We start from the raw sequence: 113,958 nt of genomic DNA, 5'->3' as shown, positions 1-113,958 counted from the left end.
CTCCTTGCGGTTAGGCGTGACCGCGGTCGCGCCGGCGTAGCGTGCGTAGTCGTGGCCCTTCGGATCGACCAGCACCGGCTTTCCCGCGTCGCGGCAGATGGCGATCAACTCGCCGGCGACACCATCGAGTAGGACGCCCTTGCCATAGTCGGAGAGGATGACGATATCGGCGCGCGGCAATTCGGCCTGAAAATGCTCGAGCAGCACCGCCCGCTCATGGGCGGAGAGCGGCTTGATCTCTTCCTCGTCGAAGCGCAGCACCTGCTGGTTGAGCGCGCTGAAGCGGCTCTTCGACGACGTCATGCGGCCGCGCTCCTGCGCCAGGCCCGCTGTGTCGGCGCCAAGCTCGCCGAGCATACGTACCAAATTGTCGCCGGCCGTATCGGCCCCGATCACCGAAACCGGAATTGCGCGCGCGCCGAGCGAGACGATGTTGGCAACGACATTGCCGGCGCCGCCCATTGCCGAGATCTCGCCGCGACCATGCAGCACCGGGATCGGCGCTTCCGGCGAGATCCTCTCGATGACGCCGTTGACGAAGCGGTCGAGGATGAGGTCGCCGACCACCAGCACGGTGACGTCGCCAAACCGTGCGATGGCGCGGTGCAAAGCTTCTGCTGACGGTGGGTTGTGCTTCATCATGTCACTGGCAAGAGGCAACGCGCTGCTGAAATCCGGTCTGGAGTATATATGGGGTCGATCAGCGGACTTTCATCGCGAAGCCGATATACGGCAATTCGAGCCGGCGCAACGGCGGCGTCACGTCAGCTTTTCTGCAGCGCCACGTGCACGCCGAGCCCGACAAGGACAGCGCCGCCCGCCCGTTGCATCAGCCGCTGCGCCCGGCTCGAACGCCGCAATCGGCCGACCACCATTCCGGCAAGGAAGACACAGACGATGTCGGCCGAGGAGAACATCACATTGACGATCGTTCCCAGCACGACGAATTGCAGCCACACCGGAAACGCCGCCGAGGCATCGATGAACTGCGGCAGGAACGCCATGAAGAAGATTGCCGTCTTGGGATTGAGCACCTCGACCGTGAGGCTCTCCAAAAAGGCCCGCCGCGCCGACTTCCTCTCGAGAGCGGGCAGTGCGATGCCGCCCTCGACGCGCTTGCGAAACAGCGCGACTCCCAGCCAGATCAGATAAAGAGCGCCGACCAGCTTGACCGCCATGTAGAGCGGCGGCACGGCATGGAACAACACCGATAGCCCGGCGGCCGCGGCGAAGACGTGCACATAGCCGCCAAGATGAATGCCCAGAGCGGCCGTCAGACCCGACCAACGCCCGCGCGCCATGGTCTGGGCGGCAGCGTAGAGCATGGCGGGGCCTGGAATGTAGGCGAAGATCGCCGTGGTGGCGAAAAAGGCGATCAGCAATTCAGTCGACGGCATTTTCGGCCCCTCGGTAACTCACTCTCTGACAGGCTGCACCTTGCGCCATGTTGGCGATATCACACATATCGGCACCTTCGAAATGCGTCCTACTAAACCTTTTGAAGCGTTGGCGCTGCCCCTCACCCTGCATCCCGGCATCCTCTCTTCGTATAGCGATCGGGAGAGGGGTACTGTCATCGACGGTTTCGCCAGCTGTCACTGTTGCAAGGAAAGGCAGCGAGGTTGCGCGCAGCTTCCTTCTTCCCGTCACTATACCGAGAAGGTGCCGACGGGCGGATGAGGGGCGCGCCGACCTGAAGTCGTCGTCAGCAATTGGCCGGTTGCGACCGCCCTACTGGTAGCAGCCAAATCACGATCGGACCGTTAAGAGCCTGCGAACATGTCAACATGCTCGCAAGGAGCGTCTTGGCGGCGTAAGTACGGCGACTGTCCTGGCCGCAGCGCGCTTGGGATATCTCGATGCATCGTGATCGCCCTCCTTTGTCGACAGCCTAGCCAGCCTCCCCTATAAGGACCGGAATCGCAAGCAAGCAGAGGCCTTCATGATCATCGTCACGGGCGGCGCCGGCATGATCGGCTCCAACATCGTCGCCGCGCTCAATGCGGAAGGTCATGACGACATTCTGGTCGTCGACGATCTGACCGACGGCCACAAGATTGCCAACCTCGCCGACCTCAGCATCACAGACTATCTCGACAAGGACGACTTCCTGGCCCGTCTCGAAGCCGGGGATCTCGGCCGCATCGAGGCTGTTTTCCATCAGGGTGCCTGCTCGACCACCACCGAGTGGAACGGCAAGTTCATGATGGAGGTGAATTTTGCTTATTCGAAGCGGCTGCTGCATGCCTGCCAGGCGCTGCGCGTGCCCTTCCTCTACGCGTCCTCGGCCTCCGTCTATGGTGGCGGCGCCGAGTTCCGCGAGGAACCGGCGCTCGAGCGGCCGCTCAATGTCTATGCCTATTCGAAGAAGCTGTTCGACGACTATGTTAGGCGCACCGTGTTCGATACCGACCATTCGCAGGTCGCAGGGCTGCGCTATTTCAACGTCTATGGCCCGCGCGAGGCCCACAAGGGCGCCATGGCGTCGGTTGCTTTCCACCTGTTCAACCAAGTCGAACGCGGCGAGAACCCGAAATTGTTCGGCGCCCATGACGGCTTCGGTCCTGGCGAGCAGAGCCGCGACTTCATCCATGTCGCGGATGTCGCCGACGTCAATCTTTGGCTGTGGAAGCGCGGCTCGAGCGGTATCTTCAACTGCGGTACCGGGCGCGCCCAGCCCTTCCGCGCCATCGCCGAGACCGTGATCGACACGCTGGGCAAGGGCGAGATCGAGTTCACCCCCTTTCCCGACCACCTCAAGGGCAGCTACCAGAGCTTTACGCAAGCTGATATGTCCCGTTTGCGCGCGGCCGGCTACAATGGCCAGTTCCGGACAGTCGAAACCGGTGTCAGAGACTATGTTGAATGGCTGAAGGCCCAACGATCCTCGTGATCGGCCCACGCTGGGTGGGCGACATGGTGATGGCGCAGTGCCTGTTCTCGGCGCTGAAAGAACTTCACCCCGAGGCCGCGATCGACGTGCTGGCCCCCGCCTGGGCCGCACCCCTGGTCAAGCGCATGCCCGAGGTCCGACAGCAGATCGATTTTCCGGTCAAATCCGGGGCGCTGGAATTCGGCCATCGCCGCCGCTTCGGCCGCGAACTGCGCGGCCGCTATGACATGGCCTATATCCTGCCGGGCAGCTGGAAATCTGCGCTGATCCCCTTCTTCGCCCGCATTCCGCGCCGGTTCGGCAATCTGCGTGAAATGCGCTATGGCCTGCTGACCGACATCGTGCCGCTGCCGGACGACGTGAAGCGCCGCACCGCCCAAGCCTTTTTCGGCCTCGCCCAGGGCGGTCACTTCCGTGCCCCCCACCTGACCGTGGACGCCGGCAACCAGGCCGCTTTGCTCGCGCGTTTCGGACTCTCGCCAGGGAAATTCGCCGCGTTGATGCCGGGCGCCGAATTCGGCCCGGCCAAGCGCTGGCCCAGCGAACATTATGCCGCCCTTGCCCGCGATTTCATGAGAAAAGACCTGAAGGTTGTCCTCTTCGGCTCGACGAACGATCGCGACGTGACGGCGCAGATCGCGGCGCTTTCGCCCGGAATTGTCGATCTCGCCGGCCGCACGCGGCTGGAGGACGCCATCGACCTGATCGCGGCCGCGAGGCTGGCGGTCTCCAACGACAGCGGGCTGATGCATGTCGCCGCCGCCGTCGGCACGCCGATCGTTGCGGTCTATGGTTCGACCTCGCCGGCCAACACACCGCCGCTGGCGGAGCGACGTGAACTGGTCTGGCTCGGCCTGTCCTGCTCGCCCTGCCATCAGAAAATCTGCCCGCTCGGCCATTTCAATTGCCTGAGGACAATGGAAGTCGCACGGGTTGCTGCGGCGGCGGACCGGCTGCTGGACGTCCCGGCCGCCGCATGAAGGTCCTGATCGTCAAGACATCCTCGATGGGCGATGTCATCCACACTTTTCCTGCGGTCGAGGATGCCAGCCGCCAGCGGCCGGAGGTGACCTTCGACTGGTGCGTGGAGGAGGCCTTCGCCGGCATTGTCGCGCTGCATCCGGCGATCGGCCGGATCCACACCGTAGCGATCCGGCGCTGGCGCAAGGCGCCTTTCAAGGCCGGCACTTGGCGCGAGGCGGCAGCGTTGCGCGGCGCATTGCGCCAATCCCGCTACGACCTCGTCATCGATGCGCAGGGCCTGTTGAAATCGGCCCTGGTTGCGAAACTGGCCGGGGCGCCGATCGCGGGCTTAGATAGGTCGAGCGCGCGAGAGCCTTCTGCCGCACTGTTGTACACCACGACACACGCCGTGCCGCGCAGCCTGCACGCTATCGAGCGGACGCGAAGGCTTTTCGGACTGGCGCTCGGATACCTGCCAGATCTGTCGATGCTGGATTCTGGCATCGTCCCGCCCGGCAACCTAACAGGCATTGCCGGGAAAACCGCTTTCCTGCTGCACGGCACCAGCCGCGACGACAAGAAATGGCCAGTGGAAGACTGGATCGGGACCGGACGCCTCTTGGCTGAACGGGGCGTGACGCCGGTCACCACATGGTCGAACGAGCGTGAGAAGGGCGTCGCTGAAGCCATCGCGGGTGCTGTGCCCGCAACGATCGTGGTGCCGAGATCGTCGCTGGCCGATGTCGCCGCCATCATCGGCCGCTCGACGCTGGTCATCGGCGCAGATACCGGCTTGACCCATCTCGCCAGCGCCTTTGGTCTGCCGACGGTCGCGGTGTTCCTGGCGACCGAGCCGGGCCTGACCGGCCCGCGCGGGCCCTATGCTTCGACGCTGCTAGCTGCGGCAGAGAGGCGTGTTACGCCCGCGGAGGCGGTGGCTGAGGCGGAAAGGCTGCTGGAGCTCAAGCTCCGCGCCGGGACGGAGTGACATTTCAACCAATTCACTCGGATAGGGCCAACCCCGGCAGAGCAATGAGGGGCGGCGCCAACCTAGCCAGCCCGGACACTGACCCTAGATGAACTGAACCTCGACGATCTCATACCCCCGGGCACCGCCAGGCGCGTTGACCTCGATGGCGTCGCCGACTTCCTTGCCGATGAGCGCGCGCGCTATGGGCGAGGAGATGGAGATGCGGCCGGATTTCACGTCGGCCTCCTGGTCGCCGACGATACGGTAGGTCTTCTTCTCTTCGGTGTCCTCGTCGACCAGCACCACGGTGGCGCCGAACTTGACCTTGTCGCCGCTGAGCTTGCTGACGTCGATCACTTCGGCGCGGGCGATATAGTCTTCGAGCTCATTGACGCGGCCCTCGTTCAGGCTCTGCGCCTCCTTGGCGGCATGGTATTCGGCATTCTCTGACAGGTCGCCATGCGAGCGCGCCTCGGAGATCGCCTCGATGATGCGCGGCCGCTCTTCCTGCTGGCGCCAGCGCAGTTCTTCCTTCAATGACGCGAACCCTTCGCCTGTCATCGGAACCTTGTTCATGATGCCTGACCTTTCCTGCTGCCACCCCCGCGTTTCGGGGAAAGCCTTCTCTCGATGGTAAAAAAGAAAACGGCCCGCCAGCCTCGGCCTAACGGAACCGCTTCACCACAATTTCCCAAGATATAGCAATCTTTCCGGGTTTTTCACGTCCAAAAGTTGGTTTCGCGAAAATCGTTCCAGCTTTCATCCGATGGCACGCAGAAAAACGGCCGCGATCGCTCGCGGCCGCATCATGGAGCGCTGTGAGCCTGTTCAGCTCCTCATGAAATGGTCGATCTGCTCCGCCAGCATGCCGTATTCGCGCGAACCCTTGCCGGTCCGCTTCTCGATTTCCTTCAATTGCAGCTGTGCGCCGGCCAGGTCGCCGATCTGCAGATGCGCCTCACCGAGATACTCGCGTACCAGCGTGTAGTCCGGGTCGATGCGCAACGCCTCCTCGTAATAGCCGAGGCCAACGGTGACACGGCCGGAATGGCGGTGCGAATAGCCGAGATAATTGAGGATGCGCGGGTCCTGCTTGTTGGCGGCGAGGCTGAGCACGGCGATCGCTTCGTCATAGCGCCCGGCCATCGCCAGCGCATGACCTGCATCATAGATGCTGTCGTCGTCGAGCATTCCTTCCTGAGGCGCGACACACTTTTTCTTCTTCTTGTCCCAGACTTCGCCCTTCTTGCATTTCGTCACGGTCTGGTCGCTACCGCCGCCCCCGCCGGAACTATCGCCGCCCGCGGCAAACGCCGGCACGGCAAAGAGCTGCAGCGTAAGTAGCGCGGCGGCTGCCTGAATGAGCACTCTTTTATGCATTGAAGCCTCCTTGGGGGGTGGGAATGCAACACTAACGCTGGCCGGCACGCGTTTCATCCCGCAAAAGCACCTGGTAGAACATCAGGTGACGGGCGCGCGGCAAATCCGCTATCATCCGGAGACGACCTGATGGGAGACGGCCTGTGCAGAGGCGGCTGGAAAAAGACTGGGAGCTCTCGATCGGTCCCGATACCGTGCGCCTGTTCATTCTCAAGGCCAAGGGTCTGAGCGCCGCGATCAATGAGGATTACGCCGATGGCGCCGAGCACGAGGTGGAACTCGACGCTGAATCCCATGTCAGCCATCACCATGACGGGCTTGCCGAGGAAAGCTCCGAAAATCTGGCCGAGGAAGAACTGCGCGAACTGATCAACGACCTCAACGTGGACGAGGCGGCAGAACTGATAGCGCTGGCCTGGCTGGGCCGCGGCGACTACGACGCTGCCGAATGGAGCGACGCCGTGTCGGCGGCGCGCGAGCGCGGCAACAGGTACACGGCAAAGTACCTGCTCGGCATGCCGCTGCTCGCCGACTTGTTGGAGGAAGGCCTGGAGCAGATCGGCGCGTGACGCCGCGTTTACGGTTCGTGATGGGACGGAGGCAACCTCCTGGCGCGCGCGCCGTTGTCGGACATGGGGTGTGCCTTTTTCCGGATCTGCAGGATCTTATTTGCCATCGCCGTTACCGCGGCGCTGGTCGCGCCTGCAGACGCCAGACATCGGCATGGGCACTACAGGCCGCTGGCGCAGCCGCTTACGCAAAGGGCCGACCAGCCGTTGAAGCCGAGAAGCAAGCAGCGGCCGCGGTCTCGCGCCGGCCACCGACATAAGCCACACCAAGTACAATCGAAAATGCAGGGTCCCCCGGCGCCATCGTCTGGCGTCATTGCGCCGCCGGTTCCCGCCACTGTGCCGGTGCCCGAGCAGCGTCCAGACACGCCAACGGCAGACGATGCCGCGAAGAAGGAACCAGCAACGGTCATCCCGACGCCCACCCCCGCGCCGGAAAGGACCGAGGAAGAAAAACCCGAACCTGAACAAAAGATCGATCGGCAAGAGCAGGCGCAGCCGGCGCCGTCAGCCCCGGCGCCATCAGCCGATACGGAAAGCGAACCGGAACCGGCTGAAATCATACCTCTGCCGACGCCGAGGCCCGACATTACCGAACCCCAAGGCCCGGAGACCGCCACACCCGCTCATCCAGATGTCCCCCAATCCGGGGCGCAGCCGCCCACGGTCACCCCGCAACCGCCGCCAAAGCCTGCCGATACCGGCGAGAAGAAAATGCTCCCCGACCCGCGCTCGGCGGATATGCCGGACGAAGAAATGCCCGCTGAAGAGGTCGCCTGCCGTGCACGCCTCAAGGGGCTCGGCGTCCAGTTCGAGGAGCACAAGGCGGAGAGCAATCCCGAAATCGGCTGTTCCATCCCCTATCCCCTGATCGTCAAGACGCTGGGCGGCTCGATCGGGATCGGTTCCGGGACGGAGTTGAATTGCCAGATGGCCGAGGCGGCGGCGCGGTTTGCGGCCGATGTCATCCAACCGGCGGCGAAAGCCGAATTCGGCGCCGATCTGAAATCGATCCGCCAGGCATCGGCCTTCGTCTGCCGTCCCCGCCATGGCACGAGGAAACTGTCGGAGCACGCCTTCGGCAACGCGCTCGACATCGCCAGCTTCACCCTGTCGGACGGCAAGACGATAGAGGTCGGCCCGTCGCCACCTGAGAAGGACGCAAAATTCCTCAACGCCGTGCGCAAGGCGGCCTGCGGGCCCTTCAAGACCGTCCTCGGACCAGGCGCGGATGCCGATCACTCCCTGCATTTCCATCTCGATCTGGAGCCGCGCCGCAACGGCGGCACCTTCTGCCAGTGATCTCGCCGCAATTCGGCCGCAGGCATGAACGCGCCCGCTGAGTTTTCCTTTACCCTTGATCGTTAAAATACCGGACATCTGGAATGGGATTCCACAATGTCGGGCAAACTACGCGACGTCTTTTGCGCCGCCGCGCGCCAGTCGAAAGCCCTGGCCATGGCGGGTGCCGGCCTTGCCCTCGTGACGGTTTCGGCCTGCAACACCGGCAGCGTGCTTTCGCTGCAGCCTGCCGTCGACGTCGGCACGCAAACCTCCACCGTCCCTCAATATACCGGAATGCAGAAGCTTGTCCCGTCCAACCCCTATATGACGCAGGCCGCCTATCCCCGCATGGACGAGCCGATGTCGCCGGTCGAACAGATGCCGGCCAGCGAGATCGATTGCCGTCAGCAGCTCAAGAGGATGGATGTGGCGTATACGGACATGGCGCCGATCCATGAAGGTCAGTGCGGCATCGACCATCCGGTCAAAGTCACGTCCATCGGCGGCATCCAGATGAAGCCCGCCGCCACACTGACCTGCGACATGGCCGCCACCTTCGCCGGCTGGACGAAGAACGAACTCGTACCTTCCGCCCGTTGGCGATATTTTTCCGGCGTCAGGACCATCCATCAGGGCTCCAGCTATTCCTGCCGCAACATTGCCGGTGAAGGCGTCCTGTCGGAGCACGGCAAGGGCAATGCGTTGGACGTCATGAGCATTGAGCTCAACAATGGCGACGACATCGACGTTCGCAAGCCCGGCCTGTTTGCCTTCCGCACCCGCGGCTTCCTCAACAATGTGCGCGCCGATGGCTGCCAGTATTTCACCACTGTTCTGGGGCCTGGCTACAATTACGATCACCGCAACCATTTCCATTTCGACATCAAGAACCGCAAGAGCGGCTACCGCGCCTGCCGGTAGCCGGAGATCAGGCCGGATCGCCGCTGGGGCCTGAAGCCATGATCTGCCGCGCCACCAGATCCTGGATTCGCCAGAGGTTCCTGTCCCGGATGCCACTTTGCTCAAGCATGCTGACGGTGCGGAACAGATACTGCGCCGACGAGCCCCAATGTCCCGCGGCCCGGGCCAGGGTGTCTGCTACCTCCTCAAGCGGCAGCCGTCCGGCATAGGCCCTGCCGCCGGGCGCCGCGACGAACGCCAAGGCACGCAGCGGCCCTTCCTTTGTCCTGATATTGATCCAGCAAGGCACGTTGGTTGGTGGGTTCGCATCGATTTCCCGGCGCATCAGCTGGCCGAGCTGCCCAAAATGATCTTCGTCTGGCAGCCGGTAAGCAATGCCGTTGCAGCTGCCGCCCCGGTCCAGAGCCAGCATCAAGGCGGGCAGGTCCGGCGTTCCGCGCCAACGCGTCAGTTTCAGGCAGAACGAGCGATGCCACCCCGGCGCCGTCGCCAGACGCTGTTCGACATGGGCGAATTCGGGGTTCCAGATCAGCGAACCATAGGCAAAGACCCACAGCGTTTCGGGCCGGTAGTCCGAAAGCAGCTGATCGACCAGTTCATCGTATTGCGCATCCGTGTGCTCGCTGGTCCCAGGTTCCGGCCCAGGATCTGGCTCGACGCGCTCCACCCGCGACACAAGCTCGGCGGTCAACGCCATTGACCTGCTACCTGCCGCCTTCCGTTCCATTGCAGCCCCCCGCGCAAAAACGATTGCCGATGATAGCCTGGCGATACGACGCTCGCCATTGATTTCGCGGTTCCCGGGGTGACAGATAATGCGACGGTTCGAGGGGAAGATGAGCCAGCGAAGCTTTCGGCGGCGAGCAACGATCTGGGCGGCCGCCTTATTGGTGGCCTGGCTGGCGCTCGCTTATGTCGCCGCGCCGGAATTCTGGACGTTGCGCGATCGCGGCTTCCGTGACCAGGGCTTCGAAATGGTGACGCACACGCCGCAAGGCATTCCCGGCGATCCGATCAATGTCGGCCTTGTCGGTACAGAGAAGGAAGTCATCCACGCTTTCGCCATCGCCAAGTGGGACACAGCCGACGCGGTGACCTTGAAGACAGCGATCGAGATCGGCGAAAGCGTCCTGTTCAACCACCCTTATCCCGACGCGCCGGTCAGCGCGTTGCTCTTCGAAGACCGCACCCAGGATCTCGCCTTCGAAAAGCCGGTCGGAGACAGCGCCGACCGGCGTCATCATGTCCGCTTCTGGCGCACCGCTGCGACCGGTGATGACGGCCGGCCGCTATGGCTCGGCTCGGCCAGCTTCGATCGCGGCGTCGGGCTGAGCCGCGACACCGGCGCCATTACCCACCATATCGGCCTTGACATCGATGCAGAACGGGACTTGCTCATCGACGACCTTCAGGCAGCCGGACTACTGGCATCGACAAGCGTCATCGCCGGCATCGGCGCCACCGAGACCGGCCGCAATGGTGGCGGCGATCCCTATTTCACCGACGGCAAGGCCTTGATCGGCATATTGAAGCCGACGCAATGAGACGCCTCGGGTAGCCACAGGTCTGCATTGAAACGGCGATGTTTCTTGGTGGGAACATGCGAAGCCCCCTGAGGGCTGGGCTGTGATTCTCCAAAAATCATGGCGAACTATTTTCGAAAACCGCGCCGCAATGCTATTGAGCCCCCATGCTGTATCTCGAAATTGCCATCGTGGTCGTCCTCATCTGCGTGAACGGCCTTTTGTCGATGTCCGAGCTCGCCATCGTTTCCTCGCGTCCGGCCCGGCTGAAGGCGATGATCGACCGCGGCATCAACGGCGCCGGCCGCGCGCTCGAACTCGGTTCGAACCCCGGCAAGTTCCTGTCCTCGGTGCAGATCGGCATCACGCTCGTCGGCGTCCTTTCCGGCGCTTTCTCCGGCGCCACGCTGGGTGAGCGACTGGCCCGATACCTGGGCTCGACCGGCTTGCGCGAGACGCTCGCCGATCCGCTCGGCGTCGGCATCGTCGTCGCCGTCATCACTTATTTCTCGCTGATAGTCGGCGAACTGGTGCCCAAGCAGATCGCGTTGCGCGATCCGGAGCGCGTCGCGGTGCGAGCCGCTCCGGCGATGACGATCCTTGCCACCGTCTCGGCGCCCCTTGTCTTCCTGCTCGATTTTTCGGGCCGCGCCATATTGTGGCTGCTTGGCCAGCGCGGCGAAAGCGAAGAGAAAGTCACCGACGAGGAAATCAAGATGCTGGTTGCCGAGGCCGAGCATCACGGCACCATCGAATCGGACGAACGGCGCATGATCGCCGGCGTCATGCGGCTTGGCGACCGCGCCGTGCGCGCGGTGATGACGCCGCGCACCGAGGTCGACTGGATCAATCTGCAATCCGACGAAAACGCTATCCGAAAGCTCCTGATGGAAACCCAGCATTCGCGCCTGCCGGCTGGCGATGGCGGCGTCGACGTGATGGTTGGCGTCGTGCAGACCCGCGACGTGCTGGCCGCGCTGCTCGCCGGGCGCCCGCTCGACCCAAGCAGGCATGTGCGACCCGCGCCCATCGTCTACGATCAGGCCGACGCGCTGGACGTGCTGCAGAAGCTGAAGGAATCCGACGTGCCGATGGCGCTGGTGCATGATGAATACGGCCATTTCGAAGGCATCGTCACGCCGGCAGACATATTGGAGGCCATCACCGGCGTCTTCCGCGCGGACACCGACGCCGGCGACGAGGAGAATGCCGTCAAGCGGGAAGACGGATCATGGCTGCTCGCCGGCTATATGCAGGCCGACGAGATGGCCGATATCCTCGGCATCGATCTGCCGGAAAACCGCGACTACGAGACCGTCGCGGGTTACGTCCTGTCGCACATGCACCATCTGCCGGCCACCGGCGAATGCGTAGACGCGCAGGGCTGGCGCTTTGAAGTCGTCGACCTCGACGGCCGCCGCATCGACAAGCTGATCGCCACCCGCCTGCCCAGCGCCCACCGTGAACCGGTGCGCTGACGCCACTCACGACCTCACATCGCGGCTTCGATCGGTTCGGCAAGTTTCGGGTTCGAGCGCGCCGCGATCAGGCAACTGGCCACGATCAGGCCTGCCCCGGTCAGCGTCGTCCACGTCACCTCCTCGTCGAAGAAGAACCAGCCGAGCGCGATCGCCCAGATGAACGCCGAATACTCGGTCGGGATCAGATACTGCGCCTCGGCGCGGGCGTAGGCCCAACTCATCAGAAACTGCCCCGCTAGGGAAAGCATCGTCACGCCGGCCAGCAAGAGCCAGAGCCGGCTGGGCAGGACAATGGCGAGCCAGGGCGCAGCCAGCGCGAGCATGATCGCCACGCAAAGGTTCTGGAACAGCATGATTTCGATCGGTTTGGCCACCTGCGCCTGTTGCCGCGCGAGGATCAGATTGTAGGCGTAGAACAAAGTCGAGGCCAGCACCGCGATCGTGCCCAGCATGGCGTCCCTGGTATGGCCAGCATCACCGAACTGTCCGCCCACGATGACCGCAACGCCGGCAATGCCGGCGGCGGACGCCCAGATCGCCTGACGCTGTATGCGCTCGCCCAGCAGAACAGCAGCAAGCAACAGCGCGATCAGAGGCGCGACGAAGCTCAGCCCGATCGCCTCTGCCAACGGCAGCCTGGCAAGGCCCCAGAAAAAGGACAGCAGGACAATGCCGGCGACCACCGCGCGCAGCGCATGCAGTTTGAGGACGGCGAGCGTGGGACGCGAGCGCGGCCCCACGGACCAGCCCGCGCCGGCGCAGACGGCCGCAAGCGCGCTGCGCCACAGCAGGGTGTTGTAGACCCCGGCGGCGATGACCAGGGTCTTCATCGCGGCGTCCATAGCCGACAGTATCAAGATGCCAAGCGCGCAGACCAGCACCGGGATCGTTGGGGAGATTGGGCCGGCCAGGCTGGATGACTTCACGGATTTGCTCGAGCGAGGGATCGCAGCCTGACATATCAGGGCAAACTGGCGCGGCCAGATGGCAGCCCCGCCCATGTGGCGGTCCAACGCCGTCGGTCGGGCGCATGATCGGAGCTCGAACTTTTTGCCGCCCTGTCGATTTCTCCACGCTCGACGGCGGCAGCCGCCGTCATCGGGCGTACGAGCCGCGTGGGCAACCAGCTCACCTTGCCCGCAGTCGCCGCGAACCGGTCCGGTGGACCGCCTCAGTGAGCGTCCGGTGGCGGCGCCTTCGGTGTGACATTGCGCAGGAACGGAACCAGCGCGGTCGCAAGCACGAAGGCGACCGCGATCGCGAGGAATGCATCGGCGTAAGCCATGGTCGATGCTTCGCGGTAGGCCAGCGCCCAGAGTTGCCTCAACGAAGCGGTGTGACCATCGGCGACGGCGCCGGGCAACTGGCCGTAACGCAGCGCGACATTGTCGACCAGCCGCATGGCGGCCTCGTTCTGCGGCGTCAGATGCGAGGCGATCGTCAGGAAATGGAAGTTGGTGCGGTCGTTCAGGATCGCGCCACAAATGGCGATGCCGACCGCGCCGCCGAGATTGCGCATCGTGTTGAACAGGCCGCTGGCATATTTCAGCCGCTCGGGCGGCAGGCTTCCCAGACCAAGATTGACGCTCGGCGCCACGGCGAAGACCTGCGGGAAGCCACGAAACAGTTGCGGGATCAAGAGCTCGGCCGCACCCCACTGGCTGGTGATGGCGCTGAAACTCCACATCGACGCGCCGAAGGAGGCAAGCCCGAACATCATCAGCCAGCGCGTGTCGAAGCGCCTGGCCAGAAAGATATAGACGGGAACGCCGACCATCGACGCGACACCGGTGGAGAAGACCGCGAGCCCGGTCTGCAAAGCGTCGTATCCCCTGACATAGCCGAGGAACAGCGGCGTCAGATAGATCGTGGCGAAGATGCCGATGCCGGTGACGAAGGACAGGAAGCAGCCAAGGGCGAAATTGCGGTTGCCGAAGGCGCGGAAGTCGACCACCGGCTGCGAATAGGTCAGGCTGCGGATGACGAACAGAACCATGGTGATGCTGGCGACGATAGCGCCGTTGCGGATCGTCGCATCGTCAAACCAGTTCCAGCGCGATCCCTCTTCCAGGACATATTCCGCAGTACCGAGGCTGACCGCCATCAGCGCCATGCCGATATAGTCGGCGCCCTTGAGCAGCGATAGGTCGGCCTTGTCGATCTTGACCAGCACGGCGACGAGGATGGTGATGATCGTGCCCGGAATGACGTTGACGTAGAACAGCCAATGCCAGCTCAGCGTGTCGGTGATCCAGCCGCCGATGACTGGCCCGAGCGTCGGTGCAATCGAGGCGATGCTGCCGACCACCGCGGCCGCATAGACCCGCCTCGGACCCTGGAAATAGTGGAACGACGAGGTGAAGACCGTCGGGATCATCGACGCGCCGAGCAGCCCTTGCAGCGCGCGGAACACGATCATGCTTTCGATGCTCCAGGCGAAGCCGCACAGCATGCTGACGAGCGTAAAGCCGGCCGCCGAGATGGTGAACAGCCAGCGTGTCGAGAACACCCGGGTGAGCCAGCCCGACAGCGGAATGACGATGATCTCCGCCACCAGATAGGAAGTCTGCACCCAGCCGATCTGGTCCTGCGCCGCCGACAGGCCGCCGCCAATGTCCTGCAGCGAGGACGCGACGATCTGGATGTCGAGCAGCGCGATGAACATCCCCACGCACATCACAATGAAAGGCAGGATGCTGGCGATGAAGGATTGTGGTTCGGCGCGCTTGGGCATGGCGTCCTCAGTACGAGCCGGTATCGACAGTCACGACGGTGGACAGACCCGGCCGCAGCGCGACTCTGTGCGCCTGGTCCGGATCAATGGCGATCCGCACCGGAACGCGCTGGACGATCTTGGTGAAATTGCCCGTCGCGTTCTGCGCCGGGATAACGCTGAAGATCGCCCCTGTTGCCGGTCCCAGGCTGGTGACATGACCCTTGAGCGGCGCATCGGGGGCAATGTCGGTATAGACCGTCGCCGCCTGACCGTCCGCCATGCTGCGCAGCTGGTCCTCCTTGAAATTGGCATTGACCCACAGGCCCGTCTCCGGGACGATCGTCAGGAGATAGCTGCCCGGTGACACATAGGTGCCGACCTGCGCCAACCGGTTGCCGACGAGGCCGTCGATGGGCGAGCGGATCTGCGTGAAGCCGAGATCGAGCTCGGCAGTATCGAGATCGGTCCTGGCGGCCGCCACGGCGGCAGTTGCCTCCGCAATTTGCGTGTTGAGCACAGTGGACTGTTGTTTGGCGGCTGCAAGCCCGGCGCGCGCGGCGGCGACGGAAGCCTTGGCCTGGCCGTCGGCGGCGAGACTTCGCTGCGCGTCCTGCTGCGAGCCCGTCTTGGTGCTGGCCAGCGCCGCATAGCGTTGAGCGTCCTGTGCGGTGAACGTAGCGGCGGCACTCTTGGCTTCGAGATCAGCCTGCGCTTGTTCGATCAGCGAATTCTGCAGCGAGACCTGGGCACGGAGATTGTCGAGTGCCGACTGCTGCTGCTGGACGGATGCCTGCGCACGCTCGACCGCCGCCTTGAAAGGCCGGTCGTCGATGCGAATGATGAGTTGGCCGGCGGCGACATGCTGGTTGTCCTCGACGAGGATCGCATCGATGTGCCCGGCGACCCGTGGCGCCAGCGGCGTGACGTTGCCGCCGACATAGGCATCGTCGGTCGACACGAGGAAGCGGCCGGCCTGCCACCACTGAAAACCATACCAGCCCGCGACGCCGATCGCGATCGCGGCGCCCAGCATGACGAACGGCTTGCGCCAGTTTTTGGCCGGCGCGGGAATCTGGACGACCGACGGCTGCGCTGGCTGCAACTCGGCTGCGGAGAGAACCTTGTTCATTTGCCCAACGCCTCTTCGCGGCTTTGATCAACCAACCTGTTGTCGATAAGCGGCAGGCCGGAGGCCTCGCTGCTGAAGCGATAGCGCCGCCGCATGCGATCGGTGGCCCTAGGTGTCGTCGCCATGGTGAAGCTCTCGCTGTCGAGTTGCCTGCCGCTCTCTCGGTCGACCAGCGCGGGCTCGGCCCAGCGCCCATCAGCCTTGTCCACCACCACAAGGCTCGGGCCCTCGGGCGCCAGATGCTTGTTGCCCCAGGCAAGCAGGGAGAGGAGCACCGGGCGAAAATCGCGCGCCTTGGCGGTCAGCACATATTCATGGCGAAGCGGCCGCTCACAGTAGACGCGCTTTTCGAACAGCCCACGCTCGACCAGGCTGTTCAGACGGCGCGTCAGAATGTTGGGCGCGATCTCGAGGCTCTTTTGAAACTGATCGAAGCGCGTCAGCCCCTGGAACGCATCCCTCAGCAACAGGATGCTCCACCACTCTCCAACCTCGTCGAGGCTGCGCGCTATGGGGCACGGGCGTGTTTCGAAGCTTGTTTTGGCAACCATGGCCGAGGTCTCTTTCAAGATGAAAGTGACTCTTAGCTACGTTAGTTGCATTATGCAAGTCACTCGCGCGTGATGACTGGAGCCAGCGCGGCGCGGCAACTCCGGATCGGCGGGAAAGATGGCAGCGACGTGCCGTCAGGATGACTTTGTCAGGTGCTCGCGGGCTTGACGTCGCCGAGGCCATTGCCCGCATCGCGGACCTTCAACGGAGCACGTCCCCCGCGCGTGGTCGTGGGCCAACCCTTCGGCGCCGACGACAGCAACGCCAAGACGGACCGATCGAAGCCGAGCTGCTTGAGGGTCTTGGCCTCGGTTTTCTCGACGGAGCGCGGAAGATCGGGAGGGCGGCCTGAACAGGCGAGCTGGGCGAATTCATCAGACCTACGCTCTTGGCGACCTGCACATTACCTCCTTGCGAGACGGCTATGCCGACATACAACGCCAGCTTTCGATTTGGACCGCTGTAATTGAAAAGGGCGGCGCACGCGCCGCCCAACATCCTTGGGAGGACGATAATCGGGCCCGATCAGGCCGCCTTGATTTCCTCGTCGATAGCGTCGGCCTTGCGCGCGGTCTTGAGCGCCTTCGCCCACCAAACCACGTCGTTGATCAGCGCCGTTGCAGCCTGGTTCAGATGCTCGATCTCGTCGAGCTTCTTCTCGACCTGGCGCACCGCGAGGAAGTCGCCCCAGGCGATGTGAACGGCCGACTTGACCGGCGCCATCTGCAATTCAACTGCAATCATGCGAAGCTGCTCGACCGCGCGGGCGCCGCCGACGCTGCCATAGCCCACAAATCCGGCCGGCTTCTTGTTCCATTCATTGGCGGCATAATCGAAAGCATTCTTCAGCACGGCCGTGGGAGCGTGGTTGTATTCGGCGGCGGTGAAGATGAAGCCGTCATATTCGGCCACCTTCTTCTGCCAGCGAAGCGCCACTTCATTCGTCGACGGCACCCAGGCGGAGGATGCGACCTCGTCGAAGAACGGCAGCGGAAAATCACGCAGATCGACGACGTCGACATCGATATCGGCATGCGCTTTGGCGATCTTGGCAATCCACGCGGTCGGAACGTCGGCGAAGCGCGCGGCGCGTGTCGAACCGACAACGATGGCGATCTTGGGTTTTGACATGAGGGAGTCTCCTGGTAAGCGATCCTGGGCAGATGACAGTGGTATCGTTTGGATACCGGCGCTATATGAGATACTGTCAACTCCCGACGCAAGGAGGCACCGTTTTGTTACTGAGGCACCCGCACAACACCGAGGACTGTCGCGCCGTATCGGAAATCCTGCAGCGCGTAGGCGACAAATGGACCGTGCTGGTCGTCGGCAAGCTCGGCGGCGGACCGCTCCGCTTCAATGAATTGCGCGCCGCTGTCGGCGGCATCTCGCAGAAGATGCTGACCACGACATTGCGCGGACTGGAGCGCGACGGCTTCGTTATCCGCACCGTATTCCCGACCATACCGCCGCGCGTCGACTATGAGCTGACCGAACTCGGCCATGAATTGCTGGTTCCGGTCAGCGCCCTTGGCGAATGGGCACGCCGGAATACGCAACGCGTACGGGAAGCGCGCGAGAAGTTTGACGACATGCATGCCTGAAACACTTGCGTGGCAAGGCCATCGGCGCTGCGAAAGACATCGCCTGGCAGCAAGTGAACGCCTGAAACGCGACGGCGCAGCCCACGTCGTGGTGTTCGAGCCGGGTCCACGCCGGCGCTGTCTCGACGCGGATGCTTGTGAGGACAAAGGGCGCGCGATTCAGGCCCCTGGTTCAAGACCTCGGCAAGTCGCCGCGCCGACCGCGATCTTCGCGGTCGGCTTTCCGGCATCTGTAGCGCCATGCAGGCAAGAGATATGCGCAGGCGCTCCCCTGACTTCCGTATAAGCGGTGAGGCCGAGCAGGCAAACCAGGACGAGCATGGCGGCCACGAGCCAGCCGTTCAGTATGTGTTGACGCATTGTTTTCCCCCGTAGCCACCAGAATAGGCCCGGGAGGAAACCATCGGATGTCGCGCGACGCATCGCCCGCATGGGCGATGTTACAATCGTCGGGCCGAGAGCAGGGAATTGGGAGAAACGTGGGCTCTTCAGCTCTCGGCTGGAACGGCCTTCGGCTTGCCCTGGCCGTCGAGCGCTACCATGACGAAATCGGCATGCGTTACCTTCTCCATCAGGTCGGAAAGGTAGCGCTGCGCCCAGGCCTCGACCTTGAGCGTCATCGAGGTGCGGCCGACGCGTTCGACATGGGTGTAGATGCAGAGCGTGTCGCCGATCTTCATCGCCTTGGCGAACGACATTTCCTTGACCGCGGCTGTCACCACACGGCCCTTGGCGCGTTCGGCCGCACGGATGCCGCAGGCAAGGTCCATCTGCGCCATCACCCAGCCGCCAAAGATATCGCCCGCCGCGTTGGCGTCGGAAGGCATGGCCAGCGTGCGCAGGGTCAGGTCACCGATCGGCCGTCCGTCCGCGTAGTGCACCATGCGAATAATCCTTGAAGCGAGATTGCCCCGATCCCGTACCGCCATGGCGCGGACCGGTCAACGCAATCCGCCAGCCAGCTTTGCTCCAATATCGCTTGCCTTGCAGCATTGTCGCCGAACGCGCCGGTCGGTCGCATTTTTCACAACCCATGCCGGAAGGTGCCGCGATTGGAGAACGCGCCCCGTCTAGGCTGGCGCCTGATTTCCGGAGCCGTCCATATCCATCATGCAGACCTATGATTTCATCATCGTCGGTTCCGGTTCGGCGGGCTCCGTCCTCGCCGACAGGCTGTCTGCCTCGGGCCGCTTTTCAGTGCTGGTGCTGGAGGCCGGCGGCACCGACCGCCGCTTCTACGTGCAGATGCCGCTTGGCTACGGCAAGACCTTCTTCGACCCAGCCGTCAACTGGAACTACAAGGCCGAACCGGATCCCGGCCTGGCCGGCAATGCCGATCACTGGCCGCGCGGCAAGCTGCTCGGCGGATCGAGCTCGATCAACGCCATGGTCTGGATCCGCGGCGCGCGCGAGGATTTCGACGCCTGGGCCGCGGCGGGCAACACGGGCTGGAGCTACGACGATGTTCTGCCCGCCTTCAAGGCTCTCGAGGACAACCAGGCAGGCGCAGATGCATGGCGCGGCATCGGCGGCCCGCTGCATGTCACCGACTGCTCTGACGCCGTCCACCCCCTGACCCGGCGCTATCTTGCTGCTGCCCAGCAAGCCGGCCTTCCGCTCAACCCCGACTTCAACGGTGCGGCCCAGGAGGGTGTAGGCGTCTACCAGATCTCGACCAGGAACGGCCGCCGCATGTCGGCGGCGCGCGCCTTCCTACGCCCGGCGATGAAGCGCGCCAATCTCCGCGTCGAGATGAACGCACTGGCGACCCGCATCCTGTTCGAGGGCAAGCGCGCGGTCGGCATCGAATATCAGCAGCATGGCCAGACGAAATCCGCGCGCGCCGGCCGCGAAATCATCCTGTCGGGCGGTTCGGTCAACTCCCCGCAGTTGCTGCAGCTGTCCGGCGTCGGCCCTGCGGCGCTGCTCGGCGGCCTGGGCATCCCGGTCGTCCACGCCAATGAGAATGTCGGCGCGCATCTGCAGGATCACGTCGGCATCAACTACACATTCAAGGGCCGGCTGCCCACTCTCAACCAGATCCTGCGCCCCTGGTGGGGCAAGCTGCTGGTCGGCATGCAATATATCCTTCTGCGCTCGGGCCCGCTGTCGCTGTCCATGAACAATGCGGGCGGCTTCTTCCGCACCGACCCGGCCGCGGCGCGCCCCAACATGCAGCTCTATTTCCAGGCCTTCTCGACCGTCATCCCCAAGAGCGGCGAGCGGCCAATCCTCACGCCCGACCCTTGGCCGGGTTTCTCCATCGGCCTCTCCAACTGCCGACCGTCGAGCCGCGGCGAGATCATGATCCGGTCCAGCAATCCGCTCGACTATCCCAGGATAACGGCCAACGCCTATTCGACCGAGGCCGATGTCGCCGAGATGCTCGACGCGGTAAAGTTCGTGCGCAAGATCGCCTCGATGCCGGCCATGGCCGAGATCATCGAGGAAGAGGTCCTGCCTGGTCCCTCGGTGACCTCCGACGCCGATCTGATCGCCGATTTCAGGAAGCGCTCGGGCACCGTCTATCACCCCGTCTCGACCTGCCGCATGGGACCTGATCCCGAACGCGCCGTCGTCGATCCGCGCCTGAAGGCGCACGGCCTCCAAGGCCTGCGCGTCATCGACGCTTCGATCTTTCCCGCCAACATCACCGGCAACACCAACGCCGCTTCGATCATGACCGGTTGGAAAGGTGCGGAACTGGTTCTGGAGGACCATAAATGAAGATCACCGACGTCAAGACCTGGGTTGTCGGCAACCCGCCGCCAGGCATCGGCGGCAAGTATTTCATCTTCGTCAAGCTCACCACCGATAGTGGCGTGGTCGGCTATGGCGAGGCCTACAACGCCACGTTCTCCGCCCATGTCACAGCGGGGATGGTCGAGGACATGGCGGAGCGCTACCTCGTTGGACGCGATCCGCACGATATCGAGAATTTTTTCCGCCGGGCTTATTCCTCGGGCTTCACCCAGCGGCCCGACGTTTCCGGCATGGGCTGTTTCTCGGCGCTTGAAATGGCCTGTTGGGACATTATCGGCAAGGAGGCCGGCAAGCCGGTCTACAACCTCCTCGGCGGCCAGGTGCATGAAACGCTGCGCTCCTACACCTACCTTTATCCGCACACCGGCAGCGTCCATTCCGAGGACGCGCATGGCAAGAACGTCTACAACGACCCCGATCTCGCCGCCGCCTGCGCCCTCGAATATGTCGAGCAGGGGTTCAACGCGGTCAAGCTTGACCCGGCGGGCCCCTACACCGCTTTCGACGGCCACCAGCCGCGCCTCGTCGACATCGACCTTTCCGCCCGCATGGTGAAGGCCATACGCGAGGCGGTCGGCACCCGCGCCGACATATTGTTCGGGACGCACGGCCAGTTCACCGCCTCCGGCGCGCTGCGCATGGCGCGCGCCATCGAACCTTATGATCCCTTGTGGTTCGAGGAGCCGGTGCCGCCGGACATGCCCGAAGTGATGGCTCAGGTTGCCCGCGGCACGTCGATCCCGATCGCCACCGGCGAGCGGCTGACGACCAAGTTCGAATTCGCCCGGGTCATCGAGAACCGCGCGGCCACCATCCTGCAGCCGGACCTCGGCCGCTCCGGCGGCATTCTGGAAACCAAGAAGATCGCCGCCATGGCCGAGGCCTATCACATCCAGATCGCGCCGCATTGCTATTGCGGGCCGATCGTCGGCGCCGCCAACATCCAGTTGGCGGTGACGCTGCCCAATTTCCTCATCCTGGAATCGCTTAAGCAGTGGGACGGTTTCCACGCGACGCTGCTCAAGAAGAAGATCGAATGGCAGGACGGCAACGTCATTCCATCGAAGGAACCGGGCCTTGGCGTCGAGCTCGACGAAGCGGTCTGCGAGGCGCATCCCTACGCCGGCAAGGACCTGCATCTGCAGATGATGCAGACGCCTCTGATGCCATGAGCGGAAACTACGCCTTTATCGGACTTGGCCATCTCGGCGGCAATCTTGCCGCAAGCCTGCTCCGCAAAGGCTTTGCCGTCACCGTCTTCGACCGCGACCCCGACGCGGTCGAGCGCCTTGTGGCGCTGGGCGCCATGGCCGCGAGCAGCCCTGCCGAGGCGGCTGGCAAGGCCGGCAATGCCATCACCTGCCTTCCCTCGCCAAAGGTCAGCCAAGCTGTGTTGGGCGGTCCGGGTGGATTGCTCGAAGGACTGCCGAAGGCCGGCACCTGGATCGAGATGTCGACCAATGGCCGCGACGAGATCATCCGCCTTGCCGCGCTCGCCTCGGCCAAGGGCGTCGAGACGCTGGAGTGCCCAGTCACCGGCGGCGTCCATTTGGCGGCAGTCGGCAAGATCACCGCTCTGGTCGGTGGCGATGCGGCGCTCTACGAGCGTCATCGCCCTGCCATCGAAGCGATGTGCGCAAAGTCGTTCCTGATGGGACCGATAGGCTCGGCCGCGGTGATCAAGGTGATTACCAACATGCTGGCCTTCATCCATCTCGTTGCCGCCGGTGAGGCGCTGATGCTGGCCAAGCAGGGCGGGCTCGACCTCGCCCAATCCTACCACGCCATCGTTGCCTCCTCCGGCAACAGCTTCGTCCACGAGACCGAAAGCCAGCTCGTCCTCAACGGCTCCTACGACATCGGCTTCACCATGGACCTGGCGCTTAAGGACCTCGGCTTCGCCTTGGGCATGGGCAGGGATTTCGGCGTGCCGCTCGATCTCGCATCACGTGTCAACGCGATTTTCGAGCAGGGTAAGCAAGCCTATGGCGGCGGCGCCTGCTCGACGCAGATCGTCAAATTGCTCGAGGACGCCGTTGGCACCGACCTGCGAGCTCCTGGTTTCCCGGCAAAGCTGGAGATTTGAACGGGCCTGACGATCAAGCAAAATCAATATGTTGAGTAATGATCCGGAATCATTCGCGCAGCCAGTTGAATCAGAACTGCAGCGTCTCGGTTTAAGCTGCATTACCCGAGACAATTAGCGATACCAGCCATCAATTCGTCATACTCAGGCTTGACCCGAGTATCCATTCCGTGACCCTGCAGACAGGCTCGACGGTGGAGAAATACTGCACCGTTACCGCGCTCGCAGGTCCCGCATGGATCCAAGGGTCTCCGCGACGGAGCTTCGCTCCTGCTCCGCCCTGGGATAACGACATTGTGGGAGGCACCACGCCTCTGGCAACGCGTTGCCTCAATATCTCAGCGTCAGCGCCCCCGGCAAAATCTCAAAAGTCGCGGGAATACGCCCGGGCGACTCGCCGTCTATGTCGACCAGCGCGCCGTTCTTCTCGACGTCCCCCAGCGGCTCGACCACCACTTTCTTGCCGCGCAGGATGGTGATGGCCGGATGGTTGCGGTGCCGTCCGCCATAGAGCAGGCGGATGTCCCAGATCAGTTTCACCTTGCTCGCCGCCCGCAGGATGACGATGTCGAACTGGCCGTCGATGAGGTCGGCGTCGGGCGCGATCATCATGCCGCCGCCGAAGAATCTGCCGTTGGCGACCGCCACCAGCGCCATACGCGCTTCGACCGGCGTGCCGTCATCGATGGTGATCCTGACGTCCTGGAAGCGGTAGCGCATGAACTCGACGACGGTGCGCCACAGGAACAGAGTTTTGGCCGACATCCTGCCCTTGCGCTTGTCGGCATTGACGGCGCGGTCGGTGGCACCCGAAAGGCCGAGACTGGCGATGTTGATGAAGTGGCGGCTGGCCAGCGCGCCATGGTCGTCGATGTAGCAGATGCGCCCGGCGTCGACGCTGCGGGCCTTTGCCTCGGCGATCCGCTGCAGCATCGCATCCAAATCCTTCGGCAGTCCGAGCCCGCGCGCAAAATCGATGCCCGTGCCGCAGGGCAGCAGGCCGAGTTCCACTGTCCGGCCACTCTCCTGAAAGGCCTGCAACAGCCCGTCGGCCACCTCGCTGGCTGTGCCGTCGCCGCCGGCCGCGATGACCAGGTCGAACCCGCTGGCGGCAAGGTCGAGCGCCAGCCTCTCGGCATCGCCCTCGGCCTGCGTCTCGCGCAGCTCGAAATCACCGAAGTGCCTTTTCAGCGAGGCGGCGGCCTCAGGCCAGCGCCGTTTCAGCCGGCCGCCACCAGCAATTGGATTGAGGACCACCCCGACCTTCAGGACCCGCCCTCCCCGGCGCCGAGCATGCAGCGCTCGATCGTTGCTGGGCATTGAAGCCCGCGACCGTCTGCGGGGCAAGGGGCGCCGTTGGTCGGTGCACCAAAAAGCGGCTGCGCTGTCCAAGCTGGCGGAGTTGATCCAGTCCGGACGAGGCTCGAACACGTCCGCGATTACTGAGGCTTTCAGGCCGCGTCGCGCAAAGATCGGGCATCTCGAGCGCCCGGCCACGCTCATTCCACAATCGCGGCCAAATCCCGCCTTGTTAGCGATGGAATGTCTCAATTCCGGGCATCCCAAAGGACAAGACCGTGATCAAGACCGCCCTTGTTGCCATGACCATCGTCGGCTGCGACTGCGACGCCAGGCTCTGCGAGTATATCGGCGAGACGCCGGCCAGATGGTCGAGCGTCGCCGAGTGCGAAGCGGCGATGAAAAGCCAGATGCTGCATCAGCGCAATTTCGACTATCCGCTCGTTTCGGGCATCTGCCGCGCCAAGGGATCGGCCTCGACCACACGATTGGCCGCGACCGCGTCGGGCCCTGAACTCAAGCCCGCCAGCCGAGTGGTCGAGGTCGAAAGCCCCTTGCCTCCGGAATTGAGCCATCGGCCGAGCGTGTCGGTCGGATCGCCGACGACGTCCATGGAAGCCGAAGCCGCCAGGCCGCTTGCCTATGATCAGGTGGTCGACGGCGGAACCGGCGTCCTCTATCGGACGAGGAACGGATACGCCCTGGTCAAGACCGATCTCGGCCGGGCGGCATCCGCGACCGCCGATGCCGCCAAACGCTCGGTGAACTGGCTGGCCGGTCTGATGCCGGGCAAGCTTTAGGCCGGGACGCCGGCACGCGGCTCACGCCGGCCTGTGGCAGACGGCCTCGACATTGACACCGTCCGGATCGATCACGAAGGCGGCGTAATAGGCCGGGTGATAGTGAGGCCTGATGCCAGGCGGCCCGTTGTCTCGCCCGCCATGCGCCATCGCCGCGGCGTAGAAGCCGTCCACCGCTGCCCGGCTCTCGGCCTCGAAGGCGATATGGATGCCCATCCCGCCTGGAGCCTCCGGGACCGCGAGGCGGCTATCGCTGGATAGCCAGAAGAACGGTTTCCGGTCCTTTCCGTAGCCGACGCCGTGATAGCCGCCGGTCTGTTCGGCCGTCACTTCCATAATAGTGGCGACCCCGAGCGGCTTAAGCGCGGCATCGTAGAACTGACGCGAGCTTTCGATCTCCTTGGGGCGGATGCCCATATGGTCGATCATGACCGTTCTCCTGTTGGATATTCGCCGGCTTGTAGCCGGTCGGGACCAGGAGCGGATTGCGTCATGTCAAACCAATAGTGTGGCCAGGACAGCAATCCTCAGGCGGCAGCCGCCCCACAACCATTCACACGCCTGGGTTGCAAATCGCAAACGGATGCAGGATGATGGTCCACAGCGAAGAGGGGAGCCATTCATGAAGCTTGCGGTCCGGGCCACGTTATCCCTGATGCTGGCGCTTGCTCCGGAACTGGCCGGGGCGCAAGCCACGGATCCGGACGAAGACAACACGATTGCGTTTGCCAGGGACGATCCCGAAATGGCCTTGGCGATCGCGAAGGCTCGTGCCAGCCTGGATGACTTCCTGGCCTTGGCCGAAGCGCCCCCCGCGGGAACTGACAGGTTCAAATTGAAGGTCGAGATACGCGACGGCATTATCCGCGAGCACTTCTGGGTCATCCCGGTCCGGCGCACCGAAACCGGTTTCGTCGGCATATTGGCGAACGAGCCGGAAGCAGTTCGCAATGTCGTCCTCGGGCAGAACATCGAATTCACCAGGGACGATATTTCCGATTGGGGATACAGGCGCGACGGGCGGCAGGTCGGCAGCTTCACCGTCTGCGTCATGTTCGGCAGAATGTCGAAGGATGAAGCCGACGCTATGCGCCAGGATTACGATTGTTGATCCTGTTCCGGACCGGCCCGCCCCGCCTCGTCCTTCGCACCAATCTTGCGCACCAGCGCCGCCGTCGCCAGCAGCGCCCCCATGTCCGAGATCATCGGCGCGACATGTTTGCCGTAATCGAGCGGCACGGAAATATCCGGCAGCTCGAAGAAATTCTTCGTCTGTGGCAGCAGCAGGAAACCGTCGCCGCCGTTGAGCGCGACGCGTGCCGGATCGTCCGGCCAGGTTTCGCCCAGCCACTGCAACGCCCGCGCCAGCCGACCGGTGACCAGCGGCCGCGCCGCCTCGACATTGTCGCTGCGGAATCCATAAGCCGCGTCGAGTTCTGCCACGCCTGACGACAGTTGCTGCATCTTGCTGGCAAAGATGCCGCGGAAAAACCCGATGACCGCATTGGTTCGCCGCGTTGCCACCAGGATTCCGGGAAACGGCTCGATGGCCTCGAAAGCGACGATCACGCCACGGAACGCCCTCGTCGAACCCTTGCCGGAGCCCTCGCGCAGTTCGGCCTCGTAGAGCTCGAAAGGAAAGTCTTCATAGCGGCCCGAGATGACATCATCGAACGACTGCCGGTTGAAGGATCCTACCGCCTCGCGCGGCAGCCGGTCGAAGGAATTCGGCCTACCGCCATGCTGGTAGCGCATGTCGCGGACGAAGCCGAAGATCATCGGCAGCAGCGTTTGACGGAAGGATTGCTGCAGGCGCGCCGCCGGCCGCCGCGCCTGGAAATAGAGCAGGATCGAAGCGGCTAAGCCGAGGACATAGAGGAACACATGCGGTGTCGAGAGCCATTGTTCGTTGGGGTCGGCGACCGTGTTGAACAGCCAGGCTATGAGGACCACGGCCACAAGCGCCAGCCCGACGAACAGCGGCACCCGCCAGCGCACCCGCCGCACGGCCGAAGCCCGCTGTGCCTCATAGCGCTCAATGTCCTTCCGGATGCCGGAGATGACCGCCTCATCAGGCATGAAATCCGCTGTTTCCACGTAAGTCTTCCCCCCTGACCGCGCCCATGATAGCCGGTTTCAGGAGAAAGTCGCCAGTCGGACGGAGAGCGTTCTTCCCTCTACCCTTGCGAGACAAGGTGGATCGCGCTCAGCCGCGCCACCACCTTTTCACGCATGCGGCCCTTCAAACTTTCCACCGGCACCAGCCGCTCGTGATTGCCTGCCCGCACCCGCATGAACGGATGCAGCCGGTAGGACGCAATCGCTCCAAATGTTCCCTCGTCGGTGCTGACGTCGACGACGAAAATCCCACCGATCCGCCCAGGCCATGGCTGCCTGGCAAATGCGGTGCCGAGGAAATCGCCGAGACCATAGGCGACGACCGTTGCGCCGATCCGCTCCACGGGCTGCACGACATGGGCGTGATGGCCGGCGATCAGCCCGACGCCCTGCCGGGCCAATTGCTTTGCTAGCGACCGTGTGTCGGGGCGCGGAAAGTGGCGGAACTCCCAGTCCCAATGCGGCACCGCGCAAAGGAGATCCAAACCATTTCGCGGCCAGCGGGCCGGATCGCTGTCCATCGAAACACGAGCGGCGAACCGATCCGCATCGGTGTTGCGCCACAAGGTGAAGGCGGCCAGGCCGATTGTCAGCTCCCCGACCTTCACAGGCAGCACCTGGCCGTTGCCGGCCAGGCCGATGCTGCGGATACCAAGCCGATTCAGCGCCGCCACCGTCTGGTCGAAACCGGCGATCCCCTGGTCCAGCACATGGTTGTTGGCCAGTGACAGCACGAGTTTCCCGCGTTCGATGCCGGCCGCGGCCAACGCCTCGGCCAGAAAGCGTTCGTTCATCGCATGATGCGTGCCGAGCTTCGTGCCGAGCACGACGCTTTGCCTGTCCACAACCGGGCTCTCGCAATTGCCGATCACTAGGTCGGCAGTGCCGAGCAACGCCCTGATCGACGAATGGCAATCCGGCGCAGTGCTGTTGGCAACCGCCGATATGTCTCCGATGAAAGCCAGCCGAACGCTCTGTCCCGGTGTCGGATCCATAAGCGTCCCGAATGCCAGGGCAAACCCGCTGGCATCGCCGCCGAGCGACGGCTTCAGGAAACGCGGCAGCCAGGAGAGTTTGTAGGAGAGCGGATAATTCGACACGCGAGGCCCAATCGTTTGCCCTGTGTAGCGCGTCCGCCGGATGGCTTACAGCGCATTCCATCCAATTCATTGGACGGCAAGGCTAAACTCGCGGATGACATCGTCACGGCGCGGCGACAACGCCATTGAGCCGCCTCGGTCGCCCCTAGAAATGGGCGGGGTCGCCGATACGTGGCCGCGAAGTGACGGGCGCGCATTGGCGATTGTATCTATGATCGTGACGGAACGGCAAACCGGAGACCGTGATGAACCGACTTTCAAGCCTGCTGGCGGCCAGCTTCATTCTGCTCGTATCGCTCTCGTCCGTGCAAGCCGCCATGCCCGAAGCGGCAACCGACCTGTTCGAGGCAAAGACCGTGGCCGCGCGCGACAGCGCTCTATCGGTGCTGGAGGCGGCCGCGCCGAAGGATCCTGCATCGGCCTATGCCGCCGGCGCCGGAGAATTCTTCACAGCACTCGAACTGCTGGCCGGCGGCTTGCACCGTTATGGCTTCGAGAGCCCGCAATCTTTCATGCTGCCGCTGATGCAGTTGCCGGTGCCGCCCAATCCCAGCCCCGAGCCGCTGACCTATGAGGGGTTCCGCGCCATCTTGGTGGGCTTCCGCGATCGGCTGGAGAAATCCGCCACGACGCTGGGAGCGGTGCCTGCCGATGCCGATATCGGTGTGGTCATCGACCTCACCCATGTCGGCATCGACCTCAATGAGGACGGAACCATCGCGCCCGATGAAAGCATCGCCGCGATCATGGCCGTTCTGTCGCGCGGCGGCGTCTCGTAGGGCGATGCCGCGCCCCCTCTTACCTTCCGCTTCGACCGCGCCGACGGCTACTGGCTGCAGGGTTATGCCACATTCCTGATGGCGCAGGCCGATTTCTGGCTGGCCCATGATTTCAGGAGCACTTTCGACGGCTCCTTCCACATGCTGTTCCCGCGCGCCGAACTGCCGTTACAGGATATTCTCGTGCCTCCGCATGGCGGGATGGGCGGCGACATCTTCTCCTCGGAATGGCGCATCGCCGACTTCATCTCTATGGTGCATCTGATCAACTGGCCGGTCATCGAGCCGGAGCGCCGCAAGGCCGCGCGCCTGGAACTGCTGGACATGATCCGGCTGTCGCGCGAGGACTGGAAGGCGATCCGCGCCGAGACCGACAATGATCGCGAATGGCTGCCCGGTCCCAAACAGAAAGGTCTGAACCCGCTGACCGGCCTCGAAGTCGGTGAGGAGCAGGTGGAGGCCTGGCTCGCGACCTTGACCATGGCCGAGGACCTGCTCGAAGGCCGCGCGCTGCTGCCGCATTTCCGCATCGCCGGCAAGGGCATCGACATGAAGCGCTTCTTCGACGAGCCGAAGACCTTCGACCTGGTGCTGTCGATCACCGGCCCGGCTATTGCGCCCTATCTGGAAAGCGGCAGGATCCTGACCAGCGAAGATTTCAGCCGGATCCAGCGCCAGTTCGGCGGCGGCGGATTTTTGACCTTTGCGCTGTGGTTTAACTGAGGGTCGGAAGTCAGGTCTCGCCTGCGATAGAGAGGCGGCGTGAAAGGCGCGATAGCAAGTTGGCTCGCACCGATGTCCGCCATCTTGCCAAAAACGGCCGCGATATCCGGTCGCACCTTCAGAAGTAACCAGCCGTCACCATAGCCGGTCCGGCCGAGCGACTTGTGGCAAGCAGGCACCGGGTCCATGGCGCTTTTCCGGCCTAAGGGAGCGGCAAGAGTTCTGGTGGGTAACGCCGATTCCCGATCTTTTGAGAATTTATCTCAGGCCGTTTTGCTTGACTTGAACGCTAAAAACAGGCAGCAAAACGGCTTCGGACGGGCTTTACTATCGCGTACGTGATCGTGGACGAGCCTTTTTGCCGTAAAAGTCCACGTCTCTCTGTTGGTTTTGAGAGGGATTGTTAACCAACTTTGTCCATATTTTGAAACAATCGGCAACCAAGGACAGACGCGGCAAACGCGTCGGACACCACCTGGGATCACTCGCAGAATGGTCGTCGCGGCCAGAAAGGCCGCGTACGGGGATAACCGGTTGGAGCAAGATTGGTTGCATGGCTTTGTCGCGTAAACACAAAATAACCTGGGACCAACGCGAGGGCGGCGAGCACGCCGACGCGCCACGCTCCCCTTCCTTCAACCCGCAACGGATCGTTCGCTGGGTGGCGGTTCCCGGCGTCGGCGCTGCCGTCGGTCTGTGGCTGATCGGCACAATGGCCGGCCTCAGCTCCGTCGGCGCCTCGCTATCGGCGACGTCGGCAGGCATGTCGCAGACCCTTCCCATGCCGGGTTCGATGGCCCTGGCCGATCCGCTGAAGCAGCGTCTCCTCGGATTCTCGGCCCCATTCGTGATGGCCAACACCCATGGCGGCGCGCAGGCGCTGCATGAGCGTGCCGTGCAATGCGGCGCCGGCTGCTTCCATCTGGCGGCGGCGAGCCCTCAGGCTGAAAAATCCGTGCGCCTTGTGGCTCAAGCAAAGCCGGCGGTGGCAAAGTCGAAATCGCAGGAGCGGTTCGAGCGTGTCGAAGCGTCATTGTCGCCGAGCCGTCTTGCGGCCGTCTTTGCCGATGCCGCAAAGCCTGCTGCAGCCAATGCTCGTCCCGTGATCTCCAGCGTCGGGCCGCAAGTCGCCCGCGCATCCCTGGTACCGTCCGCCACAGTGGTGGCCAGCCTGTCGCAGGTCATTCCGACTCCGGCGGCGGAACGCTTCGCCCGCATCGATACCGGCTCCGTCGTCGTCCAGACCGCGCCGCAGCCGATGGCCTTTGCGCAGTCGGAGACGCCGAGCGGCTCGCAACTGGCGTTGGCCCTCGCCCAGTCGCTGCCGGTCGAAGATGAGGCGTTCGCCTCGCTGCCGATGCCCGAATCTCCCGCCGAGGCCGCGGTTTCGCCCGTCGACACCCAACAGGAACAGCCCGGCGATGCCACGTCCCTGCCGGACGCGATGACCGACGACGTACCGCTGCCGACCCGCCGCCCGCAATTCGACGCGCCGCGACAGCCCATTGTCGTCCAGGAGCCCAAGGCCGCAGAACAGGCAAGGCCCGCACAGCAGGGCAAGCCCGTCCAGACTTCTAGGTCTGTCCAGCAGGCCAGCAAGCAGGTAAAGCCGGTCCGCCAGGGCCGGCCGGCCGATGGCGGCGACGTGTTGGCCTATGCCAAGCCCGACGTGCCCGCCGGGGGCCTCGGCCAGGCCTTCAAGAACCTGTTCAATTCACCGAACGCCAAGACGGGAGCCGGCAACGGCGTTGCTGTCTACGACATCAGCGCCGGCATGGTGTATATGCCGGACGGCGAGAGGCTCGAGGCGCATTCGGGCATCGGCGCCATGACGGACCAGCCGCGCTATGTCGACCAGAAGAACCGCGGCCCGACGCCGCCCAACACCTACAATCTGTCGCTGCGCGAGCAGCGCTTCCACGGTGTCGAGGCCTTGCGCCTCACCCCGGTCGATGGCCGCAACAAATACAATCGCGACGGCTTCCTGGCCCATACCTACCTGCTTCGCGGGCGCTACGGACAGTCCAGCGGCTGTGTCGCCTTCAAGGACTATGCGCGTTTCCTCGCGGCCTACAAAAAGGGCAAGATCAAGCGGCTTGTAGTCGTGCCGCGCCTGAACGGGTCGCTGGTGCGGGTCGCATCCGCTGCCCGCGGCGTCTGACGCCCAAGGCCATTCGGTTGCATCCGGTAACCTGCCGCTCCTGACAACCTGCTGTCAGGAGCCGGTGCGTCCCGTGCGCCGCTGGGGCATGCACCCTTCCCATTTCGGCCAAGACCTCCCATATTCAGGGCATGGCCAGATCCTCCGACAAAAAGACGCCGCCGACGGCGAATGACGACAGCGCCGCGCCGAAGCGGCGCAGCCCGCTGACCGATTTCATGGATGCCTCGCAACCGCTCCACAGGGGCGGCTTTGACGAGATGCCGCAGGCCGACCTTACTGGCATGCCTTTGACCGGGTCGATCGCGGACTGGGCCGAGCAGATCGAGCAGGAAGCGGAAAAGGAAGGTCGTCTCGTCGGCAAAGGCGATGCCGGCAAGCCGCCGAAGCCCTCGAAGAAGATCCCCGAGCGCTCATCTTCGCCCGGGCGGACCGCGCGCGGCACTTCGATGGGTGGCGCTGCAACGGCGCGGGAACGCACCGCCGCCGGCCTCAATCCAGTGGCCGGCCTCGACATCTCGCTGGAAGACGCCGAGACCATGACGTCGAGCGGCGTCACCGCCACTGTCGCCGCCCTGTCGGCGCTGATCGAATCCGGCAATCCGCTGCACAAGGACGGCGTGTTGTGGACGCCGCACCGCCCTGCCCGGCCCGAAAAATCCGAAGGCGGCATCGCCATCAAGATGGTGTCGGACTTCGAGCCGGCCGGCGACCAGCCAACCGCAATCAAGGACCTCGTCGAAGGCGTCGCGAACAATGACCGCACCCAGGTGCTGCTCGGCGTCACCGGTTCGGGCAAGACCTTCACCATGGCCAAGGTGATCGAGGAAACGCAGCGTCCCGCCCTGATCCTGGCGCCGAACAAGACGCTGGCGGCGCAGCTCTATTCCGAATTCAAGAAGTTCTTCCCCGACAACGCCGTGGAATATTTCGTCTCCTACTACGATTATTACCAGCCGGAGGCCTACGTCCCGCGCACCGACACCTTCATCGAGAAGGAGTCCTCCATCAACGAGCAGATCGACCGCATGCGCCACTCGGCAACGCGCTCGCTGCTCGAGCGCGACGACGTCATTATCGTCGCTTCGGTGTCCTGCATCTACGGTATCGGCTCGGTCGAGACCTATACGGCCATGACCTTCCAGATGCAGATCGGCGACCGGCTCGACCAGCGTGCCCTGCTGGCCGACCTCGTTGCCCAGCAATACAAGCGCCAGGATATCAATTTCGTGCGCGGCTCGTTCCGCGTGCGCGGCGACACGATCGAGATCTTTCCGGCCCACCTTGAGGATCGCGCCTGGCGCATCTCGATGTTCGGCGACGAGATCGAATCGATCACCGAGTTCGATCCCTTGACCGGCCAGAAGACCGGCGAATTGAAAAGCGTCAAAATCTACGCCAACTCGCACTATGTCACGCCGCGCCCGACCCTCAACCAGGCCATCAAATCGATCAAGGAAGAGCTGAAGCAGCGCCTGGTCGAACTAGAACGCGCCGGCCGCCTGCTGGAAGCGCAGCGGCTGGAACAGCGATGCCGTTTCGATCTGGAAATGCTGGAAGCCACCGGCTCCTGCGCCGGCATCGAGAACTATTCGCGCTATCTGACGGGGCGCCAGCCGGGCGATCCGCCGCCGACGCTGTTCGAGTACATTCCCGACAATGCCCTGGTCTTCATCGACGAGAGCCACGTTACCGTGCCGCAGATCGGCGGCATGTATCGAGGCGACTTCAGGCGCAAGGCGACCTTGGCCGAATACGGTTTCCGCTTGCCGTCCTGCATGGACAACCGGCCGCTTCGCTTCGAGGAATGGGACGCCATGCGTCCGCTATCGGTCGCTGTCTCCGCAACGCCGGGCGCCTGGGAAATGGAACAGTCCGGCGGCGTCTTCGCCGAGCAGGTCATTCGCCCGACCGGGCTGATAGACCCGCCTGTCGAGGTGCGCCCGGCCAAGAGCCAGGTCGACGACGTCGTCGGCGAGATCCGCGAGACGACGAAGGCCGGCTACCGGACACTGGTGACGGTGCTGACCAAGCGCATGGCCGAGGACCTCACCGAATATCTGCACGAGCACGGCGTGCGCGTGCGCTACATGCACTCCGACATCGACACGTTGGAGCGCATCGAGATCCTGCGTGACCTGCGCCTCGGCGCCTTCGACGTGCTGGTCGGCATCAACCTCTTGCGCGAGGGTCTCGACATTCCCGAATGCGGCTTCGTCGCCATTCTCGACGCCGACAAGGAAGGCTTCCTGCGTTCGGAAACCTCACTGATCCAGACCATTGGCCGCGCCGCCCGCAATGTCGACGGCAAGGTCATCCTTTACGCCGATCAGATCACCGGCTCGATGGAGCGGGCGATGGCCGAAACCAATCGCCGCCGCGAAAAGCAGATGGAATGGAATGCGGCCAACGGCATCACGCCGGAATCGGTGAAATCGCGCATCTCCGACATCCTCGATTCGGTCTATGAAAAAGACCACGTCCGCGCCGACATTTCGCAGTTCACCGACAGCGCCGGCGCCATGATGGGCAACAACCTCAAGGCCCATCTCGACGCCATGGAAAAACAGATGCGCGACGCCGCCGCCAATCTCGATTTCGAGAAGGCTGCCCGAATTCGCGACGAGATCAAGCGGCTACGCGAGATGGAACTGTCGGTATCCGAGGACCCGCTGGCCAAATATGCCGACATGGAGAGTCCGGTTTCGGGGCGCGAGAAGGGCAAGCACAACAAGGGCGTCGCCAAGCATCGCACGGCCGAGGAACAGGAACGTTTCCGCCAGATGGACGCGGCGCGCGCCGCGGAGGAAGCAGCCAAGGCAGCGCGCCCCAATCTATTCCGCAAGCCCGATCTCGACGAGATGGGCGCCGATGGCGCCGTACCGGTGAAAAAGTCGCTCTTCGCCAAACCCTCGATCGACGACATGGGTCCAGGCACCGACATGGCGACCCCAGCCGGTGCCGTCTCGCGCTCGCTGTTCAAGAAGCAGACGGCGCAGGAGGCGCATGGCTCGGATTTTGGCGTGCCCGGCGAGCCGATTAAACCGCTGTTCAAGAAGAACTCCCTCGACGAGATGACGGTGCGGCGCACCGAAAAGCCGGTCGAAGGAAAGGTGCCGGCCAAGCCGCAGCCGATCTCACCGGCGGGCGCCAGGGAGGGCAGCGATCCCGCCAGACCGATTGTCCGCCAGCGCGCCGGCATCGGCTCCTACGAGGATCCGGGCGACGCCCGCCGCGAAAAGCGCCGGCCCGGCAAGACGGGGCGGCCGGGACGGTAGCCTCCCACTCCGCCTGACGCTTGCCTCCACCCCCGCCTTCGGTGTAATCGTTCCGCAACTCAACGTCTTGTCTTGAAAGGAGGGCTGCGTGTTCACGTTCCATCGTCACCATCGTCAGCGTGGCCCGATTTCTGCCCTGCGAGCTAGCTTGCAGGGCTGACCAGCGACCGTCCGGGTTTTTCCCGCTTCGATTTTCTTGGTCTGCCCTTCGTGGTGCCGCGACACCGAGCCTGATGGCCGGCGAGCGCACCGTCAAAGTGCATTGAGCCGGCATCCGGCAAGACCAGAGAAATCAAAATGGCCCTGATCAGCCTCAAATCCCTCGGCGTCACCATGAGTGCGCCGCTCTTTTCCAACCTCGACCTCACCATCGGCAGCGGCGACCGGCTCGGCATCGTTGCCGCCAATGGCCGCGGCAAGTCGACCCTGCTCAAATGCCTGACCGGCGAGATGGAGCCAACCTCCGGCGAGATTACCCGCACGCGCGGCCTTCGCGTCGGCCATGTGGAGCAGTCGGTCCCTCCAGACCTTCTGGACCGCACCTTCCACCAGGTCGTTGCCGATGCCCTGCCGCCCGACCAGGCCGACAGCGAGATGTGGCGCGTCGACGTGGCGCTGGATTCGCTCGACGTGCCGGAGCCCATGCGCGACCGGCCGATGCAGGCGCTGAGCGGCGGCTGGCAGAGGCTGGCGCTGGTCGCCCGCGTCTGGGTCACAGATCCCGATATTCTGCTGCTCGACGAGCCGACCAACCATCTCGATCTCGCCCGCATCTCCCAGTTGGAAGCCTGGCTTGACGCCTTGCCGCGCGAGGTGCCCGTCGTCATCGCCAGCCATGACCGCGCCTTCCTCGATGCCGCTACCAACCGCACGCTGTTCCTGCGTGCGGAACAATCTCCGGTCTTTGCGTTGCCCTATTCACGCGCAAGGCAGGCTCTCGACGAAGCCGACGCCTCGACGGCGCGCAAGTTCGAGCGCGACATGAAGGTCGCCCAGCAACTGCGAAAGCAAGCCGCCAAGCTCAACAACATCGGCATCAACTCCGGCAGCGACCTTCTCACCGTCAAGACCAAGCAACTCAGGGAACGCGCGGAAAGACTGGAAGACGCGGCGAACCCGGCGCATCGGGAGAAATCGGCCGGCGCCATCAAGCTCGCCAATCGCGGCACGCACGCCAAGGTGCTGATCACGCTCGACGACGCGGCGGTGGAAACACCCGACGGAATGGTTCTGTTTCGCACCGGCAAGCGCCACATCTGCCAGGGCGACCGCATCGTGCTGCTTGGCCGCAACGGCGTAGGCAAGTCGCGCTTCGTCACCATGATCCGCAAGGCCATTGTCGAGCCGGACACGGTCCAGAACGTTAAGGTGACGCCGTCGACGGTGCTCGGTTACAGCGACCAGGCGCTGGCGGGTATCAACGGCGACGACACGCCGCTCTCGATGATCTCACGCCGCTATGACGTCGGCGAGCAGCGCGCCCGCTCGTTGCTCGCCGGCGCCGGCGTCGTCATCGAAATGCAGGAGAAGAAGATCGGCGTGCTGTCTGGTGGCCAGAAGGCGCGGCTGATGATGCTGGCGCTGAGGCTCGCCGATCCCAATTTCTACCTGCTCGACGAGCCGACCAACCATCTCGACATTGGTGGCCAGGAAGCCTTGGAGGCCGAATTGCTAACGCATCAAGCAAGCTGCGTGCTCGCCTCGCACGACCGCTCCTTCATCCGAGCCGTCGGCAACCGTTTCTGGCTGATCGACAAACGCAAGCTGACCGAGGTCGAGGATCCCGAGGGCTTTTTCCGTGAGGTGGCCGCAGCGGGCGGTTGGAAGGCGAAGGATGGACATCTGCAAGCTGGGATGTAAATGATTTGCTTACACCACTTGTTTGATGTAAGCAATATGTGTACAAATATCCATGATCAAGTCCTTCAGAAACAAGGCCCTGGCGGACCTCTATCAAACTGGGAGCACCGGCAAGATCGACGCCAAGATGCACAAGCGCATTCTTGTCCGGCTTGACCGCCTGGAAGCTTCGGAGAAGCCGCAGGAAATGAACCTTCCCGGCTTCGACTTCCACCCGTTGAAAGCCTTCGATCCCATACGATACACGGTCCATGTCAACGGCCCGTGGTGCATTACATTTGAATTCGATGGCAAGGATGCCGCCCGCGTCGATTTCGAGCAATATCACTGAGGTGGCCAGATTGGAGAAGATCGACTTATGACTGTGTACGAGCCGACGCGCCCGATCGAGCGTTGTCCCTCCCACCCGGGGGCGCTGCTTGAGGACATTATCCCGGCAACTGGAAAGACCAAGGTGGAAATTGCCGGTCTGCTCGGAATCTCCCGGCAGCAGCTTTATGACATCATCCGCGAAAGGAAGCCGGTTTCGCCAGCTGTGGCCGCTCGCCTTGGCAAGCTGTTCGGCGACGGTGCCGCGATCTGGCTTCGGATGCAGGCTGCCTTCGATGCCTGGCATGCCGAGCGTGAAGTTGATGTTTCGGCGATTCCAACCCTTAAGGTTGCCTAGACTCCAGCCAGAGCATAGCAGTGCTGAAGGCTATGGCGCCGGCGGCGCAAAGCGCCTGTAGCTCCGTACCCCTGGTTCAAGCCTGCCGGTTGCTTCGCTCCGCCGCCCCGCAAGAAATCCAGCAGCCATGTAGGATCGCTGTCACCTCCTTCGTCCTTTGATCGGCAACGCCAGATCAAACAAGGAGGAGCAAGACATGACCGACCCGACCCCCGTTCAGCCAAGGGCGGAAGTGCTTGGCGGATTGACCCCCTATCTGCAGGTGGACGGCGCCTTCAAGGCGGCCGAGTTCTACGGCAGGGCCTTCGGCGCAGAACAGGTGTTTGCCTATCCGCCCGACGAGAAGGGCCGCACCATGCACATCCATCTTCACGTCAATGGCTCGACGCTCATGCTGGGCGACGCCTTCCCTGAACATGGGCACCCGCACAAGGACCCGCAGGGCTACACGCTGCAGCTGCATCTCGACAATGAGGAGATCGACGCCTGGTGGCAGCGCGCGGTCGATGCGGGATGTGAGGTCGTGACGCCGCTGCAGGTCATGTTTTGGGGCGACCGCTGGGGTCAGGTCCGCGATCCCTTCGGCGTCGCCTGGGCCATGAACGCGCCCACGAAATAAGGTGTCCGGGCGAGCGGTCATAACCAACGTACGCTGACGGTCTCGCCTGCGCTGGGTCAAGTTCCCCCCGGCCCGGCGCTCAGTTCTCAGCAAAGGAGTTCAGGAATGTCCTATGTCGATGGCTTCGTCCTTGCCGTGCCGAAAGCAACACTTGATGACTACAAGAAGCTGGCCCGCACCGCCGGAGCGATATGGAAGGAGTATGGTGCGCTCGCCTATGTCGAATGCGTCGGCGACGACGTGCCCTATGGGGAACTGACCTCGTTCCCGCGCGCCGTGATGGCCAAGGATGACGAGATCGTCGTCTTTTCCTGGATCATCTACGAATCCAGGCAGAGCCGCGATGCGATCATGGCCAAGGTGATGGCTGATCCGCGGCTGAAGTCCGACTGGTCAACCATGCCATTCGACGGCAAGCGCATGATCTTCGGCGGCTTCCAGCCCTTCATGGAGCTTTGAACGCTCTGTCTCAGGCAGGTTCAAGGTGAGGTCGAGGTCGACCTCGCCTCGATATCAGCCCAGCCTGTCGAGCAGCGGCTTTAGCCGGTCGCCATAGCGCTTCCACAGATCCACCGAGCCCTGGTACATTGGCTGGCGAACCTGCGCGGCGGATGCCGTGCGGACGGGACGGTCGGTCTGATGGAAGGACAGCACGGCGTCGTCCCAGGGCAGGCCGAGATAGTCGATCAGCGCCCGGCTCTGGCCGCCCTGGTCGGCGACGAAATCCTCGTAGCGCACGTCGTGCACGACGCCGGGCAGCACCTTGTGCCAATGCGCCATGATGTCGGTGTAGAGATTGTGGAAATCGGCGAGCTCGCCCAGATCATAGCCATATCGATGGCTGTCGCCGCGAAAGTGCACCTTGTAGATCGACAGGCAGGTCGCCGCCGCGTCGCGCGCGCAATGGATGATCCTGGCCTTGGGCAGCATCATGTGGATGAAGCCGACGAGCAGGAAGTTGCCGGGCATCTTGTCGGTGACATGGCGCATGTTGGGATAGCGCGAATGCAGCATGTCGAGATAGGCTTGACCGGCCTCGGCGAAATCCGCGTCGTCCACGTCCGAAACGCCCCATGGGAAGCCGCCGGGCATGGTCGCCGGGAACTGCTTGCCGACCGCCTTCTTCAAAATCCCGAGCTCACCCGCGCCGTAAACTTGTGGGTGGCTGGCGATGATCTGTTCGACCAGCGTCGTGCCCGAACGCGGCATGCCGACGATGAAGATCGGCGCGTCATTGGTGATGGCGCTTGGCTTGTGCCTCTCGAAGAAGCCGGCATCAAACACCGTTTTCATCGCGTCGAATTCGGCGCGGGTCCTGGCGGGGTCGTAGTCGATGCCCTTGCGCCGGATCGCATTGCCTTCGGTGAAATAGTCGAAGGCCCTGCCGTAGTCCTTGAGATCGTCATTGGCCTTGCCGAGGCCGAAAGACAGCTGCATGCGCGCCAGGCTGTCCTGCGGCGCCTTGGCGTGCTGGGTCTCCATGCCGGCCAGCTCCGCGTCGCGCTCCTTCTGCGACTTGACCTGCGTCAGCATCAGCCAGGCCCTCGCCATGCCGGGATTGACGGCCAGCGCCTGGCGGAACAGGTCGGCCGCTTCGTCGAGCTTGCCTTTTTCCATCAACCCGACGCCGAGTCCATGCAGCAAATCGGCATCTTTCGGGCGCATGTTCAACGCCTCGCGGAACACGGTCAGCGCCTCGTCCAGGCGCCCGGCCTCCTGCAATGTTTCGGCAAGTCCAATGAGCGCACGAACATGGAAGGGGTTGCGCGCAATGGTGCCTCGATAGATGTCCTCGGCCTCGTCGAACTGGCCGACCTGCTTCAGCGACGAGGCGAGATTGTCACGAGCGGCGAGCTGTTCCGGCCTCAGATCGACGGCGCCACGGAAGAAATCGATGGCAGCCGTCACGCGCCCGACATCACGCATCACCGTGCCGAGATTGTTGAGGAAATCAGCGTTGGTCGGCTGCAGCTGCACCGACTGTTCGAGAAGATCCATTCCCTCGGCGGTGCGCCCGGTCTGGTGCAGCAGCAGCCCGAGGAAATGCGCCGCGGCCGCGTGATTGGGCTTGCGGACCAGCACCTGGCGATAGACCGCTTCGGCTTCCTGCCGGCGCCCGGCCTGGTGCAATTGCAGGGCCTGCTGCACATACTGGTCAAGGCCCAGCGGGGGCTGTCCTCCAGCGCCTGACCTGGCCCCCGAACCCGCCGCTCTTCTCTGATCTCTATTAATGGGAAACCTGCCGTGTTTGTACGCCTGTGGCGATCTAGGCCATTGGCGCGGCCGGTTCAAGTCTTCGCGTGGCCTTGTGGCCCCATGCGTCGACGTAAACCGGTCAAATCAGGCGGTTGATCTCGGCGACCTCTCCGTCTGCACGCAACCGTCGCCGCCTCGCGACGTTGAGCCCGAATAGCCTGTGCAGGAGTCCCGACATGTCCCTTACCGCCCTCGCCATCAATTGTTCACTGAAAGCCTCCGGCGACAAGGAGAAATCCTCCACCGACAAGATCATCGCCGATCTGCTGTCCGCCCTTGAACCCTACGGCGTGAAGGGCGAAGTGATCAGGGCCCTCGACCACGACATAAAGCCCGGCGTGCTTTCCGACATGGGTAAGGGCGATGAATGGCCCAAGCTGCGCGCCAAGATCGTTGCCGCCGATATCTTCATCCTCGGCCTGCCGATCTGGCTGGGTCAACCCTCCAGCGTCGCCAAGCGCGTCATGGAGCGCATGGACGCGTTTCTCGAGGAAACCGACGACAAGGGACGCATGCCTGCCGCCGGCAAGGTGGCGCTGGTGGCGATTGTCGGCAATGAAGACGGCGCGCATCATTGCCACGCCGAATGCTTCCAGGCGCTCAACGATGTCGGTTTCACCATCCCCGCCAATGGCGGCGTCTATTGGGTCGGCGAAGCCATGGGCGATGTCAATTATGTCGATATCCCTGAGACCCCGGAAGCGGTCTCCAGCATGCTCGAAATGGCCGCGTCGAATGCCGCCCATCTCGCTTCATTGCTTAAGGGCAAGCCCTATATCGGTGTGGACGAATAGCTCAATCCGCGTCTCGGCACAGCCCGTCATCAACGATGCGATAGTCCGCGGCGCGGCCCTCGCATCCGTTGGCGAAGCTGCGCAGTTCGCCGCCGCGACCCGCCGTACTTTAGTTTCACTCGCGCCGGCGCGCTATTCCACCGGCGGCGTCTGGCCTATTCGTCATCGGGCTCTGGCCGATGACCAGGCAGGCAACCCGGCCTATGCCGCCCGCATGGATGCTCCGCTCGGTCGGTTCAGCGTCGGGATGCGCTCAACGCGGCGGCCCGCGCCGTCTTGCAACGATCACGTTTCCGTGCGATAAATTCCGTGTTCGGGCATTTGCGACCCGGAGAGCGGAACGTTTTGGACGACCTTTCCCCGATACTGTGAATCTCTGACGGCCCCGTTTTCGGCGGGGGGTTTGACCATGCGCAAATGCATGACTGCCGAAGCAACCACCGGGACTTGTCCATCGCGCCAGGCGGCGGGCAGGACCAACAGACTGAACGGGTGAAGGAGTTTCCCCAATGGCCCAGACCGGCACCGTTAAATTCTTCAACGCGACCAAAGGCTTCGGCTTCATCACGCCCGACGACGGCGCCAAGGATGTGTTTGTCCACATCTCCGCGATCGAGGCCTCCGGCCTGCGCACGCTCATCGATGGACAGAAGGTCACCTTCGACGTCGAGCCGGACCGTATGGGCAAGGGTCCCAAGGCCGTCAACCTCCGCGCCGCCTAAGGCATCGGCGCGTCGCGCTGCGCTGACGCGCGAAGCCTGACGCATCGGCCCGCGCCGCACGTCTACTGACGCGCGGCGGAAGCTCCAATGCCTTGGCTTGGAGAACAATTCGAATTCAAGGCGCGACGTTTTCGTCGCGCCTTTTTCGTATCGTGCGCGCCGGCTCGATCTCGGCGAAACTTTCTCTTGCCGATAGCGCTAAAATAAAGGACAAATTTCCATCGGGCATTTGCCGGCCCGAGACTGGACTTTATGGGATCAAAGGAGCTTCCCATGCCGCAGACCGGCACCGTTAAATTCTTCAACCATGCCAAGGGCTTCGGCTTCATCACGCCGGATGATGGCGCGAAGGATGTTTTCGTCCATATTTCCGCTGTGCAGGCGTCGGGTCTTCCCGGCCTCGAGGATGGGCAAAAAGTCTCCTTCGACACCGAGCCGGACAAGCGTGGCAAGGGACCCAAGGCTGTCAACCTTTCGGTCGGCTGATCCGGGCTCATACCTTGCCTCGGCGGCCATTTCGGCCCCATCGTGAGCCTGCGATCGTCCTCATTTGGCTTGAGCCGGAGCGTTGAGATCCGTTCAGCCCCCGTTCAGCCATCGTTGCCTATCAATCTTGGCTAAGGCCGGTCCATCCCCGAAACTGCCCGGGCCGGTACAAGGAGACCAAGATGAACCGAATTTTCAAAGCCGCGGTACTGTCCTCCGCCGTGCTCGTCACCACCCTCGCAACCCTGCCCGCAGCCAACGCCGATGATTGGGGCCGCTGGCACCATCACCGCCACGGCGGTGGTAGCCATGGCGATGCCGTTGCGGCGGGCGTGCTCGGGCTCGCGGCCGGCGCGCTGATCGTTGGCGCATTGAACAACCAGCAGCCGCCGCCCGATGACTATGATGACGGCTACTACGATCGCGACGTCAGGCCGCGTCCGGCTCCGGTGCGCCACTACTATGCGGAGCCCAGATATTATTCGCAGCCACGGGTCGTCTACCGTGAAGGCTACGCCGAACCCTGGACGCGGGGCTGGTATGAATATTGTTCGGACCGCTACCGCACCTTCAATGCCCGCACCGGCACCTTCACCGGCAATGACGGCGAACAGCATTTCTGCACCGCCAATTGAGGCTCCCTGCCCACCAAAGAGCGCTGGCCGCGGAGGCCAGCGCTTTTGTTCGAGCGCGAGCTCGCCCTACACCAGAAACGGGTTGGTCCTGCGCTCCTCGCCGAAGCGCCCACCCGGACCGTGACCGCAGATGAAGCCGATGTCGTCGCCGAGCGGCAAGAGCTTGTCCTTGATCGAAGCGATCAACGCCGCATGATCGCCGCCCGGCAGGTCGGTGCGGCCGACCGAGCCGCGAAACAGCACGTCGCCGACATGGGCGAACTTGGCCGCCCTGTTATAGTAGACGACATGGCCCGGCGCATGGCCGGGGCAATGCAATACCTCGAACACATGGGCGCCGAACGACACGGTCTCGCCCTCGGTAAGGAACCGGTCGGGCACGCAGTTACGCGCGCCGTCGATGCCATAGCGCCGGCCTTGGTTTTCCAGATTGTCGAGCAATTGCCGGTCGGCTTCATGCGGGCCGATGATGTCGACGCCGAGCGCTTCCTTCAGCTCCATAGCGCCGCCGGCATGATCGATATGACCGTGGGTGATCCAGATCGCCTCGGCGACGATGGCATTGTCCTTCAGTGCCGCCAGCACCTTGTCGATATCGCCGCCAGGATCGACGACCACCCCGCGCTTGTCGTCCATGTCGAACAGGATGGTGCAGTTCTGCTGGAACGGTGTGACCGGCACGATGCCGGCATTGAGCTGACCCATGATTTGCCTTTCGCTGTCTGGGCCGAGATGTAGAGACGCAGGAGAACCGCGTCCACTCCTCGAATGCCGCACAGCCTGCTGTGCCGACACAGAAACAGTGTCCCGACAACGAAAATGGGCGGCCGAAGCCGCCCATTCGAAAAAACCCGAGACTGTCGGGCCTATCTTTTCATGCCGCCCAGGACAGCGCCAAGAATGCCCGTCAGGATGGCGCCGCCGCCGGCGCCGCCGACAATGTTGTTGAGGTTCAATGCACTGCCCAGGCCGCTCGCCGCCGCCGCCGGGTCGACCGTACCGCCAAGCAGGCTTCCCAGGATGGCCGCGCCGCCCACGCCGCCGATGGCGCCGCCCAGGATCCTGGGCAACTGACCCAGAGCCGCCTGCTTGAGAGCGGCGCCGACCGCCTGGCCGCCGATGATGCCCGCGATGACCTGTACGATGATCGCAACAAGCGTATTCATGTCCATAGTATCTGTCCCTCCCTGATGCCGGCCTCTTGGACCGACAGCATCATCAGACGCCGAATTGGAGGAAAGTCAAATACGCGAACACGCAGCTAGAAAGGGGGGCGCCAAAACCGCCCCTGTCTGCTTGAAAAGACTTGGCTTTGTTATTCCGCCGCGATCGCGTGCTTGGGCTGAACGGCTGCGGAATAGTCGTTCATCAGGTTCTTGGCGATGTCACCAACCTCGAAACGGTACGGTCCGATCTCTGAAACCGGCGTTACTTCCGCAGCCGTTCCGGTGAGGAAGCACTGTTCGAAACCTTCCAGTTCTTCCGGCATAATGGCGCGTTCGATCACCTCCAGGCCGCGATCCCGGGCAAGGCCGATAACCGTGCGGCGCGTGATGCCGTCGAGGAAACAGTCGGGCTTGGGCGTATGGATCTTGCCCTCCTTGACGAAGAAGATGTTGGCCCCTGTCGCTTCCGCCACCTGGCCACGCCAGTCGAGCATCATCGCGTCGGCATAGCCCTTGGCTTCGGCGGCATGCTTGGACATGGTGCAGATCATGTAGAGGCCGGCGGCCTTGGACTTCGAAGGCGCGGTGCGCGGGTCGGGCCGGCGCCATTCCGCCATGTCCAGCCGGATGCCTTTCAGTTTCTGCGCCGGGTCGAAATAGCTCGGCCACTGCCAGATGGCGATGGCGCAATTGATGCGGTTGTTCTGCGCCGAAATACCCATCTGTTCGCTGCCGCGCCAGGCGATCGGCCTGACATAGGCGTCCTGGAATCCCTGCTTCTTCAAAAGCGTGCTGGACGCGTCGTTGAGTTCGGCCACGGAGTAGGGAATCGTGAAGCCGAGCAGGCGCGCCGATTCATGCAGACGTTCGGTGTGCTCGTTGAGCTTGAATATCTCGCCACCATAAGCACGTTCACCCTCGAACACCGCGCTGGCATAGTGCAGGCCGTGAGTCAGCACATGGATCTTGGCCTCGCCCCACTGGACGAACTCGCCATTCATCCAGATGAAGCCGTCCAGTTGGTCGAAGGGAACGGATGCCATGGTACCTCCCGCGGGCCGCTGCCCGTACATCATATGCGTTGCTTGTTTCTGGACGGACAATCCGCCGGTTTTGAGACCTGCCGCCGCCCGAGCGTAGGACGACAGCAAGGTTGTGGCAAACTCAGGAAGTTCCGGAAAGCCCGGCTCCCCTTGCCTTTTCGTTCGCAATCGGCCCAAAAGCTTGTCAAAAATTACCATTGCGGGAAAATTACGTCAATAGTACTGACATAATATCCCTCTTTCACGGAGACATGATGACGGATTCACGCCACGCAGCCGGGAAACCGATCAGGACGGCGATGTCCGTCGAAGACGGGATCGACTTCGCCATCATCGAACTGTTCTTCTTCGCCTATCGCGACTTTACCTCCGATCCGGATCAGATCTTGGCCGACTATGGTTTTGGTCGCGCGCACCATCGGGTCTTGCATTTCGTCAATCGCCGGCCGGGATTGACCGTTGCCGAACTGCTCGACGTGTTGAAGATCACCAAGCAGAGCCTTGCACGCGTTCTCAAGCAGTTGATCGACACCGACCATGTCGTGCAATTGCAAGGCCCGCGCGATCGCCGCCAGCGTGAGCTCTATCCGACAGCCAAGGGCCGTGCGCTGGCGCTGGCGCTGGCGCGGCCACAGTCACGCCGCATCCATGCTGCATTGGAAGATGCCGGAGCAGCCGAACGAACCTTGGTGGAACGCTTCCTGGAGGCAATGGTCAATCCGGAACTGAGGGCGCAGATCGACGTCGGATCGGCAAAAATGTCGGGGAAAAACCATGGAGAGCACTGACAGGATCGACCAGGCTGCCGCGCCGGACGACGACGCGCCGCATCTGCTCGTTGTCGACGACGACACCCGTATCCGCAATCTGCTCAAGCAATATCTGACCGAGAATGGCTTTCGCGTCACCGTTGCCGGCAATGCCGATGAAGCCAGGCGCAAGCTCTCCGGCCTCGATTTCGACCTTCTGGTGCTCGACGTCATGATGCCGGGCGAAACCGGCGTCGACCTGACGAAGTCGCTGCGCGCCGAAAAGAACGTGCCGATCCTGATGCTGACGGCGCTCTCGGAGACCGACAGCCGCATCAACGGGCTTGAGGCCGGCGCCGACGACTATCTGCCCAAACCGTTCGACCCGCGCGAACTGATCCTGCGCATCAACAACATCCTGCGCCGCGGTGGCCCGGCGACCACGCCGAAGGTCGAGCAGCTGGTCTTCGGGCCCTACACTTTCCAGATCGCGCGGCGCGAGTTGAAGCGCGGCGGCGAGACGCTCAAGCTGACCGATCGCGAGCAGGAGATCCTGGCCATCTTCGCCGCGCGTGCGGGCGAGACGATCCCGCGCCACGAACTTGTCGGCGATGATTCGGAAGTCGGCGAACGCACCATCGACGTGCAGATCAACAGGTTGCGGCGCAAGATCGAGCGCGATCCGTCCAACCCTGTCTGGCTGCAGACGGTGCGCGGAATTGGCTATAGGTTGAGCGTGGAATAGAATGCCGCCCGGGCCGACGGAATGGCCTCGGTGTGACGAAAAGAGCGAATGGCGACGACGGAACTGCAACAGCAGGGCAATGACGGCCTGAGCGCACGCGCCACGCGGGCGCTGAGGGCGGTGCCGCGCGCCTGGAACCGGTTCTGGCGTCTGGTTTCCCTATACATGCCGAAGCGGCTCTATGCCCGCTCGCTGATCATCGTCATCGCGCCGATGATCATGCTGCAATCGGTCGTCGCCTTCGTCTTCATGGAACGTCATTGGGCGACCGTCACGCAGCGGCTGTCGCAAGCCACCGTAAGCGACATCGCGGCCATCATCGACCTGATCGAGACCTATCCGCACGACGCCGACTACGCCAACATCATCCGCATCGCGCAGGACCGCGTGCAGCTGAAGATCGACCTGTTGCCGCCCGACCCGCTGCCGCCGCCAGGGCCAAAGCCCTTCTTCTCCATTCTCGACGAGGCCCTGTCGTCGGAGATCACGAGGCAGATAAACCGGCCGTTCTGGATCGACACGGTCGGCAATTCCAACATGGTGGAGGTGCGCGTCCAGCTTGAGAACAAGGTGCTGCGCGTCTTCGTGCGCCGCAGTCAGGCCTATGCCTCGAACACCCACATCTTCCTGATCTGGATGGTCGGCACATCGCTGGTGCTGCTGATGATCGCCATCCCCTTCCTGCGCAACCAGATCCGGCCGATCCTGACATTGGCCGAGGCCGCAGAAAGCTTCGGCAAGGGCCGGCCGATGCCACGCGATTTCCGGCCGCGCGGGGCAGAGGAAGTCCGCCGCGCAGGTTTTGCCTTCATCCAGATGCGCGAGCGCATCGAGCGCCAGATCGACCAGCGGACCGCCATGCTGACCGGCGTCAGCCATGACCTCAGGACCATCCTCACCCGCTTCAAGCTGCAGCTGGCGCTGACCGGCGGCAAGGCCGAGACCAAGGCGGCGATGGACCAGGACATCGATGACATGCAGTCGATGCTGGAGGGCTATCTCGCCTTCGCTCGCGGCGAGGCCTCGGAAGATGCGGGGCGCTTCGACCTCGAGGTCTATTTCCAGAAGCTCGGCGAGGAAGCCAGGCTGCGCAAGCGCAAGCTGTCGACGACGCTCTCCGGGGACCGCGACGTGCATGTCAGGCCGAACGCTTTTGCCCGGCTGATGTCCAACGTCATCGGCAACGCCTTCCGCTATGCCAAGACGATCGAGGTCAACGCCACGCACGGTCGCGGCTCGCTTCTGGTCACCATCGACGATGACGGTCCGGGCATTCCGGCCGACCGCAGAGAAGACGTGTTCAAACCCTTCGTGCGTCTCGATGAGGCCCGCAACCTCGATGCCAGCGGCACAGGCCTCGGCCTGTCGATTGCCCGCGACATCGCCCGCAGCCATGGCGGCGACATCACGCTCGGTGACAGTCCGCTCGGCGGCCTGCGGGCGGTGATCAAGGTCCCGGCCTGACGCAAGCCGCCTTGACTGAGCCGAGGCTTCATCCGCCCGTCATGAAACCATGGTGAAGAGCGCGCATGAAGCGCGCGACAACAATCGATTCGGCCCTGCCGCCTCACTTCGACCCCTGGCCCGCCCGGGTGCGCTGGAGCGAAGCGAAAGCCGCAAGCTGGTCGCCGTTCCGGCATCGCCTCAACACCACCCCAGACCGTTCTGGCAGAAGGCCGCCATGCGCATCCTGATGGTCACCGACGCCTGGCGCCCCCAGGTCAATGGCGTCGTCCACACGCTGGAGCGTCTCACCGAAACGCTGAAATCCTTCGACATCGCGGTGGATTACCTGACGCCCAATATGTTTCGAACGCTGCCCTTGCCGACCTACCCCGATATAAGGCTGGCGCTGACCACGCCCGGGAACGTCGCGCGGCTCATCGAGGCCGGCAACGCCGACCACATCCACATCGTCACGGAAGGCCCGCTTGGCGTCATGGCGCGGCGCTATTGCCGCAATGCCGGCCGGCCCTTCACCACCAGCTACCACACGCGGTTCCCCGAATATCTCAGCGCCCGGCTGCCCGTGCCGGAAAGCTGGACCTATCGCTGGCTGCGCGATTTCCACAATTCCGGCCAGGGCACGCTGGTCTCCACCCAATCGCTCGCCGACGACCTTTCCGCGCGTGGCTTCAACAAGCTGAGGCCCTGGACGCGTGGCGTCGATACCGAGCATTTCCGGCCCGAGAAGAAGAAGGACCTCGGCCTGCCAAGTCCGATCTTCCTGTGCGTCGGCCGCGTTGCCATCGAGAAGAACCTGTCCGCCTTCCTCGACCTCGACCTGCCCGGCATCAAAGTGATTGTCGGCGAGGGACCGGAACTCGCCAAGCTGAAGGCGAGATACCCTGAGGCGCATTTCCTTGGCCACCGGTCCAATGATGAACTGGCCGAGATCTATGCCTCGGCCGATGTCTTCGTCTTCCCCAGCCGCACCGACACTTTCGGCAACGTCATCATCGAGGCGCTGGCCAGCGGCACGCCTGTCGCCGGCTATCCGGTGACGGGTCCGATCGACATTGTGGGTGACGGCGTCGGCGGCGCGGTGTCCAACGACCTGCGTGAGGCGTCGCTCGCCGCTCTCGGCATCGACCGCGCGCAGGCGCGCGAGCGCGCCATGCGCTACAGCTGGAAGGCATGCGCCGAGATGTTCCTGGACGCGGTCGACGAAGCGCTCGGCAAGACCCGCAAGCTGGCGGCGTAACGTCAGGTCCGGCGTAGCTGTCGCTGCCCCGGCTAAAAAAGCCTGCCGCCGTCCGGCACCCTGCGCTCGATCGCGCCCAACACCACGGCGCCCTCCTCGTCGGGGAAACCGAGCGTCAGCACTTCAGACATGAACGGCCCGATCTGGCGGGGCGGAAAATTGACCACCGCGAATACCTGCCGACCGATCAAAGTCTCCGGCGCATAGTATTTGGTGATCTGCGCGGACGATTTCTTGATGCCGATGCCGGGCCCGAAATCGATCTTCAGCTTGAATGCCGGCTTGCGCGCCTGTGGAAAGGGTTCGGCTTCGACGATCGTGCCGGCGCGGATGTCGACACGATCGAAGTCGGCAAAACTGATCTCGGGCTTGCGCTCGGCGCTCGAACTCATCCGTCCTCCTGCTCAGGCGTTGCCGTGGGTCTCGAACAGCACCCCGGCCAGCGCGTCCTTGGCCGACGTTCCCGACCAGACGACGAACTGGAAAGCCTGGAAATAGCATTCACAGGCTTCGAGCGCCGACGACAGCAGCACCTCGACCTGCTGGCTCGAAGGCTCGACCCCGCCTGCCAACAGCAGCGACTGGCGGAACATGATCGCGCCTTCCTGCTCCCAAAGGTCGAAATGGCCGAACAGCATCTGCTCGTTGATCAGCGACAGGAGCCGCATCACCTCCAGGGCGCGGGCCTCCGGCACCTTGATGTCGAAGGCGCAGGCTAGATGCAGGGCCTCGAAATCCTCCATCCACGAGAAGGAGACATGGTAGTCGGTCCAGCTTCCGGCGACCGAGATCGATATCTCGTCATCCCCGGCCCGCTCGAAGGACCAGTCATTGTTGTGCGCGACCTGCTCGATGACATCCACCGGATGAATTTCGCGGGACATTTCGAGTTCGAGAAGTTCCATGGAATGCTTCCTGTGTTCTAAGGAGCGCCGCCACACGCTCCGCGGGAGGGCACACACAACGAACAATCTTGTCTTGAACTCGGACGGCCAGGACTTCTCGACACAAGACCCTAGACCGGACCCACCGCCCGGTCGCATGACCCTGCTCCGAATCATGCAACAAATTCAGTCTATTGATCGGGAGTCGCGTGAACAGCCCATTTCTTCGCACTGCGTCATTCGCATGTGGAAACCGCTGTCACAAAGATTCGTGCGTCGCCGTTAAGCGATTCACGGCAAAGCGCTTTTCAGGATCGGGCTTTGTGGAAAAGTTTAATAATTATTTTTTTGCGCCGGGCGTTGCCGTCGCGTCCGGCGTGCCGTTGCCGGTAAGGTAGGCGATCTTCGCTTCCAGCGCGTCGATGCGGGCAGCAAGCCGGCCATTCTCGTCGCGTGCCTTGGCGGCCATCTCGCGCGCGGCCTCGAACTCCTCGCGCTGCACCACGTCCATCGTGTTGAGGATCCGCTCGGCCTGTCCCTTGAACGCGGTCTCCACCTCGCGGCGAACGCCCTGCGCGGCCCCGGCCGCGTCGGTCATCAGCTTGGCGAATTCATCGAGAATGCGGTTCGGTCCGGTCGACATGGCAAATCCTCGCTTGCTTGAAATGACGTAGTGGCGCCGTGCGCGGAATGCAAGAACGTTGAGGGCTCGGCCCGCATCTGCGTTGCTATGGCGCATCATTGGACGATGTGCGCAGACTGTCTCTAACTGTACTCGATGGCACCGATCGCCTATCGTTTCGACATCTGGTCTCTCGCAAGCACTTCAGTCAGGATTCGCCAATGGCAACGCCGCCGCGCCGACCGACAGATCCGATGGCAGCAGCAGAAGCTGCCTTCAAGCCGGCCAAGAAACCACTGGCCCCGCTCCGCGAACCCTCATCCGCGCCGAACGTGCGCGAGCTTGTCTCGATCAGGATCGACCGCGCCGTGCTGGACCATTTCCAGGAAGACGGTCCTGGTTGGCAGGACAGGATCAACGACGCGTTGCGCCGAGTGGTGGCCGCCAAGGATTGAGCTCGCCTCAATAGGCTGGCCCGCAACGCCGGTGCTGTCCAACACCTAACGGACAGCCACCGCGCCTTGACCACGTCAAAACCCTGCCGCATGGTCCGCGCCCGAAGGCGCTTCGTAACCCGAGAGTCCCCGTTGAACGACTATTTGCTGCTGCCGCTGGCCTCCCTGGGCTTTCCCAACATCAACCCGATCCTGGTCCAGATCGGGCCGCTGGCGGTGCACTGGTACGGCGTCGGCTACATCGTCGGCATCCTGTTTGCCTGGTGGTACGCCAAGCGGCTCGCCGCCAATGCGACATTGTGGCCAGGCGGCGTTGCGCCGATGAAGCCCGAGGACCTCGATGATTTCATTGTCTGGGCCGCCATCGGCGTCGTCCTTGGCGGTCGCACTGGCTATGTCCTGTTCTATGATCTGGCGCGCTACCTCGCCCACCCGCTCGACATCTTGGCAGTCTGGCAGGGCGGCATGTCGTTCCATGGCGGCCTGCTCGGCGTCATCCTTGCCATGACGCTGTTTTCCCTCAAGCGGGGCATCCGCACCTGGTCGCTGTTCGATGTCGTGGCCGCCGGCGTGCCGGTCGGCCTTGGCCTGGTGCGCGTCGCCAATTTCATCAATGCGGAGCTCTGGGGCCGCGTGACGGACGTTTCCTGGGGCGTTGTCTTCTGCAACGACCGCATCAGGCAGGCAATGGGGGACTGTCCAGCCGGGCTGGATCCGCGGCATCCGAGCCAGCTTTACGAGGCCTTCCTCGAAGGCATCGTGCTGTTCCTGGTGCTGCGCATCCTCACCCATTCGAGGCTCAAGCTGAAGACGCCGCGCTTCGTTGGTGGCGCGTTCATCTGTGGCTACGGGCTGTCGCGCATCTTCGTCGAGTTCTTCCGCGAGCCGGACCAGCAACTCGGCTACCTACTCGGCACCGGCTGGCTGACCATGGGCATGGTCCTGTCGACGCCCATGGTTCTGGCCGGCATCTGGGCGATGGCCACCGCCAGGCCGGTCCCGCAGCCGCGTCCCGCATGACACATCTGAAGACCCGCATTGTCGGGCTGATTGAAGCCCTGGGGCCGATCCCGATCAACGAATACATGGCGCTCTGCCTGTTCGACCCAGAGCATGGCTACTACACGACACGCGAGCCCTTCGGCACGGCCGGCGATTTCATAACCGCGCCGGAAATCAGCCAGATGTTCGGCGAACTGGTCGGCGTCTGGATTTACCAGGCCTGGCTGGCGGCCGGCCGGCCGATGCCGGTGACCGTCGCCGAGATCGGCCCCGGCCGGGGCACCCTGATGAAGGACATGCTGCGCACTCTGTCGCGGCTCGATCCGGGACTGGCAAACGGCGCCGCCTTCGCCATGATCGAAACCAGCCCGCGTTTGGCCGAAATCCAGAGACAGACGCTCGCCGCAACACCGTTCGCTGTTGGCTTGCACGAGACCATCGACACGCTGCCGCCACAGCCGCTTTTCCTTGTCGGCAACGAATTGTTCGACGCCGTGCCGATCCGCCAGTTCATCCGCGCCGGCGCCGGATGGCGCGAGCGCATGGTCGGCCTCGACGATACGCGCGAGCTTCGCTTCTTCGCCGGCGCCGGATCGATCGACCCGACGCTGCTGCCCGTCGATGCGGCCGAAGCGCCGCAAGGTGCGGTGGTCGAGGTAGCGCCAGCCCGGGCGGCTCTGATGGCTGCGATCGCGCAACGCATCGAAAGCCATGGCGGCGCGGGCCTGTTCCTGGACTATGGCCATCTTCAGCCCGGTATCGGCGACACGCTGCAAGCCTTGCGCAGGCACGGGCACGAAGATGTGCTGGCCAATCCCGGCGAGGCCGACGTCACCGCCCATGTCGACTTTGCCGGCCTTGCAGCGATCGTTCGCGCGCACGGCCTGGACGCCCATCTCTCGACGCAGGGCGACTTCCTGCTCGGCATGGGCATTCTCGAGCGCGCCGGCCGGCTTGGCGCCGATGCCGACCAGGCGACCCGCGAACGACTCGCCGGCGAGGTCGAACGTCTCGCCGGACCGCAAGCCATGGGCGAGTTGTTCAAGGTGCTGGCGGTTGTGCCGCGGGGCATGGCCGTTCGGACGTTTACGACGGCGGATTGACTTTTCGCTCGTGCCCCTCCCAATCTCCGGGCTGGAAAGGACGGATCGAACCGTCCGTCTGGACCGAGCTTGCCTCCTTTTACCACGCGCCGCTTTGTCTTGACGAAACCCCTCACACGGACGACAACCCCCGCATGCTGAATCAGACCAAGCCGGATCCCGTTCGGTCGCCCTTGCTGGACAAGGCCAGGGCCCAAGGCATCCGCCACGGCTATTTCACCCGAACCGGCGGCATCTCCGAAGGCATCTACCGTAGCCTCAACATCGGCAGCGGTTCTAATGACAATCAGGCGCTGGTGGCCGAGAATCGCGCCCGCGTCGCTACCTGGATGGGCGTGCCGGCCAGCCACCTTCTGACGGCCTGGCAGATTCACTCGCCCGACGTCATCGTCGCCCACGAGCCCTTTGCCGGCGAGCGGCCCAAAGCCGACGCCATCGTCACCGACCGGCCCGGCATCGCCGTCGGCGCCTCCACGGCCGACTGCGGACCGGTCCTGTTCGCCGACAGCCAGGCGCGCGTCATCGGCGCCGCCCATGCCGGCTGGAAGGGCGCCTTCACCGGCGTGCTCGAAAACACCATTGCCGCGATGGAAAGCCTGGGTGCGCGGCGCGAAAACATCATTGCCGTGCTCGGCCCGTCGATCGGCCCGCAAAACTATGAGGTCGGCCCCGAATTCGTCGCCCGCTTCGTCGAGGCCGATGCTGGAAACAACCGCTATTTCGCAGCCTCCGCCAAGCCGAGCCATGCCATGTTCGATCTCAACCTCTACACGGTGGACCGGCTGGCCAAGGCCGGTGTCACGGCCGAGGGACTTGGCCGCTGCACCTATGCCGAGGAAGATCTGTTCTACTCCTACCGGCGCGCCACGCACCGCAAGGAGCCTGATTACGGCCGGCAGGTTTCGGCAATCGTTTTGGAGACGGAATAATGGCTCTGCATTTTGAACGATCGGAATTCGACGCTCGGCGCGACCGGCTGATGATCGAGATGGCCGAAAAGAAGCTGGATGCCATCCTTCTGTTCGCGCAGGAAAGCATGTACTGGCTGACCGGCTACGACACGTTCGGCTTTTGCTTCTTCCAGTGCCTGGTGATGAAGGCCGACGGCTCGATGGTGCTTTTGACCCGTTCGGCCGATCTGCGCCAGGCGCGCCACACCTCGATCATCGACAACATCGTCCTGTGGACCGACCGCAACGGCGCCAACCCGGCCGTCGATCTGCGCAATCTGCTCAACGATCTCGACCTGCTCGGCGCCCGCATCGGCGTCGAATATGATACGCACGGCCTGACTGCCTATAATGGCCGCCGGCTGGACGAACAGTTGCAGACCTTCGGCCAGATAGCCGATGCGTCCGGCATTGTCGGCCGGCTTCGACTGTTCAAAAGTCCCGCCGAGATAGCCAAGGCCGAGAAAGCCGCCAATCTCTCCGACGACGCGCTGGACGCAGCCTTGCCGCTGATCAGGCAGGGCGGCGACGAGGCGCTGATCCTGGCGGCGATGCAGGGTGCGATCTTCGCCGGCGGCGGCGACTATCCGGCCAACGAGTTCATCATCGGCTCCGGCGTCGACGCTCTGCTCTGCCGCTACAAGGCCGGCCGCCGCAAGCTCAACAAGAACGACCAGCTGACGCTCGAATGGGCCGGCGTCTTCCACCACTATCACGCGCCGATGATGCGCACGGTGCTGACCGGCAAAGTGTCGAAGCGCCATCAGGACCTGTTCGACGCCGCACGCGCCGCGTTGCTGGCCGTCGAGAAGGCGATGACGCCCGGCAACAGTTTTGGCGACGTCTTCGATGCCCACGCCCGCACCTTGGAGACGCACGGCCTGACCAAGCACCGTCTGAACGCCTGCGGCTATTCGGTCGGCGCCCGCTTTACGCCGTCCTGGATGGACATGCCGATGTTCTACCAGGGCAACCCGGAGCCGATCGCTCCCAACATGACGCTGTTCGCGCACATGATCATCATGGACTCCGAAACAGAAGCGGCGATGACGCTTGGCCGAACCTACCTGACCACCGAAACGCAGCCGAAGCCGCTCTCCCGCCATGATCTCGACTTGATCGTGCAGTGAATCCATACTGGGGCGTTGTTCGCCAAGGAGTTACCAGGCAAATGAGACGATCGCATGTGACGACCGTGTCATTGCTCGCGGCGCTGGCGATGGCCGCCTGCACCAATGCCAAGGATGTACTTGAGCCATCGGCGATAACACCACCCGCGACAGCGGCAACGCCGCCGCCCGCCACGCAAGGCAAGGCCGCCGGTACTATTGCCGCCGGCGCCGGGCCCGCCGTCACCACGGGCGGTACCGCCGCTGCACCGCCAACGCCGGCGCAAAGCGCCGCAATCCTGTCCAGGACACGCCTGCAGATCGCGCCGATCGTCGGCGCATCGGTGGAAGCCGCGACGCCGCTGACGGCCGAGTTGCAGACGCGCGCCAGGCAGCGCGGCATTACGCTTGCCGGCAGCGCCGATCAGACCGCGACCCATGTGCTGAAGGGCTACTTCTCGGTGCTCTCTGAAGGCAAGGACACCACCGTCATCTATGTCTGGGACATCTATGACCCGGCCGGCAACCGGCTGCACCGCATCAACGGCCAGCAGAAGGCGCCTTCGGTCACGTCCGGCGACAGCAGCGGCGCCGACAACTGGAAGGCGGTGTCGCCCGCCACCATGCAGGCGATTGCCGACCAGACGCTCGACCAGTTCGAAGCCTGGCTTGGCGGCAAGGCAGGCTGAAATGACCCCCGCCTGCGGGGGCGCGGAGCTTTCTTCATCTTAGCCGGCGGATTCCCGATCACGGCGCTTGCAATACCGGCGCGGGCAGCTAAAAGCCCGAGGAAATCCTTCACCAGGAACGGTGCATGAAACTCTTCGCAGGCAATTCCAACAGGGTGCTGGCTGAAGCGGTCGCCCGCTATCTCAACATCCCGCTGGGCAAAGCCAGCGTCAGGCGTTTCGCCGATCAGGAAATCTTCGTTGAAATCCAGGAAAACGTGCGTGGCGAGGATGTTTTCATCCTGCAGTCGACCTCGTTTCCGACCAACGATCACCTGATGGAACTGCTCATCATGATCGATGCCTTCATGCGCTCGTCGGCCAAACGCATCACCGCCGTGATCCCCTATTTCGGCTACGCCAGGCAAGACCGCCGCGCCTCCGGCCGCACGCCGATCTCGGCCAAGCTGGTCGCCAACATGATCACCCGCGCCGGCGTCGACCGCGTCCTGACGCTCGACCTGCATGCCGGGCAGATCCAGGGCTTCTTCGACATCCCGACCGACAATCTGTTCTCCGTCCCGGTGATGGCCCGCGACGTGAAGGCGAAATACAAGCAGCTCGGCAATGTCGTGGTGGTGTCGCCCGACATTGGCGGCGTGGTGCGGGCTCGCGCGCTGGCCAAGCGCTTCGACGCGCAACTGGCCATCGTCGACAAGCGCCGCGAGCGGCCCGGCGAGTCGGAAGTGATGAACATCATCGGCGCTGTCGCCGGCAAGGACTGCCTGCTGATCGACGACATCGTCGATTCCGGCGGCACGCTGTGCAACGCCGCCGACGCGTTGCTGGCTAACGGCGCCACCAGCGTCACTGCCTATATCACCCATGGCGTGCTGTCAGGCGGCGCCGTGGCCCGCATCAGCAGCTCGAAGCTGCAGGAGCTGGTGATCACCGATTCCATCCAGCCGACCCAAGGCGTGCTCGACGCGCCGAACATCCGCGTCATCTCGATCGCCGATCTGATGGGCGAAGCCATCTCGCGCACGGCCACCGAGGAATCGGTGTCGAGCCTGTTCGACTAGATAGTCGACGGCAGCAATCTGGTTGCCCCTTCGGCCGCTGGCCGACGCGGGCTTTCGCCGCTGTCGCGCGCGCCGCGCATATAGCCGCGCGGTGAAGTTCCCAGCATGCGCTTGAACATGGTGATGAAGGCCGGCACGCTGTCATACCCTAGGTCGAGCGCCACCCGCGTGATCGGCTCGCCGTCCGCCAGCCGGGGCAAGGCCGCGAACAGGCAGGCCTGCTGGCGCCAGGTCGACAGCGAGAGGCCGGTCTGCCGGTGGAAGGCGCGGGTGAAGGAACGGCGGCTCATGCCAGCGGCATCAGCCCATTCGTCGATCGTCGCGCGCGGCGAAGGCGCGGCGACGAACCGCCTGCACAGCGCGGCAAGCCTCTGATCCGACGGGAACGGCAAGCCGAGCGGCCGTTCCGGCAGGGTCGGGATTTCATGCAGCAGGAGATTCATGATCAACCCGCCGCGGCCCTGCAATTCGCCACCCTGCGGCAGCTTTTCCGATTCCACGATCAGGCTGTGCATCAGGTCTGTGACGCCGACCACACGCAGCCCCTCGGGCAGGCCGGGTATCGCCTGCGGCATGACATAGACCGAGCGCATCGAGACATCGCCCAGCATTTCGACCGAATGCTCGGTGCCGGCCGGGATCCACATCGCGTGATCGGGCGGCACCATCCAGCGCCCGTGCCGCGTCGTCACCAGCACCACGCCGACCAGGGCGTGCAGCAACTGGCTGCGGCTGTGTCGATGTCGCGGCACGTGGTAGCCGTCCGGATATTCGGTCGGCAAGGCCACAGCCGGTCCGGCCACCTGCTCCAGCCATTGCCAGCGACGCTCATGCATCTGCTCGAGATCGGCGTTGCCGGGGTTAGAGATTTCCCTGCCATGCGGCATCTTGTATGGCCCACTTGCGAAACTATTGGACCAAACCACGAAAGAAGTCGCCCGGCAAGCAGCCTATAAGGCACCGACACTCTGGGCGGCGGCGTGAGCCCCGCCAACCTGCCCTGCGGGCCCTCCCGCCAAGAAGACTACGGAGCCTGCCTTGTCCGATACGACAGCCACCAGCGTCGCACCGCCCGCGGTCGCCAGCCCCGCCTCAGCCCAGGCGACGGCCTTTACCGTCATTCTGGCGGTAAGCTTTTGCCACTGCATCAACGACATCATGCAATCGCTGCTATCGGCCATCTATCCGCTTCTGAAAGAGAATTATGGCCTGGATTTCTGGCAGATCGGCCTGCTGACCTTCACCTTCCAGGTGACGGCATCGCTGCTGCAGCCGGTGATCGGGATGATCACCGACAAGAAGCCGATGCCCTATTCGCTGCCCTATGGCATGGCGTCGTCCCTGATCGGCCTGATCGTGCTGGCCTATGCCGGTCACTATGCGCTGCTGCTGATCGGCGCTTCGCTGATCGGCATCGGCTCGGCGATCTTCCATCCGGAATCCTCGCGCATCGCCCGCTTTGCCTCCGGCGGCCGGTTCGGCCTCGCGCAGTCGCTTTTCCAGGTCGGCGGCAATTTCGGCCAGTCCATGGGCCCGCTGCTGGCCGCCTTCATCGTCGTGCCGTTCGGCCAGACCAGTATCGCCTGGTTTGCCGTCGGCTCCATGATCGGCATCATCGTCCTGTGGCGGGTCGGCGGCTGGTACAGCCGGCTGCGCGCCGCGCAGGCCAACCGCAGCGCGCCAAATTTCGTTTCGCCATTCCCGCGCCGCAAGGTGATGGGCGCGTTGATCGTGCTGACCCTGCTGGTGCTGAGCAAGAACGCCTACATCGCCAGCCTCGCCAGCTACTACACCTTCTACTCGATCCATAAGTTCGGCGTTTCAGTGCAGATGTCGCAGATCATGCTGTTCCTGTTCCTCGGCGCCTCGGCGCTCGGCATCCTGCTCGGCGGCCCGTTCGGCGACCGCTATGGACAGAAGGCGATGATCTGGTTCTCGATCGTCGGCGTGCTGCCATTCACGCTCGCCCTGCCCTACGCCAACATGGAATGGACCATGGTGCTGACGGTGCTGATCGGGCTGATCCTGTCGTCGGCCTTCTCCAACATCGTCGTCTTCGCGCAGGAGTTGGTGCCGGGCCGCGTCGGCATGATCGCCGGCATCTTCTTCGGCTTCGCCTTCGGCATGGGCGGCATCGCCGCCGCGGTGCTCGGCGTGGTTGCCGACATGAAGGGGATCGATTTCGTCTTCCGGATCTGTTCGTATCTGCCGCTGCTGGGCCTCTTGACCGTGTTCCTGCCGAACATGAAGGAAGCGCGCAAGGCAGCCGTGGCATAGCGGCCTGTAACGGGGTTGCTCATACCCACCCGGGTTGCACCGCCAGCCGCCTTCCGCTATAGAGCCGCCACCCGCGTAGACACCCTTGGAGGCAACGCGGCGGAAGGCCGCCTTACCCGGCGGCTTTCGACGTTTGCGGTCCAGGCAATTTGTCCGCCGCGAACGCTCCAGAACAACCGAAAGGAAATGCCATGAGCCACGACACTTACGAGCTCAAGGCCGAAGCGCGCGAACAGGTCGGTAAGGGGTCCGCCCGTGCAGTTCGCCGCAACGGTAAAGTGCCTGCAGTAATCTACGGTGACAAGCAGCCTCCCCTGGCTATCTCGCTCACCTATAAGGACATCTTCTACAAGATCCATGGCGGCGGGTTCCTCACCACAATCGCCACGATCGATGTCGACGGCCAGAAGATCCAGGTCCTGCCGAAGGACTTCCAGCTCGACCCGGTCAAGGATTTCCCTGTCCATGTCGACTTCCTGCGCATCGGCAAGGACACCGAGGTCAATGTCAACGTGCCTGTCCACTTCATCAATGAGGACAAGTCGCCCGGCATCAAGCGTGGCGGCGTGCTCAACATCGTGCGTCACGAAGTCGAGTTCCACTGCCCAGCCAATGCGATCCCGGAATTCATCACCATCGATCTCACCGGCACCAATATCGGCGACTCGATCCACATTTCGGCGGTCAAGCTGCCGGCAGGTGTGAAACCCGTCATCTCCGACCGCGACTTCACCGTCGCGACCATTGCCGGTTCTTCGGCGATGAAGCCGGAGACCGAAGACACGGCTGAAGCGGCTGCACCCGAAGCGGCTCCTGCCGCCGAAGAGAAGTAATCTCCTTTCGCCTGGAGCTGGCGATGCTGCTGTTTGCAGGACTCGGCAATCCGGGCGTGAAGTATGCCAACAACCGGCACAATGTCGGCTTTATGGCGGCGGACGCAATCGCCCGCCGCCATTCCTTTTCACCCTGGTCGAAGAAATTCCAGGGACTGATCGCCGAGGGCATGCTTGGCGGCGAAAAGCTAGTCCTGATCAAGCCCCAGACGTTCATGAACAATTCCGGCCAATCGGTCGGTGAAGCGCTGCGCTTCTACAAGCTCGACCCGTCCGCGCTCACGGTCTTCTATGACGAGATCGACCTTGCCGAAGGCAAGCTGCGCATCAAGACAGGGGGCGGCGCCGGCGGCCACAACGGCATACGCTCGATCGACGGCCATGTGGGCAACGCTTATCGCCGCGTGCGCATCGGCGTCGGTCATCCCGGCGTCAGGGAAATGGTCCAGCATCACGTTTTGGGCGATTTCGACAAGGTCGACCGGGAGTGGCTCGACCCTTTGCTCGAAGCCATCGCCGACAACGCCGCCATGATCGTCAAGGGAGACGAGTCCGGCTTCATGAACAAGGCCACGCTCGCCGTCCAGGGCAAGGCCGGCGCCGAGCCGGAAAAGCCGGCGCAAAAGCAGCAGGCTCCAAAACAGCAGAGCCACATCCGCCAGGCTCGCCCACAGCAGGCGCCTGCCAAACTGCCGGACTCCGGACCGATGGCCGCCATGTTGAAGAAGCTGTTCGGCGGCAAGGACTGAGCAGCGACGGCGCCCGGGGCTTGACGCCGATCACCCGTATCGCCCATAGCCCTGATCAAATCTCGATTTCCCGATAGGACCAGACACAATGGGTTTCAAATGCGGCATCGTTGGCTTGCCCAACGTCGGCAAGTCGACGCTCTTCAACGCGTTGACCAGGACGGCCGCGGCACAGGCCGCCAACTATCCGTTCTGCACCATCGAACCGAACACCGGTGAGGTGGCGGTGCCGGACCCGCGCCTGCAGAAGATCGCCGCGATCGGCAAGTCGAAGGAGATCATTCCGACCCGCATCTCCTTCGTCGACATCGCCGGCCTCGTGCGCGGCGCCTCGAAGGGCGAAGGCCTGGGCAACCAGTTCCTTGCCAACATCCGCGAGGTTGACGCCATCGTGCATGTGCTGCGCTGTTTCGAGGACGACGACATCACCCATGTCGAGGGCCGCATCGACCCCGTCGCAGACGCCGAGACGGTCGAGACCGAGCTGATGCTGGCCGATCTGGATAGCCTCGAGCGCCGCATCGTGCAGATCCGCAAGCGCGCCGCCAGCAAGGACAAGGAAGCGACTGCCGTGCTGCCGATGATGGAAGCGGCACTCGAGCTGTTGCAGGCCGGCAAGCCGACCCGCGTCCTGCTCAAGGGCATCTCGCCGGAGGATCTGGGCATCCTCCAGGGACTGAACCTGTTGACCTCGCATCCGGTGCTCTATGTCTGCAACGTCGCCGAGGCCGACGCCGCGACCGGCAACGAACACACCAGAGCGGTGGAAAAGATGGCCGCCGCGCAGGGCGCGAGCACGGTCGTGATCTCCGCCGCCATCGAGGCCGAGGTCGCCCAGCTCTCGGACGAGGAGGAGATGGAGTTCCTGGCCTCGCTCGGCCTCGACGAGCCAGGCCTCAACAAGGTCATCCGGGCCGGCTACGAGCTGTTGCACCTCATCACCTACTTTACCGTGGGCCCGAAGGAGACGCGCGCCTGGACCGTGCATAAGGGCGACAAGGCACCGCAGGCGGCCGGCGTCATCCACACCGACTTCGAGCGCGGCTTCATCCGCGCACAGACCATCGCCTACAACGACTTCGTCACTTTGGGCGGCGAAGTGGCGGCCAAGGAAGCCGGCAAGGCGCGCGACGAAGGCAAGGAATACGTCGTCCAGGACGGCGACATCATGCTGTTCAAGTTCAACACCTGAGGCCTCGCGCCGCCGGCGCTCATTGCGATCCGGTCGTACTCCCGCAACGCCTCGGCCGTGGCATGGCCGCCTTGACCTTGTCGCGTCTCGGGTCTAATCGGCTCCTGCGCGACCGGCGCTTTCATACAGCTAGCGGCTCGCGCCTTCCGGAACACGCGTCATTCCGACCGCACCTTCGGCCCCAGCATGGAGACCCGGCGATGATCAAAGCCTTCGTCGTCGATAATGATCGCCTGTGCGCCGTCGACGATCTCCTGGCCAACAGCGACAGCATCGTCTGGGCCGATTTGATCAATCCGACAAAGGAAGAGGAGAAGACGATCGAGACCTGGCTCGGCGTCGACGTGCCGACGCGCGAGGAGATGGAGGAGATCGAGATCTCGAGCCGCCTTTATGTCGAGGACGGCGCCTATTTCATGACTGCTACCCTGCCGGCCCAGACGGATATCGACGATCCACAGATGTCGCCTGTCACCTTCGTGCTCGCCGGCGCCAGGCTCATCACCGTGCGCTATCATGAACCGACGGCGTTCAAGACCTTTCCGCAGCGCGCCGAGAAGGCGGCCACCGGCTGCACCAGCGGCGACACCATTCTGATCGGTCTGCTGGAAGCGATCGTCGATCGCCTCGCCGATATCCTCGAACGCGCCGGCCGCGACATCGAGGCGATTTCGCGTGACATTTTCGAGGCCCGATCGACGAAGGCGTCGAAGCGCAACCGCGACTTCCAGGAATTGCTGAAGAGCATCGCCCGCAAGGAGGATGTCGCCTCGTCGGTGCGCGACAGCCTGATCTCCCTGCAGCGCCTCGCCGGCTTCTTCGCCCATGCTTCGGCGTCCACCAAGATGAGCAAGGACACCAAGGCGCGTATCAAGACGCTGTCACGCGACGTGCAGTCGCTCGCCGACCACGTCACCTTCCTGTCGCAAAAGATCTCGTTCCTGCTCGACGCTACGCTGGGCATGATCTCGATCGAGCAGAACGCCATCATCAAGATCTTCTCCGTCGCCGCCGTGATCTTCCTGCCGCCGACGCTGGTCGCCTCGATCTACGGCATGAATTTCGATGTCATCCCCGAACTTAAGTGGGAGTTCGGCTATCCCTTCGCCATTGCCATGATGGTTCTGTCGGCGATCCTGCCCTATCTGTATTTCCGCCGCCGCGGTTGGCTCTGAGCGACGCGCCGGAAACCTTGCGGGCCGGCCTGGCGCCATAGAAATCTCTTGACCAAAGAGCCTGCGGCCTGCATCCGGGATGCCCGGTCCTCGCGATCGGATTGCGGCGCCGGATATCACACCATGATTGCAAAAACCTGGGCCTATGAGGACTTCGTCGAGGGCGCATCGATCGACCTCGGCACCAAGCTGGTGTCGGCGGATGAGATCGTCGAATTCGCCAGGGAGTTCGACCCGCAGCCGATGCATCTCGACGAGGCAGCCGGCAAGGCCAGCATTCTCGGCGGACTGGCGGCCTCGGGCTGGCACACCTGCGCCATGTTCATGCGCATGCTATGCGATGCCTTCTTGCTGGACTCGACCTGCCAGGGCGCGCCCGGCGTTGACCTGGTCAAGTGGAAGAAGCCCGTGCTCGCCGACGACACGCTTGCCGGAAGTGTCGTCGTCGTTGCGAGGCGCCCATCCAGATCGAAGCCGCAACTGGGCCTGGTGACCTTGCGCGGTGAACTCTTCAACCAGCGCGGCGAAAGCGTCTTCGAGCTCGAGAACTCGGTCATGTTTCTCACCCGCGCCGCCGCGGAGCGCGCGACATGACGTTGGATGAGTTCTTCGCCATCGGCACCACAGTCACGCTTGGCTCGCACACATTCGAAGCCGAGGAGATCAAGGCCTTCGCCCGCAAATACGATCCGCAAATCTTCCATATCGATGAGGACGCGGCCAAGGAAAGCGTGCTGGGCGGCCTTTGCGCATCGGGCTGGCACACCGCCGCCACCTGGATGAAGCTCAATCTCGAAACCCGCATGGGCGCCGAGTGGACCGGCCCGGGACCAGAGCCGGAATTCGGCCCCTCGCCCGGATTCAAGAATTTGAAATGGCTGAAACCGGTCTATGCCGGTCAAACCATCACCTTCACACGCACTGCACTCGCCCACCGTCCGATTGCCTCACGCCCCGGCTGGCGGCTGCTGACGCTGCGCTCCGAAGCGTTCCGTTCAGGTGGCGACAAGGTGCTCGAGTTCGAAAGCGCGGTGCTGGTGAAGGCGGGATAGCGCAACCCTGCTCCTTCTCCCCCTGCGGGAAGGTGGATCGGCCCGCAGCGCCGGGACGGATGAGGAATGTTCCAGCGGAATGAGACGTTGGCGTTTCCTGGAACACCCCTCATCCGTCGCCTTCAGCGACACCTTCTCCCACAAGGGGAGAAGGGGAAAAGACCTCAATGACCGTCGAAGCGGATCAGCGTCCGCACCGGCACGCCGAGCGCCTCGAGCTTGGCGCGCCCGCCGAGGTCCGGCAGATCGATGACGAAGCAGGCCGCGAGAATGTCGGCGCCGATCTGGCGCAGCAGCTTGACGGCCGCCTCGGCTGTGCCGCCGGTGGCGATCAGATCGTCGACCAGGATCACTTTTTCGCCCGGCAACACGCCGTCCTTGTGCATCTCCATCTCGTCCAGCCCGTACTCCAGGCTGTAGGCGACGCGCACCGTTTCGTACGGCAGCTTGCCCTTCTTGCGGATCGGCACGAAGCCCGCCGAGAGCTGGTGCGCCACGGCGCCGCCAAGGATGAAGCCGCGCGCCTCAATGCCGGCGATCTTGTCGATCTTCTGGCCCGCATAGGGGTGCACCAACTCGTCGATGGAACGGCGGAAGGCGCTTGCATTGCCAAGCAGCGTCGTGATGTCGCGAAACAGGATGCCCGGCCTGGGATAGTCGGGAATGGTGCGGATCGAGGCGAGCAGCGTTTCTTCGAGCGAAGCTTTCATGATTTCCTACCTGAAACGGAGATTGGCGCGCGACAATTGTGCGACCGAGCTGCAGCCCATCAGCTTCATGCCACGCTCGATCTCGACCCGCATCTGTTCGAGCGCCCTCTCGACGCCCGGCTGCCCGGCCGCCGCCAACGGAAACAGGTAGTAGCGCCCCACGCCGACGGCCTTGGCGCCCAGCGACAGCGCCTTGAGCACATGCGTGCCGCGCTGTACGCCGCCATCCATGATGACATCGATCCTGTCGCCGACCGCGTCGACGATCTCGGCCAGTTGGTCGAAGGCGGCCCGCGAACCATCCAATTGCCGGCCGCCATGGTTGGACAGCACGATGCCGCTGCAGCCGATGTCGACGGCGCGCCTGGCATCCTCCACCGACATCACACCCTTCAGGCAGAACGGACCCGACCAGAGCTTGACCATCTCGGCGACATCATCCCAGGTCATCGAGGGATCGAGCATCTCGGTGAAGTAGCGGCTGATCGACATCGTGCCGCCGCCCATGTCGACATGCTCGTCCAGCTGCGGCAGCTTGAAGCCCTCATGGCTGAAATAGTTCAGCGCCCAGGCCGGCTTGAGCGCGAACTGCGTCATTCCCGCCAGATTAAGTTTGAAGGGGATGGCGAACCCGGTTCGCTTGTCGCGCTCGCGGTTTCCACCGGTGATGCTGTCCACCGTCAGCATCATCACCTCGACGCCAACCTGCTTTGCCCGCTGCATCATCGCCCGGTTGAGGCCGCGGTCCCTGTGGAAGTAGAACTGGTAGACCTGCGGGCCGTCGCTGATCTTGCGCGCCTCCTCGAGGCTGACCGTGCCCAGCGAGGACACGCCGAACATGGTCCCGAACTTGGCGGCGGCCTTGGCGACCGCGCGCTCGCCCTGATGGTGGAAAAGACGCTGCAAGGCCGTCGGTGAGCAATAGAACGGCATTGCCAGCTTCTGTCCCATCACCGTTACCGACATGTCGATCTCGCTCACCCCGCGCAGCACGTTGGGGACGAGGTCGCATGTCTCGAAGCTTTCACTGTTGCGGCGATAGGTGACTTCATCGTCCGCGGCGCCGTCGATGTAGTTGAAGATCGGCCCCGGCAGCCGCCGCTGCGCCATGCGGCGGAAATCATGGAAATTATGACAGTCGCTGAGCCGCATGATGGATTTTCCAATGCCATGTCGGGACGACCCTGTCGTCACCGTCCCGCGTGCAATACCAATCGCATGGCAGCCTGCCAACGGACTTGTTCGACGCTCCTGTCTACGCGGATCTCAGGAAGCGACGCAAAAAGGGCGCCTCCCGGCGCCCTAGTACTGCTAGGCCTGCGCGGCTTAGTGCGCCACGCCTTCCCACACCTTGCGCTTCGTGAGGTAGAGCAGGGCGCCGAACAGCAGCAGGAACACCAGCACGCGGAAACCCGTCTTCTTGCGAGCTTCCATGTGCGGCTCGGCCGCCCATGTCAGGAACGCCGAAACGTCGCGGGCGTATTGGTCGACGGTCTGCGGCGCGCCGTCATCATAGGTCACCTGGCCGTCGGACAGCGGCTTGGGCATCTTCAGCGACACGCCCGACATGAAGTACGGGTTGTAATGCGTGCCTTCCGGTATGACCATGCCGGCCGGCGGCGTCTCGTCATAGCCGGTCAGCAGCGAGTGGATGTAGTCAGGTCCGCCGGCGTCGTACTGCGTGAAGATGTCGAAGACGAATTGCGGAAAGCCGCGCTCGACGCCGCGCGCCTTGGCCAGCAGCGACATGTCGGGCGGCGCGGCGCCGCCATTGGAAGCCGCGGCGGCTTCCTCGTTGGGGAACGGCGCCGGGAAATAGTCCGAAGGCTTGCCGGGACGATCGAACATGTCGCCGGCATCGTTGGGGCCGTCATGGATCGTGTAGCCGGCGGCCAGCGTCTTGAGCTGCGCATCGGAATAGCCGAAGTCCGAAAGGGTGCGGAAGGCCACGAGGTTCATCGAGTGGCAGGCCGAGCAGACCTCCTTGTAGACCTTCAGGCCGCGCTGCAGCTGACCCTTGTCGTAGGTTCCGAAAGGCCCGGTGAAGCTCCAGCTCGTTTCCTTCGGCTCCTTGATCGGGAAATGCGTCGGCGCCGCGGCGTTGTGCGCCTCTTCCGCGGCCACTGCCGCCGTACCGGTCCCCGCGGCCAGGAGGCCGACAAGCGCCAGCGAGGTGAGAATCTTCTTCATGCCAAATCCCCTTGGATTCTCAACCGCTCTGTCATCCTGCTTGAACATGGTCTTGTCCGAAAACCGGTTCCCACTTTTCGGGATCATGCTCAGCCCTTGGTCTCTGGCGCCGCCGTGGCGCCGGCCGGATGTCCGCTGCCGCCCCTGTTCTTATCCAGCACCGCCTCGGTGATCGAGTTCGGCAGTCTGCGCGGCGTCTCGATCAGGCCAAGCACGGGCAGCGCGATCAGGAAGAAGGCGAAGTAGAACAGCGTCGCCATCTGCGCCATGAACACATAGCTGCCCTCGGCAGGCTGCGAGCCCAGCCAGCCAAGCAGGATGGCATCGGCCACGAACAGCCAGAAGAACAGCTTGTACCAGGGACGGTAGACCGCCGAGCGAACCTTCGACGTGTCTAGCCACGGCACCAGGAACAGCATCACGATCGCGCCGAACATGCACAGCACGCCGCCGAGCTTGGAGTTGATCGGGCCGATGTTGAAGGTGATGGCGCGCAGGATCGCGTAGAACGGCAGGAAGTACCATTCGGGCACGATGTGGGCCGGCGTCTTCAGCGGGTTGGCGACGATGTAATTGTCCGGATGGCCGAGATAGTTCGGCAGATAAAAGACGAAGTAGGCGAAGAAGAACAGGAATACGATCATGCCGAACGCGTCTTTGAGGGTTGCGTAGGGCGTGAAGGCGACCGTGTCGGTCTTCGATTTGATCTCGATGCCGGTCGGATTGTTCTGGCCGCTGACATGGAGCGCCCAGATGTGCAGGACGACGACGCCGGCGATCATGAAGGGCAGCAGATAGTGCAGCGCGAAGAAACGGTTCAACGTCGGATTGTCGACGGCGAAGCCGCCCAGCAGCAGCTGCTGGATCCAGTCGCCGACCAGCGGAATGGCACTGAAGAACCCGGTGATGACGGTGGCGCCCCAGAAGCTCATCTGACCCCATGGCAGCACATAGCCCATGAAGCCTGTCGCCATCATCAAGAGGTAGATGATGCAGCCGAGGATCCAGAGCAGCTCGCGCGGCGCCTTGTAGGAGCCGTAATAGAGGCCACGGAAGATGTGGATGTAGACGGCAACGAAGAAGAACGAGGCGCCGTTGGCGTGCATGTAGCGCAGCAACCAGCCCGAATTCACGTCGCGCATGATCTTTTCGACAGACCCGAAGGCGAGATTGGTGTCGGCCGTGTAATGCATGGCCAGCACGACACCGGTCAGGATCTGCGCCACCAGCATGATGGTCAAAATGCCGCCGAAGGTCCAAGCATAGTTCAGATTGCGTGGCACCGGGTAGGCGACGAAGCTGTCATAGAGCATTCGCGGCAGCGGCATGCGCGCGTCGAACCAGCGCTCGATACCGGTCTTGGGCGTATAGGTCGAGTGTCCCTCGCTCATCGAAATATCCCCTGCCTCAACCGATAAGGATCTTGGTATCGGAAATGAATTTGAAAACCGGAACCGCCATGTTCTCAGGCGCCGGGCCTTTGCGGATACGGCCGGCCGTATCGTATTGCGAGCCGTGGCACGGGCAGAACCAGCCGCCGAAATCGCCTTCCTGGCCGAGTGGGATGCAGCCCAGATGCGTGCACACCTGAACCATCACCATCCAGGCTTCCTTGCCGGGCGTGGTGCGGTTGGCGTCGGTCGCAGGCGCATCCGCCGGCAGATTGGCGTTGCGCGCGATCGGATCCTTGAGGTCGGCCAACTGCACCGCCTCGCCGTCCTTCATTTCCTGTTCGGTGCGGTTGCGCACCACGACCGGCTTGCCGCGCCATTTGACGATCAGCGACATGCCCGGCGTCAGCGAGGCGACATCGACCTCGACTGAGGCCAGCGCCAGCGTGGAGGCATCGGGGCGCATCTGGTCGATGAAGGGCCACGCGACAGCACCCGCGCCGACCACCGCGGCCATGCCGGTGGCGACGTAGAGAAAATCACGACGGTTGGGATCCTGGATGTCGGTTGCGCTCACGGGTGCCTGATCCTTTCGCCTCTTCCGCGCCGGTGATCGAGCCTTGTCCCCGCTCATTCACGCCAACCCGACAGCGCATGGCGAACAGGCTAGCGAATTCCTCCGGCATTTGGAGTTCGGTTTATGCGTGAAGCCTGTTTTTGTCCAGACGGGTCAAGGCACAAGGGCAGATTGTCGCGGGGACAAAATCCGCTTTCGCCAGGCGAGACGGCGAACGGCCGCAAGACGAGGTTAACAACCGGGATTTAACCGCAAATCTCGAGCGACGGCGCCCACCTCGCCGCACGGCCGCAAGCTTATTTCGCGCCGAGCCTGGCCAGCACGGCCTTCGGGATATCGTATTCGCGGATGACGGCATCGTGCCTGCGCAAGCCGCACAGTTCGCGCTGGATGAAATAGGCGTGGACCGCCTCGGCGGCATCCCTCAGGAGCCGGGAGCGCAATTCCTCATCGGCATTCTGGCGCAGCCTTGCCAGCGTCTCCTCGACCTTCTGGCCGGCGCGGCCGAGCGCACTCGCCTTCTCGGCAAGAATTTCGTGACCGAGCAGATCGAGCGCGGTTTCCTGCGGGCTGGACTTCCCGAAATTCGAAGGCATGCGCACCGACATGACTGACCCCGGTCCTAAGATTGCATTGCAACCAGCCTATTCGGCCGGCCGCGTCTCTTCCAGCGCACTGTCTTCATGGTAGAGGAAGCCGCCGGACTGCCGCTTCCACAACCGTGCGTAAAGCCCATCGAGCGCCACCAGCTGATCGTGGGTTCCCTGCTCGACGATGCGGCCGCCATCCAGCACCACCAGCCGGTCCAGCGCTGCGATCGTCGACAGCCGGTGGGCTATGGCAATGACCGTCTTGTTTTCCATCAACCGCGTCAGATTCTCCTGGATGGCCGCCTCGATGTCGGAATCGAGAGCGGACGTCGCCTCGTCGAGGATCAGGATCGGTGCGTCCTTGAGGAAGACGCGGGCGATCGCCACGCGCTGGCGCTGACCTCCCGACAGTTTCACGCCGCGCTCGCCGACGAACGCCTCGTAGCCGGTACGGTCCCTGTTGTCGCGCAGCGCAAGGATGAACTCATGCGCCTCAGCCTTCTTCGCCGCGGCGATCACCTCGGCGTCGGTCGCGTCGGGCATGCCGAGCTTGATGTTGTCGCGCAGCGAGCGGTGAAAGAGTGCCGTGTCCTGGCTGACGACGCCTATGTTGGCGCGCAGCGAATTCTGCGTGACCTTGGAGACGTCCTGGCCATCGATGGTGATGGAGCCGCTCTCCAAATCGTAGAGCCGCAGGATCAGATTGGCGAGCGTCGTCTTGCCGGCGCCAGACGGCCCGACCAGCCCGACCTTTTCGCCGGGCTTGACCATGAGGTCGATGCCGTTCAGCACGCCCGAACCCTTGCCGTAGTGGAATTCGAGGTTCTTCACCTCGATGCGGCCGCCGGTGACAATGAGTTCCCCGGCGTCGGGTGCATCGACCAGGCCTAGCGGCTGCGAGATCAGCGCCTTGGAATTCTCCAACACGCCGAGGTTCCGCAGGATGCCGTTGAGCTGCATCATCAGGCGGCCAAGCAGCATGTTGAGCCGCAGCACCAGCGACAGTGTGAAGGCGACGGCGCCGACGGTGATCGAGCCTTGCACCCAGAGATAGACGGCAAAGCAGCCGATCGCGGTGATCATGATGCCGGACAGCGTCGTCAGCGCCATGCGCACGCCGGTCAGCCTGCGGGTGAAGGGACGCAGCGCGTCGAGATAGATGTCGAAGCCACTCCTGATGTAGCGATCGTCGCCATCGGCCGAGAAAAGTTTCAGCGTCTGCACGTTAGAATAGGAATCGACGATACGGCCATTGATCATCGAGCCCGCTTCGGCGGTCGCCTCGGCATTCTTGCGGATCGCCGGAAGGTAGATCCGTGCCAGCAAGCCGAAGGCGACGATCCACACAACGACCAGCGCCGCGAGCCTGAGATCGAGCCCGGCCACCAGCGCCAGCGTGGTCACCGTGTAGACCAGCATGAACCAGACCACCTCGATGAAGCTCTCCATCAGGTCGCCTGTCGCCTGCCCCGCCTGCCAGACCTTCGTCGCGATGCGGCCGGCGAAATCATTCTGGAAGAAGGCGTAGGACTGGCGCGACACATGCCGATGCGCCTGCCAGCGCACCAGATTGTAGAAGCCGGGCGTGATCGTCTGCTCGTCGACCAGGGCGGAAAGCCCGACGACCACGGTGCGGATGACCAGCACCACCGCGATCATGAACACCAGTTCGGGACCGGCGGCGTCCCACAGCGCATGCCAGCTGCGCTCCCCGGGAAGCTGGTCGAGAATATCGACCAGCCGCCCGACGAAGTAGAACAGGCCGGCCTCGACCAACGGCGCGATACCGCCGATGACCAGCATGGCGAAGAAGGCGAACTTCGCCTGTCCGACATAATGCCAGATGAAGCCGCCAACGCTCGATGGTGGCCGAAGGTTCGCCGGCTCCCTGAACGGATAGACCCAGTTCTCGAACCAGCGATAAACGGCAGTCATCATTCGGCGGCCATCATTCTGCTGCTTGGCCCTTTGCAAGTGCGTCATTGGCGGCCGCGGCCGGGCCGTCATCGAGCAGGAACCCGCCGGACTGGCGTTGCCACAGCTGCGCGTAAAGGCCGCCGCGCGCGACAAGCTCCTCGTGCGAGCCCTCCTCGATGACACGGCCCTTGTCCATGACGACAAGCCTGTCCATCGCCGCGATGGTCGACAGACGGTGAGCGATGGCGATGACGGTCTTGCCCTGCATCAACTTGTAGAGGTTCTCCTGGATGGCCGCCTCGGCTTCGGAATCAAGCGCGGACGTCGCCTCGTCGAGGATGAGGATCGGCGCGTCCTTCAGCATAACGCGGGCGATGGCGATGCGTTGCCGCTGGCCGCCGGACAATTTGACGCCGCGGTCGCCCACATGGGCGTCGAACCCCTTGCGTCCGCTTCCGTCCGAAAGCCCGGCGATGAAGTCCACCGCCTCGGCGCGCCGCGCCGCCTCGATGAGCATGTCGTCCGAGGCATCCGGCCGGCCATAGAGGATGTTCTCGCGCACCGAGCGATGCAGCAGCGAGGTGTCCTGCGTGACCATGCCGATCTGCGCGCGCAGCGAATCCTGCGTCACATGTGCGATGTCCTGGCCATCGATCAGGATCCGGCCGGCCTCCAGGTCGTAGAAGCGCAACAGCAGATTGACCAGCGTTGACTTGCCGGCGCCGGAGCGGCCGACAATGCCGACCTTTTCGCCCGGCTTGACCGCCAGCGACAGGCTCTCGATGACGCCCTTCTGCTTGCCATAGTGGAAGCGGATATCCTCGAAACGGATCTCGCCGCTCGAAACGGAAAGCTCTTTCGCACCCGGCCGATCCTCGACCACGCGCGGCAGCGAGATCGAGGCGATCCCGTCCTGCACGGTGCCGATATTCTCGAACAGGCTGGACATTTCCCACATGATCCACTGCGACATGCCCCACAGCCGCAGCACCAGACCGATGACCACCGCCACCGCGCCGATCGTCACGGCTTGTCCCAGCCACAGCCATAGCGAGATGGCGGTGACCGAAAACAGCAGCAGCGCGTTGAGGATGTAGAGCATGCCGTAAAGCACCGTCACCAGCCGCATCGACCGGTAGACTGTCGCCAGGAAACCCGCCATGCCCTCCTTGGCGAAGGTTGCCTCGCGGCGCGCATGACTGAACAGCTTGACCGTCTGAATGTTGGAGTAGCTGTCGACGACGCGGCCGGTCATGACCGAGCGCGCATTGGCCTGCTCTTCGCCAACCTTTCCCAGCCGCGGGATGAAGTAGCGCAGCAAAAGGATGTAGCCGACCAGCCAGGCCGCGAGCGGCGCCGCCAGCCGCAGATCGGCGGAACCGACTATGAACAGCATGCCCAGGAAATAGACGACGACGTAGTTGAGGACATCGAGCAGCTTGATGACGCATTCGCGCACGGCAAGCGCCGTCTGCATCAGCTTGGTAGCGATGCGGCCGGCGAACTCGTCCTGGTAAAAGCTCATCGACTGCTTGAGCAGGTAGCGGTGCACCTGCCAGCGGATGCGCATGGGATAGTTGCCCATCAGCGTCTGCTGGTTGAGCAGGGAATGGAACCACACCGTGCCCGGCAGCGCGAACAGCACGATGAACGCCATGCCGGCGAGCTTCCAGCCCTCGGTCTGCAGGAACGTCTCGCGATTCTGCCCCGAGAGCCAGTCGACGATCCGGCCAAGGAAGCCGAACATCCACACTTCCGCGATGGCGATGGCCGTCACCAGCACCGCGTCGAGAAGGATATAGGGCCAGGCGCCGCGTGTGTAGTGCACGCAGAACGCGATCAGCGTCTTGGGTGGCTCGACCGGTTCCGCTGACGGGAACGGGTCGAGCCTTCTTTCAAACCAGCTAAACATGGACATGCTCACAAACTTTTTCGCCTAGGCCGCGCGGGATCTTACGAAGTCCTCGGAAGGCCTGGCGTCGAGGGCCGATGGTTGGAAGTCGCTTGGACCGTCGGCCCTGCTTCGCGCAATATAGGGCCCTGACGGCATTTCGCCGACAGGCTCTTTGCCGGCGCCCGGCGGCGCAGTGTCCACAAGCCGGATCTTTGGCCCGGGCTTGATGAGCCGGATGATCCTGCGCACCAGCGACGGACGGCGCGGGTCGGGAACCGCGCGCGAGAAATCGACATCCGGCAGCATACCGCGATGCGGGCGCCGGCGGAGTTCGGCGTGAACCGCCGAGGAATAGGTCTCGCCGATCAGCAGCGCCCAGGTCGCCATCTTCTGGTCGTGCAGGTTTCTAGAGCCGGGTATTCTGTAGGGATCGAACATCGGTCCGTCCTCCATATGGAAATAGTGACGATAGTGCGAGGCAACGTCCTGCGGCGGCATTCGGCCGGAGGCGCGCATTGCGTCGGTCCGCACGCGAAAGGTGCTGGTCCGGGCAGGGTCAGGCGGGGCGGTCAGCCCTCTAGATTTCTTGAAAAACATCGCAGGATTCCTTCAGGTGCCGAAAAAGCGTTTCGGCGGGAATCGGTGCGATCAAGTCTTAGAGTGCTAGGAGAATCGTCGTACCGAAACCGCCGTGGATCGAAAAAGTCCACGAGAGGGGCGCTGGATGTGCATGGTCATCATGAATTACCCCTCCATCGGTTCGGGTTGACAATGGACGTGACATAACCGACTTCGCAAAAAAGGGCCACCCGCAGCTTCGCCGATTTCCGAGACCGCGAGATCCCTGTGGCCGATCTGCCACTTATTAGAGGCGTGTGGACATGAACGACCCTCTCCGCATCGCCCTCTACCAGCCCGACATTGCCGGCAACACCGGCACGATCCTGCGTTTCGCCGCATGCCTCGGGCTCGGCGTCGACATCATCGAACCGGCCGGCTTTCCGCTTTCCGACAAGGCGCTCAGGCGGGCCGGCATGGATTACCTCGAAATGGCCGATCTGACCCGGCATGTCGACTGGCACGCCTTCGAAGTCTGGCGCAAGGCCCGCGCGGCTCGGCTGGTTCTCCTGTCGACCAAGGCCACCATTGTCTATACCGATTTCCGCTTCGCTGCCGGTGACATCCTCTTGTTCGGCCGCGAATCCGCCGGGGTGCCCGATACTGTCCATCAGGCGGCGGATGCGCGGCTGACCATCCCCATGCAGGGTCCGGCACGCAGCATCAACGTCGCGCTGTCGGTCGCCATGGTGGCCGGCGAAGCCATCAGGCAGCTCCGATAAAGGTTGCTGGACGCGAGCGCCCCTTGTCGTTTTTCTCCAGGCGCGCATTGCCGTCTCCTTGGTTTGCACAGCGAGCGCATCTTGGCTACAATCTCAACTTAACTTGAGGTCAAGCGGAAAATGGCGGCGGAGAACAGGCATGGCGCCCGTAACGGAACTGACGGTCGGCCAAGTGGCCGCGCGCAGCGGGGTGGCGGTCTCGGCGCTGCATTTCTACGAAGCGCGCGGCCTCATTCGCGGCCACCGCACATCGGGCAACCAGCGCCGCTACGGCCGCGACGTCTTGCGGCGCGTGGCGATCATTAAAGTGGCGCAGGAGGTCGGCATCTCGCTGGCCGAGATCGGCACGGCTCTGGCATCGCTGCCGGAGGGGCGCACGCCGACACGCGACGACTGGCACCTCCTGTCGACGAGCTGGCGCGACCAGCTCGATCACAAGATCACCCAGTTGAAGAAACTGCGCGACGGGCTGACGGGCTGCATCGGCTGCGGCTGCATGTCGATCGACAAATGCCCGCTGCGCAACAAGGACGACAGATTGGCGCGCGAAGGCACTGGGGCAAGGAGGCTGGTTCTTCCTTCTCCCCGTTCTCGAGGAGCAGGTGCCTGAAAGGCGCAGGGGGGCTGCGCCAGCATACGGAGGGGTTGTGCCGCCCCTCGCCTGCTGCCGGAATCCTATCCCCGTGCACGAGGCAGGGAAACCTAATCCGCGGCCGGCAAGCGCCTGATGGTGAACTCGATCAAATCGCCGGGGCGCTCGAACCAGCTTTCGATCTCGGTCCAATAGGCCTGCTTGGGGAAACGCTCGAACCATTCCTTGGCCTTGAGGCGCGCATCGGAGCGCGGCAGCACGAAGGTCTCGCGCAGGAAGCCGTCGCGCGGCATGCGGGCGCGCTCGGCCCGGCTTTGCTCGAGCCTCTTCTTCAGGCCATCCAACGGCGGTCTTGCCGGGGTGCGCACGAAACAACTCCTTGCACCTTGGCGCATGACTTGGAACCAGACCCGGCTCGAAAGCATCATGCGCAAAACCAAAGTGACTTGACCCTTGCCCTCAAGAGATTAGGGATCGCGCCCGGAAAAGACGAGTCTTTTGTCGACCAGACCTCCCCCAACCGGAGACGGCACTTGCAACGACCCGAAATACCGGCAGGCCTGCCCGCCGACATCGAACAGAAGAAGATGAAGGCACGGCTGTGGTTCGAGGCGCTGCGCGAGCGCATCTGCGCCAGCTTCGAGCAGATCGAGCAGGATCTCGGCGGTCCCCTGGCCTCCTGGTCGCCGGGCCGCTTCGAAAAGACGCCTTGGGAACGCGATTCGGGCAAGGGTGGCGGCGGCACCATGTCGATGATGCGTGGCCGGGTATTCGAGAAGGTCGGCGTCCACACCTCTACCGTTCATGGCGAGTTCTCGCCTGAATTTCGAAAGCAGATGCCCGGCGCAGAGGAAGACCCGCGCTTCTGGGCATCCGGCATTTCGCTGATCGCGCATCCTTGGAACCCTAATGTTCCGGCGGTGCATATGAACACGCGCATGGTCGTCACATCGCGCCATTGGTTCGGTGGCGGCGCCGATCTGACGCCAGTGCTCGACCGTCGCCGCACCCAGGACGACCCCGATACAATCGCCTTCCACCGCGCCATGCAATTCGCCTGCGAGAAGAACGGCGCCGTCGCCGACTATCCGAAATTCAAGGCGTGGTGCGACGAGTATTTCTACCTGCCGCACCGCGACGAGCCGCGCGGCACCGGCGGCATATTCTTCGATTGGTTGCATTCGGACGAGGACAAGGGCGGCTGGGACGCCAACCTCAACTTCGTCCAGGATGTCGGGCGCTCCTTCCTCGTCGTCTATGGCCATCTCGTGCGCGCCAACTTCAACGAGAACTGGACCGACGGCGACCGAGACGAGCAGCTCATCCGCCGCGGCCGCTATGTCGAATTCAACCTGCTTTATGATCGCGGCACCATCTTCGGCCTGAAGACCGGCGGCAATGTCGCCTCGATCCTGTCCAGCATGCCGCCCGAAGTGCGCTGGCCCTAACGCCGGAGCGATGAGGTCGGCGCGACGCTTTCGTGCAACAAGAGCGTCACCGGCGTGTTATACTATTTGCTGCCGCCCAAGGCCCGCATCAAGCTTGAATTCGGCCATGGGCCTGTACCGAGCAGAGTTCTACGGAGGAAAAAGGAGAAATCCGATGAAGGAATTTCACTGCGGGTCGCTTGTCCCCGGCTGTGACTGGCACACCCGTGCCGACGAGGAAGCTGAGATCATGCGTCGTGCCGTCGAGCACATGCGCGACACGCATGGCGAGACCGTTATCCGCGAGACTATGATCGAGGCGATCCGTTCGCGCATCGAGAAGGTCCGCGACGCGGCCTGATGGAGGCTTACTTGGCTTCCAGGGCTTGCGCGGCGCGTTCGAGCAGCGCGCCGCGATCCGGCGAAAAACCCGCCTCCACCCATTCCGCCTCGAGATTTTTCAGGACGGCGCCAAGCTTCGGTCCCGGTGACGCGCCAAGCCCTGTCAGGTCCGATCCTTTCAAGGGAAAGGACGGCCGTTCCCATTTGAGCGCGAAGGCGAGCTGGCCCGAGTATCCGCCGGCTTCGAGCAGCGCAGCATTGTCCTCGACGGCGCGCACCCGCGCCGACGCCAGCGACAGACGAAGGCGATCGACAAAACCTTGTCCGTCGCCGCGATAAAGGCGTTTTGCCAGCTCCCCCTCGGTGGCCTTAGGCTCGACCGTTGCGGCGACCGCCCAGTGGCGCAGGCGATCCGCCTCCGCGGTCGAGAATTTGAGCCGCTCCGCCAGCATCTTCATCCGCGCCGCGTCCGGCGGCACGATCGCCTCCAGCCGCAGCATCGGATCCGGCGACCAGCCGAGGTCCTTCTCGGCCCTGACCAGCCCATGGATGGCGTCGATGCCCCATTTCTCGCTTTCCGGCAGCACCGTGGTCAAGACACTCGCCTGCCGCATCCAGAGCAGCGCGCGGGACGGATCGGGAGCCGACAACAATTTCTTCAGCTCCGACCAGACGCGCTCTGCCGAGAGCTGTGCCAGTCCCTCCTTCAGCCGGGCGCAGGCTTTCAGCCCCTCGGCGTCCGGACGGCCCTCGCCATACCATGCAAAGAAACGGAAGAAGCGCAGGATGCGCAGATAGTCCTCGCGGATGCGCGCTTCCGCATCGCCGATGAAACGCAGCCGCCGCGCCTCGATGTCGGCGGTGCCGCCGACCAGGTCGACCACGGTGCCATCGGCTTCGGAGTAAAGCGCGTTGATCGTGAAATCGCGCCGCTCGGCGTCGAGCTTCCAGTCACGGCCGAACGACACTTTGGCGCGGCGGCCGTCGGTCTCGACATCGGCGCGCAAGGTGGTGATTTCATAAGGCCTGCCGCCGGCGACAACTGTGATGGTGCCGTGCTCGATGCCGGTCGGCACAGCCTTGAAGCCCTGCGCCTCGGCGCGGCGCATGGTTTCCTCGGGAAGGCATGTCGTGGCGATGTCGATGTCGGCGACCGGCTGCCCCATCAGCGTGTTGCGCACCGCTCCTCCGGCGATCCGCGCTTCTTCGCCGCCTTGCGCCAAGGCAGCAAGCAGGCGCCGCAGATGCTTGTCGGCGAGCCAGTCGGCCCGGTCCGCGATCGAGACACTCACGCATAGAGCCTTTCATAAAGGGTACGGATGATGCCTGCGGTGACGCCCCAGATGCGGCGGTCGCCATAAGGCATGTCGTAGAAGAACCATTCGAGATCGTTCCAGACGCGGCTGTCGCGCTTGTGATTTGCCGGGTCCATCAAGAAACGCAGCGGCACTTCGAAAGCGGCGTCGACCTCATCGGCGTTGAGCGTCAGAGAGAAGCCCGGCCGCACGATGCCCAGCACCGGCGCGATGCGGTAGCCGCTGCCGGCGACATAGTCCGGCATGCGGCCGATGATCTCGACACGGTCATCGCCCAGCCCGATCTCCTCGAATGCCTCGCGCAATGCCGCTGCTTCCGGGCCAGCGTCAGTTGGGTCGATCGTGCCGCCTGGAAAAGCCACCTGCCCCGAATGGCTGCGCAGCTTCTCCGCCCGTTTGGTCAGAAGAACCGTCGCATCGTCCTCGTGGTCGACCACTGGGATGAGCACCGCGGCATTGCGCAGCGGCTTGCCCTGGGTAAGACGCGGATGGCCCGGATTGAAACGATGGTCGCCATACTCGTCGCCGGCATGCGCGTCAGGTTGCGCGGCGAAGCGGGCGCGGAAATCCGCTGACGAGAATGGGGCCGGCGTCACCCGATCCATCACGTGCTCAGCCGCTGCAGCTGGTCTGCCGGCATGATCGGAAACACCGTGCCGTTCGAACGCACGGCGAACATCGTCTTGCCGTCGATCTCGATCTCCTCGCCATGCCCGACAAGTTCGTACATCACCGGACGCGCCAGCAATGCCTCCAGCCGGCCGCGCACCAGCACATAGGGCTTCAGACCGCCTGTTTCGTCTTCATTGACGAAACGCAGCGGCCGCTCGGGGCCGGCCTCGACGACATCGCCGACATTCGTTCTGAAAGTGATCACCTGAGCGTCGCCGCTGCCGGCAACATCCATCTCGACGGCGATGAATGGCGCGTCCGCCACGCGGATGCCGACCTTTTCCACCGGGGTTACCAGATAGGTCCTGCCGTCCGCGTCCTTGCGCAGCACTGAGGAGAAAAGCTGCACCAGCGGCATGCGGCCGATCGGCGTGCCCAGGTAGAACCACGTCCCGTCCGCTTTGATCTCCATGTCGAGATCGCCGCAGAAGTCCGGATTCCAGCGATCCACGGGCGCCGGCCCCTTGCCGGCCCGGGCCGCGCGCGAGATCAGCGCCTCCAGACCACGCGCCTCTGTGGCGCTTGCAAGGCTTTGTTGGCGTCGTCCGGCGTCTTCCGTCATGGTCACGAAATAGTCACTGTTGTTGCGCTTGTCAGCCTGGGCCTGTGATTTAAGTTTTTGCAACAGGCGCCACGCGAGCCCGAATCGCGGCAACTTATGCTATGGTGCGGCCGTATTTCCAACCATGGTATCTCCAGGCAAAGGGATCGATACGGCATGAGCGTGATGGTCAAGGAAAGCCCGATCAGCGAAAAGGACATGATCGCCGAAGCCGAGAAGGCGCTGGCCGATATCTCCAGGATTCGTGATGGGGTAGGCCGCGTCATCTTCGGCCAGGAAAGCGTCGTCGAGCGCACGCTGGTCGCGGTGCTTGCCGGCGGCCATGCGCTCCTGGTCGGTGTTCCCGGCCTCGCCAAGACCAAGCTGGTCGAGACGCTGGGTGTCGTGCTCGGCCTCGATTCGCGCCGCGTCCAGTTCACGCCGGACCTGATGCCTTCCGATATTCTCGGCTCCGAGGTGATGGAACAGGATGAAAGCGGCAAGCGCTCGTTTCGCTTTATCGCGGGGCCGATCTTCGCCCAGCTTCTGATGGCCGACGAGATCAACCGCGCCTCGCCGCGCACCCAGTCGGCGCTGCTGCAGGCCATGCAGGAATATCATGTCACCATCGCCGGGGCCCGCTATGACCTGCCGGCGCCGTTCCATGTTCTGGCCACGCAGAACCCTCTGGAACAGGAAGGCACCTATCCCCTGCCGGAGGCACAGCTCGATCGCTTTCTTATGCAGGTCGACATCCTCTACCCCGAGATCGATGCCGAACGCCGCATCCTACTCGAAACCACCGGCATCGAGGATGCGAGAGCGCTCAACGTGCTGCAGCCGGCGCGGCTGAGGGAAATCCAGACGCTGATCCGGCGCATGCCCGTGCCCGAAAGCGTCGTCGAGGCGATCCTCACCCTGGTGCGCTCGGCGCGTCCCGGCCAGGGAAATGCCGAGACCGACAAGCATATCGCCTGGGGTCCGGGCCCTCGCGCCAGCCAGGCGTTGATGCTGTGCACCAGGGCGCGCGCGCTTTACGATGGGCGTCTGGCGCCCTCGATCGACGATGTGCGCGCGCTGGCCGAGCCGGTGCTGCAGCACCGTATGGCGCTGACCTTCGCCGCTCGCGCCGAGGGCACCAGCGTGCGCGACGTTGTGGCGAAGCTGGCCAAGGGTATCTGATGGCGCGCATCGGCGAGGTCCAGGCACCGGTAGCGACGCGTGACGCGCTCGCCCGTGGCCGGCTGCGGGCCTCGCTGGTTCCCGATTTGCTGGTCGAGGCGCGCCGTATCGTCAATACCGTCATTGCCGGCTGGCACGGCCGTCGCAAGCGCGGTATCGGCGAGAATTTCTGGCAGTTCCGGCCCTATGTCGAAGGCGATTCCTCCCGCATCGACTGGCGCCGCTCGGCCCGCGACGACCACACCTATGTGCGCGACCGCGAATGGGAGGCCGCCCACACCGTATGGCTCTGGGCGGACCCCTCGCCTTCGATGCTTTACAAGTCGGCCGGTGCGGGCGTCTCCAAGCAATCGCGCGCGCTGGTGCTGGCGCTGGCCATGGCCGAACTCCTGTCGCGCAGCGGCGAGCGCATCGCCTGGCCGGGCCTCACCGATCCGTTTACCGCCCGCAACGGCGCCGAGCGCATCGCGGCGCAGCTCATGCATGCCGGCGAGTTGCCGGCAAAACCCGACCTGTCGCATGTCAGGCGCTTTTGCGACATCGTCATCGCCAGCGATTTCCTCGATCCGGTCGAGGAGACCACGGCCTGGCTCGATGTGCTCGCCCGCCATGGCGTGCGCGCCCATCTGATCGAGGTCGCGGACCCCGCCGAGGAGACCTTCCCCTATGCCGGACGCACCGAATTCACAGACCCCGAAACCGGTGAAAAGCTGACCACAGGCCGCGCCGAAATGCTGGGTACCGAATACCGCCTGCTTTACACCGCCCGCCGCCAGGAACTGGCCAGCTGGTGCAAGCGGCTCGGCTGGAGTTTCACCGTCAACCACACCGACCGGCTGGCTTCCGACGCGCTGGTGCGCCTGCACCTGGCGATGACCGCCGATGGCGGTGTTGCTGCTGGCGCTCGTGCCGGCGCGAGCGCTGGTGGTGATCCGTCTGGGAAGTTCGGCGCATGAGCTGGCTGCCGCTCTCCTTTGGCGCGCCCATGCTGCTGTGGGGCCTGCTGGCGCTGCCGGCGATCTGGTGGCTGCTCAGGCTGACGCCGCCCAAGCCGCAGACCGAGATTTTCCCGCCACTGAAGATTCTCGCCCGTGTGCTCAAGCGCGAGGAGACGCCGCATAGGAGCCCGTGGTGGCTTACCCTGCTCAGGCTCTTGATGGCGGCGCTGATTGTCGCCGCGCTCGCCGAGCCGGTGTTCAACCAGCGCGAAAAACTGCCGGCCGAAGGCTCCGCCCTGGCCTTGGTCATCGACAATGACTGGGCAAGCGCGGCCGACTGGGGCAAGCGCGTCGCCACCGCAGAGCGTTTGATCGCCGATGCCGGCTCGAACGGCGTGCCGGTCATCATCGCCTTCACGGCCGAGAAGGCCAATGCGGAGATCGGCCCCTTCGATGCCGCTACGGCCCTCGACCGGTTGCGCGCCGGCAGGCCGCGGCCGATCCCAACCGACCGGCCCGCCGTCTATGCCCGCGTTGCTGCTGTGCTGGAGACTTTGCCCGGCGCCAGCGTCGCCATTCTGGCCGACGGTCTGGCGGCGAAGGGCGACGAAGCCGCCTTCGACACGCTTCTGTCCAAGAATGCCGCGCGCGTGGTCTGGGCCGGTTCAGACCGGCTTGCGCTGACCGGCCTTACCGCCGCCGACAATCAGGTCGATGGCTTCGCGCTGACAGCCATCCGCGCGCCGGGAGACCCTGCCCCCGAGCAGGTCACCGCCGGCGCCTTCGACGACAAGGGCCGCCGCATCGCCGACGCCACCTTGACCTTCGCGCCCGGCCAAACCAGCGCCACCGGCACCATGGCGGTACCCTTCGAACTGCGCAACGACTTCGCTTCGATCGCGCTCGACGGCGAGCGGCACGCCGGAGCGGTGCGCGTGCTCGATGAAAGCTCAAAGCGCCGCCGCGTCGGGCTGTTGTCGCAGACCGAGGCCGACCAGGCGCAGCCGCTATTGTCGCCGCTCTATTACATCAGGCGCGCACTGCAGCCCTTCGCCGATCTCGTCGAACCGAGCAGTGCCGATCTCGCCGACGCCATCCCGCAGATCCTTGACCAGAAGCCGGCCATGATCGTCATGGCCGACATCGGCACCATTCCCGAGCAGGTCCGGCCAAGGCTGGTCGACTGGGTCGACAAGGGCGGCACGCTGGTGCGGTTCGCGGGATCGCGGCTGGCAGCGGCCGGCAATGATGACGATTTGCTGCCGGTGCGCCTGCGCACCGGCGAGCGTTCGCTCGGCGGCGCCCTGTCATGGACCTCGCCGCAGCCGGTCACTGAATTTCCCAAGGCCGGCCCGTTCGCTGATCTCGCGCCACCCACCGAGGTCACCGTCACCAGGCAGGTGCTGGCCGAGCCGACGCCCGATATCGTCGAGCGCACATGGGCATCGCTCGCCGACGGTACGCCGCTGGTCACCGGACTCAAAAAAGGCAAGGGCACGCTTGTGCTGTTCCACGTCACGCCGGAAGCGACGTGGTCGAACCTGCCGATTTCCGGCAGCTTCGTCGAGATGCTGCGCCGCATCGTGCAACTGTCGCGCAACCAGGGCGCTGCGATCGCCAGCGCCGAAGCCGCGGCCACCTCGCTGGCGCCCTACCGCATGATTGCGGCAGACGGCAGTATGGTGCCGCCGACACCGGATGCGCGGCCGCTGGTGCCGGGCCCGGGCGCGCTGCCCGTGACCTTGGAGAACCCGCCAGGCCTCTACGGCTCCGAAACCGGCGTCTTCGCCCACAATCTGCTCGATGCCGGTAGCACGCTGGCGCCCTTGCAGATCCCGAAGACCGCCATTCCGGTCACGTCCATCCCCTACGCCTTCGACGAGTCGCGCGACTTGAAGGGCGCCCTGGTCGCGGCCGCGCTGGTGCTGATGCTGCTCGACACGCTTGTGGTGTTGTGGATGGGTGGCGTGTTCGGCCGCCGTGCGCGCCGTGCCGGTGCGGCGGCAACCACCGCAGCGCTTCTGATCGCGTTCGGCGCGCTGTTCGGACATGCAGATCCCGCCCGCGCCGACGACGCCAGGCCGGACGACGACGCGGCGATCGAGGCGATTTCAAAAACCCGCATCGCCTATGTCCTGACCGGCGTGCCCGGCGACGACGCGATCAGCCGTGCCGGGCTCGAAGGCCTGACCCGCTTCCTGATCGAGAAGACGGCGCTCGAGCCTGGCGCGCCCGCCGGAGTCGACATTTCGAAGGACCAGCTGTCCTTCTATCCGCTGATTTATTGGCCGATCGACCCGGCCGCTCCGATGCCGAGCCAGGCGGCGATCGCCCGCATCGACGCTTACATGCAGCAGGGTGGCACGGTGCTGTTCGACACGCGCGATCAGTTCGCCAACGGCATCGGCGCGGATTCGGTCAGCCCTGCGACGGAGCGGCTTCGCGACATTCTGAGCAATCTCAATGTGCCGCCGTTGGAACCGGTGCCGGCCGATCACGTGCTGACAAAATCCTTCTTCATCCTGCCCGAGTTCCCCGGCCGCTTCGCCGGCAGCCCGCTCTGGGTCGAGACCTCGCTCGAGGCCAGCAATACCGACAACCGGCCGGTGCGCACCGGCGACGGCGTCTCGCCGATCATGATCACCGCCAATGATTTCGCCGGCGCCTGGGCGGTGGACGAGAATGGCGATCCTTTACTGCCCACAGTCCCGGCTGACCCGATGCAGCGCATCCACGCATTGCGCGCGGGGGTCAACATCATGATGTACATGCTGACCGGCAACTACAAATCCGACCAGGTGCACGTACCGGTACTGCTCGAACGGCTGGGGCAGTGAGATGATGCTCCTTGTTGCCCAACTCGAGTGGATCGACCTTCCCGGACAAAGGGAGGTTGAGGGATGAACTGGTCCATCTCCTTCGAGCCGCTGTTTTCATGGCCATTGCTGGCGCTGGCATTGCTGCCCCTGGTGTTGCTGGCGCTTGTCGGCCTGTGGGCGCGCCAGCGCGGGGCGGTCCTGCGCCTCGTTGCCATGCTGGCGCTCGCCGCCGCTTTGCTCAATCCGGTGTTCCTCAACGAAGAGCGCGACCCGCTGAAGAGCGTCGTCGCCTTGATCGTCGACCGCAGCCAGAGCCAGGACATCGGCGACCGCACCAGGCAGACCGACGAGGCCGTTGCGGGACTGCAGCAGCGGCTTGGCCGCTTCAAGCAGTTCGACGTTCGCGTCGTCGAGGCAGGCAAGTCCGAAGCCGCCGACGAGCGCACCGAGACCCGACTGTTCGGAGCGCTCGAAGGCGCCTTCCGCGACGTGCCGCCCTCGCGCATCGGCGGCGCCATCATGATCACCGATGGCGAGGTGCATGACGCGCCGCCGGGCGCGCCCGATTTCAATGCCCCGCTGCATGGCCTGATCACCGGCAACGACCACGAAAAGGATCGCCGCATACGGTTCGAGAACGCGCCGCGCTTCGGTATTGTCGGCAAGCCCCTCGACATGACCTATCGGGTCATCTCGACGCAGAACGAGACGGGGCCGGTCGATGTGCGCGTCTCGGTCAATGGCGAACAGGTGGCGGTCGAGCACGCCACGGTCGGCCAGCCCATGCCGTTGCAGGTGACCATTCCGGGCGCCGGCCGCAACATCGTCGAGCTTGCCATCGATCGCGAGCCGGGCGAACTGACCGACACCAACAACCGCGCCATCGCCTTGATCGACGGCATCCGCGAGAATCTGCGCGTGCTCCTCGTCTCCGGAGAGCCGCATGCTGGCGAGCGCACCTGGCGCAATCTCTTGAAATCCGACGCCTCGGTCGACCTCGTCCACTTCACCATCCTGCGACCGCCGGAAAAACAGGATGGCACGCCGATCAATGAATTGTCGCTGATCGCCTTTCCAACGCGCGAGCTCTTCGTCGAGAAGATCAAGGATTTCGACCTGATCATCTTCGACCGCTACCAGCATCGCGACGTGCTGCCGATCCTGTATTACGACTACATCGCGGAATATGTCGAAAAGGGCGGCGCCCTGCTGATCGCGGCGGGCCCGGAATATGCCGGCGATAGCTCTATTGCGCGCACGCCGCTGATGTCGGCCTTGCCGGCGATGCCCACCGGCGAGGTCGTCGACAGGGCCTTCTATCCGCGTCTCACCGAGCTCGGCCAACGCCATCCCGTAACGCGCGGACTGGACGGTTCGGCCACCGAGCCGCCGCGCTGGAGCCGCTGGTTCCGGACCATCGGCGTGCAGAATCCGGAGGGCCAGGTGGTGATGAAGGGTGCCGAAGACCGCCCCCTGCTGCTGCTCGACCGCAAGGGCGAAGGCCGCGTCGGCATGCTATTGTCCGACCAGGGCTGGCTCTGGGCTCGCGGCTTTGAGGGTGGCGGCCCGCATGTCCAGCTCTACCGGCGCATAGCCCACTGGCTGATGAAGGAACCGGAGTTGGAGGAAGAACGCCTGACCGCCGAGGGTCGCGGCATGGTGCTGGAGATCCGTCGCCAGACCATGGCCGATGATCCGGGGCCGGCGCAGATCATCACCCCGTCTGGGAAGACGATGACCGTCAAGCTCGAGAAGTCGGAGCCCGGCGTTTTCCTCGGCAGCGTCGACACCAGCGAGATCGGTCTCTATCAGGTCGCCAATGGCGAGCTGACCGCACTCGCCCATGTCGGTCCGGTCAACGCGCCGGAATTCGCCGACGTCATCTCGACGGAAAACCGGCTGAAAGCGCCGGCGGAGGCCACGGGCGGCAGCGTGCGCCGGCTCGCGCCGTCCACGGCTCGGTCCAGCGACGTGACGCTGCCTTCCATCGTGCCGGTGCGCTCGTCGGGGGACGCTTCCGGCAGCGACTGGATCGGCCTGCGCACCACCGATGACAGCGTGCTCAAAGCGGTTTCGCGCGTGCCTCTGTTCGGCGGCTTCCTCGGCCTCGGCCTGCTGCTGCTGGCGATGGGCTCGATGTGGTACCGCGAGGGGCGGTAGCTGGGCTTTGTGCCTTCTCCCCCTTTTGGGAGAAGGGAAAACCGCCCTCTCCTACTCCTCGGGCTCGGTCGTGAACATCAGGGGGTAGCCCTTGGCCTTGCCGGCGTCCGTCGCCCGTGTCGCCTTGGTCTCGGCGACATCCTTGGTGAAGACGGCGACGACGCAGACCCCGCGGCGGTGCGCGGTGATCATGACCCGGTGCGCCTGGTCCTCGCTGAGCTTGAACTCGCCCTTCAGCACCGTGACCACGAATTCACGCGGCGTGAAATCGTCATTGACGAGAATGACCTTGTAAAGCTTCGGCCGCTCGATCTGCGGCTTGACCTGAACGCGTGGCTTTGAGGTGATTTCAGGCATTTGAACCGAATACAGCGATCGACAGCTTCGTAAGCACTTTGCCACGGGCAAAGGCGATCGTCCAATTCCAACGACGCGCAACCGACCTGCCGGCGCGCCAACTCACATGTGGGAAATCTTGGACGCTGTTCAACGGTGACGACGACCGAATATATGACGGCCCTGCCGCGTTGCCGTGGCGGACCGGACGGCGGGCCGAACGACGGCTTCCGCTCGCCGTTCCAGCCACACCGTGATCCGCCAAGCGACGACGCATGCCAGCGTCGTCCCGACGATCACGATCAGCAACCAGGCTTGCACGGGTGTGATGTAGCTCCAGTTGGCGGATATCGCCGGCGCGAACATTGAGGGTTCAGTGCGCGAGCTTGCTGGATCAGGCACCGGACTGGCCGTGAGCAGGATCAACGCCTTGGCGAGGCCGCTGGCAACCATGCCGCAGAGCGCCATCGTACGCAGAATGGACGAAAACCGCTTCTTCATGCGGAAGTCCTGTGAGACCGGATCGCGAGAGGGTCAAGGGATGTGGGCGCAGTTGCCGACAGGCTGCGTATATCGAATGGATCGATCAGTCCATCCTTGACCCGCCAGCCGGCGCGAGAGAGGTCTGACAGCAAGAAGGCCGCTCCAGCATAAAGCGGCTGGAGCGGCCTTGTCAGGAGATTGGCATGGAGTGCCCATGCCGTCCAGGATCAAGTCTTGGGGGCGTCCTTCTTCATGGCCTTCTGGGCGGCTTTCTTGTGCTTCTTGACCTTCTTCACGACCTTCTTCGGAGCGGTCTTGGCGGGTGCGGCGGTATCTGAAGTGGTGGTCGTGGCAGCGGCCGGAGCAGCGGTCGTCGTAGCGGCTGCGTTGCCGAGAGCTGGCATCGCGAAAGCGAGAGCAACGGCGAGGCCGGTGGCGGAGAGGATGGACTTCTTCATGGCTTCATTTCCTTTTATGCAGGTCGAGTTGCGATGTCACTGAACCGGGTCGTTCGGTGTCACTCCAAGCAGCTTCAAAGCATTTGCGAGCATCCGGATGCCCTGTGCCTGTTTCTTGTTGGCGCAGAACCGGTTTCCCTTTCTTTGAAGTGCCTTTGCCGCGGAGACCTGCGTTGCCGCGGCGTGGGTTTCGAGGGCTTCATCAAATTGGCGACTAAGATTGATGCAACGTTCGCTCCGGGTGAGAGCCGCCTTTGCATCCGATTGTCCAACAGCTGCGGTGAGGAGCGAAACGCCCAGCAGCACACTCAGCAAACTGATAGACAACCTTGGCATCGGTTTATCCGTGAACCCGGAGTTGGTAGTCGCGGTCGATGACCTGACCGCCACGACATCCCTTATGCCCTTGGACTTTTTCGGGAGTTTTTCCCGATTGTAGAATTTTGTTTCCCGATTGTTTCCGCCCGGACCGGGCACGAACAGTGATCCCCACTGGCCAACATCTGGCCTGAATTCTATCGTGTGGCTTACCGACCGAGTGGCTTGCCCACCAAATGACAGGACCGCTGTGAAAGCCGAGACACACATACTGATCGTGGACGACGACAAGGGCATTCGCGACCTGCTGCAGGAGTTCTTCCAGAAGCGGGGCCTGCGCACGTCGGTCGCCGCCGACGGCATCGAGATGGAGGCCATCCTGCGCCGCTCGCAGGTGGATCTCATCGTTCTCGACGTGATGCTGCCCGGCAAGAGCGGGCTTGAACTGTGCCGCGACTTGCGCGCGCAATATTCGACGCCGATCATCATGCTGACCGCCGTCACCGAGACGACCGACCGCGTGGTCGGCCTTGAGATGGGCGCGGACGACTACGTGCCGAAGCCTTTCGACCCGCGCGAGCTTCTCGCTCGCATCCGCGCGGTGTTGCGCCGCAATGGCGCGGCCGAGCCGAGGCGCGCCAGCACCAAGCAGGTCTACCGCTTCGCCGGCTGGACGATGGATTGCGCTCGGCGCCGGCTGACCGCGCCTGACGACGTCCGGGTAGAACTGACCATGGCGGAATTCAATCTGCTGCAGACTTTCGTCAGGAGCGCGCAGCGCGTGCTGACTCGCGACCAGCTCATCGAACTGTCCGGCGGCGACAGCGACTATTCCTTCGACCGCAGCATCGACATCCTGGTCAGCCGGCTGCGGCGAAAGATGGAAGACGATCCGAAAGATCCCAAGCTGATCCTTACGGTGCGCAGCGGCGGCTACCAGTTTCTGCCCGAGACGACGTCCGAATGAAACGATTCCTGCCGCAGACCCTGCCTGTCTGGGTGCTGCTGATCGTCATCGCCGGCCTGCTCATCAGCCAGGTGGCAACGCTCTACATCGTCTCGCGCGACCGCGCCGCCGCCAACGATGTGGTCGACCTCTATCGCCTCAACGACCGCGCCTACTCCCTGGTGCAGCTCATGCATGACACGACACCGGAGGAGCGCAAGGCAACGGCAAGCGGCTTGTTCAACTCCAGCTACGCGCTCACCGTTACAGACACGCCCGCGGTCAGCTCGTCGATCGCAAGCGACGATGAACTGGCCGAACTCGAGGACATTTTGGTGGGCCGGCTGTCGAAATTCGGTGTCACCGACGCGCGCGTCCGGCGCGACCCGGCGACGCGCGAGGCCGACGATTCCAGCGGGTCGGCACCGGGACCCGATATCGGCCAGGTGGAGCGCGACCTTCTGGTGCTCGCCGCCAATTTCGCCCAGAGTGACAAGCTGACGGCATCGCTGCGATTCGCCGACGGCCAATGGCTGAACTTCACCGAGCCGATCACGCCTGTCGGCCCAATCCTCAGCTTCGAAAGCCTGCCGCTCTATTCGCTGATCGCCGGCCTGGTGGTGATCATGTCGATCTGGTCGCTGCGCCGGCTGACGGCGCCCTACCGGATGATGGAAACCGCCGTAGACAGGATCGGCAAGGACCTGAAGAGCCCGCCGATCAGCGAGTCCGGCAGCCGCGAGGTGCGCGCCGCCGCCAGAGCGATCAACGTCATGCAGGCCAGGCTGCGCGAATATGTCGAGGACCGCGAACATCTTGCGGCGGCGCTTGCGCATGATTTGCGCACCCCCATAACGCGGATGCGGCTGCGCCTGGAGCTGCTGCGCAAATCCGCGGTGCGCGAGGCGCTGGCGCACGATCTCGCCGACGTCGAAAGCATCGCCAGCTCGGTCATCGACTTCGCCACCTTCGAGGTGACGGAGGAGAAGAGCGAACGGATCGACTTCTGGTCGCTGGTAGAATCGATCGCCGACGCCTACCCTCACGTCTCATTCGACGAAGACACGCGCTCGCGCGGCCTGATCTGCATGGCGCGGCCGGTAGCGCTGAAACGCTGCGTCACCAATCTGGTGCAGAACGCGGTCACATACGGCAAGAAGGCGCATCTGAGCGTCACCCGGTCGGACAGGACGATCACGCTCGCCATCCGCGATGAAGGACCGGGAATACCGCAGGCCCAGATCGACGCCGTGTTTGGCTCCTTCGTACGCCTCGAACAGTCCCGCAACCGCCAGACCGGCGGTCTGGGGCTAGGCCTGACAATCGCGCGCAACATCGCGCGTGCCGCCGGCGGCGATATCCGCCTGTCCAACAATCCGGGCGGCGGCTTGCTCACCGAATTGCACCTGCCGCTTGCGGCTTGAAGCGTTCGTAGCCTATCGGTAAAAAGTGCCAATCAATGTGAGCAGGGCCAAAATGAACCTCAATCACTTCATCCAGGCGAATTCTGTGGCTTTGGCGTTTAGCATCGTATTGATGCTGTCACCTGACGCTCATGCAGGCTCGAAGGCTTTCGACATGGGGTACGAGATGGGCGCCTATTTTGAATGCCCTTATGTCTACAAGTATTCGACCATGCCTGATTTCTTCAAGTACCAGACAACCCGCGATTATATTCGCGGCTACAATGCTTTGAAAGCAGCCCTCAAGGGCAGCCACCCCAGTAAGGTCTGCTTCGATGCCGCCCGCGCCAGCGGCTGGTTTACCGTACGCTGAGCCGCTCTACGTCTGCTTGCAACAACACTGCCTCAGCTACCGCCGCAGCACCGCGCTCAGCACGTCTCGGATGCCGATGGCCCCGACGAAGCGGGACTGGTCGTCGAACAGCGCCACGGGTGCGGTCTGCGAACGGTGCATGGCCAGCATCACGGTTTTCAGCGACGTGCCCGGATTGGCCCAGAACACCTGCGCTGCTTCTTCCGGCTGGCTTTCGACATCGGCGCATGACATCCATACGGCAGGCTTGCCGTCGCGTTCGGCGGCTGCGACCAGCCCGTGATCGTCGATCTTGAAGCGCGTCGTCCTGCGCCGGTCGAGCCACACCCAGCCGTCCGTCCCCTGTTCGAGGTCGCGCCGGTCGCGCATCACGTTCCAGGCGGTCAGCACCGACAGCGGATTTACATTGGCGATGAAGTCGCGGACATAGTCATTGGCTGGGCGCAGCACGATGTCTTCCGGCGCGCCGGTCTGCACGATGCGTCCGCCCTCCATGATGGTGATGTGGCTGCCGATCTTCAGGGCTTCTTCCAGATCGTGACTGACGAAGATGATGGTCTTCTTCAGTTCCGCCTGCAGCTGCAGCAATTCGTCCTGCAGCTTGGTGCGGATCAACGGGTCGAGCGCCGAGAAGGGCTCGTCCATCAGCAGGATCGGCGCCTCGGTGGCGAAGGCGCGGGCAAGGCCGACGCGCTGCTGCATGCCGCCCGACAGCTCATGCGCGTATTTCTTCGACCACTGATCGAGATGGACAAGCTTGAGCTGCTTTTGCACGCGCTCCTTGCGTTCCGCTTCGGGCACGCCGGCGAGTTCGAGGCCGAGGCCGACATTCTCCTCAACCGTGCGCCAGGGCAGCAGGCCGAACTGCTGGAACACCATCGCCACCTGCTTCTGGCGCAGCCGCCGCAGCGTGGCCTGATCGCAGGTGACGACATCGACGATCCTGTCGCCATCCTTGACCAGCACCTGGCCGCGCGACACGACATTCAGCCGGTTCACCGCCCGCAGCAGCGTCGACTTGCCCGAGCCGGACAGGCCCATCAGCACGGAGATCTCGCCCTCGTTCACCGTCAGGCTGGCGCCGGCGCAGCCCAGCACATTGCCGGTCTTCTCAAGGATTTCGGCGCGCGTCGCGCCGGCGTCGATCATCGCCAGCGAGCCGGCCTGGTCGGCGCCGAAGACGATATCGACGTTCCTGAAATCGACGGCGACGGTCATTTCTTGCCTCCAACGGCGATGCGGGTCATCCGGTCGAGCACGATGGCGAGCACGACGATGGCAAGACCCGCCTCGATGCCGAGGTCGATGCGGCGCGAACCGAGCGCCCGGTTGATCTCGGTGCCGAGACCGCCGGCGCCGATCAGCGCGGCAAACACCACCATCGACAGCGACAGCATGATCGACTGCGTCAGCCCCGCCATGATGGTCGGCAGCGCCGAAGGCAGCTCCACCTTCCAGAGCAGCTGGCTCTTGGTGGCGCCGAAGGCCTCGCCGGCCTCGACGATCGACTTCGGCACGGAAACGACGCCGAGATGGGTGAGCCGCACCGCGGTCGGGATGACGAAGATGATGGTGACGATGAGGCCCGGCGCATTGCCGAGGCCGAACAGGGTCAGCACAGGGATCAGGTAGACGAAGGTCGGCAGCGTCTGCATGAGGTCGAGGACCGGCAGCATGACGCGGTAGACCTTCGGCTTGTGCGCCGCCCAGATGCCGAGCGGCACGCCGATGGCCATCGCCATGGCGGCGGCGGCAACGACCAGCACCAGCGTCTGCACGGTCTGCTTCCAGAGGTTCTGGTTGATGATGAAGATCAGGCCGAGGAAGACGCCGAGCGCAAGCGGGCGCGAGCGCTGCAGCAGCCAGGCGACGAAGGCGATGACCAGCGCCAGCAGGACCGGCGGCACCATCAGCAGCATGCCGACCAACCCGTCGAGCAGGAAATTGAGACCGTTCGAGAAGGCTCTGAACACGGTATCGAAATTATCGGTGAGGAAACCGAAGAATGCCTTTCCCCAGGCGCCGATCGGAATCTTGTGATCGACCATGAATTTCGAAATCGGATCCATATCGCCCCTCTCATCCGGAGACCGCCCTGCCCTCGGCCCCTGCTGTCGTCACGTCATCTTGTCACAGCATATGGAAAAGGGCAGCCCTTTCTGAGTTGGCTGCCCTTCCCGTTCGGTCAAACCGACAGCACGCCGGCTCAGCTTCCGAGCGCGGTCTTGATCGCGGCGGCGGCGTCGCCGCCGTCGAACGCGGTAACGCCGGCGATCCACGGGGTGATCGCATCGGGATTCTTTTTCAGCCAGTCGGTCGCCACCGTGTTGGGGTCGCCGCCCTTCAGGATCGCGTCCATCATCGTGTTTTCCATGCTGAGATTGAATTTCAGATTGGCGATGAACTTGCCGACATTAGGGCATTCTGTCGTGTACCCCTTGCGCACATTCGTCGACACGGTCGCGGGCCCGAAGCCGCTGTCGCCCATGCCTTCGAGATAGGTGATCTTCATGTCCCCCATCACCGGATGCGGCGTCCAGCCGAGGAAGGCGATCCACTCATTGTTCTTCATCGACTGCTCGGCCTGCGTCAGCATGCCGGCTTCCGACGACTCGACCAATTCGAAGCCCTCGAGATTGTCCTTCGGGTTCTTGATCATGTCGAGGATGATGCGGTTGCCGTCATTGCCGGCCTCGATGCCGTAGATCTTGCCGTTGAACTTGTCCTTGAACTTGCCGAGGTCGGTCAACGTTTTGACACCCGCGTCCGCCACATAGGTCGGCACCACTATGCCATACATCGGCCCGGTCAAGTTCACACTTAATGTTTGAACCGACCCGTCGGCGGTGTAGTCCTTGATGTCGCTGGCCATCGACGGCATCCAGTTGCCAAGGAACACGTCGATGTCCTTGTTCTTAAGTGATGCGAACGTCACCGGTACCGACAACTGGATCACCTGCGGCTCGTAGCCCAGCGCCGTGAGCAGAACCGAAGCGACGCCGGTCGTGGCCTGAATGTCGGTCCAACCGACATCGGAGAGGCGCACCGCCTTGCAGCTTGCCGGATCGCCGGCGTAGGCAACGGTCGTGGACAACAGGGCCGCCAGGCCGAGGCCGGCGACGAAAGAATTCATACGCGACATAGACAGTCTCCCATTTTCGATTCTTTGGCGAAGCGACGTCACGGTTTCTCTGCCCGCCTTGCAATGTCAGCCAAACACCATTCTGGTGCGGTTTCAAGCTGCAAGACAATCACGATCAACGGCGCGGACTGGCCAAAGCGCGACACTGGAGACGCTTATCAGGCCGTCGCCTGCCCTCCCGCGATCGGTGCAGACGGCTTTTCTGGGGGAATGCGATACCGCCCTCTCCCCGCATCGCGGCAAGTCGGCTTAAAAGAACGGCATGGCCAAGCTCTATTTTCACTACGCGACAATGAATGCCGGCAAGACCACGATGCTCTTGCAGGCATCCTACAATTATCGCGAGCGCGGCATGGCGACGATGCTGTTCGTAGCAGGGCACTACGCCAAAGGTGACGGCGGCCTGATCTCGTCACGCATTGGCTGGAGTCGGAAGCCGAAATGTTCCGCGATGGCGATGACCTGTTCGCGCGCGTCGCCGAGCACCACAACCATGCGGCCGTCCACTGCGTTTTCGTCGACGAGGCACAGTTTCTCGAGGAGGAGCAGGTCTGGCAACTGGCCCGCATCGCCGACCGGCTGAACATCCCGGTCATGTGCTACGGCCTGCGCACCGATTTCCAGGGCAAGCTGTTTTCCGGCTCGCGAGCCTTGCTGGCGATCGCCGACGATCTGCGCGAAGTGCGTACGATCTGCAGTTGCGGCCGCAAGGCGACGATGGTGGTGCGCCTCCGGCCGGACGGCAAGGTGGCGCGACAGGGCGCGCAGGTGGAGATCGGCAAGGACGTCTATGTCTCGCTGTGTCGCCGTCACTGGGAAGAGGAGATGGGCCGCGCCGAGCCCGATGATTTCATCGGCTTCGCCAGGACCTGATCGGCTGCGGCTCTGCCTCGCGCGGACCATCTCCTTGCAAGGCCCGCCAAGATGCAGCGTTTGTTAAGGGCTCGGCGCTATAAGGCCGCCAGCCAGAGCTCTTTGGGGTCAGCCATGCTTCGAGCCATTTCATCCGCCAGCGTCCTTCTCCTTGCCACTTCGATTGCCGCACATGCCGGAGGTGACCGAGCCCTCGGCAAAAAGGTCTTCAACCGGTGCATTGCCTGCCACGAAGCGGCCACCGACCGCGACAAGATAGGCCCGCATCTGCTTGGCGTCGTCGGTCGCACCGCCGGCACCGCCGAGAGTTTCCTTGGGCATTATTCCGAAGCGATGAAAAGCGCCGGCGCAGCCGGCCTTGTCTGGGACGAGGCCAACCTCGCGGAATATCTCAAGGCGCCCAAGCTGAAAGTGCCCGGCAACAAGATGGCGTTTGCCGGCCTGACCAAGGACGACGACATCGCCAACGTCATCGCCTATCTCAAGGCCGATCCCAAGCCCTGAGCAGCGGCACGCGGCCGGCCGCGGCGGACTGGTTTCACAAACGCACCGTTGAGACCTCCGACAAATCATCCTTTGTCGAGTTTCGGGCCGCCCGCTCCGGCGATTGAATGCCTCGGCGTCACCTTGCCAGTCACGAAGTTCAACAACAGTTGAACTACGCCAGGCCCGCCGGCTAGTCACGCCATGCACATGCTTCCATTGGCTTTCAAGCCCATACCGAATTCTTTTGTTTTCGCGGCGGAGCTTGTCTTGCGTCTTTCAATCCCCTGATACCCCACATATATTCACCGCTGTTCGCGACCAGCGACCTGATGCCGAAGCGGGAGGGCCCTATGGCGACATTGCAGAATTTCGATGCCGAGATAGCCAAGACCAAGCAGGTCGTGCAGGACATGCGCTCTAAGATCGAGCAATCCGGCAGCCTGCTCGACACGTTCGCCGACGTCGACAAGAAGATCGGCGACGCCAATTTCGACATCGAGAACGCCCGCATCGAGGACGTGCTGAAGCAGCAGAAGGTGATGGAAGGCAACATCGCCGACCTGATCATCGGGCTCGAGGACGCCACCAACGTGTTCGGCGCCGAATTCGAAAGCATGAAGAACTATTCCGGCTGGGAAAACTTCGTCGGCATCTTCTCAAGCCAGAGCAAGCAGCGCATGCGCACCGACCGCGTGCGCAACATGTCGCTTGCCGGCAATCTCCAGGAGCTGCTGGCGAAATCAGACACCATCGTCGGCATATTGAAGGCCCAGAAAGAGGTTCTCGACAAGCGCTACAAGACCTCCGAGGCCAGCCTCTCGCAGGTTATCGAGCGCCGCAAGAGCACCATGGCCAATCTTGAGACGGTGCAAAAGCGTATCGAGGAGCTCAATCCGATGCTGCTCGACATCGAAAACAAGATCGCGGCTTCCACCAGCCAGAAGGACCGCACGCAGCTTGAGGGAGAACGTTCCGTTCTCGCCACCGAATACAATGAGAGACAGGCCAAGGAGCAGGAACTGCTGGCCGAGAGCCAGACGCTGGAACGCTACACCTCGATGTTCCAGACTTTCGTGGACTCGCTCAACAACCAGATCGCCGCGCAAGCGACGCTGATCAACAAGCTCACCATCGACACCGAGCAGCGCATCGTACTCTACAAGGCGCTGGAAGACTCGTTGAAGACGGCCGCACAGCAGGACGTCGCCCACAAGATCAACACTTTGGGTAGCCAGGTCGACAACACGGCCGAGGAAACCATGGCCGGCATCGGCGCCGCTTCGCAGAAGCATATTGGCGACCTGCTCGAGATGCACGAGAAGAACATGGTTGCCAGCGCCGACATACAGCGCCGCAAGAAGCTTGCGGACGATGCCTTCGCCCGCCGCTTTGACGATGTGATGAAGAAGCACAATTCGGCAAACTACGTGCAATCGTAAGGGGTGACAGGGACCGCCGGCGAGCGCATAGCATGACCCCCGAAAACGAAGCGGCGGCACGGTATTTCTCCTCCATCACCGCAGCCCTCAGCGGCCTTGAAATATTCATGCGCGACGATCGCTCGCCGCTCTACCGGCATGGCATCGTCGCCAAGATTGTCGCCGAATACATCGCCAGGCTGGAAAGGTCGTTTTCCTGCTGGCGCAACCGGCTGGGCTTCATGGACACGTTCCGCATCTCGCGGGCGGAAAGTGGCTTCCCCGTCTTCCAAAACCTGCTCGAACTGGAGAACGACCGGCGCCAGGCCGACAGCCGGCTCGCCAACATCCCGCTCGCCGGCGAATTGCGCGAGGAGATGGCCGACTTCATCCTGCGCCACAAGGAATTCCCCGAGCCCCTGCGAAAGTCCATGGCCGAGCGGCTCTACCTGGAAGACGTCAAGAGCGAGCAGACATTCGGGCCTTTCACATTGGCGCAGACCGTCAAGGTTTCGGTCAATCCGAAGACGGAGCGCCCCTATTATCTGGTCCACTGGGCGACCTTCGACGGCAGCGCCAACCTGCCGCTGGTCTACATGGTGACGGTGGAGGATTCCTCCGAGAACATGATCCGCCAGCTGGTCGGCCGCGACGGCAAGCTGAACGACAAGATCGATATTCCTTTGCCTGTCGACGGTCTGCTCAATCCTGAGCTTGCCCACCGTTTCGATGATTTCACCGAGAAGAACTCGGCCTATACGCTCTCGCCGGCGACGATCGCCGTCAATCTCGACAAGGATTTCGAACCGCTGCATCCCAAGCAGCTGCGCCGGGTCGTGCTCGGCCCGTTCTATTCGGCTGGCATCACCGACAACAATTCGACGGTGACCGAGGTGCTGGCCAAGGTGCGCAAGCCTGAAAACGCCTGGCTGCTGACCTGGACCATCCAGGAGGTCTATTCCAAGGGCGAGAAGCCCGGCCGCAAGGGGCTGTTTTCGAGCGAGAAGACGACGCAGGAATTCTTCATCAACACCGACGATCTGGAAGCCGCGCGCCAGGGCGTGTCGAGCTACGAGAACCATGCGCTGATCCCGCACGAAGCCTACCAGGCGCTCTATGCCGCCGGCGAAGCCCAAAAGATCTTTGGCGGCTACAAGGTTCACATCCTGTCCAAGGGACAGGTGATCTCGGACGTCTGACCGTAACACCACGGAGCACACTTCATGGACACCGGCCTGACTACCATCCCGGAAGCGGCGATCGAGAAGCACCGCGCCACCGCGCAGAGCTTCATCACCCGCATCGTCGTGCTGGAGGATCCGTCACGCGAGTCCGGCACGGCCCTGGCCGGCACCAACCGCCGCTTTGTCTCCACTGTCTCGGCCGGCTCGGTGCGCCGCACGCGTGAGGTGGAACTGGCCAAGACCGTCGCCGCCATCCGTCCCGATGACCAGCTGATGAGCATCCCGCAGCACACGCTGCTTTATCGCGCCCGCCGTGGCATCGCGATCGCGCTCGCCATCTCCGACGTCTTCGCCGAGGGCTCCGACCTCGAAAGCCTGCAGGCCAAGAATGCCCGGGCGCCACTGGAAGGCGATGAAGCCGCAACCTTCAAGAAACTTCTGTCGGCCTCCGCTTACATCTCGGCTTTCAGCCTGGCGTCCTATCTGTTCCAGCTCATTGCCAGCGACGGCGAAGCGCCCAATGACATGCCCGAGCCCGACTTCCTGTTCGACACGCCGCAGGACGCGGTGAAGTCGATCATTGCCGGCCTCGACAAGGCGGTAACGGGCACGAAGGACGATGCCGACCTGATGACCAGGGCGCGCGCCTTTGCCCGCGTCGCCATCGATGGGCTGCTGGCCCGCAAGGGACGCTTCGACGGCATTGGCCCGTTCGAGAACGCCCATATCCGGATCGACGCCGACGATTTCACCCTCGATGGCTTCGACGTCGCCCCCGGCAAGCGCTCCAAGCCGCTGGTGATGACCTTCAAGAAGCCGGAAGAGGTCGTTGGCAACCACATCGCCAAATATCAATCGGTCAAGCTCGCCAAGATGCTGATGGCCTATGATTTCGAGCGTGAGCTGAACCCGTTCGTCGAGCTCGGCGGCTTCCTGTTCACCTTCATCGGCGACGGTGCGCCCGGCACCGGCAAAACGACGCTGATCCAGATGATCGCCGGCCTCGTCAACGACTACTGCCAGGTCGCCGGCTATCCCTTCGCCTACGAGAATTTCGGCGTCGACCAGATCTCGTCCTACCAGGGCAAGTCGGGACAGAATTGCCGGCAGTTCATCAACAACGTCCTGAACCCGCGCGTCATCGGCTTCGGCACCATCGACGACATCGACCAGGTGGCGGCGCGCCGCTCCGACGACCGCGCTTCCGCCGGCCAGCAGGAGATCACAGGCGTCCTGATGGACGCGTTCGCGGGGGCGGGCACGGTGGTGCGCGGCAACTGCTCGTTCGGCATGTTCTCCAACTATCCCGAAAATGTCGACGATGCGCTGCGCCAGCGCGCCGGCGCGCGCTGGCTGGTCGACGGCCCGCAGACCCGTGACGACTACATCGACATCTTCGTTCTGCTGGCCGGCAAGAATCACAAAATACCGCTCGGCGACCACGAACTCTACGCCGCGCAGGAGATCCAGCGTGCCGTGACCGAGGCCTATGAGGAGCATGAGAAGCCGCAGGAGGATGGGCTGATGCGGGTCTATGAGCGCTACATGAAGGAGAACGACTCGCCGAAAACCATGGCCGACATCGGCACCTACCTGCACCTGATCAAGGACGCCGAGCCGCGCTTCACCGGCCGCGCCATCAAGAACGTCACCGACGCCATCAAGATGCGCGCCATGGATATCGAGCTCCCCGACGACTGGTTCGAGAAGCCGGAAGCCTTCATGCACAAGGGCTACGACGAGAAGAAATCGATGATCGAGGAATTGCGCGGGCCGTTCTCGATGGACATGGTCATGCAGGAGATCAATCGCTACGCCGACAGCGAATTCCGCTATTCCGATAAGTCCGATGACGCCGCGGTGGAGAAGCTGCTGCGCGACGCCAGGCTGCGCGAACGCGCCGCCCGCGAGATGGAGGAGATGAAGAAGAAGGGGGTTTGGGATGCGTAACATTCCACTTCAGCTAAACGCCTGGTGGCAAGGCGGGGGCGGCTTTCAAAGCGGGGAAGGACAAAGCGTCAACGCCGACGCCCCCCTCTCCCCGTCCTTCACGGGGAGAGGGTAAGGGTGAGGGGCAGCGCCATGCGTGGACCGGAAATCGCGACGACGACTCGCGCAAGACGCTTGCGGCAGTCGGACAACGATGCTGAAGGCGCACTTTGGCAAGAGTTGCGCGATCGCAGACTGAATGGCCACAAATTCGTGCGGCAATTATCGATCGGCAACTACTTTGCGGATTTCGCGTGCAGGGAATGCCACCTAATTGTCGAGATCGATGGCAGCCAGCATGCTGGTAACACGTATGACCAAGTTAGAGATCGGTTTATGGTTTCGAATGGTTGGTCGGTCCTCCGGTTTTGGAATGCCGATGTCTTGAACGACCGCCAAGCAGTCCTCGACACGATCCTTGCTGCGATTGAAGGACGACTTGATCGCAATATCGACACGCATGAGCTTCGGTTTGTAGCGGCTGACGGCTATGGGGAGACATTCCTTGATCGTTAGCGCAGCCCCTCACCCTTACCCTCTCCCCGTGAAGAACGGGGAGAGGGGGAAATCAGCGTTGGCGCCTCACCGTTCGACGCAAGACTCCTCGGAGCTCTGCGCATGACCCCCGCCGGGAAACCCGACCTTCTTCGCGACAATGAGCTGATCTACGGGCGCTTGCTCGTGATCGACGAGCCGCATCTTATCCAGCGCTACAACAAGGCGCTGGCGGCGTTCGGCCTTGAGCCAACCAAGCTGGAGAGTTTCCAGATCGACCGGACCGGCTTCTCGCCCGAAGTGGCCGAGGAATGCGGCGATTATAATTATCTCGATCCCGACGAGGTCAATCGGCGCTTCATCATCCTGACGCCATCGCAGATCGACCTGCCGGTGGTGCACACCGCTTTCTCCAACACCTCGCAGTTGATGTTCGAGTTCATGTCCAGAAACCAGCGCGCCATCGACGCGCTGACGATCAAGGACGTCATCTACGGCGAGATCGAGGATTCGGTTTCGAAGGTCAACGATATCGAGGACCTGCTCTCGATCAGCCAGGTCGAGTTCAAAGTGCTGTCGGCCGAGGACGTGCTGGGCAAGGCCGCGGAGCTTGGCAAGCTCGTCGACCGGTTGCGCCAGGAGCCCGACGCGTGGCGCGACAGCGCCATGCTGACCCGCATGGTCGAACTCGCAAAGGTGTGCGGCGACATCCGCGAGAACGCGCTGGTGCCGGACCAGGTGATTTTCCGGCACAACGCCTATTGGACCAGCCATTTCGGCGGTCTGTACGTCTTCGTCGACACCGACATGACGACGGTGATCAGCGATCCGGCGGCACCCGGCTTCCGCCGCTCGCGGCCCTGGCAGGTGAGCTACATCTCGATCCGCGATGCCGACAGGGTGTTCAAGTTCCTGGCCTCCACCGGCCGCGTTGAACTTCCGCGCGCGTCCTGGGTTGAAACGTCAGGCTATCTCGAGCACCGGGCCGAGATGGTGGTGCGCGCGCTGATCCGCGATGCCGAGCCCGACCGCAACCTGACCGATGTCGACAAGGTATGGCTGCAGACCTGGATCCAGAGCCATGCCGAGCTGATCACCAGGGACGGCAACTTTCCCTTCCTCAATGCCGCCAAGCGCGAGATCGCCCAGCTTGGCCGCCTCAAGATCGAGGACGTAGCCCCGTCGCAGCGTTTTCTGGTGATCCGCGCCAAGCCCGATCATCCCGATGCCTGGCTGACCAACCAGTTGATCTCGGATTTTGTGCCCTCCGACTTCGTGTCGCGCTACATCTTCAACAAGCAGGGCTTCTACAAGGACTATGACGGCTTCAGCGAGGCCTGGCGATCTCATGTTGTCGACGTTCTGAAAAGCACATATTTGAAGGACAAGGTGGCGTTCCGCACACGCCTCTATGGCCTGACCGACTGAAGGCCCGGCTTAGCGACTGAGGGGTGACATTGCCATGCTCGATCCGATCGTGAATTTTTTCGTCGGCATCTTCCAGTGGATAGGCCGCGGCATCGGCCTGATCATCGGCGTCATCCTGTGGCCGTTCATGTGGGCCGGCAGTTGGTACACCCAGCGCGGCTGGATCCTCAAGGCGGCCGTCGGCGTGGCTTTGCTGGTCCTTGTCGGCCTCTATGCCAACTTCTTCTACGCCACCCAGTGGTGGAACAATTTCAACCCGAACTATCCCGAAACCTACAGCTTCGACAATCGCAACATTTCCGCCGGCGAGCAGGTCGCGGCGGGTGCCGGAACCGACACCGCCAAGACCTGCGGAAATTCCGGCATCGCCCAGGTGGCGGCCGACCTTACCGATCTGAACGTCAACCAAAATTCCTGGATCTCGTCGATGATCCTTTACAAGCTGGGCCTGTTCGGCATCGACTGGGACCACACGCCCTGGATGGACAACAAGGCTTCCTTCCAGCGCGGCATCAACCAGGCGGTACGGCGCACGGCGACCGAGCTTGCCGACAATCTCGGCCGCGTGCGCACCACCTCGCAGATCGACAGCGACCTGCAGAACGCCCGTGGCAATCTGCAGTTCGACGAGGAGACCTGGTATTTCGGCCTGAACCCCTTCGGCCCCAAGACGCCGACGCCGAGCTACTATCGCGACGCGGTGCGCATGCTCCGCTCCTTCAACGCGCGGCTTGCGACCTGCCAGGCCACCTTCGATGCCCGCGCCGACAACCTGAAGCAATATATTGATCGCATCTCGTCGGACATCGGTTCGACATCGGCGATCCTCAAGGAGCGCGCCGAGAACCATAATAATGGCTGGTTCGATTTTCGCGCCGATGACCGCTACTGGTTCGCCTATGGCCAGCTCTATGCCTATTACGGCCTGATGAAGGGCGCCCAGGCCGATTTCGAGGACGTCATCAAGGAAAAGCACCTGAAGAGTTTGTGGGAGACGATGGACGCGCAATTCGTCTCGGCACTGCGCATCCAGCCCTTCATCATCGCCAACGGCCGCGAGGATGGCTGGCTGCTGCCGACCCACCTGACGACAATGGGCTTTTACGTGCTCAGGGTGCGATCAAACATGGTCGAAATCAGCAACGTGCTGACCCAATAAGCCTGTACATGGCCCGCAACGACAATGGCGGATTTGCGCCGTCGCCTCTGTCGCATTCCGTGCATTGTGCGGCTGTTTTGAGACGGCGGAGCGACGCGTCCTCTGGCTCTTATACGGCGCGTCAACCGGGCCAGGAAGACCGCCGGCAGGTCGGTCGGTCCCCCGGAGAGTTTTCTTCATAGGAACAATACCGCATGCAGGTTGAAGCCGTGGCCGCGACAGGGTTGGAACATGCCCGCGCGTTCGCGCCTGGGCCCACCCGGCGTTCGAGCGAGATCAATCCAGTCCCCTCCATCGTTCAATCCAGAGGAAAGCCGTCATGGCCGAAGTGAAGTCCGACATCGAGATCGCGCGCGCCGCCAAGAAAAAGCAGATCCAGGAGATCGGCGCCAAGATCGGCATCCCGACCGAACATCTTTTGCCCTATGGCCACGACAAGGCGAAAATATCCGCCGATTTCATCAAGTCGGTGAAGGGCAACAAGGATGGCAAGCTGATCCTCGTCACCGCGATCAACCCGACGCCAGCCGGCGAAGGCAAGACGACAACCACGGTCGGGCTCGGCGATGGCCTGAACCGTATCGGCAAAAAGGCGATCGTCTGCATCCGCGAGGCTTCGCTCGGGCCGAATTTCGGCGTCAAGGGCGGGGCTGCCGGCGGCGGCTACGCGCAGGTCGTGCCGATGGAGGACATGAACCTCCACTTCACCGGCGATTTCCACGCCATCACCACGGCGCACAATCTCCTGTCCGCGCTGATCGACAACCACATCTACTGGGGCAATGACCTCGGCATCGACACACGCCGCGTCGTCTGGCGCCGCGTCATGGACATGAACGACCGCGCGCTCCGCGAGATCATCTGCTCGCTCGGCGGCGTCGCCAACGGCTTCCCGCGCGAAGGCGGCTTCGACATCACGGTCGCCTCCGAAGTCATGGCAATCCTCTGCCTCGCCACCGACCTCAAGGACCTCGAAAAGCGCCTCGGCGACATCATCGTCGCCTACCGCCGCGACAAGTCGCCGGTCTACGCCCGCGATCTCAAGGCCGACGGCGCCATGGCCGTTCTGCTCAAGGACGCCATGCAGCCCAACCTCGTGCAGACGCTGGAGAACAACCCGGCCTTCGTGCATGGCGGCCCCTTCGCCAACATCGCTCATGGCTGCAACTCAGTGGTCGCCACCACGACCGCGCTGAAGCTCGCCGACTATGTCGTCACCGAGGCCGGATTCGGCGCCGACCTCGGCGCTGAGAAGTTCTTCGACATCAAGTGCCGCAAGGCAGGCCTCAAGCCGGCGGCGGCCGTTATCGTCGCCACCGTGCGCGCGATGAAGATGAATGGCGGCGTCAAGAAGGAAGACCTCGGCAAGGAAAACGTCGAGGCGGTGAAGAAGGGCTGCGCCAACCTTGGCCGCCACATCGAGAATATCAGGCAGTTCGGCGTGCCGGCAGTGGTCGCCATCAACCACTTCTATTCCGACACAGACGCCGAGATCCAGGCGATGAAGGACTATGTCGCCTCGATGGGCGAGGAAGCAATCCTGTGCAAGCACTGGGCCCACGGCTCGGCCGGCATCGAGGACCTCGCCAACAAGGTGGTGGCCCTTGCCGAATCGGGCGCCTCGCAATTCGCGCCGCTCTATCCCGACGCCATGCCGCTGTTCGAGAAGATCAACACCATTGTCCAGCGCATCTATCGCGGCTCCGAAGCGATCGCCGACAAGTCGGTGCGCGACCAGCTCAAGGCCTGGGAAGACGCCGGCTACGGCAATCTGCCGGTCTGCATGGCCAAGACGCAGTACTCCTTCTCGACCGATCCGAACCTGCGCGGGGCGCCGACTGGCCATACCGTGCCTGTGCGCGAGGTCAGGCTTTCGGCGGGCGCTGGCTTCGTCGTCATCATCTGCGGCGAGGTCATGACCATGCCCGGCCTGCCCAAGGCGCCGTCCTCGGAAAAGATCTTCCTCAACGAGGCCGGCCAGATCGAAGGGTTGTTCTAGACCTTTCAGGACCGCACGGCGCTCTCCATCTGGGAATTGCGTCCTGCGAGGAGTTGAATCCTGCAATCAAGACCGAAAAGGGCGCCGCTCGCTGCGGCGCCCTTTGTGTTTCCAGCGTCGGACGTCTGCGGACGCTCTACCGGGCTTGCGCGCATTTGCGGTCGACGCCTAGACGCGAACCAAATTCTGCCCGTGGCTAACGCTGGCCGGCAGCACACCTCCACCATGAAGCCCGATCAGCGCCGGGATGCCGTTACCGAGGATTTCGTGTCGGACGCGCTTTCCAAATGCAATGCCTATGCTAGCCTGTTTTCTCCGGACTGTTCTGGCCCGGTGATCGAGGGGATCAATCAACCATGCTGTATGTTCTAGCACTTCTGATCGGTGTGATTGCCGGTCTGCGCGCCATGACCGCACCGGCCGCCATAGCCTGGGGCGCCTATCTCGGTTGGCTGCCGGTCGCAGACACTTGGGCCAGTTTCATGGGCCATTGGATCGCTGTCGGCATCTTCTCCATACTGGCCATCGTCGAACTGGTGACCGACCAGTTGCCATCGACGCCTAGCCGCAAGGTCCCGCCGCAGTTCGGCGCCCGCATCCTGCTCGGCGCCTTTACCGGCGCGGTCATCGGCGCCATCGCCGGCTCAACCATTGGCGGCCTGATCGCCGGCGCCATCGGCGCGGTGATCGGCACGCTGGGCGGGGCGGAAGCGCGCAGCCGGCTGGCAGCCGCCTTCGGCAAGGATCCGCCCGCCGCTCTCATCGAAGACGCGGTGGCCATCATCGGCGGCCTGCTGATCGTGGCCGCGGTTGCATGACGGCCAAAACTTTCGACGCCATCATCATCGGCGCCGGACAGGCGGGGCCACCCCTGGCGGGCCGCCTCTCGGCCGCCGGCATGAGCGTGGCGCTGATCGAGCGCAAGCTGGTCGGCGGAACCTGCGTCAACACCGGCTGCATGCCAACAAAGACCATGGTGGCCAGCGCCTATGCCGCGCATCTGGCGCGACGCGCCGCCGACTATGGCGTGACGCTCGGCGGCCCCGTTGGGGTCGACTATGCCAGGATCAAGGCGCGCAAGGACAAGGTGACGATCGACGCACGAACCGGGCTGGAAGACTGGATCGCGGGCATGGACAAATGCACGCTCTATCGCGGCCACGCGCGTTTCGAATCCGCCGACACGGTGCGCGTCGGAGAAGAGCTTCTGACCGCCGGCAAGATTTTCATCAACACGGGCGGCCGCGCGTCGGTGCCGGACCTGCCCGGCATCCACGACATCGACTACATGACCAATTCCTCGATGATGGATCTCGAGGTCCTGCCGCGCCATCTTGTCGTCGTCGGAGGCAGCTATATCTCGCTTGAATTCGCGCAGATGTTCCGCCGCTTCGGCTCGGACGTGACCGTCATAGAAAAGAGCCCGCGCCTGACCGGGCGCGAGGACGAGGACGTCTCGGCCGCTATCCTGTCGATCCTCGAGAACGAAGGTATCGCCGTCCATGTCGGGGCCGAAGACATCGCCTTCGCCAGGCAGGGCGACGACATCGTCGTAACCTTCGCGGCTGGCCAGCCGCCGTCGGTCGGCTCGCATGTGCTGTTGGCGCTTGGCCGGGTGCCCAACACCGACGACCTCGGTCTCGACAAGGCTGGCATCGCGACCGACAGGCGCGGCTTCATCACCGTCGACGACCAGTTGCGCACCAGCGTACCCGGCATCTGGGCGATGGGCGACTGCAACGGCAAGGGCGCCTTCACCCACACCTCCTACAACGACTATGAGATCGTCGCCGCCAATCTGCTCGACAATGATCCACGCAAGGTCAGCGACCGCATAGAGGCCTACGCGCTCTACATCGACCCTCCCCTCGGCCGCTGCGGCATGACCGAGGCGGCGGTGAAGAAATCAGGCCGCCGCGCTCTGGTCGGCCAACGACCGATGTCCCGGGTCGGCCGGGCCGTCGAAAAAGGCGAGACGCAGGGCTTCATGAAGATCCTCGTAGACGCCGACAGCAGGGAAATCCTCGGCTGCTCGGTGCTCGGCCCCGGCGGCGACGAGGCGGTGCATTGCGTGCTGGACCTGATGTACGCCAAGGCGCCCGTCGACACGCTCGCGCGGGCCGTGCACATCCACCCCAATGTCTCGGAACTCCTGCCCACCATCGCCCAGGAACTGAAACCGCTGGTCTGACGCACCCGCACACCGGCTCCCGGCTTTCTGCATCCCTCCATTGCAGCATTGTGTGTTGCGCAGAGAGAGACGAGTCGCGCAGGTTGCGATTGAACCGATTCAGTCTGGAAGCCCCATGCCTTTGCCGATCCTCGCGCTTGCCATTGCGTCCTTCTGCATCGGCACCACCGAATTCGTGATCATGGGCCTGCTGCCCGAAGTGGCCGCCGACCTCGGCGTGTCGATCCCTTCGGCGGGCCTACTGGTCACCGGCTATGCGCTGGGTGTCGTCTTCGGTGCGCCGATCGTCGCCATGGCCACCGCGCATCTGCCGCGCAAGCCCGTTCTGGTCGGTCTCGCCGCTCTGTTCGTCGTCGGCAATCTGTTCTGCGCCATCGCGCCGAACTACTGGACCCTGATGGCCGCGCGCGTCGTCACCGCCTTCGGCCACGGCGCCTTCTTCGGCATCGGCTCGGTCGTTGCCGCCAGCCTGGTGCCGCGCAACAAGCGAGCCAGTGCCATCGCCCTGATGTTCGCTGGCCTGACCCTGGCCAATATTCTCGGCGTGCCTGCCGGCACCGCGCTTGGCGAGGCCTTCGGCTGGCGCGCCACGTTCCTGGCCGTGGTCGGCATCGGGCTGATTTCGGTGGCCGCCATCGCCTGGCTGGTGCCGTCGGATGTCGCACAGCCCAGCGGCGGTGGACTGCGCGGCGAACTGCGCGTTCTGGGCAAGCTGCAGGTCTGGCTGGCGATGCTGATCGCCGCGCTGACCTCCGCCAGCCTGTTCACCGTCTTCACCTATATCAAACCCTATCTGACCGACGTATCCGGCCTGTCGACCTCGGCCGTCACCTGGGTGCTGCTCCTGTTCGGCGCCGGCATGACGATCGGCAACATCATCGGCGGCCGCCTGGCCGATTGGAAGCTGATGCCGACGGTGATCGGCACGCTGCTGGCAATGGCGCTGCTGCTGGTCGGCTTCACGCAGTTCGGCTCCATCGCCAATGTTGCCGTCGGCATCGTGTTCCTGTGGGGCCTGCTCATCTTCGTCGTCGTCCCCCCATTGCAGATCCGCGTCGTCGAGGCGGCCTCCGAGGGGCCGAACCTCGCCGCGACTTTGAACCAGGGCGCCTTCAATGTCGGCAATGCCAGCGGCGCCTGGATCGGCGGCCTTTCGCTTTCCGCCGGCGTGTCCTACGCCAGCCTGCCGCTGGTCGGCGCCATCATCGCCTTGCTGGCGGTCGGCGTCGCGGTATTGTCGCAGGCGCTGGAACGGCGAGTGCCGGTGGCGCAACCGGCCGAATAGCCGCGTCCTGGACAGGTTTGCACCGAAGTCTGGCCACTCGACAGCGCCTTGCCGACAGTGCATGTCTTGAGCCTCTTACTTGGAGGCACCCATGCGCGAATCGATCGAACGCATCGCCGGCGATAGCGAAGGCGCGTTCTACGAATTTCCGCTGTTTCGTTTCGCAGGTTCGGACAAGGCCGCCCCCTCGGCCTATCTCCAGGCCGCGCTCCATGCGGGTGAACTGCCGGGGGTCGTCGCCATCGACGCGCTGATGCCGATGCTCACCAAGGCCGAAGCCGAAGATCGCGTGAAGGGCGACATCACCATCGTACCATGGGCCAACCCGATCGGCCGCGCGCAATATCATTTCGGCGAACATCAAGGCCGCTTCCATCTCGGCAGCCGCGCCAATTTCAATCGCGGCTTTCCGCTGCTCGCCTCGCCCGACCCGGCGCTTCTGCCGAACGCGACCCTTGGCGGCGCCGACCAGCGTCTGAAGACACGCCTGCTGCAATTGTCGCTCGGCCATGACATCGTTCTCGACCTGCACTGCGACGACGAAGGGCTCGCCTATCTCTACGTCCACACCAGCCTGTGGCCGGCTATGACCGATTGCGCTGCCGCCCTGGGCGTCGGCGCCGTCGTCTTGTGGAGCGAGGACACCGACGGCACGTTCGAGGGGGCTTCGATCATGCCATACCAGAACGCTCCCGCCGATGTCGCGAAGCTCGACCGCCGCGTAGTCACCACGGTGGAATATCGCGGCATGCTCGACGTCGACGCCACCCTGGCAAGAGCCGACGCCGACGGTCTTTACCGGCTGCTCGTGGCGCGCGGCACGGTTGTCGATCCCGATCTCCCGGGCCCCGGCCCCTTCACCGGGGTCGTGGCGCCGTTGGAAAATATCGACATGATGCCGGCGCCACGGGCTGGTGCCGTGCTCTACAACGTCAAGCCGGGCGACCGTGTCGCCCGCGGCGATCGCCTCGCCACCATTGTCCACGCCCCGGGCGAAGCAGAGGGCCACATCGAAGTGTTCGCACCGCAGGACGGCATCATCCTCACCCGGCGCTCGCGCCGCATCATCCGCGCCGGCGAGGACCTGCTGAAACTGGTAGGCGAAAGCAAAAGCGCCGACTCGAGGTCGGGCACGCTGGAAGACTGACGGGCTTGCGCCTTCGCATTGAATCCGGTTGCGTGACCGTTCAATCGCCGCTATGGATTTCGCCATGAACATGCGTTCGACCAAGACCATTTGGTGGTGGGCCTGCTGACAGCGGCCTGTTCGAACGCGCGTGCGTGAAAATAGAAGGTGGCCGCAACGGAAAGTCCGGGCGGCCATTTGTTTTTCAAGCCATTCCCGGGTCCGTTGCCCCAAGAAGCTGACACCACAAGACGCTGATGGAGACGGCAATGACGATGAAGGTTCTGGAAAACGGCGCGGAAAGTTTCGTGACGGCGGGTGGCATAACCATCAATCGGGTGCGCCATGACCGGCCCTATGCTGGCGCTATCGACACTTACATCGATGGCCTGAATTCGCGCCGCGGCGCGGTGTTTTCCTCGAACTATGAGTACCCCGGCCGTTACACGCGCTGGGACACCGCCATCATCGACCCCCCGCTGGTGATTTCGGCGCGTGGCCGCGCCATGCGCATCGAGGCGTTGAACCGCCGTGGCGAGGTCCTGTTGCCGGTCATCGGCAAGGCGCTGGACAGTCTGGCCGATGTCACCATCGCGGAGACGTCGAAGGCACTGATCCGCCTCGATGTCGCCAAGCCCGGTCGGGTCTTTACCGAGGAGGAGCGCAGTCGTGTGCCTTCCGTCTTCACCGTGCTGCGCGCCATCACCGCCCTGTTCAAGACCGGGGAAGACGCTAATCTCGGCCTCTACGGCGCCTTCGGCTATGACCTCGCCTTCCAGTTCGACCCGGTCGACTACAAGCTCGAGCGCAAGGAGAGCCAGCGCGACCTGGTGCTGTTCCTGCCCGACGAGATCCTCGTCGTCGACCACTATTCCGCCAAGGCCTGGACCGACCGTTACGACTATTCCGGCGATGGTTTTTCGACCGAAGGCTTGGCGCGCGACGAAATCGCCGAGCCGTTCAAGACCGCCGACCGCATCCCGCCGCGCGGCGATCATGAGCCGGGCGAATACGCCGACCTCGTGCGCAAGGCGATGGACAGCTTCAAGCGCGGCGACCTGTTCGAGGTCGTGCCGGGCCAGATGTTCTACGAGCGCTGCGAGACCCAGCCGTCGGAGATTTCGCGCAAGCTGAAATCCATCAACCCCTCGCCCTATTCCTTCTTCATCAATTTGGGCGAAGGCGAATATCTGATCGGCGCCTCGCCGGAAATGTTCGTGCGCGTCAATGGCCGCCGCGTCGAGACCTGCCCGATCTCCGGCACGATCAAGCGCGGCGACGATGCCATTTCGGACAGCGAGCAGATCCTGAAACTGCTCAATTCCAAGAAAGACGAATCCGAGCTCACCATGTGTTCGGACGTAGACCGCAACGACAAGTCGCGCGTCTGCGAACCGGGCTCGGTACGCGTCATCGGCCGCCGGCAGATCGAGATGTATTCGCGCCTGATCCACACGGTCGACCACATCGAGGGCCGGCTCCGCGAAGGCATGGACGCCTTCGACGCGTTTCTCTCGCATGCCTGGGCGGTGACCGTCACCGGCGCCCCGAAACTCTGGGCCATGCGCTTCATCGAGCAAAACGAGAAAAGCCCGCGCGCCTGGTATGGCGGCGCCATCGGCATGGTCAATTTCAACGGCGATATGAACACCGGCCTCACATTGCGCACCATCCGCATCAAGGACGGCATCGCCGAAGTGCGCGCCGGAGCCACCTTGCTCTTCGACAGCATTCCCGAGGAAGAAGAAGCCGAAACCGAACTGAAGGCATCCGCCATGCTCTCCGCCATCCGCGACGCCAAGACAGGCAACTCCGCCAGCACCGAGCGCGCCACCGCGCGCGTCGGCGATGGGGTCAACATCCTGCTCGTCGATCACGAGGACAGTTTCGTCCACACGCTCGCCAATTATTTCCGCCAGACCGGCGCCAATGTCTCGACCGTGCGCACGCCGGTCGCCGACGAGGTGTTCGACCGGCTGAAGCCCGACCTTGTCGTGCTCTCGCCCGGGCCGGGCACGCCCAAGGATTTCGACTGCGCCGCGACCATAAGGCGAGCCCGTGCCCGCGATCTGCCGATCTTCGGCGTCTGCCTTGGCCTGCAGGCGCTGGCCGAGGCCTATGGCGGCGAACTCAGGCAGTTGCATGTGCCGATGCACGGCAAACCGTCGCGCATCCGTATCTCGAAGCCGGGCATCATCTTCTCCGGCCTGCCGAAGGAAGTCACCGTCGGACGCTATCATTCGATCTTCGCCGATCCGGTGCGCCTGCCCGATGATTTCCTGGTCACGGCCGAAACCGAGGACGGTATCATCATGGCTTTCGAGCACCGCAAGGAGCCCATCGCCGCGGTGCAGTTCCATCCGGAATCGATCATGACGCTCGGCCATAATGCCGGCATGCGCATCATAGAGAACATCGTCGCCCATCTGCCGCGCAAGGCCAGGGAAAAGGCTGCCTGACACCATGGCCGAAGCCGGGAACATGGCGGTCGACGCGAAGGCCCTGGCGAAGCGCAAGGTGGCCAACCTTGCCTTGTGGTCGATCGTCATCGCCTTTGCCGTGCTCGCGCTCAAGCTTGCGGCCTGGTACATCACCGGCTCCGTCGCGCTCTATTCGGACGCGCTGGAATCCATCGTCAATGTCATCGCGTCCGTCGCCGCCTTCTGGGCGATCCAGGTCAGCTACAAGCCGGCCGATCAGGATCACCCGTTCGGCCACCACAAGGCCGAATATTTCTCGGCCGTGCTCGAAGGCGTGCTGATCGTATTGGCCTCTCTCTTGATCCTCAACGAGGTCTGGCGCTCCTGGCAAACGCCGAAGCCGATCGAACAACCCTGGAACGGCCTTGCCGTCAATGGCGTCGCCACCATCATCAACGCCTTCTGGGCCTGGACGCTGATCCGGGTCGGAAGGGCGGAGAAGTCGCCGGCGCTGGTCGCCGACGGCAACCACATCATGACCGACGTGGTCACCTCGATCGGCGTCTTCGGCGGCCTGGTCGGGGCGATCATGACCGGCTGGCAGATCCTCGACCCGGCCCTCGCCGTCATCGTGGCGCTGAACATTCTGTGGCAGGGCTGGCATGTCATCGGTTCGTCGATGAACGGTCTCATGGACCGCGCCGTTGACACTGCTGAGCACATACGGATCCGCGATATCATCTCGGCCAATTGCAAGGGTGCGATGGAGGTTCATGACCTCAAGACGCGCATCGCCGGCCGCGCAACCTTCATCGAGTTCCATCTGGTCGTCGACGCCGACATGACGGTCGGCGCCAGCCACGTCATCTGCGACCGCATCGAGGACGCGCTGAAGGCCGACATACCCTCCGTGCGCGTCACCATCCACGTCGAACCGGACGACGAGGCCAAGCTGCCCAAGGGCACGACGGCCGTGCCGTTTGCGTGAGCCCTTGCGACTCGTCATTCACGGGCGCAGTAGCAACGAAGCTTGGTCGCGGAAGCCGCGGAGTTGCTCAGCGACGCCTCTTCTTGCTGTACCCTAGAGCGTTTCACGTTTTGACGGAAGCGTATCCTGCGTTTTCAAAGTAGTTCCTGCATTCGGTTGCCTCGATGGT

The 113,958-nt window shown here is 63.5% G+C and carries 111 protein-coding genes and 2 pseudogenes (1 of these 113 only partly in view); 70 read left to right on the top strand and 43 right to left on the bottom strand.

The genetic code is table 11. The features are described 5' to 3' along the window. Window positions 1–642: the 5' portion of a D-glycero-beta-D-manno-heptose-7-phosphate kinase gene (rfaE1, locus tag LB513_RS22390; RefSeq protein WP_224665710.1), read on the bottom strand. Its footprint begins 852 nt before the window's first position; only the first 642 of its 1,494 coding nucleotides appear in the window; the start codon lies at window positions 640–642; its stop codon lies off the left edge, out of view. Between the two features lie 122 nt (window positions 643–764). Next, window positions 765–1,397, bottom strand: a complete 633-nt coding sequence (locus LB513_RS22385; protein WP_224665709.1) for a LysE family translocator — start codon at window positions 1,395–1,397, stop codon at window positions 765–767. A gap of 545 nt (window positions 1,398–1,942) precedes the next feature. On the opposite strand from LB513_RS22385, the gene rfaD reads away from it, so the two are divergent. Genes rfaD through waaC form a run of 3 tightly spaced genes read left to right on the top strand, consistent with a single transcriptional unit; the run spans window position 1,943 to window position 4,844 of the window. Then, window positions 1,943–2,893, top strand: coding sequence for an ADP-glyceromanno-heptose 6-epimerase (gene rfaD / locus LB513_RS22380; RefSeq protein ID WP_224665708.1), 951 nt, complete (start codon window positions 1,943–1,945; stop codon window positions 2,891–2,893). Beyond that, window positions 2,866–3,873 (top strand): lipopolysaccharide heptosyltransferase II, encoded by a 1,008-nt coding sequence (gene waaF, locus LB513_RS22375; RefSeq protein ID WP_224665707.1) that lies wholly within the window; start codon window positions 2,866–2,868, stop codon window positions 3,871–3,873. The genes rfaD and waaF overlap by 28 nt, the downstream gene beginning before the upstream one ends. Then, window positions 3,870–4,844: a lipopolysaccharide heptosyltransferase I gene (waaC, locus tag LB513_RS22370; protein WP_224665706.1), complete on the top strand. Its 975-nt coding sequence runs from the start codon at window positions 3,870–3,872 to the stop codon at window positions 4,842–4,844. The genes waaF and waaC overlap by 4 nt, the downstream gene beginning before the upstream one ends. Window positions 4,845–4,928: 84 nt before the next feature. Here the strand turns inward: waaC and greA are convergent, their stop codons facing one another. Together greA and LB513_RS22360 are read right to left on the bottom strand one after the other, a co-directional pair. Then, entirely contained in the window at window positions 4,929–5,402 is a 474-nt protein-coding gene (greA, locus tag LB513_RS22365; protein WP_224665705.1) for a transcription elongation factor GreA, read from the bottom strand. A gap of 252 nt (window positions 5,403–5,654) precedes the next feature. Further along, window positions 5,655–6,206 carry a tetratricopeptide repeat protein gene (locus LB513_RS22360; RefSeq protein ID WP_224665704.1) on the bottom strand — a complete coding sequence of 184 codons (552 nt, stop codon included), beginning with the start codon at window positions 6,204–6,206 and terminating at the stop codon, window positions 5,655–5,657. A 143-nt stretch (window positions 6,207–6,349) separates the two neighbouring features. Between LB513_RS22360 and LB513_RS22355 the strand changes: the two genes are divergently transcribed. The 3 genes from LB513_RS22355 (at window position 6,350) to LB513_RS22345 (ending at window position 8,980) form a co-directional block, all read left to right on the top strand. Further along, entirely contained in the window at window positions 6,350–6,775 is a 426-nt protein-coding gene (locus LB513_RS22355) for a DUF3775 domain-containing protein (protein WP_224665703.1), read from the top strand. Window positions 6,776–7,489: 714 nt separating this feature from the next. Next, complete coding sequence (locus LB513_RS22350; protein WP_224665702.1) at window positions 7,490–8,077, top strand: extensin family protein; 588 nt, start codon at window positions 7,490–7,492, stop codon at window positions 8,075–8,077. Between the two features lie 96 nt (window positions 8,078–8,173). Beyond that, the gene (locus tag LB513_RS22345) at window positions 8,174–8,980 is read left to right on the top strand and encodes an extensin family protein (RefSeq protein WP_224665701.1); all 807 of its coding nucleotides are present in this window, start codon (window positions 8,174–8,176) and stop codon (window positions 8,978–8,980) included. A 7-nt stretch (window positions 8,981–8,987) separates the two neighbouring features. Here LB513_RS22345 and LB513_RS22340 read toward each other — a convergent pair whose 3' ends face one another. After that, window positions 8,988–9,677: a gamma-glutamylcyclotransferase gene (locus tag LB513_RS22340; RefSeq protein WP_224665700.1), complete on the bottom strand. Its 690-nt coding sequence runs from the start codon at window positions 9,675–9,677 to the stop codon at window positions 8,988–8,990. A gap of 139 nt (window positions 9,678–9,816) precedes the next feature. Between LB513_RS22340 and LB513_RS22335 the strand changes: the two genes are divergently transcribed. Further along, window positions 9,817–10,524: an LssY C-terminal domain-containing protein gene (locus tag LB513_RS22335; RefSeq protein WP_224665699.1), complete on the top strand. Its 708-nt coding sequence runs from the start codon at window positions 9,817–9,819 to the stop codon at window positions 10,522–10,524. Between the two features lie 146 nt (window positions 10,525–10,670). Further along, on the top strand, window positions 10,671–11,981 hold the full coding sequence (locus tag LB513_RS22330; protein WP_224665698.1) for a hemolysin family protein: 1,311 nt from the start codon (window positions 10,671–10,673) through the stop codon (window positions 11,979–11,981). Between the two features lie 14 nt (window positions 11,982–11,995). Here LB513_RS22330 and LB513_RS22325 read toward each other — a convergent pair whose 3' ends face one another. The 5 genes from LB513_RS22325 to LB513_RS22305 all read right to left on the bottom strand — a co-directional run bounded on the left by LB513_RS22325 (window position 11,996) and on the right by LB513_RS22305 (window position 17,512). Further along, entirely contained in the window at window positions 11,996–12,910 is a 915-nt protein-coding gene (locus LB513_RS22325; RefSeq protein ID WP_224665697.1) for a DMT family transporter, read from the bottom strand. Between the two features lie 245 nt (window positions 12,911–13,155). Continuing rightward, window positions 13,156–14,718 (bottom strand): DHA2 family efflux MFS transporter permease subunit, encoded by a 1,563-nt coding sequence (locus LB513_RS22320; protein ID WP_224665696.1) that lies wholly within the window; start codon window positions 14,716–14,718, stop codon window positions 13,156–13,158. Window positions 14,719–14,725: 7 nt separating this feature from the next. Continuing rightward, window positions 14,726–15,829 carry an HlyD family secretion protein gene (locus tag LB513_RS22315; protein WP_224665695.1) on the bottom strand — a complete coding sequence of 368 codons (1,104 nt, stop codon included), beginning with the start codon at window positions 15,827–15,829 and terminating at the stop codon, window positions 14,726–14,728. Continuing rightward, window positions 15,826–16,380 carry a winged helix-turn-helix transcriptional regulator gene (locus tag LB513_RS22310; protein ID WP_224665694.1) on the bottom strand — a complete coding sequence of 185 codons (555 nt, stop codon included), beginning with the start codon at window positions 16,378–16,380 and terminating at the stop codon, window positions 15,826–15,828. The genes LB513_RS22315 and LB513_RS22310 overlap by 4 nt, the downstream gene beginning before the upstream one ends. Before the next feature lie 526 nt (window positions 16,381–16,906). Further along, window positions 16,907–17,512 carry an NADPH-dependent FMN reductase gene (locus LB513_RS22305; RefSeq protein ID WP_224665693.1) on the bottom strand — a complete coding sequence of 202 codons (606 nt, stop codon included), beginning with the start codon at window positions 17,510–17,512 and terminating at the stop codon, window positions 16,907–16,909. A 104-nt stretch (window positions 17,513–17,616) separates the two neighbouring features. Between LB513_RS22305 and LB513_RS22300 the strand changes: the two genes are divergently transcribed. Continuing rightward, window positions 17,617–17,985 (top strand): winged helix-turn-helix transcriptional regulator, encoded by a 369-nt coding sequence (locus LB513_RS22300; RefSeq protein WP_224665692.1) that lies wholly within the window; start codon window positions 17,617–17,619, stop codon window positions 17,983–17,985. Between the two features lie 488 nt (window positions 17,986–18,473). Here LB513_RS22300 and LB513_RS22295 read toward each other — a convergent pair whose 3' ends face one another. Next, window positions 18,474–18,869, bottom strand: coding sequence for an acyl-CoA thioesterase (locus LB513_RS22295; RefSeq protein ID WP_224665691.1), 396 nt, complete (start codon window positions 18,867–18,869; stop codon window positions 18,474–18,476). 226 nt (window positions 18,870–19,095) lie between these two features. Here LB513_RS22295 and LB513_RS22290 point away from each other — a divergent pair, with 226 nt between their 5' ends. The 3 genes from LB513_RS22290 to LB513_RS22280 are packed head-to-tail and all read left to right on the top strand — an operon-like array spanning window position 19,096 to window position 22,834. Then, the gene (locus LB513_RS22290) at window positions 19,096–20,712 is read left to right on the top strand and encodes a GMC family oxidoreductase (RefSeq protein ID WP_224665690.1); all 1,617 of its coding nucleotides are present in this window, start codon (window positions 19,096–19,098) and stop codon (window positions 20,710–20,712) included. Beyond that, complete coding sequence (locus tag LB513_RS22285) at window positions 20,709–21,920, top strand: mandelate racemase/muconate lactonizing enzyme family protein (protein ID WP_224665689.1); 1,212 nt, start codon at window positions 20,709–20,711, stop codon at window positions 21,918–21,920. The genes LB513_RS22290 and LB513_RS22285 overlap by 4 nt, the downstream gene beginning before the upstream one ends. Further along, the gene (locus LB513_RS22280) at window positions 21,917–22,834 is read left to right on the top strand and encodes an NAD(P)-dependent oxidoreductase (RefSeq protein ID WP_224665688.1); all 918 of its coding nucleotides are present in this window, start codon (window positions 21,917–21,919) and stop codon (window positions 22,832–22,834) included. Before LB513_RS22285 ends, LB513_RS22280 begins: the two co-directional genes overlap by 4 nt. 330 nt (window positions 22,835–23,164) lie before the next feature. Here the strand turns inward: LB513_RS22280 and LB513_RS22275 are convergent, their stop codons facing one another. After that, complete coding sequence (locus LB513_RS22275; protein ID WP_318011209.1) at window positions 23,165–24,103, bottom strand: diacylglycerol kinase family lipid kinase; 939 nt, start codon at window positions 24,101–24,103, stop codon at window positions 23,165–23,167. 308 nt (window positions 24,104–24,411) lie between these two features. Between LB513_RS22275 and LB513_RS22270 the strand changes: the two genes are divergently transcribed. Further along, window positions 24,412–24,933: a hypothetical protein gene (locus LB513_RS22270; protein ID WP_224665686.1), complete on the top strand. Its 522-nt coding sequence runs from the start codon at window positions 24,412–24,414 to the stop codon at window positions 24,931–24,933. 21 nt (window positions 24,934–24,954) lie between these two features. On the opposite strand, the gene LB513_RS22265 is transcribed toward LB513_RS22270, so the two are convergent. Then, entirely contained in the window at window positions 24,955–25,362 is a 408-nt protein-coding gene (locus tag LB513_RS22265; protein ID WP_224665685.1) for a VOC family protein, read from the bottom strand. A gap of 193 nt (window positions 25,363–25,555) precedes the next feature. Between LB513_RS22265 and LB513_RS22260 the strand changes: the two genes are divergently transcribed. Further along, window positions 25,556–26,044, top strand: coding sequence for a YegJ family protein (locus tag LB513_RS22260; RefSeq protein ID WP_224665684.1), 489 nt, complete (start codon window positions 25,556–25,558; stop codon window positions 26,042–26,044). On the opposite strand, the gene LB513_RS22255 is transcribed toward LB513_RS22260, so the two are convergent. Then, window positions 26,032–27,030, bottom strand: a complete 999-nt coding sequence (locus LB513_RS22255; RefSeq protein WP_224665683.1) for a hypothetical protein — start codon at window positions 27,028–27,030, stop codon at window positions 26,032–26,034. The two genes, LB513_RS22260 and LB513_RS22255, sit on opposite strands and share 13 nt — an antisense overlap. An 80-nt stretch (window positions 27,031–27,110) precedes the next feature. Continuing rightward, the gene (locus tag LB513_RS22250; protein WP_224665682.1) at window positions 27,111–28,151 is read right to left on the bottom strand and encodes a CapA family protein; all 1,041 of its coding nucleotides are present in this window, start codon (window positions 28,149–28,151) and stop codon (window positions 27,111–27,113) included. A 245-nt stretch (window positions 28,152–28,396) separates the two neighbouring features. On the opposite strand from LB513_RS22250, the pseudogene LB513_RS25265 reads away from it, so the two are divergent. The 8 genes and pseudogenes from LB513_RS25265 to LB513_RS22205 all read left to right on the top strand — a co-directional run bounded on the left by LB513_RS25265 (window position 28,397) and on the right by LB513_RS22205 (window position 38,697). After that, a pseudogene (locus LB513_RS25265) lies at window positions 28,397–29,653 on the top strand (hypothetical protein). A gap of 553 nt (window positions 29,654–30,206) precedes the next feature. Then, window positions 30,207–31,814, top strand: a complete 1,608-nt coding sequence (locus tag LB513_RS22235; RefSeq protein WP_224665679.1) for a DUF2778 domain-containing protein — start codon at window positions 30,207–30,209, stop codon at window positions 31,812–31,814. 683 nt (window positions 31,815–32,497) lie between these two features. Next, on the top strand, window positions 32,498–35,092 hold the full coding sequence (gene uvrB, locus LB513_RS22230; protein WP_224665733.1) for an excinuclease ABC subunit UvrB: 2,595 nt from the start codon (window positions 32,498–32,500) through the stop codon (window positions 35,090–35,092). Between the two features lie 297 nt (window positions 35,093–35,389). Next, window positions 35,390–36,952, top strand: a complete 1,563-nt coding sequence (locus tag LB513_RS22225) for an ABC-F family ATP-binding cassette domain-containing protein (RefSeq protein WP_224665678.1) — start codon at window positions 35,390–35,392, stop codon at window positions 36,950–36,952. 52 nt (window positions 36,953–37,004) lie between these two features. Beyond that, the gene (locus LB513_RS22220; RefSeq protein WP_224665677.1) at window positions 37,005–37,283 is read left to right on the top strand and encodes a type II toxin-antitoxin system RelE/ParE family toxin; all 279 of its coding nucleotides are present in this window, start codon (window positions 37,005–37,007) and stop codon (window positions 37,281–37,283) included. A gap of 27 nt (window positions 37,284–37,310) precedes the next feature. Then, on the top strand, window positions 37,311–37,619 hold the full coding sequence (locus tag LB513_RS22215) for a HigA family addiction module antitoxin (RefSeq protein ID WP_224665676.1): 309 nt from the start codon (window positions 37,311–37,313) through the stop codon (window positions 37,617–37,619). A gap of 196 nt (window positions 37,620–37,815) precedes the next feature. Further along, window positions 37,816–38,238 (top strand): VOC family protein, encoded by a 423-nt coding sequence (locus LB513_RS22210; RefSeq protein WP_224665675.1) that lies wholly within the window; start codon window positions 37,816–37,818, stop codon window positions 38,236–38,238. 105 nt (window positions 38,239–38,343) lie between these two features. Continuing rightward, window positions 38,344–38,697 (top strand): DUF1428 domain-containing protein, encoded by a 354-nt coding sequence (locus tag LB513_RS22205; RefSeq protein WP_224665674.1) that lies wholly within the window; start codon window positions 38,344–38,346, stop codon window positions 38,695–38,697. A gap of 54 nt (window positions 38,698–38,751) precedes the next feature. Here the strand turns inward: LB513_RS22205 and LB513_RS22200 are convergent, their stop codons facing one another. Next, window positions 38,752–40,386: a tetratricopeptide repeat-containing sulfotransferase family protein gene (locus LB513_RS22200; protein ID WP_224665673.1), complete on the bottom strand. Its 1,635-nt coding sequence runs from the start codon at window positions 40,384–40,386 to the stop codon at window positions 38,752–38,754. A gap of 284 nt (window positions 40,387–40,670) precedes the next feature. On the opposite strand from LB513_RS22200, the gene LB513_RS22195 reads away from it, so the two are divergent. From LB513_RS22195 to LB513_RS22180, 4 genes are all read left to right on the top strand, one after another. Then, the gene (locus tag LB513_RS22195) at window positions 40,671–41,288 is read left to right on the top strand and encodes a flavodoxin family protein (RefSeq protein WP_224665672.1); all 618 of its coding nucleotides are present in this window, start codon (window positions 40,671–40,673) and stop codon (window positions 41,286–41,288) included. Between the two features lie 509 nt (window positions 41,289–41,797). Continuing rightward, window positions 41,798–42,010, top strand: coding sequence for a cold-shock protein (locus tag LB513_RS22190; protein WP_224665671.1), 213 nt, complete (start codon window positions 41,798–41,800; stop codon window positions 42,008–42,010). Between the two features lie 273 nt (window positions 42,011–42,283). Then, on the top strand, window positions 42,284–42,496 hold the full coding sequence (locus LB513_RS22185) for a cold-shock protein (RefSeq protein ID WP_013530020.1): 213 nt from the start codon (window positions 42,284–42,286) through the stop codon (window positions 42,494–42,496). A gap of 182 nt (window positions 42,497–42,678) precedes the next feature. Beyond that, window positions 42,679–43,131, top strand: a complete 453-nt coding sequence (locus LB513_RS22180) for a BA14K family protein (protein ID WP_224665670.1) — start codon at window positions 42,679–42,681, stop codon at window positions 43,129–43,131. Window positions 43,132–43,197: 66 nt separating this feature from the next. On the opposite strand, the gene LB513_RS22175 is transcribed toward LB513_RS22180, so the two are convergent. From LB513_RS22175 to LB513_RS22165, 3 genes are all read right to left on the bottom strand, one after another. Continuing rightward, entirely contained in the window at window positions 43,198–43,836 is a 639-nt protein-coding gene (locus LB513_RS22175) for an MBL fold metallo-hydrolase (protein WP_224665669.1), read from the bottom strand. Window positions 43,837–43,997: 161 nt separating this feature from the next. Beyond that, the gene (locus LB513_RS22170) at window positions 43,998–44,303 is read right to left on the bottom strand and encodes a hypothetical protein (RefSeq protein ID WP_224665668.1); all 306 of its coding nucleotides are present in this window, start codon (window positions 44,301–44,303) and stop codon (window positions 43,998–44,000) included. A 143-nt stretch (window positions 44,304–44,446) separates the two neighbouring features. Continuing rightward, the gene (locus LB513_RS22165; protein WP_224665667.1) at window positions 44,447–45,340 is read right to left on the bottom strand and encodes a branched-chain amino acid aminotransferase; all 894 of its coding nucleotides are present in this window, start codon (window positions 45,338–45,340) and stop codon (window positions 44,447–44,449) included. 254 nt (window positions 45,341–45,594) lie between these two features. Between LB513_RS22165 and LB513_RS22160 the strand changes: the two genes are divergently transcribed. The 4 genes from LB513_RS22160 (at window position 45,595) to LB513_RS22145 (ending at window position 49,538) form a co-directional block, all read left to right on the top strand. Beyond that, window positions 45,595–46,128, top strand: a complete 534-nt coding sequence (locus tag LB513_RS22160; RefSeq protein ID WP_224665666.1) for a MarR family winged helix-turn-helix transcriptional regulator — start codon at window positions 45,595–45,597, stop codon at window positions 46,126–46,128. Continuing rightward, window positions 46,115–46,834, top strand: coding sequence for a response regulator (locus tag LB513_RS22155; protein WP_224665665.1), 720 nt, complete (start codon window positions 46,115–46,117; stop codon window positions 46,832–46,834). Before LB513_RS22160 ends, LB513_RS22155 begins: the two co-directional genes overlap by 14 nt. 48 nt (window positions 46,835–46,882) lie before the next feature. Next, a complete protein-coding gene (locus LB513_RS22150; protein ID WP_224665664.1) occupies window positions 46,883–48,298 on the top strand; it encodes an ATP-binding protein in 1,416 nt (471 codons plus the stop codon). 217 nt (window positions 48,299–48,515) lie between these two features. Next, window positions 48,516–49,538, top strand: a complete 1,023-nt coding sequence (locus LB513_RS22145; RefSeq protein ID WP_224665732.1) for a glycosyltransferase family 4 protein — start codon at window positions 48,516–48,518, stop codon at window positions 49,536–49,538. A 32-nt stretch (window positions 49,539–49,570) separates the two neighbouring features. Here the strand turns inward: LB513_RS22145 and LB513_RS22140 are convergent, their stop codons facing one another. The 3 genes from LB513_RS22140 to LB513_RS22130 form a co-directional block, all read right to left on the bottom strand. After that, the gene (locus LB513_RS22140) at window positions 49,571–49,930 is read right to left on the bottom strand and encodes a tRNA-binding protein (RefSeq protein WP_224665663.1); all 360 of its coding nucleotides are present in this window, start codon (window positions 49,928–49,930) and stop codon (window positions 49,571–49,573) included. A 12-nt stretch (window positions 49,931–49,942) separates the two neighbouring features. Continuing rightward, window positions 49,943–50,443, bottom strand: a complete 501-nt coding sequence (locus LB513_RS22135) for a YbjN domain-containing protein (protein WP_224665662.1) — start codon at window positions 50,441–50,443, stop codon at window positions 49,943–49,945. Between the two features lie 319 nt (window positions 50,444–50,762). Then, entirely contained in the window at window positions 50,763–51,065 is a 303-nt protein-coding gene (locus tag LB513_RS22130) for an accessory factor UbiK family protein (RefSeq protein ID WP_224665661.1), read from the bottom strand. Window positions 51,066–51,265: 200 nt separating this feature from the next. On the opposite strand from LB513_RS22130, the gene LB513_RS22125 reads away from it, so the two are divergent. From LB513_RS22125 to LB513_RS22095, 7 genes are all read left to right on the top strand, one after another. After that, window positions 51,266–51,499 (top strand): BrnA antitoxin family protein, encoded by a 234-nt coding sequence (locus LB513_RS22125; protein WP_224665660.1) that lies wholly within the window; start codon window positions 51,266–51,268, stop codon window positions 51,497–51,499. Window positions 51,500–51,631: 132 nt separating this feature from the next. Next, on the top strand, window positions 51,632–52,519 hold the full coding sequence (gene lgt / locus LB513_RS22120; protein ID WP_224665659.1) for a prolipoprotein diacylglyceryl transferase: 888 nt from the start codon (window positions 51,632–51,634) through the stop codon (window positions 52,517–52,519). Continuing rightward, window positions 52,516–53,604, top strand: coding sequence for a class I SAM-dependent methyltransferase (locus LB513_RS22115; RefSeq protein WP_224665658.1), 1,089 nt, complete (start codon window positions 52,516–52,518; stop codon window positions 53,602–53,604). Before lgt ends, LB513_RS22115 begins: the two co-directional genes overlap by 4 nt. A gap of 134 nt (window positions 53,605–53,738) precedes the next feature. Then, window positions 53,739–54,533, top strand: a complete 795-nt coding sequence (gene pgeF, locus LB513_RS22110; RefSeq protein ID WP_224665657.1) for a peptidoglycan editing factor PgeF — start codon at window positions 53,739–53,741, stop codon at window positions 54,531–54,533. Then, window positions 54,533–55,684 carry a M24 family metallopeptidase gene (locus LB513_RS22105; RefSeq protein ID WP_224665656.1) on the top strand — a complete coding sequence of 384 codons (1,152 nt, stop codon included), beginning with the start codon at window positions 54,533–54,535 and terminating at the stop codon, window positions 55,682–55,684. The genes pgeF and LB513_RS22105 overlap by 1 nt, the downstream gene beginning before the upstream one ends. Window positions 55,685–55,725: 41 nt before the next feature. Then, window positions 55,726–56,352, top strand: a complete 627-nt coding sequence (locus LB513_RS22100; RefSeq protein WP_224665655.1) for a hypothetical protein — start codon at window positions 55,726–55,728, stop codon at window positions 56,350–56,352. 125 nt (window positions 56,353–56,477) lie between these two features. Continuing rightward, window positions 56,478–57,413: a ribose-phosphate pyrophosphokinase gene (locus tag LB513_RS22095; protein ID WP_224665654.1), complete on the top strand. Its 936-nt coding sequence runs from the start codon at window positions 56,478–56,480 to the stop codon at window positions 57,411–57,413. Here LB513_RS22095 and LB513_RS22090 read toward each other — a convergent pair. Next, window positions 57,410–58,300 (bottom strand): AraC family transcriptional regulator, encoded by an 891-nt coding sequence (locus LB513_RS22090; protein ID WP_224665653.1) that lies wholly within the window; start codon window positions 58,298–58,300, stop codon window positions 57,410–57,412. The two genes, LB513_RS22095 and LB513_RS22090, sit on opposite strands and share 4 nt — an antisense overlap. A gap of 151 nt (window positions 58,301–58,451) precedes the next feature. On the opposite strand from LB513_RS22090, the gene LB513_RS22085 reads away from it, so the two are divergent. The 7 genes from LB513_RS22085 to LB513_RS22055 all read left to right on the top strand — a co-directional run bounded on the left by LB513_RS22085 (window position 58,452) and on the right by LB513_RS22055 (window position 64,691). Beyond that, window positions 58,452–59,690: an MFS transporter gene (locus LB513_RS22085; protein WP_224665652.1), complete on the top strand. Its 1,239-nt coding sequence runs from the start codon at window positions 58,452–58,454 to the stop codon at window positions 59,688–59,690. A gap of 191 nt (window positions 59,691–59,881) precedes the next feature. Next, entirely contained in the window at window positions 59,882–60,523 is a 642-nt protein-coding gene (locus LB513_RS22080; protein ID WP_224665651.1) for a 50S ribosomal protein L25/general stress protein Ctc, read from the top strand. A 23-nt stretch (window positions 60,524–60,546) separates the two neighbouring features. Further along, window positions 60,547–61,272, top strand: coding sequence for an aminoacyl-tRNA hydrolase (gene pth / locus LB513_RS22075; RefSeq protein WP_224665650.1), 726 nt, complete (start codon window positions 60,547–60,549; stop codon window positions 61,270–61,272). Window positions 61,273–61,360: 88 nt separating this feature from the next. Beyond that, the gene (ychF, locus tag LB513_RS22070) at window positions 61,361–62,464 is read left to right on the top strand and encodes a redox-regulated ATPase YchF (protein ID WP_224665649.1); all 1,104 of its coding nucleotides are present in this window, start codon (window positions 61,361–61,363) and stop codon (window positions 62,462–62,464) included. Window positions 62,465–62,664: 200 nt separating this feature from the next. Continuing rightward, window positions 62,665–63,639 carry a magnesium/cobalt transporter CorA gene (gene corA / locus LB513_RS22065; protein WP_224665648.1) on the top strand — a complete coding sequence of 325 codons (975 nt, stop codon included), beginning with the start codon at window positions 62,665–62,667 and terminating at the stop codon, window positions 63,637–63,639. A gap of 123 nt (window positions 63,640–63,762) precedes the next feature. Continuing rightward, on the top strand, window positions 63,763–64,233 hold the full coding sequence (locus LB513_RS22060) for a MaoC family dehydratase (protein WP_224665647.1): 471 nt from the start codon (window positions 63,763–63,765) through the stop codon (window positions 64,231–64,233). Next, complete coding sequence (locus tag LB513_RS22055) at window positions 64,230–64,691, top strand: MaoC family dehydratase (RefSeq protein ID WP_224665646.1); 462 nt, start codon at window positions 64,230–64,232, stop codon at window positions 64,689–64,691. Before LB513_RS22060 ends, LB513_RS22055 begins: the two co-directional genes overlap by 4 nt. A 164-nt stretch (window positions 64,692–64,855) precedes the next feature. Here LB513_RS22055 and LB513_RS22050 read toward each other — a convergent pair whose 3' ends face one another. The 9 genes from LB513_RS22050 to LB513_RS22010 form a co-directional block, all read right to left on the bottom strand. Next, complete coding sequence (locus LB513_RS22050; protein WP_224665645.1) at window positions 64,856–65,401, bottom strand: adenine phosphoribosyltransferase; 546 nt, start codon at window positions 65,399–65,401, stop codon at window positions 64,856–64,858. Between the two features lie 6 nt (window positions 65,402–65,407). Further along, entirely contained in the window at window positions 65,408–66,553 is a 1,146-nt protein-coding gene (locus LB513_RS22045) for an alpha-hydroxy acid oxidase (protein ID WP_224665644.1), read from the bottom strand. 174 nt (window positions 66,554–66,727) lie between these two features. Continuing rightward, on the bottom strand, window positions 66,728–67,591 hold the full coding sequence (locus tag LB513_RS22040) for a cytochrome c1 (RefSeq protein ID WP_224665643.1): 864 nt from the start codon (window positions 67,589–67,591) through the stop codon (window positions 66,728–66,730). An 89-nt stretch (window positions 67,592–67,680) separates the two neighbouring features. Continuing rightward, window positions 67,681–68,982, bottom strand: coding sequence for a cytochrome b (locus LB513_RS22035; RefSeq protein ID WP_224665642.1), 1,302 nt, complete (start codon window positions 68,980–68,982; stop codon window positions 67,681–67,683). A 16-nt stretch (window positions 68,983–68,998) separates the two neighbouring features. Continuing rightward, on the bottom strand, window positions 68,999–69,559 hold the full coding sequence (gene petA / locus LB513_RS22030) for a ubiquinol-cytochrome c reductase iron-sulfur subunit (RefSeq protein ID WP_224665641.1): 561 nt from the start codon (window positions 69,557–69,559) through the stop codon (window positions 68,999–69,001). Window positions 69,560–69,855: 296 nt separating this feature from the next. Continuing rightward, window positions 69,856–70,167 carry a DUF6665 family protein gene (locus LB513_RS22025; RefSeq protein ID WP_224665640.1) on the bottom strand — a complete coding sequence of 104 codons (312 nt, stop codon included), beginning with the start codon at window positions 70,165–70,167 and terminating at the stop codon, window positions 69,856–69,858. Window positions 70,168–70,203: 36 nt separating this feature from the next. Beyond that, window positions 70,204–72,087: an ABC transporter ATP-binding protein gene (locus LB513_RS22020; RefSeq protein ID WP_224665639.1), complete on the bottom strand. Its 1,884-nt coding sequence runs from the start codon at window positions 72,085–72,087 to the stop codon at window positions 70,204–70,206. A gap of 10 nt (window positions 72,088–72,097) precedes the next feature. Further along, window positions 72,098–73,984 carry an ABC transporter ATP-binding protein gene (locus LB513_RS22015; protein WP_318011207.1) on the bottom strand — a complete coding sequence of 629 codons (1,887 nt, stop codon included), beginning with the start codon at window positions 73,982–73,984 and terminating at the stop codon, window positions 72,098–72,100. 18 nt (window positions 73,985–74,002) lie between these two features. After that, window positions 74,003–74,557: a hypothetical protein gene (locus LB513_RS22010; protein ID WP_224665637.1), complete on the bottom strand. Its 555-nt coding sequence runs from the start codon at window positions 74,555–74,557 to the stop codon at window positions 74,003–74,005. 284 nt (window positions 74,558–74,841) lie between these two features. Here LB513_RS22010 and LB513_RS22005 point away from each other — a divergent pair, with 284 nt between their 5' ends. Continuing rightward, entirely contained in the window at window positions 74,842–75,300 is a 459-nt protein-coding gene (locus LB513_RS22005) for a tRNA (cytidine(34)-2'-O)-methyltransferase (protein ID WP_224665636.1), read from the top strand. A gap of 139 nt (window positions 75,301–75,439) precedes the next feature. Then, window positions 75,440–75,910, top strand: a complete 471-nt coding sequence (gene soxR, locus LB513_RS22000; RefSeq protein WP_224665635.1) for a redox-sensitive transcriptional activator SoxR — start codon at window positions 75,440–75,442, stop codon at window positions 75,908–75,910. Between the two features lie 92 nt (window positions 75,911–76,002). On the opposite strand, the gene LB513_RS21995 is transcribed toward soxR, so the two are convergent. Beyond that, a complete protein-coding gene (locus tag LB513_RS21995) occupies window positions 76,003–76,260 on the bottom strand; it encodes a hypothetical protein (RefSeq protein WP_224665634.1) in 258 nt (85 codons plus the stop codon). Between the two features lie 165 nt (window positions 76,261–76,425). On the opposite strand from LB513_RS21995, the gene hemF reads away from it, so the two are divergent. Both hemF and LB513_RS21985 read left to right on the top strand, forming a co-directional pair. Further along, complete coding sequence (gene hemF, locus LB513_RS21990) at window positions 76,426–77,340, top strand: oxygen-dependent coproporphyrinogen oxidase (protein ID WP_224665633.1); 915 nt, start codon at window positions 76,426–76,428, stop codon at window positions 77,338–77,340. Window positions 77,341–77,494: 154 nt separating this feature from the next. Then, a complete protein-coding gene (locus LB513_RS21985) occupies window positions 77,495–77,680 on the top strand; it encodes a DUF1059 domain-containing protein (protein WP_224665632.1) in 186 nt (61 codons plus the stop codon). 7 nt (window positions 77,681–77,687) lie between these two features. Here the strand turns inward: LB513_RS21985 and LB513_RS21980 are convergent, their stop codons facing one another. Genes LB513_RS21980 through LB513_RS21970 form a run of 3 tightly spaced genes read right to left on the bottom strand, consistent with a single transcriptional unit; the run spans window position 77,688 to window position 80,211 of the window. Then, window positions 77,688–78,953, bottom strand: coding sequence for a CCA tRNA nucleotidyltransferase (locus LB513_RS21980; RefSeq protein WP_224665631.1), 1,266 nt, complete (start codon window positions 78,951–78,953; stop codon window positions 77,688–77,690). Continuing rightward, on the bottom strand, window positions 78,950–79,582 hold the full coding sequence (locus LB513_RS21975; protein ID WP_224665630.1) for a CoA pyrophosphatase: 633 nt from the start codon (window positions 79,580–79,582) through the stop codon (window positions 78,950–78,952). The genes LB513_RS21980 and LB513_RS21975 overlap by 4 nt, the downstream gene beginning before the upstream one ends. Further along, window positions 79,582–80,211 (bottom strand): DUF1285 domain-containing protein, encoded by a 630-nt coding sequence (locus LB513_RS21970; protein ID WP_224665731.1) that lies wholly within the window; start codon window positions 80,209–80,211, stop codon window positions 79,582–79,584. Before LB513_RS21970 ends, LB513_RS21975 begins: the two co-directional genes overlap by 1 nt. 156 nt (window positions 80,212–80,367) lie before the next feature. Here LB513_RS21970 and LB513_RS21965 point away from each other — a divergent pair, with 156 nt between their 5' ends. From LB513_RS21965 to LB513_RS21950, 4 genes are all read left to right on the top strand, one after another. Further along, entirely contained in the window at window positions 80,368–81,372 is a 1,005-nt protein-coding gene (locus LB513_RS21965) for an AAA family ATPase (RefSeq protein WP_224665629.1), read from the top strand. Then, complete coding sequence (locus LB513_RS21960) at window positions 81,372–82,328, top strand: DUF58 domain-containing protein (protein ID WP_224665628.1); 957 nt, start codon at window positions 81,372–81,374, stop codon at window positions 82,326–82,328. Before LB513_RS21965 ends, LB513_RS21960 begins: the two co-directional genes overlap by 1 nt. Next, a complete protein-coding gene (locus LB513_RS21955) occupies window positions 82,325–85,147 on the top strand; it encodes a DUF4159 domain-containing protein (protein ID WP_224665627.1) in 2,823 nt (940 codons plus the stop codon). The genes LB513_RS21960 and LB513_RS21955 overlap by 4 nt, the downstream gene beginning before the upstream one ends. 63 nt (window positions 85,148–85,210) lie before the next feature. Beyond that, window positions 85,211–87,289, top strand: a complete 2,079-nt coding sequence (locus tag LB513_RS21950) for a hypothetical protein (RefSeq protein ID WP_224665626.1) — start codon at window positions 85,211–85,213, stop codon at window positions 87,287–87,289. Between the two features lie 51 nt (window positions 87,290–87,340). Here the strand turns inward: LB513_RS21950 and clpS are convergent, their stop codons facing one another. The 4 genes from clpS to LB513_RS21930 all read right to left on the bottom strand — a co-directional run bounded on the left by clpS (window position 87,341) and on the right by LB513_RS21930 (window position 88,902). After that, window positions 87,341–87,646 carry an ATP-dependent Clp protease adapter ClpS gene (clpS, locus tag LB513_RS21945; protein ID WP_224665625.1) on the bottom strand — a complete coding sequence of 102 codons (306 nt, stop codon included), beginning with the start codon at window positions 87,644–87,646 and terminating at the stop codon, window positions 87,341–87,343. A gap of 129 nt (window positions 87,647–87,775) precedes the next feature. Beyond that, window positions 87,776–88,126 (bottom strand): hypothetical protein, encoded by a 351-nt coding sequence (locus tag LB513_RS21940; protein ID WP_224665624.1) that lies wholly within the window; start codon window positions 88,124–88,126, stop codon window positions 87,776–87,778. 209 nt (window positions 88,127–88,335) lie between these two features. Beyond that, window positions 88,336–88,566 (bottom strand): hypothetical protein, encoded by a 231-nt coding sequence (locus LB513_RS21935; RefSeq protein ID WP_224665623.1) that lies wholly within the window; start codon window positions 88,564–88,566, stop codon window positions 88,336–88,338. 36 nt (window positions 88,567–88,602) lie between these two features. Then, a complete protein-coding gene (locus LB513_RS21930) occupies window positions 88,603–88,902 on the bottom strand; it encodes a hypothetical protein (RefSeq protein ID WP_224665730.1) in 300 nt (99 codons plus the stop codon). 232 nt (window positions 88,903–89,134) lie between these two features. On the opposite strand from LB513_RS21930, the gene LB513_RS21925 reads away from it, so the two are divergent. From LB513_RS21925 to LB513_RS21915, 3 genes are read left to right on the top strand one after another with little or no spacing between them, the layout of a single operon-like run. Further along, window positions 89,135–89,851 (top strand): response regulator, encoded by a 717-nt coding sequence (locus tag LB513_RS21925; protein WP_224665622.1) that lies wholly within the window; start codon window positions 89,135–89,137, stop codon window positions 89,849–89,851. Continuing rightward, the gene (locus LB513_RS21920; RefSeq protein ID WP_224665621.1) at window positions 89,848–91,254 is read left to right on the top strand and encodes an ATP-binding protein; all 1,407 of its coding nucleotides are present in this window, start codon (window positions 89,848–89,850) and stop codon (window positions 91,252–91,254) included. Before LB513_RS21925 ends, LB513_RS21920 begins: the two co-directional genes overlap by 4 nt. A 52-nt stretch (window positions 91,255–91,306) precedes the next feature. Beyond that, complete coding sequence (locus LB513_RS21915) at window positions 91,307–91,606, top strand: hypothetical protein (RefSeq protein ID WP_224665620.1); 300 nt, start codon at window positions 91,307–91,309, stop codon at window positions 91,604–91,606. 36 nt (window positions 91,607–91,642) lie between these two features. On the opposite strand, the gene choV is transcribed toward LB513_RS21915, so the two are convergent. The 3 genes from choV to choX form a co-directional block, all read right to left on the bottom strand. After that, entirely contained in the window at window positions 91,643–92,824 is a 1,182-nt protein-coding gene (gene choV, locus LB513_RS21910; RefSeq protein WP_224665619.1) for a choline ABC transporter ATP-binding protein, read from the bottom strand. Next, a complete protein-coding gene (gene choW / locus LB513_RS21905) occupies window positions 92,821–93,675 on the bottom strand; it encodes a choline ABC transporter permease subunit (protein ID WP_224665618.1) in 855 nt (284 codons plus the stop codon). The genes choV and choW overlap by 4 nt, the downstream gene beginning before the upstream one ends. A 137-nt stretch (window positions 93,676–93,812) precedes the next feature. Next, window positions 93,813–94,748, bottom strand: a complete 936-nt coding sequence (choX, locus tag LB513_RS21900; protein ID WP_224665617.1) for a choline ABC transporter substrate-binding protein — start codon at window positions 94,746–94,748, stop codon at window positions 93,813–93,815. Window positions 94,749–95,010: 262 nt separating this feature from the next. Here choX and LB513_RS21895 point away from each other — a divergent pair. The 15 genes and pseudogenes from LB513_RS21895 (at window position 95,011) to LB513_RS21825 (ending at window position 113,789) form a co-directional block, all read left to right on the top strand. Beyond that, window positions 95,011–95,621: pseudogene (locus LB513_RS21895) on the top strand (thymidine kinase). Window positions 95,622–95,735: 114 nt separating this feature from the next. Beyond that, the gene (locus tag LB513_RS21890; RefSeq protein WP_224665616.1) at window positions 95,736–96,125 is read left to right on the top strand and encodes a c-type cytochrome; all 390 of its coding nucleotides are present in this window, start codon (window positions 95,736–95,738) and stop codon (window positions 96,123–96,125) included. Between the two features lie 332 nt (window positions 96,126–96,457). Beyond that, the gene (locus LB513_RS21885; protein ID WP_224665615.1) at window positions 96,458–97,546 is read left to right on the top strand and encodes a hypothetical protein; all 1,089 of its coding nucleotides are present in this window, start codon (window positions 96,458–96,460) and stop codon (window positions 97,544–97,546) included. Between the two features lie 32 nt (window positions 97,547–97,578). Continuing rightward, the gene (locus LB513_RS21880) at window positions 97,579–98,724 is read left to right on the top strand and encodes a hypothetical protein (RefSeq protein WP_224665614.1); all 1,146 of its coding nucleotides are present in this window, start codon (window positions 97,579–97,581) and stop codon (window positions 98,722–98,724) included. A 24-nt stretch (window positions 98,725–98,748) separates the two neighbouring features. After that, the gene (locus LB513_RS21875) at window positions 98,749–100,659 is read left to right on the top strand and encodes an AAA family ATPase (RefSeq protein WP_224665613.1); all 1,911 of its coding nucleotides are present in this window, start codon (window positions 98,749–98,751) and stop codon (window positions 100,657–100,659) included. Between the two features lie 132 nt (window positions 100,660–100,791). Beyond that, window positions 100,792–101,214, top strand: a complete 423-nt coding sequence (locus LB513_RS21870) for an endonuclease domain-containing protein (RefSeq protein WP_224665612.1) — start codon at window positions 100,792–100,794, stop codon at window positions 101,212–101,214. Window positions 101,215–101,316: 102 nt separating this feature from the next. Continuing rightward, entirely contained in the window at window positions 101,317–102,621 is a 1,305-nt protein-coding gene (locus tag LB513_RS21865; protein ID WP_224665611.1) for a DUF6638 family protein, read from the top strand. 34 nt (window positions 102,622–102,655) lie between these two features. Continuing rightward, entirely contained in the window at window positions 102,656–103,780 is a 1,125-nt protein-coding gene (locus tag LB513_RS21860; protein WP_224665610.1) for a DUF2333 family protein, read from the top strand. Between the two features lie 319 nt (window positions 103,781–104,099). Further along, window positions 104,100–105,779: a formate--tetrahydrofolate ligase gene (locus tag LB513_RS21855; protein ID WP_224665609.1), complete on the top strand. Its 1,680-nt coding sequence runs from the start codon at window positions 104,100–104,102 to the stop codon at window positions 105,777–105,779. Window positions 105,780–106,135: 356 nt separating this feature from the next. Next, window positions 106,136–106,597, top strand: coding sequence for a DUF4126 domain-containing protein (locus LB513_RS21850; RefSeq protein WP_224665608.1), 462 nt, complete (start codon window positions 106,136–106,138; stop codon window positions 106,595–106,597). Continuing rightward, window positions 106,594–107,970 (top strand): FAD-containing oxidoreductase, encoded by a 1,377-nt coding sequence (locus LB513_RS21845; protein ID WP_224665607.1) that lies wholly within the window; start codon window positions 106,594–106,596, stop codon window positions 107,968–107,970. The genes LB513_RS21850 and LB513_RS21845 overlap by 4 nt, the downstream gene beginning before the upstream one ends. 115 nt (window positions 107,971–108,085) lie before the next feature. Beyond that, the gene (locus LB513_RS21840; protein ID WP_224665606.1) at window positions 108,086–109,255 is read left to right on the top strand and encodes an MFS transporter; all 1,170 of its coding nucleotides are present in this window, start codon (window positions 108,086–108,088) and stop codon (window positions 109,253–109,255) included. Window positions 109,256–109,346: 91 nt separating this feature from the next. Further along, entirely contained in the window at window positions 109,347–110,402 is a 1,056-nt protein-coding gene (locus LB513_RS21835) for a succinylglutamate desuccinylase/aspartoacylase family protein (RefSeq protein WP_224665605.1), read from the top strand. A 248-nt stretch (window positions 110,403–110,650) separates the two neighbouring features. After that, the gene (locus tag LB513_RS21830; RefSeq protein WP_224665604.1) at window positions 110,651–112,840 is read left to right on the top strand and encodes an anthranilate synthase; all 2,190 of its coding nucleotides are present in this window, start codon (window positions 110,651–110,653) and stop codon (window positions 112,838–112,840) included. Window positions 112,841–112,844: 4 nt separating this feature from the next. Then, on the top strand, window positions 112,845–113,789 hold the full coding sequence (locus LB513_RS21825) for a cation diffusion facilitator family transporter (RefSeq protein ID WP_224665603.1): 945 nt from the start codon (window positions 112,845–112,847) through the stop codon (window positions 113,787–113,789). Window positions 113,790–113,958: the final 169 nt, after the last annotated feature.

It is taken from the genome of Mesorhizobium sp. ES1-1 (assembly GCF_020164785.1).
GTDB lineage: Bacteria > Pseudomonadota > Alphaproteobacteria > Rhizobiales > Rhizobiaceae > Mesorhizobium.
The sequence above is the reverse complement of the archived record's forward strand: the minus strand, read 5'-3'. Positions and strand labels throughout refer to the sequence as shown.

Coding starts and splice junctions, on each gene's coding strand:
- clpS (WP_224665625.1), bottom strand. CDS start 87,646: ATGCCTGAAATCACCTCAAAGCCACGCGTTCAGGTCAAGCCGCAGATC.
- LB513_RS21920 (WP_224665621.1), top strand. CDS start 89,848: ATGAAACGATTCCTGCCGCAGACCCTGCCTGTCTGGGTGCTGCTGATC.
- LB513_RS21965 (WP_224665629.1), top strand. CDS start 80,368: ATGAGCGTGATGGTCAAGGAAAGCCCGATCAGCGAAAAGGACATGATC.
- LB513_RS22330 (WP_224665698.1), top strand. CDS start 10,671: ATGCTGTATCTCGAAATTGCCATCGTGGTCGTCCTCATCTGCGTGAAC.
- LB513_RS22295 (WP_224665691.1), bottom strand. CDS start 18,869: ATGGTGCACTACGCGGACGGACGGCCGATCGGTGACCTGACCCTGCGC.
- LB513_RS21955 (WP_224665627.1), top strand. CDS start 82,325: ATGAGCTGGCTGCCGCTCTCCTTTGGCGCGCCCATGCTGCTGTGGGGC.
- LB513_RS22045 (WP_224665644.1), bottom strand. CDS start 66,553: ATGCGGCTCAGCGACTGTCATAATTTCCATGATTTCCGCCGCATGGCG.
- LB513_RS22190 (WP_224665671.1), top strand. CDS start 41,798: ATGGCCCAGACCGGCACCGTTAAATTCTTCAACGCGACCAAAGGCTTC.
- LB513_RS22010 (WP_224665637.1), bottom strand. CDS start 74,557: ATGTTTTTCAAGAAATCTAGAGGGCTGACCGCCCCGCCTGACCCTGCC.
- LB513_RS21950 (WP_224665626.1), top strand. CDS start 85,211: ATGAACTGGTCCATCTCCTTCGAGCCGCTGTTTTCATGGCCATTGCTG.
- LB513_RS22015 (WP_318011207.1), bottom strand. CDS start 73,984: ATGTCCATGTTTAGCTGGTTTGAAAGAAGGCTCGACCCGTTCCCGTCA.
- LB513_RS21935 (WP_224665623.1), bottom strand. CDS start 88,566: ATGAAGAAGTCCATCCTCTCCGCCACCGGCCTCGCCGTTGCTCTCGCT.
- LB513_RS21975 (WP_224665630.1), bottom strand. CDS start 79,582: ATGGATCGGGTGACGCCGGCCCCATTCTCGTCAGCGGATTTCCGCGCC.
- LB513_RS22150 (WP_224665664.1), top strand. CDS start 46,883: ATGGCGACGACGGAACTGCAACAGCAGGGCAATGACGGCCTGAGCGCA.
- LB513_RS22285 (WP_224665689.1), top strand. CDS start 20,709: ATGAAGATCACCGACGTCAAGACCTGGGTTGTCGGCAACCCGCCGCCA.
- LB513_RS21875 (WP_224665613.1), top strand. CDS start 98,749: ATGGACACCGGCCTGACTACCATCCCGGAAGCGGCGATCGAGAAGCAC.
- LB513_RS22235 (WP_224665679.1), top strand. CDS start 30,207: ATGGCTTTGTCGCGTAAACACAAAATAACCTGGGACCAACGCGAGGGC.
- soxR (WP_224665635.1), top strand. CDS start 75,440: ATGGCGCCCGTAACGGAACTGACGGTCGGCCAAGTGGCCGCGCGCAGC.
- LB513_RS22005 (WP_224665636.1), top strand. CDS start 74,842: ATGAACGACCCTCTCCGCATCGCCCTCTACCAGCCCGACATTGCCGGC.
- LB513_RS22105 (WP_224665656.1), top strand. CDS start 54,533: ATGGCTCTGCATTTTGAACGATCGGAATTCGACGCTCGGCGCGACCGG.
- LB513_RS21915 (WP_224665620.1), top strand. CDS start 91,307: ATGAACCTCAATCACTTCATCCAGGCGAATTCTGTGGCTTTGGCGTTT.
- rfaD (WP_224665708.1), top strand. CDS start 1,943: ATGATCATCGTCACGGGCGGCGCCGGCATGATCGGCTCCAACATCGTC.
- waaC (WP_224665706.1), top strand. CDS start 3,870: ATGAAGGTCCTGATCGTCAAGACATCCTCGATGGGCGATGTCATCCAC.
- LB513_RS22185 (WP_013530020.1), top strand. CDS start 42,284: ATGCCGCAGACCGGCACCGTTAAATTCTTCAACCATGCCAAGGGCTTC.
- LB513_RS22160 (WP_224665666.1), top strand. CDS start 45,595: ATGACGGATTCACGCCACGCAGCCGGGAAACCGATCAGGACGGCGATG.
- LB513_RS22290 (WP_224665690.1), top strand. CDS start 19,096: ATGCAGACCTATGATTTCATCATCGTCGGTTCCGGTTCGGCGGGCTCC.
- LB513_RS22280 (WP_224665688.1), top strand. CDS start 21,917: ATGAGCGGAAACTACGCCTTTATCGGACTTGGCCATCTCGGCGGCAAT.
- pgeF (WP_224665657.1), top strand. CDS start 53,739: ATGCTGAATCAGACCAAGCCGGATCCCGTTCGGTCGCCCTTGCTGGAC.
- LB513_RS21825 (WP_224665603.1), top strand. CDS start 112,845: ATGGCCGAAGCCGGGAACATGGCGGTCGACGCGAAGGCCCTGGCGAAG.
- waaF (WP_224665707.1), top strand. CDS start 2,866: ATGGCTGAAGGCCCAACGATCCTCGTGATCGGCCCACGCTGGGTGGGC.
- LB513_RS22360 (WP_224665704.1), bottom strand. CDS start 6,206: ATGCATAAAAGAGTGCTCATTCAGGCAGCCGCCGCGCTACTTACGCTG.
- LB513_RS21940 (WP_224665624.1), bottom strand. CDS start 88,126: ATGAAGAAGCGGTTTTCGTCCATTCTGCGTACGATGGCGCTCTGCGGC.
- choX (WP_224665617.1), bottom strand. CDS start 94,748: ATGTCGCGTATGAATTCTTTCGTCGCCGGCCTCGGCCTGGCGGCCCTG.
- LB513_RS22175 (WP_224665669.1), bottom strand. CDS start 43,836: ATGGGTCAGCTCAATGCCGGCATCGTGCCGGTCACACCGTTCCAGCAG.
- LB513_RS22220 (WP_224665677.1), top strand. CDS start 37,005: ATGATCAAGTCCTTCAGAAACAAGGCCCTGGCGGACCTCTATCAAACT.
- LB513_RS21830 (WP_224665604.1), top strand. CDS start 110,651: ATGACGATGAAGGTTCTGGAAAACGGCGCGGAAAGTTTCGTGACGGCG.
- LB513_RS22195 (WP_224665672.1), top strand. CDS start 40,671: ATGTCCCTTACCGCCCTCGCCATCAATTGTTCACTGAAAGCCTCCGGC.
- LB513_RS22320 (WP_224665696.1), bottom strand. CDS start 14,718: ATGCCCAAGCGCGCCGAACCACAATCCTTCATCGCCAGCATCCTGCCT.
- LB513_RS22310 (WP_224665694.1), bottom strand. CDS start 16,380: ATGGTTGCCAAAACAAGCTTCGAAACACGCCCGTGCCCCATAGCGCGC.
- choV (WP_224665619.1), bottom strand. CDS start 92,824: ATGACCGTCGCCGTCGATTTCAGGAACGTCGATATCGTCTTCGGCGCC.
- ychF (WP_224665649.1), top strand. CDS start 61,361: ATGGGTTTCAAATGCGGCATCGTTGGCTTGCCCAACGTCGGCAAGTCG.
- LB513_RS21865 (WP_224665611.1), top strand. CDS start 101,317: ATGACCCCCGCCGGGAAACCCGACCTTCTTCGCGACAATGAGCTGATC.
- LB513_RS22060 (WP_224665647.1), top strand. CDS start 63,763: ATGATTGCAAAAACCTGGGCCTATGAGGACTTCGTCGAGGGCGCATCG.
- greA (WP_224665705.1), bottom strand. CDS start 5,402: ATGAACAAGGTTCCGATGACAGGCGAAGGGTTCGCGTCATTGAAGGAA.
- LB513_RS21890 (WP_224665616.1), top strand. CDS start 95,736: ATGCTTCGAGCCATTTCATCCGCCAGCGTCCTTCTCCTTGCCACTTCG.
- LB513_RS22080 (WP_224665651.1), top strand. CDS start 59,882: ATGAGCCACGACACTTACGAGCTCAAGGCCGAAGCGCGCGAACAGGTC.
- LB513_RS21970 (WP_224665731.1), bottom strand. CDS start 80,211: ATGACGGAAGACGCCGGACGACGCCAACAAAGCCTTGCAAGCGCCACA.
- LB513_RS22135 (WP_224665662.1), bottom strand. CDS start 50,443: ATGGAACTTCTCGAACTCGAAATGTCCCGCGAAATTCATCCGGTGGAT.
- LB513_RS21885 (WP_224665615.1), top strand. CDS start 96,458: ATGGCGACATTGCAGAATTTCGATGCCGAGATAGCCAAGACCAAGCAG.
- LB513_RS21850 (WP_224665608.1), top strand. CDS start 106,136: ATGCTGTATGTTCTAGCACTTCTGATCGGTGTGATTGCCGGTCTGCGC.
- LB513_RS22040 (WP_224665643.1), bottom strand. CDS start 67,591: ATGAAGAAGATTCTCACCTCGCTGGCGCTTGTCGGCCTCCTGGCCGCG.
- LB513_RS22055 (WP_224665646.1), top strand. CDS start 64,230: ATGACGTTGGATGAGTTCTTCGCCATCGGCACCACAGTCACGCTTGGC.
- LB513_RS21845 (WP_224665607.1), top strand. CDS start 106,594: ATGACGGCCAAAACTTTCGACGCCATCATCATCGGCGCCGGACAGGCG.
- LB513_RS22210 (WP_224665675.1), top strand. CDS start 37,816: ATGACCGACCCGACCCCCGTTCAGCCAAGGGCGGAAGTGCTTGGCGGA.
- LB513_RS22035 (WP_224665642.1), bottom strand. CDS start 68,982: ATGAGCGAGGGACACTCGACCTATACGCCCAAGACCGGTATCGAGCGC.
- LB513_RS21860 (WP_224665610.1), top strand. CDS start 102,656: ATGCTCGATCCGATCGTGAATTTTTTCGTCGGCATCTTCCAGTGGATA.
- LB513_RS22265 (WP_224665685.1), bottom strand. CDS start 25,362: ATGATCGACCATATGGGCATCCGCCCCAAGGAGATCGAAAGCTCGCGT.
- LB513_RS21835 (WP_224665605.1), top strand. CDS start 109,347: ATGCGCGAATCGATCGAACGCATCGCCGGCGATAGCGAAGGCGCGTTC.
- LB513_RS22340 (WP_224665700.1), bottom strand. CDS start 9,677: ATGGCGTTGACCGCCGAGCTTGTGTCGCGGGTGGAGCGCGTCGAGCCA.
- LB513_RS22180 (WP_224665670.1), top strand. CDS start 42,679: ATGAACCGAATTTTCAAAGCCGCGGTACTGTCCTCCGCCGTGCTCGTC.
- LB513_RS21840 (WP_224665606.1), top strand. CDS start 108,086: ATGCCTTTGCCGATCCTCGCGCTTGCCATTGCGTCCTTCTGCATCGGC.
- LB513_RS21880 (WP_224665614.1), top strand. CDS start 97,579: ATGACCCCCGAAAACGAAGCGGCGGCACGGTATTTCTCCTCCATCACC.
- LB513_RS22225 (WP_224665678.1), top strand. CDS start 35,390: ATGGCCCTGATCAGCCTCAAATCCCTCGGCGTCACCATGAGTGCGCCG.
- LB513_RS22315 (WP_224665695.1), bottom strand. CDS start 15,829: ATGAACAAGGTTCTCTCCGCAGCCGAGTTGCAGCCAGCGCAGCCGTCG.
- pth (WP_224665650.1), top strand. CDS start 60,547: ATGCTGCTGTTTGCAGGACTCGGCAATCCGGGCGTGAAGTATGCCAAC.
- LB513_RS22100 (WP_224665655.1), top strand. CDS start 55,726: ATGAGACGATCGCATGTGACGACCGTGTCATTGCTCGCGGCGCTGGCG.
- LB513_RS22090 (WP_224665653.1), bottom strand. CDS start 58,300: ATGCCGCATGGCAGGGAAATCTCTAACCCCGGCAACGCCGATCTCGAG.
- LB513_RS22215 (WP_224665676.1), top strand. CDS start 37,311: ATGACTGTGTACGAGCCGACGCGCCCGATCGAGCGTTGTCCCTCCCAC.
- LB513_RS22125 (WP_224665660.1), top strand. CDS start 51,266: ATGGCAACGCCGCCGCGCCGACCGACAGATCCGATGGCAGCAGCAGAA.
- LB513_RS21870 (WP_224665612.1), top strand. CDS start 100,792: ATGCGTGGACCGGAAATCGCGACGACGACTCGCGCAAGACGCTTGCGG.
- LB513_RS21930 (WP_224665730.1), bottom strand. CDS start 88,902: ATGCCAAGGTTGTCTATCAGTTTGCTGAGTGTGCTGCTGGGCGTTTCG.
- LB513_RS22260 (WP_224665684.1), top strand. CDS start 25,556: ATGAAGCTTGCGGTCCGGGCCACGTTATCCCTGATGCTGGCGCTTGCT.
- LB513_RS22350 (WP_224665702.1), top strand. CDS start 7,490: ATGCTCCCCGACCCGCGCTCGGCGGATATGCCGGACGAAGAAATGCCC.
- LB513_RS22345 (WP_224665701.1), top strand. CDS start 8,174: ATGTCGGGCAAACTACGCGACGTCTTTTGCGCCGCCGCGCGCCAGTCG.
- LB513_RS22020 (WP_224665639.1), bottom strand. CDS start 72,087: ATGATGACTGCCGTTTATCGCTGGTTCGAGAACTGGGTCTATCCGTTC.
- LB513_RS22155 (WP_224665665.1), top strand. CDS start 46,115: ATGGAGAGCACTGACAGGATCGACCAGGCTGCCGCGCCGGACGACGAC.
- LB513_RS22050 (WP_224665645.1), bottom strand. CDS start 65,401: ATGAAAGCTTCGCTCGAAGAAACGCTGCTCGCCTCGATCCGCACCATT.
- LB513_RS21985 (WP_224665632.1), top strand. CDS start 77,495: ATGAAGGAATTTCACTGCGGGTCGCTTGTCCCCGGCTGTGACTGGCAC.
- LB513_RS21855 (WP_224665609.1), top strand. CDS start 104,100: ATGGCCGAAGTGAAGTCCGACATCGAGATCGCGCGCGCCGCCAAGAAA.
- uvrB (WP_224665733.1), top strand. CDS start 32,498: ATGGTGTCGGACTTCGAGCCGGCCGGCGACCAGCCAACCGCAATCAAG.
- LB513_RS22385 (WP_224665709.1), bottom strand. CDS start 1,397: ATGCCGTCGACTGAATTGCTGATCGCCTTTTTCGCCACCACGGCGATC.
- LB513_RS22145 (WP_224665732.1), top strand. CDS start 48,516: ATGCGCATCCTGATGGTCACCGACGCCTGGCGCCCCCAGGTCAATGGC.
- LB513_RS22305 (WP_224665693.1), bottom strand. CDS start 17,512: ATGTCAAAACCCAAGATCGCCATCGTTGTCGGTTCGACACGCGCCGCG.
- LB513_RS22335 (WP_224665699.1), top strand. CDS start 9,817: ATGAGCCAGCGAAGCTTTCGGCGGCGAGCAACGATCTGGGCGGCCGCC.
- LB513_RS22115 (WP_224665658.1), top strand. CDS start 52,516: ATGACACATCTGAAGACCCGCATTGTCGGGCTGATTGAAGCCCTGGGG.
- corA (WP_224665648.1), top strand. CDS start 62,665: ATGATCAAAGCCTTCGTCGTCGATAATGATCGCCTGTGCGCCGTCGAC.
- choW (WP_224665618.1), bottom strand. CDS start 93,675: ATGGATCCGATTTCGAAATTCATGGTCGATCACAAGATTCCGATCGGC.
- LB513_RS22165 (WP_224665667.1), bottom strand. CDS start 45,340: ATGGCATCCGTTCCCTTCGACCAACTGGACGGCTTCATCTGGATGAAT.
- LB513_RS22130 (WP_224665661.1), bottom strand. CDS start 51,065: ATGTCGACCGGACCGAACCGCATTCTCGATGAATTCGCCAAGCTGATG.
- LB513_RS22140 (WP_224665663.1), bottom strand. CDS start 49,930: ATGAGTTCGAGCGCCGAGCGCAAGCCCGAGATCAGTTTTGCCGACTTC.
- LB513_RS22205 (WP_224665674.1), top strand. CDS start 38,344: ATGTCCTATGTCGATGGCTTCGTCCTTGCCGTGCCGAAAGCAACACTT.
- LB513_RS22095 (WP_224665654.1), top strand. CDS start 56,478: ATGAAACTCTTCGCAGGCAATTCCAACAGGGTGCTGGCTGAAGCGGTC.
- LB513_RS22025 (WP_224665640.1), bottom strand. CDS start 70,167: ATGTCGGTGCGCATGCCTTCGAATTTCGGGAAGTCCAGCCCGCAGGAA.
- LB513_RS21960 (WP_224665628.1), top strand. CDS start 81,372: ATGGCGCGCATCGGCGAGGTCCAGGCACCGGTAGCGACGCGTGACGCG.
- LB513_RS22170 (WP_224665668.1), bottom strand. CDS start 44,303: ATGGACATGAATACGCTTGTTGCGATCATCGTACAGGTCATCGCGGGC.